We start from the raw sequence: 115,343 nt of genomic DNA on the forward strand, positions 1-115,343 counted from the left end.
CAATTATGATTAACATTACAGATTCGACTAGAGAAAGCCCTCGAGCGGGATTTCTAAACGGTTTGTCGATCTGTGTATAAACTAAAAGAATTCTTAATGACAGAGCCCAATTCTCTTCACCAAATCAACAAGCGAAGAACCTTTGCTATCATCTCTCACCCGGATGCGGGTAAAACCACCATTACTGAAAAGGTGTTGTTATTCGGCAACGCGATTCAGAAAGCCGGTACCGTAAAAGGCCGAGGCAATGCTACGCATGCTAAGTCGGACTGGATGGAGATGGAAAAAGAACGGGGGATCTCGGTGACTACCTCGGTGATGCAATTTCCCTTTAACCATTGCATCGTCAATTTATTAGACACTCCTGGCCACGAAGATTTCTCGGAAGATACTTACCGAACTCTCACCGCGGTTGATTCGTGCTTGATGGTAATTGATGCCGCCAAGGGTGTGGAAGACCGTACCCGTAAGTTGATGGAAGTGACCCGCCTGCGGGATACACCAATTGTGACTTTCATGAACAAATTGGATCGAGATATTCGTGATCCTATGGAAGTGATGGATGAGGTTGAAAACGAACTTAACATTATGTGTGCGCCAATTACTTGGCCAATCGGTTGCGGCAAGTTGTTTAAGGGGGTGTACCACATCCCTAGAGATGAAGTGATTTTGTATCAAACAGGTAAAGGTCACACCATTCAAGATGAGCAAATCATTAAGGGTCTTGATAACCCTGAAGTTGAGGCGGCAATCGGAGACGAATTGGCGGAGCAAATGCGTGAAGAGCTCGAGTTGGTTTTAGGTGCTTCCAACGAATTTGATCACGAGTTATTTTTACAAGGCGAGCTTACCCCCGTTTACTTTGGTACCGCCTTAGGTAATTTTGGCGTGGATCATATGTTAGAAGGCTTAACAGAATGGGCGCCTTCACCCAAGCCTCGAGCAACCGATGTGGGTGAAGTGAAGGCCAGCGACGCTAACTTTTCTGGTTTTGTATTTAAAATTCAAGCCAACATGGATCCGAAGCACCGTGATCGGATTGCCTTTATGCGGATTGTTTCCGGTGAATATAATAAAGGCATGAAGATGCGTCACGTACGTTTAGGGAAAGATGTCAGCATTTCGGATGCGGTTACCTTCATGGCTGGCGACCGTAGTGCTGCAGAAAATGCAATTGCTGGTGACATTATTGGCTTGCATAACCATGGCACCATTCAAATTGGCGATACTTTTACTCAAGGTGAGATGATTAAGTTCACCGGTATTCCCAATTTCGCTCCGGAGTTATTCCGTCGAATTCGATTGAAAGATCCCTTGAAGCAAAAACAGTTGTTAAAAGGCCTGATTCAGTTATCTGAAGAAGGTGCAGTGCAATTGTTTAGACCTTTACGTAACAACGATTTAATCGTGGGTGCCGTTGGGGTATTGCAGTTTGATGTGGTGGTTCACCGGCTTCGTACCGAGTATAAGGTGGAAGCGGTCTACGAAGGGATCAGCGTCGCGACTGCGCGTTGGTGTGACTGCGATGATAGTAAGAAGTTTGAAGAGTTTAAGAAGAAAGCGCATGATAACCTTGCTTTAGATGGCGGGGATAACCTGACTTACCTCGCGCCAACCATGGTGAATTTAAACTTAGCCATTGAACGTTATCCTGCGGTGCAGTTCTTCCAGACTCGGGAACACTAAGCAATTTTGGATAAATAAAAAGGTCGCATTAAGCGACCTTTTTTTATGGGGGAAGTTATGTTTTATTCGCGTTCTTTGGTGTAAGGCACGCCAATCGCTTTGGGGGCCACAGCTTTACCAATAAAGCCAGCCAATAAGAAAACGGTGAGCACATACGGAATGGCTTCGATGGCTTGTACTGGAATCGCGAAGTTACCAATCGATACCCCTTGCAGACGAATAGCCAAGGCATCCAAAAATCCAAACAACAAACAGGCGCTGAGCGCAGTAAACGGACGCCATTTCCCAAAAATTAATGCGGCTAGGGCCATATAACCCTTACCCGCACTCATGTTGGGAATAAACTGAGCCGTTTGTGCCACCGATAAATATACGCCACCAATGCCAACCAGCAGACCACAAATGAGTACTGCGCTATAGCGCATTTTTACCACCGAGATCCCTGCGGTATCTACCGCTGCGGGCGATTCACCGACAGCTCGAAGACGTAAGCCAAATCGGGTTTTAAACATCACATACCAAGCTAATGGTACGGTGATAATCAGTAAGTAGACTAAGGCAGAGTGGCCACTGATCAGTTCTGAATAAAGTAAGCCGATCACCGGAGTATCGGCGAGAGCATCTGCGCCGGGTAGGTGGATTGGCGCAAAACGTGCGGCACCACTTAAAGCTGGCGTTTGCCCGCCTTGATGGAACCAATGTCGGCCTAAGGTAATTGTTAATCCGGCGGCTAAAATGTTAATCGCCATACCACTGACAACATGGTCTCCGCGGTGAGTAATGGTTGCAAAACCATGGAGTAGTGCGAGTAGCATCGAAATAGCTACCCCAGCCAGTAGCCCTAGCCAAGCAGACCCTGTCACATGGGCGGTGGCAGCACCAGTAAAGGCCGCGGCTAGTAATTTTCCTTCTAAGCCAATGTTCACGATCCCTGAACGTTCACAGAACATGCCCGCAAGCGATGCAAAAATTAGCGGTGTGGCAACCCGAATCGTTGCATCTAGCATTAAGATAATGGTTTCAAACATCTTAAGCAGCTCCTTCTGAATGGTTTGGTTTTTTGCCAAATAGCTTAAGATAGCCGCGCTCCAGCGAGGGCTTAAACATGTGCTCTAAGGCTCCAGAGAAAAGGATCACCAGCCCTTGCAGTACCACCACAATATTACGGTCTACCCCATATTCAAAGCTGAGTTCAGCACCGCCTTGATAAAGAAAACCAAATAGTAAGCTGGCGAGTAGCACTCCGAGTGGGTGGTTTCGTCCCATCAGGGCCACCGCAATTCCGGTAAAACCAAAACCTTCTACAAAGTTAAGCTTGATTTGGTGCAGTTCTCCTTGCAGAACATTCAGACCGAAGAAGCCCGATAACATACCGGAAATTAACATGGTTAAAACTACGATTTTTAGATAGTTGATACCAGCATATCCAGCGGCGTTGGGATTCGCGCCCACCGATCTGATCTCATAGCCCCAGCGAGTGTTCCAAATAAATAGCCAAACAAATACACAGCAGGCTAACGCAAATACGAAGCTTAAATTGAGTGGACTCGGTGCTAGTTGAATACCAAACCAAGCCAGCATTTCGTGCACTTTCGGTAGCCAAGATGAGACTGCAAAAACGCGACTTTCGGTGGCCATGGTACTGTCTGGTTTTAAAACGTCGACCAGTAAGTAGGCCATTAGGGAAGCGGCGATAAAATTGAACATGATGGTGGTAATTACGATGTGTGACCCGCGTTTCGCCTGTAAATACGCAGGAATAAAGGCCCACGCCGCACCGAATAAACCGCCAACTATAATGGCAAGGGGAAAGACTAGATACCAAGGTAAATACTCACCGACGGTTAGGCAGACTAAACCGACGCCAAGACCACCGATGTAGGCTTGACCTTCGCCACCAATATTAAATAGTCCAGCGTGGAAGGCCACCGCTACGGCTAAACCCGTGAAGATAAAACCAGTCGTGTAGTATAAGGTATAACCAAAACCTTCGGCATAACCAAAGGCGCCAGTCCACATGACTTTGATGGCATCTACCGGTGATATATCGATGTACATAAACAACAGGGCAGACACGAGAAACGCGGCAAAAACGTTGATCGCAGGCAGTAAGGCTACACTAACCCAAGCCGGTACCGGTGATTGACTCATTGTGCGCCTCCTTGTGCTGAGTTTTTAATATGTTCAGGCACAATGTTGGCCATCATTAATCCTAAAGTTTTTTCATCGGCCTGTTCAGCACTGACTTCGCCAACGATGGCGCCGTCGAAGACCACTAATATACGGTCTGCCAAATTCATGATTTCGTCGAGTTCCACCGAGACCAATAGTACCGCCTTACCGGCATCGCGGGAGTGGATAATCTGTTGATGAATGTACTCAATGGCACCAATATCGACGCCACGGGTTGGTTGCCCTACCAAGAGAATATCTGGATTTTGTTCCATTTCGCGGGCAATCACTAATTTTTGCTGATTGCCCCCAGAAAAGTTAGCGGTTTTTAAATTGCTATCATCGGGTCGAACATCCCATTTCTGCATGCTGTCCAGACAAGCCTTATCAATAGCGGCTTTATCTTGTAACAGCCCTTTGTTGTATTCTGCTAAATGATGGTAGCCGAGAATATAAGCTTCCTTCGCTGAAAACTTATTGATTAAGCCCTGTTTATGGCGGTCTTCTGGAATGTGACCAACGCCCATGGCTCTCACTTCTCGTGGGTCTTTGGATTGTTCGGCGCTCAATTGGTGTTGATTAAGGCGAACGCTACCGCTACTCGGTTTTAAGATCCCGCTAAGCAAGCCGAGGATCTCTGACTGACCGTTGCCTGATACACCCGCGATCCCCACAATTTCTCCTGCGCGCACTTGGAAAGAGACTTCTTTCACTCGTTTTACGCCTGCAGGATCAACATAACTGAGTTGATTCACTTCGATTAAGGCTGCTTCCGGTTTTGCTTCGCCGCGCTCTACTTGTAATAACACTTTTCTGCCAACCATTAGTTCAGCGAGATTCTCTTGGTCGGTTTCGGCAGTCACCACATGTGCAACCATTGCACCTTGTCGCATCACCGAAACGTTATCGGTAATGGCTAATACTTCACGCAGCTTGTGGGTGATAATCATCACCGTGGTGCCCTGTTCGCGTAGTTTCGCTAAGATATCAAACAGGTGGTTTGCTTCTTGAGGGGTTAATACACCAGTAGGCTCATCTAAGATTAAGATTTTTGCCCCACGGTAAAGTGCTTTAAGAATTTCAACCCGCTGTTGTAGTCCAACCGCTAGATCTCCCACGAGGGCATCTAAAGGGACATCTAGGCCATAATCAGTCGCAAGTTGTTGCAATTTTTTACGGGCTTTACTAAGGCTTGTTTCTAAATTCCAGCCGCTTTCGGCACCTAATACAATATTCTCTAAGACGGTAAAGGTGTCGACCAACATAAAATGTTGATGAACCATACCAATGCCGGCTTGAATGGCTTCTTGAGAATTATGCGGCTCGTAGGGACGACCGTTGACTCGCATTGAGCCTGAGTCGGCATGATAGAAGCCGTAAATGATACTCATCAGAGTGGATTTACCGGCACCATTTTCACCAATAATGCCGTGAATAGTGCCTTTAGGGACTGCTAAATCGATGTTTCGATTCGCGTGAACGCTACCAAAACGCTTGTCGATTTGTTCCAGTTCAATGGCAAAATCAGCTGCTTGTGTCACTTTAGATTTCCAATATCTAGCGAATAAAAATACGCCAACCCCGTGGGTTGGCGTATTTTATCGACGTTTAGAAGTTACAGGTATTATCAGACATGTAGTCATGAACGCTGATCTTACCAGCGATAATGTCAGCTTTAAGACCATCTACGTATGCTTTCATTTCATCGCTAATTAAGGCTGCATTGTTTTCATCTAGCGCCCAATCGATAGAATTTTCTTTTAAACCTAAGGCTTTAATCCCTGGTTTCCAAGAATTGTTGATGCCGTCTTCCCAAGTTCCGTAGGCTGCGACACCGACTTTCTTAACCATAGAAGTCAGCATAGTACCCGGTTGAAGGTGGTTTTGGTTTGAATCAACACCAATCGCAAATTTACCAGCGTCTTTTGCTGCTTGGTAAACCCCTAAACCAGTACCGCCTGCGGCAGCGTAGATTACATCAGCTCCTTTAGAGAACTGAGATTTAGCCAGTTCTGAGCCCTTTGCAGGATCGGCAAAGGCTGCAGGTGTTGAGCCTGTCATATTTTCTAATACTTTAATATCAGGATTGGCGTAAAGCGCGCCTTGTTTATAACCACAGGCGAATTTACGGATTAATGGGATGTCCATTCCACCAATAAAACCAACGGTGTTGGTTTTTGAGGCTTTTGCCGCAAGCGCTCCGACTAAGAATGACCCTTCCTGTTCTTTAAATACGATAGATTGCACATTCGGTTTATCAACGACCATATCGATAATGGTAAATTGCGTATCTGGAAACTCAGAGGCGACTTTTTCGACTGAAGATGCAAAGTTAAATCCGACAGCGACAATCGGTCCAAAACCGCGACTGGCTAAGCGACGTAAACCCTGTTCACGTTGTGCTTCGTTTTGCGGTTCAAATTCGCGAACATCTACGCCTTTGTCTTTTTTAAATACTTCGACACCGTTGCGATATACGGCTTCGTTGAACGACTTATCAAATTTACCTGCGGTATCGTAAACTACTGCTGGTTTAGCGGCTAAAGCGCTAAAAGATGCTACAGCGAAAGCGGCAGCTGTAAGCTTGGTTGCGAATTTTTTCACGGTTAACTCCCTGTTTTTTTAGAAGTGTTTGTATTATTTACAGCAATCTGACTAGCCTAGCTTGACCTGTTATATTTTCTGAGCTGCAATTGTGACTAAGCGCATAGCCTGCCTTACATTTCCTTGGTTAGCTACGGACTATCGTTTAGGCCGAAACATAACCAGTATCATCTGTAAGTATCAACGGACTTGCGCTGCGTTACAGTTGTCCGATGAATAACTATCATTGCATCATGAAATTATCTTATGTTAGGCCTTTCTACCACTGATAAATATGCAGTGATCGAACTATAGAGTAGGGCGAAGGATAAATGAATTCAATATTGCTGCTTCAGTATTTCACTAGATCATTGGGTTGATTAAGAGATATTACCTAGTTATGTGGGTAATATGCAGATAAAATCCAGTTTACAGCTAAAATGAGGAAGGATATTTTGAACCAGATCGTCAGATTTTTTCGAAAGTGCTTAGTGCGTTATGATCGTTGGTTAGCTGAAACTGGTTTAGATAAGCCTTGCCGAAGCTGTATTCCACGGGAACATCTCAAGTCAGAGGACGATTAACTATGGCTTGGTTTGATACGCACTGTCATCTTGACTTTCCTCCCTTTGATGCGGATCTTGCCAGTCACTTAATGAAGTTTAAGCAGCAGAATATTGCTCAGTGTCTGGTGCCAGCTGTGGGGCCGGATAATTGGCTACGGGTGTTACATCTATCTTCCCATCCAATGTTGCATGTTGCGCTGGGCTATCATCCCTGCTTTTTCGATCCACAAGCTTTACAAGGTCAGCCTGAATTACTCTTAGCCGATTTATTACAGCTTGAACAGTTCGTCGAAACTCATCGTCAGCAAATCATTGCTTGGGGCGAATGTGGCTTAGATGGTCGCTTCCCAGAAACTCTTGCTCACCAAGAGTTTGCTTTGGTGCGGCAAATTGCCGCTGCACAACATCAGCAATTGCCGTTACTCATTCATTCGGTACGTTTACATGATCGGGTTGCGCAATTATTGAAGCTGGAACAGTTTAATCAAGGTGGGATTATTCATGGCTTTAGTGGTAGCTATACTCAAGCCAGTCGTTTTGTTGATTTAGGTTTTAAGCTCGGTATTGGCGGAGGAATTACTTGGCCTCGCTCTGAAAAAACGCGCAAGGCACTGCGACGCCTACCATTACAGGCTTTGGTATTGGAAACCGACGCGCCAGATATGCCTTTGTACCAGATGCAGGAGGCGTATAATAGTCCACTCAATTTACCAACGATTTTTAACTGTTTGTTAGAGTTACGCAATGAGTCTGCGGAACAGCTTCAACAGGCCTTATGGGAAAATAGCCATCAGGTCCTAAATTTGTCGATATAAGCGGTCTTGACTACCGCCATTGTGCTGTTGCAATTTGTAGGAACGGCGTCACTTCCATAGACCTTGGTTTCGAGTTTATCGCCATCAGCGCTTAAATTTGTCGATATGTTCAGAGTTTACCGCCGCCACTGCGGCGCTGACGAGTTCACTTGCAGTCATTTGTTGCTCGCAACAGCCCAAACGCATCGCGGGGGTAAGACCCTCTTTATCTGGGAGTAGATAGTTAAATAAAGCTCGGTTTATTTCAAATAAGGCATCAACGGAACTAAAACTTTTCAGTTGTTTAGGCATATTTAACTGCAGGTGTTGGAAAAAGTTTTGGCAAGCTAAGGGTTGGGCTAAGGCGACCTTTGTCGGATTTTGTTGAGCACTGGTGATTGAGCAAAAAGCTCCGAAATCGGCGGGATACCAGCGATCGTTCCACCAACCAACCTTGTTACCCGCCGATCCCATATCAGTTTCACTGCGGGGGTGGCGATAGACGTAATAAATATCGGCTCGTTGCTGTTTTATCTCTTCAACACACGACATAAGGGCTGCGCCACGGATACTACTTTCGTGCTCGATGTAGTGATGGAAATTTTGGTTTTGGCTGGTAAAGGCGCTTAGTAATTGAAAGTGAGCGTAAGCCGTAAGTGCTGGCTGCAATAGCTGGCTGCCACGCAAGGCAGCGGTGCTACCGTAATGTAGATCTTCAAAGTGATAGCGATTCAGGGTGAGTTGGTAACGTCGTTTTAGCGCCTCAACGATCGGGCTATCCGATAATGGGGGTAACAGAGTAGAGGTTTTTTGTTGATAGTGAGCGCTATCGTTTAACTGCAGTTGGCTTTGGTTATGGGTGTGCAGTAATACATAACCGGAAGTGACTTCGGTTGAGCATAGTGTCCAGATACGTTTCTGTTCAGAAAACTCATGGATCTGGCTTTCGGTATGTAGTGCGCAGAAGCTTCTATGCAGCACCCTTTGCTCCTGTTGCCGACTATAAAAGCGTAAACATTGATATAGGCGTTGCAATAGCTGGTAATAGATCTTCGGAGCAATCTCTAGCTGTTGCATTATTTGTTGTGGGTTGTGGCCTCGATTTAACAGGCTGAATAACCTTGATAAAGGCTCAAGCCCCTTGATGTTCACTTGGGTAAACACGTTTTGGCACTTGCGGCATTGATAACGCTGGCTATTGGCTCCCGTCTTACCGTAGCGTTTCACCCCAACAGTCGTACCGAGGAAAAAACCGGGTTCGCAGTGGCTGCAGCCACAGGGGGATTTCGTTAGCTGCTGTTTGGCTTTTTCCTCAACAATTAAATTGACACTGTGGCTGTCGACCAATGGCGGATAACTGCCACAGGCTTTGCAGTGCAAGGCTGGATAACCCAAATGTTGACTTTCAGCTAGATAGTCAGAACTTTCGGTCAGGCCAAAATTTGGGCAGCGGCAGTTTTTGCAGCAGTTAAACTGGTGTCTAAAACTATGTGCGGAGGCATTTTGCAGCTTTGCTGCCGCCTGAGCCTCATTCACAATACACTCTCATTATCAACATATTCAGTTACAACTCTCACATTTTGTTCTCATTGACCACAATAGCGTGACTTGAGTCACGAATTGCCGTTGGTTTAGGTCCTACACTCATCAGCCTGTAGTCGCTAGTCATTTAATCGTCGAATTTCGACTCTGCTTAGTGAATCACTAAGGCTTCTTTAAATAGAACGTCTCTAGCTCGCTTGAGTGGTTTGCGAGCAAGAATGATTGCCATTGGCAGAATTCAGCAGGCGATTTGCTGGTGCGCGTTTATTTACTTATTAAAAATTTAATCTCAGTTATATTTTGTTGGATTTTTAATCTGATTGTCATGGTTATGCCATCTTAGGCAAGTCAGGTTTTATTATCAACACATTTGGTTATTTAATCGGCTGTTAGGCCGTATATGTCTATAGGGTTTGATCTGTCCCTCATTTAAGGCCTAGGGCCACGGTATCATTGCCGCCGTTATTATATCGGCTCGCAAACGGCCTTGCTGGGGACTCGATGTAACTGCAAACGTTATGATGCTTCGTTGATATTTGTTTCGCTTGAGAAAAATGAAACGGTGCTGATTGTATTAAAAGACAACTTAATCGAGAGACACGAATGAATAGTACGGTAATGAGCTTGGTTGGCGTATTCGCGCTACTAGGAATAGCATTGTTGCTTTCCGATAATAGATCTCGAATTAATAAACGCACGGTATTCGGCGCGTTTGTGATTCAAGCTGGATTTGGCGCTTTTGTGCTTTATCTTCCCTTTGGGCAGGAGGTTCTTGCCACTGTCTCTAACGGCGTTCAATCGGTGATTAATAGTGCCCAGGCGGGAATTGATTTCCTATTCGGTGGTTTAGCCACTGACGCCATGTTTGCCAATGGTGTCGGTTTTGTATTTGCTTTTCGGGTACTGCCAATCATCGTATTTTTCTCGTCTTTAATCGCAGTTTTATACCATCTCGGTATTATGCAAAAAGTGATTTTTTTGATTGGTGGCGGCTTGCAAAAAATACTTGGAACGAGCCGGCCGGAGTCGATGTCGGCTACCGCGAATATTTTTGTGGGTCAAACCGAAGCGCCGATTGTAGTGAAGCCCTTCATTCCCAAAATGAGTGAATCGGAGTTATTTGCCATCATGGTGGGTGGGCTTGCTTCGGTCGCAGGTTCTGTTTTAGCGGGTTATGCTGGACTCGGTGTCGAGCTTAAATATTTGATAGCGGCATCATTTATGGCGGCTCCCGGCGGCTTGTTGATGGCGAAGATGATCAAGCCAGAAACCAAGCCATCAGAGCAAGATATGGATGCCGCTCTTAATGAAGTTGAGCGCCCGGCAAATGTAATTGATGCGGCCGCCGTTGGTGCTTCAAATGGTATGCAACTCGCATTAAATGTGGGGGCGATGTTGTTGGCCTTTATTGGTTTAATTGCTTTAATGAATCATATGGTTGGTGGGGTCGGAGCCTGGTTTGGCTTAGAGCATTTAACGGTTCAATTAATTCTCGGTTACATTTTTGCGCCACTTGCTTGGATTATAGGGGTGCCTTGGGCTGAAGCAGTTCAAGCGGGTAGTTTTATTGGTCAGAAAGTTATTGTGAATGAATTTGTCGCTTACGTCGATTTTGTGAATGTTCGAGCTACGTTATCGGAACACACTCAAATCGTGGTGACTTTTGCTTTGTGTGGGTTTGCCAACCTGTCTTCTATCGCAATTTTACTCGGTGGTTTGGGGAGTATGGCTCCGACGCGTCGCAGTGACATTGCGCGTTTGGGACTTAAAGCCGTTGCTGCTGCGTCACTAGCTAATTTGATGAGTGCGGCACTGGCAGGATTTTTTACCAGTTTGTTATAGCGACTGTCGTTTTTTGGCCTTGCGCCGAGAAGCTAAGCTATATCGCTGGTCTACTTTTTATTAACTTTGAGGAATAGTTATGTCTCAGTCTCTCACCGTGGTGGCGCAGCAAGCGCTATCTTTGATGGATCTTACGACGCTAAATGATGATGACACTCGTGCGAGTGTCGCAGCTTTGTGTGCTCAAGCCAGTTCAGCTCAAGGGCAAGTTGCTGCGGTATGTATTTACCCTCGATTTATTCCTTTTGCTCGTCGCATATTAGCGGAACAAGGTGCCAGCGAAGTAAAAATTGCGACGGTGACTAACTTCCCTCTGGGGGAAGATGATGTCGCTTTAGCGGTCGCTGAAACTAAGGCCGCAGTTGCTTACGGTGCCGATGAGGTGGATGTGGTCTTTCCATGGCGAGCTTTAATGGCGGGGAACCAACAGGTGGGAACAGACTTAGTTGCTCAATGTAAGGCAGCCTGTGGCAGCGCGGTGAAACTGAAAGTGATTATCGAAAGTGGAGAACTTAAGTCAGCTGATTTGATTGCCAAAGCCAGTGAGCTGGCGATAAAAGCTGGGGCCGATTTTATCAAAACCTCAACTGGCAAGGTAGCAGTGAACGCCACTCCAGAAGCTGCGAAAGTGATGCTGAATGCCATCGCTAAATTTAATCCTAACTGTGGTTTTAAAGCGGCTGGTGGGGTGAAAAGTGCTGAACAAGCCAAGATTTATCTTGACCTTGCTCGTCAGATCTTAGGGGATGAGTGGTTGAGTCAAGCGCATTTTCGGTTTGGCGCGTCTAGTTTATTAGCTGCTTTACAAGCCACGATTTTAGGTGACTCAAAGGCTGAAGCTGGCGCTGGTTATTAAGCCCTAAGATGGTTAAGGAAAGCTAATGTTGCTACCTCAAGAAATTATTCGACGTAAACGAGATGGAAAAACGCTCTCGTTGGCAGAAATCCAATTTATGGTGAATGGGCTCAGTCGTGGTCAACTCAGCGATAGCCAAGTTGGGGCTTTTGCGATGGCGGTGTATTTTCAGGGGATGAAACCTGAAGAAGCCACTGCATTAACCTGCGCAATGCGTGACTCTGGTCAAGTACTCAGTTGGCAGCATCTCGACTTGCCTGGGCCTGTGGTCGATAAACATTCAACGGGTGGGGTTGGCGATTTAACTTCCTTGATTTTAGGACCAATGGTTGCAGCTTGTGGGGGTCATGTACCGATGATCTCAGGCCGCGGTTTAGGTCATACCGGCGGTACTCTGGATAAACTTGAAGCTATCCCCGGTTACTCCATTAGCCCGACGACTCAGCAGTTTGAACAGATCGTCAAACAGGTTGGGGTTGCGATTATTGGTCAAACCGGAGAATTAGCTCCTGCCGATAAACGTTTGTATGCGATCCGCGATGTGACTGCCACCGTTGAATCTATTCCGTTGATTACTGCATCTATTCTTAGTAAAAAGTTGGCCTCTGGTCTCGATGCTTTGGTCATGGATGTGAAGGTGGGGAGTGGCGCATTCATGCCTGATTACGCCCAATCTCAGTGTTTAGCCGAAAGTATTGTACAGGTTGCCAATGCCGCTGAGGTGAAATGCTGCGCCTTGCTGACGGATATGAACCAGCCTTTAGCGCCCAGTGCCGGTAATGCGCTAGAGGTGGCCGAAGCCTTACGCTACCTGAAAGGCGACCGCTCGGCACAGCGTCTACATCAAGTGACGACGGCTTTAGCCGTAGAGATGTTGTTAGCGAGTGGCTTAGCCAGTAGCCAGCAACAAGCGGAACAAAAACTTGCGGTAAGTCTCTCGTCGGGAGCTGCCTTAGAACGTTTCTCGATGATGGTGGCAGCGCTTGGTGGGCCGCATGATTTTGTGCAACGTAGTGAGCAATATTTACCGAAGGCTAAGCTTATCAAACCACTTGTTGCTGAACGCGATGGTATTGTGACACAAATCGATTGCCGCGCATTAGGCATGGTTGTTGTTAGTTTAGGTGGCGGTAGAACGGTCGCTGGTGCAGCCATCGATCATAGTGTTGGGATTAGTGATTTAGTCGAGTTAGGTGCTCAGATCATTCAAGGGCAAAGCTTACTCTACTTGCATGCGCAAGACGAGTCCTCTTGGGAAGCAGCAGCGAGGCTGTTACAGCAAGCTATCACGATAGAGTCGTCCGTGACTGTATCGACAACGGTTGTCGCGGAACATCCGGTTTATCAACGTATTGGTCCGCAATAAGGAGATCTTATGAAACGTGCAATTATCTTAATGTTGGACTCATTTGGCATTGGTGCCAGTGCAGATGCTGACAAATTTGGAGATCAAGGCGCCAATACCATGCTACATATTGCCGAGCAATGTGCCGCAGGCAAGGCTGATATTGGCCGCAGTGGGCCGTTAACATTGCCTAATTTGAATCGGCTTGGTTTGGGCCAGGCTTGTGCCGACAGCGGCGGTGTTTACCCACCAGGTTTAGATCCTAAGGTTAATTTTGAGGCTTGTTATGGTTATGCCGCAGAGATGTCTAGCGGCAAAGATACCCCGAGTGGGCACTGGGAAATCGCTGGGGTACCGGTACTATTTGACTGGGGCTATTTTAGCGAGACAGAGAATAGTTTTCCGCAAAGTTTGCTGGATGAGTTAGTTGAACGGGCTGAACTGCCAGGTTATTTAGGGAATTGCCATGCTTCTGGTACTGAGGTCCTCACGCGCTTAGGGGAAGAGCACATGGCAAGCGGTAAGCCGATTTTTTATACTTCGGCGGATAGCGTGTTTCAAATAGCGGCGCATGAAGAAACCTTTGGTTTAGAGCGTCTATTAAAGTTATGCGAGTTGGCTCGAGAGCTGGTGGACCCTTATAACATTGGTCGAGTCATCGCTCGTCCTTTTATTGGGGCTAATGCGGCTGAGTTTGCTCGTACTGGTAATCGCCGTGATTTATCAGTCTTACCACCGGCCCCTACCTTATTAGATAAGATGGCTGAAGCGGGTGGCGAAGTGGTTAGTATTGGGAAAATTGCCGATATTTATGCTCAGCAGGGGATTACCCGTAAGGTGAAGGCGACAGGGCTTGAAGCGCTATTCGACTTAACTTTGAGCGAGATGGCTCGGCAAGTGGATCACAGCATAATTTTTACCAATTTTGTTGATTTTGATTCTTCTTATGGACATCGTCGTGATGTGGCAGGTTATGCCGCAGCCTTAGAATATTTTGATCAGCGTTTACCTGAACTGCTGGCACAGCTTGGTGATGAAGACATCGTGGTACTTACCGCAGACCATGGTTGTGATCCAACATGGCCAGGTACCGATCATACGCGTGAACACATTCCGGTTATTTTCTTTGGGAATAATTTGACCGCTAAGAATGTCGGGAAGCGTGATAGCTTTGCTGATATAGGCCAAACCATCGCCGACTATATGGGTTTACCAGCCTTACAATATGGACGTAGTTTTTTACAAGAATAAGTATTTTTAGCAGCTAATACGGCTTTATCTTGCTGCTGTCGACATAACTTTTATTAGGAGAATATATGGCAACCCCTCATATCAATGCTAAGCCTGGTGATTTTGCTGAAACGGTACTGATGCCCGGCGATCCATTGCGTGCGAAATATATTGCGGAAACTTATCTACAAGATGTTGTTGAAGTGACAGGTGTGCGTAACATGCTCGGATTTACTGGGACTTACAAGGGCAAACGAGTCTCTGTCATGGGCTCGGGCATGGGGATCCCCAGTTGTTCTATTTATGCCCATGAACTGTATACCCAATATGGTGTAGAAAACATTATTCGTGTGGGAAGTGCTGGCGCGGTTAGCGAGCAAATTAAATTGCGTGATGTGGTGATTGCCATGGGCGCGTGTACTGACTCCAAGGTTAACCGAAGCCGTTTTAAAGGACATGACTTTGCGGCAATCGCTAATTATGACTTACTACGCGCAGCGGTGGATAGTGCAAAGACTCATGGCATTGATGCGAAAGTGGGTAATATTTTCTCTGCCGACCTATTCTACAGCCCAGAGCCTGATATGTTTGATGTTTTAGAAAAACACAATGTTTATGCGGTGGAAATGGAAGCGGCCGGTTTATACGGTGTTGCTGCAGAATGTGGTAAGGCGGCGTTATGTGTGGTGACCATTTCTGATCATATTCGTACCGGCGAGCAAACCACAGCCGAAGAGCGCCAAACAACCTTCAATGAGATGATTATTCTTACCTTAGAATCGTTACTTTAAGTTGGTTTTGAGAGAGGCTTTGGCGGTGATATAACGGTGGAAAATCAACTTCCATCGAACGTCCTCAAAGCACTCTCAATTTATTCTCAATCGATGATGATTGAAGGACAGGAACACCGCCTTAATGACGGCTTTTGGACAGCGACTTTATCGGGAGCACAAAGCTCGCCGAGCCGCTTCAAAGCACTCTCCATTGATATATGATTAGCCTAAGTTTTACTTGTTGCTGCTTCTGGCGGCGATGCTTGCCAATAGTTGCTTCGCTTGTTTACTGTTTTTGCGTTGTGCTCGGTTATTAATCCGTAGCAACATCGCGAAACGACGTTTTCTTGAGAGTACTCGAGTAAGAAAAAAACCGATGGATATCGACATTAAAAACATTAGCATCATTCGTGCTTGACCATCACTCACATAAGTATTGGCTTCGGCTAATAGAGTTGTGTGCTCTAGCGTAATCCGTAAATAACCTAAAGTTTCTCCCTGCGGGCCTCTAATTTCAGCAATGTAGGGGCGTCTGCCGAGGCCCTCTAAGGGTGTATGGCTACTTCCGGCTAAGGGGAGAAGCTTGCTTAAAGGCAGTGCTTGCTGTGATTGGGCTAAGCGGAGCCCTTGATGGTCATAAATGGTAGCGTCTTTAACAAAATGTTCTTTGACTAAGGCATTCACCAAGTATGTGAGTTCGGCTTGATTATCTTCTCCGATAAAAGCCGCTGCGTTCAAGGCTGCTAGCGAAGTGAGTGAGCGCGCTAGTTTTTCAGTTTGATTTTCAATTAATTGCTCACCGCTATGCTTTAAGTCTAAATAGCCGTAAAGAACCCAAATGCAGCACCCAATGGCAATAACAAATTGGAAAAATTGAATGAATCGATAGCGTTTTACTGCTGATTTGGCCACGCGAACCTCTTTTTTATCGTCAAAGCTATTGTAGGTGCTTGCCAAACTAAAAAGCAATACGCTATCTTGATGCGCCGCATTTGTAATTAACAAGGAATCAGTTTGCAATCACCTCATAGCCTAGACCGCTTACCGCAGTCCTTAACTCAGTGGTCTCTTTCTTTAAAACAGTTTCCCTACCAAGTTTGCCCCGAGTTGGGCCTGCAGGAAACTAACCAAGGTCTCACTGGTAGTTACATCTTGGCTTGGGCGAAAGAGTTACTGATTAGTGATTTTATTAGCTTAAGTCAAAGCTTCATGTCGCAGCAAGCATTGCAGCTCTGCGGAGTGATGCCTGCCGCAGGAAATATTTGTGTTTTGTTACGTAGCGATGCCGACGCGCAATGGTGTAGAACACAGCTAGAGGCACAAGACTTTGCTTTTGATGTGGTGGTCTTAAATCGTTTACCAGACTTAAGTGAACCCGGTTTAGTGTTGATGGATATGGATTCCACCACGATTCAAATCGAATGTATCGATGAGATTGCCGCCTTGGCTGGCGTAGGAGAGCAGGTGAGTGCAGTGACTGCAGCCGCGATGCGTGGTGAGTTAGATTTTGAGCAGAGTTTGCGTAGTCGAGTTGGCTTACTCAAAGATGCGCCGCAAAGCATTTTACAGCAGGTGGCTGACCAAATGCCCTTGATGCCGGGTCTAGAGTGCTTGATTAAAACGGTTCAGCAAGCGGGCTGGAAGGTAGCCATCGCCTCGGGAGGATTCACCTTCTTTGCTGAGCGGCTGCAACGTGACTTAGGTTTTGACTATGTGAAAGCCAACGTACTCGCGATAGAACAACAACGACTCACTGGTGAAGTGATTGGTGGAGTGGTTGATGCGCAGGTGAAAGCAGATGTATTAGCCCAGCTAAAACAGCAATATGGCGCTAAGCAAACCATGGCGATAGGCGATGGGGCGAATGATTTGAAAATGTTAGCAGTTGCCGATTTTGGGGTCGCGATTCATGCCAAGCCTTTGGTACAAGAGCAGGCGCAATTGTCGGTCAAACACAGCGATTTAGATGGGGTGGTATGTATCCTACAAGCCGCTAAAATGCTGATTGCTTAGACGATAACCTGTATATCTCTGCATCCTTGCGGCGAGATTGATGCCTGCCCGATAGAACTGAGTGCTATCGGGCCCATAACATCGATTTTTATCGTCGTTTTTTATATGAAGTATCGCGTCGATTACGCTCCGCTATAGGGGCGTGTTAATCGCGACTCAAGCGAAAGCGCTGCATTATTTCAGCACTGATATCTGTTAACTCAATCAGACCTGCAACACTCCATAACTCATCTTCTAATTGTTTGGCTCGATGGATGGCGTAATTGCTAATGTAGTCTAGTTCACGTTGTATATACTCGGTATCTGGGCGGCCCACACGTGATAACAATAAGGAGAAGGCATGGACCTGACCGCGGTCTAGACTCAGCTGAATAAATTCTCGTTGTTGTTGGCTTGACTTAAAGCCACTACTGAGTCGCTGGCTGAGTAGTTTTTTGCCATCTTTTGAGAGCACGACGATCAGCTCGAAGCGTTCGGGTGGATCACTCGGTCGATGGTCTTTTAAGCGTGAAGAAATAAGTGAGCCAAGGTTCTCATGGGCTAGAAATTGGCTTAAATCCGCAGTTTGCTTGTGTTTATCAATATTGAGTAGCAGATCGCTAGCCTGAGGGATCGTGCCATAGGCAACGCAGCCCACTTCCAGATTGCCAGGGATCTTATTAATGTATAAGGCTCGGCAAAAGAGCGGCGCACAAACAAGTTGTCGCAGCGCATCTGATAATCCCGAAATATTTCTTCCTTCTGGCACCAGTGGTAGTTTATCTAAGTTATGATCGATTAATTGTTTAAAGAAACCTCGACCTTGATGTACTTTCCCTTTTGTATCCACCGCTTTTAAGTTGTAGATGGTATGGCTGGTATTACAGTTAACCACCTGGTAGTTGAGCTGGGTTAAATTAAAACTTTTCACTAGTTTTTGAAATTGAGGGAGAGCCAAGTTCAAGTGATCGTCAGGATTGAAATCCAGAGGTGTTTCAACTTGGATTTTCATTCCGCCGAGCGAGAAATCGACCACCCATCCACTTTCTATAAGGCCTCGGTGTTCAACCTCGACCAGAGAGCGGTATTGGTAGCGATTTTCTTTACGCAGCTGCATATACTTGTAGCTAATTTGCTCAAAAGCGGTAATTGATTGTTTTGTTTGGTTGAATAAAGCCAGTTTATTGGGGTTATCGTTTAAGGGGTAGTTCTGCTGATAATCGCTGCCATTATCTGCCCCGGTGATATCACTTAATAAGCCGACCACACTCAAATTTTCAAGGGCATTGGCAACCCGCTCTTGTTCAATAGCAGAATCTTTTCTAGGCAAGGGAGTACTCACTTGCGCATCGCTCGCTTGGGCTTTTTGCCACTGAAATCTAAACACTTTCCAGCTTGGCTTACGGCAGCCAAAGGCGAAGTAGAGCGCGCGAATTTCCGGGTGTTCTGCGAGTTCTTCACTGCTGGCAGAATAAAAGAACAACTTGTTATTGGTGGTATGGGTAAAGCAATAAATCAGGCTTTCACCTTGATTTATTGCCTGATAACGCATCATTCGCGGATGATGAAATAGCTGGGATAAATGGCTGGTATTGGTTTCATCTCGCCAGTAAGACAACAGTTCTAAATTGTTCGGCGTGGCTAAAACATAAGTTAGTTGCGGTGGCGTTTGACCGGTAAAATATAGCGGGACACTGCTGAGTCGCGGCATCAAATATTGTTCGTAGCCTTTGGTGATGACCGCCGCGGTGATATTATCCACATCAACTCGGTAGCGCCCCCGGTATGAGCGCAAGAAAGTACTAAAAAAGTGGTTAAACTCTTCGCTGGGATCGATCACGGTCATTCGTAACCACTTTTTCTGATCCTTCTGGTCAATTCCTACGATTCGATATTCAGTTCCCGCGCTGAGAACCCGATTGGCAAACTCTTTTTCCAAACCGGTGAAGTAAACTAAATAGTGTTCGCCTAGAGTATAGGCTCGCTTAGGGTCAACCTGAACCCGTAAGCCCGAGACCGACATATTGGAGCTTCGAGCATCAAATTGTTCGCCGTTTAAGGTCGCCATTTTAATGGGAGCTGTGAGGTGCATTCGCTCTTCACTGCGGCCAATGTAGTGGCCTAAACGTATTGCTCTGGCCTCCACCATTTTAGGTTTACGAGCCGCTGCTTGCTGAGGGCTGATGTTTTTTTGCTGCATCACCTTAAAGTTATTTTCGGTGCTTTGCAGTTTTTCAAAAATACCTAAGGTGTATTGATTTTGATAAAGCTGGAGTTGTTGTTTAAATACTTTAATTGCGACTTCATCTAGGTAATGGGTTTTACCTTGGTAAGTAAATTCGCCGCATTCCCCGTCTACTTTATCTCGTAAATCGACCAATCGTTGGCAAGGAGCCGACAAGCGTTGCATTTCCATTTTTAGTAAGAAGCGTTCATTGTTTGACAGCTCCTGAGTCGCGCGATTAAACACTTGGTTAAAATCTTTGCTGCCCATGAGTGGTAATAAACGTTCGATTAATGCATAGCCCTTAGTATGTGGCATTGGTCTGGGTATTTTTCCTTACTGATTGGTTTTACTGTCAAATCTTTGGCTGAGTCTTTACACTTAGCAAAGATTGTGCCTTCAGATCGGATTAAGGCAAGGTTTTTTAATGATATTTTTGCACTGAGTTGTGGTTAGGGGGCGAAATGGCAAAAGTGAAAACGGCCTATGTATGTAACGACTGTGGTGCTGACTTCCCGCGCTGGCAAGGTCAATGCGGTGAATGTAAAGCCTGGAATACCATTAGTGAAGTCCGTTTAAGTGCTGCGCCTGCGCGTAATGACCGCTTTAGCGGATACGCAGGAGGGACCAGTGTCGGTAAGGTTCAAACCTTAGACAGTATTGATTTAGCTGAATTACCACGTTTTTCGACTGGATTTGTTGAGTTTGATAGGGTTCTTGGCGGTGGCGTTGTGCCGGGAAGTGCCACTTTGATTGGAGGCAGTCCAGGTGCCGGGAAGAGTACTTTGTTACTGCAGACCATGTGTGGCTTGGCTCAGCATATGACTACCTTGTATGTCACTGGTGAAGAGTCGCTTCAACAAATCGCTTTGCGAGCCCAACGTTTGGGCTTACCGAAAGACAAACTGCAATTGTTAGCCGAAACCAGTGTTGAGCAAATTGGTCAAATCGCCTTACAAGTTAAACCTAAAATGATGGTTATTGATTCGATCCAGGTGATGCATATGGCAGATATTCAGTCGGCTCCCGGAGGCGTTAGTCAAGTTCGAGAGAGTGCCGCTTGGTTGACTCGTTTTGCCAAACAACACCATATAGCGATGTTTATGGTAGGACACGTGACCAAAGATGGTTCTTTGGCAGGGCCTAAAGTGTTGGAGCACTGCATCGATTGCTCGATTATGTTAGAAGGTGATGCCGATGGGCGTTTTCGTACCTTGCGCGGCCACAAAAACCGTTTTGGAGCGATTAATGAGTTAGGGGTGTTTGCGATGACCGAGCAGGGGATGCGGGAAGTTTCCAACCCTTCGGCAATTTTTTTATCGCGAGGTCAAGAGCCCGCACCTGGCTCGGTGGTGATGGTGGTATGGGAGGGGACTCGTCCGCTGTTGGTGGAGATCCAAGCCTTGGTTGACTATAGCCAAATGGCTAATCCGCGACGGGTTGCAGTGGGTTTTGAGCAAAACCGTTTAGCGATGTTACTGGCCGTGATGCATCGCCATGCGGGGGTTCAGATGTCGGATCAGGATGTATTTACCAATATTGTTGGTGGCGTGAGAGTTGCCGAAACTGGTGCCGATTTAGCCCTGTTGGTGGCAATGGTCTCGAGTTTTCGTAATCAAATCTTGCCTCGTGATTTAGTGGTTTTTGGTGAGGTGGGCTTATCGGGTGAAATTCGACCGGTGAGCAATGGTCAAGAACGGCTAAATGAAGCGGCTAAGCATGGTTTTAAACGCGCTATAATCCCTTTGGCAAATCGACCCAAAGTAGCCATTAAGGGACTTGAGGTGATAGCGGTTGCTAAGCTGGTTGAAGCTTTAGAAGCGGTTTAATCCGCTTCTATCGGTTGTGCAACTAAGTGTTCTAACTCTCGGTGTAGCAGTTCATCATCACCTAAATTGAGTTCAATCAGGCGTTTAAGGTGACTGGCGCTTTCTAAGTCAAGATGAAGACAGCGTAAGCCTAGCTGTTTGTCTCGTAGATGTTTTACTTCTACATCCATGGTAATGGTCAGTTCTTCAACGGCCATGTCAGTTAAGTTAAAGCTAAGCGTGAGTTGACTTAATTGTTCATCCCAGTCTTGGGGGAGCGTAACCAGAGCTCCACGCAGAGATAAGTCTAATAGTTTACATGACCAAAATTGCTCTCCGTGGTTGAGAGAGGCTGGGCGGTCAAATAATACTCGCAAAAATTGGCGACGTTCATGCATAAAGCGCTTCCTAATATGGCCTTTAACTTGCCCCTAAGACTAGCTTAAATAAGTCTAATTTGCAGCAATCAAGATAAAAATCATCTGCTGCTGAAATGCGGTGAGTATTTGTTGATGTAGAGGATGTTGCTTTAGCCCGCTTCTAGACCAAAGTATTTGTCGCTGTTTTCTAGCTTGTGATTAGGGGGGCATTTTCATCATTGCATGTTAGCGTTTCTTCCTTCGTATAAAGAAGCGAGACATGGCGCTAAAATTATTCATCAATGCTCAACAAGCCTTAGGTTCATGATTTGGCCGCGTCGCTTAAATGAGGGGGAAGCACTATGATTAAATAGACGCCGTATGGGTTTGGGAAGACACAGTGATCCCTCATGTTCGTATAACTAGAGTGATAGATGAATCGATCAGCAGAGCAATTAACGATTTTGTTGATTCAAATTCGCGATGATTTGAATACACGTATCGAAGAACTCGCTAGTTTTAGCCATTTTTGTGGCGTACCAGCGGCGCAATTTCGCGTGCTGAATGTCTTTGAGCAAGCTCATTTTGACGAACGAGTATTACTTGATGTGGATGCGGTATTAGTGGGCGGCTCTAGTGAAGCCAGCGTGCTGCAACCGCAGCGTTATCCTTTTGTATCCGCCATTCAAGGTTTATTACTCGCCTGTATTGAGCGACAGCTTCCGACTTTTTGTTCTTGTTTTGGCTTTCAGTTATCGGTATTAGCTTTAGGAGGAGAAATTCATCACCAGTCGCAAGGTTTTGAAATGGGAACCTTGGCGCTTCATCTTCACCGAGCCGCAGCCAAAGACCCGCTGTTTAAAGAACTTCCAGATCCGTTTTTGGCGGTATCGGTCCATCGAGATAGTGCACTTTGTTTACCGGACTGTTGTCAAGTATTGGCTTATAGTGAACAATGTTTGCATGCCTTTAAGCACAAACTGGCGCCGTTTTGGGCAACTCAGTTTCATCCTGAAGTGAATCGCAGTATCTTGGTTGAGCGGTTAAGCCAATTTAAACATCAGTACACGCAGGGGGAGCAGCATTTGCAGCAAGTATTGAGCCGAGTTCAGGAAACGCCAGAGAGTAATGCGCTATTAGCCAGTTTTATTCAACGAGTCGTGCTCGCATGAAAATAGTCAAAATTCTAGTGCTCTGTATTTTCGGCTGGTTTTTCTTGGCTGCAAAACCCAACTTAACCGGCTTTCGGCCAGAGCAAGTATGCCAAGCAGGCATCGCGAGCATGGCCTCGGTGGCTCCAAAACAAGTCAGTATTTATCGCAGTCAAGCTCCCTTATGGCAATTGCGACTAAGCAAACATGGCCAAACTCAAAGCTATTATTGCCAATTACAAGCCGATGAAATTTTGTGGCGACGTGCTGAAGATAGCCTGTGGCAGGACAGTCCGAAGCTGCGTTTTCAAACCAATTCGAGTTCTCGGCAATTGATTATCACTCACTACCTTGGGCAAGCACGCTTGGCTGAACATAATTTTCGTGGTGAAGATTTCCTCTAGTACGCATGATATCCCATCGATTAAGGCGCGCAGCTACCTCGATGGCTCAAGCTCGCCTTGTGTCGTTTTGGGGCTACAGTTTTGCAGCCTTATCTAAAACCACATCATTGATTTGTGTGCAGCATTGCTTGCGATGGCATTGGTTTGATATATAAGCCAAAAACCACTTTAGAGGAATTGGTTTTAGTAAGAGGTGTCTGGTTCAATATCTAGTTTATGATTTTGCTTTAAGTCAAAAAAGCAGCTTAAAAATCTTGAATGGCTAGTGTTTTGCAGGTATTCTCCCGCGAAAATATATATTCATCTCCTGTGAATATAACAACACATTTAGCTTAATAGAGTGATTTTATATGCGTGACGTGGAGGCGCTCAGCGTGCCTGATTCCGATCAAACCATCCCCTCAACTCAAATCCCAGCTTGGAAGTTTATCTTACCGTCTTTGCTGGGGATCTTTTTGTTCATGCTACCGCTGCCTTATAACGGTTCTTACACGATTCCGGTGGCTATCTTGGCAAAAAGCTTGGTAGCAGGCCTGGGCGATAGCGCCTTATGGCTGGTCGTGGGTTTTATTACGATTAGTGCCATCATGTCGACTTATACCTTGCTTACCAAGCCGCGTTGGTTGGGTAAAAATGCCTTATTAACGTCTCTGTTTAAGGTCTCAAAGGCTTGGTATGGGATCCGAATGCTGGGCTGGGTATTAGTATTGCTGTGTGCCTTCAAGATAGGCCCCGAGGCGATTTGGTCGGGTGATACTGGTGGACTCATTTTAGGAGACTTACTACCCACACTACTCAGTGTATTTATTTTCGCTGGCTTGTTATTACCACTCTTGTTGAATTTTGGCTTGCTAGAGTTTGTGGGCACTTTACTGAGCAAGGTGATGCGTCCGGTATTTGGGCTGCCGGGCCGCAGCGCCGTAGATTGTATGGCATCTTGGTTAGGTGATGGCAGTGTCGGGATCTTGTTGACCAACAAACAATATGAAGACAAACACTATACTCAGCGTGAAGGCGTCGTGATAGCGACAACCTTTTCGGCGGTGTCGATTACCTTTAGTTTGGTGGTATTAGCGCAGGTTAATTTGGAGCACATGTTTGCGCCCTTTTACTTAACCGTGTGTGTCGCTGGTGTTGCAGCTGCGGTCATTGTACCGCGCTTGCCACCCCTGTCGGGCTTTAGTGATAAGTTCATCGATGGCAGTCAGCGCCAGAAAAATAGTGAAGTGCTTCCCGAAGGCTATAGCAGCGTTGCTTGGGCATATAGCTTAGCGCGGCATCAAGCGGGCCGAGCCAGTCATCCAAAACAATTGCTTAAAGAAGGGCTGCACAACGTATTAGACATGGTTCTTGGGGTATTACCGGTAATTATGGCTGTGGGAACCGTCGCCTTAGTGATTGCAGATACCACCCCTATTTTTGCTTACTTAGGCAAGCCGTTTATTCCTTTATTAGAGTTGTTGCAATTGCCAGAAGCCGCACGGGCCTCAGAAACCTTGGTGGTAGGCTTTGCCGATATGTTTATTCCTTCGATTCTTGCCGCATCTATCGAAGCCGATATCACCCGTTTTGTGATTGCCGCAGTGTCGGTGACGCAGTTGATTTACTTATCGGAAGTGGGTGCCTTAATTATGGGGAGCCAGTTGCCGGTGAAATTGTGGCAGTTGTTTGCGATATTTTTAATTCGTACCCTAGTCACCTTGCCGTTGATTGCGTTGATGGCGCATCTATTCTTTTAGAACTGACATTTTGGCGATACTTAATACTGTAGATTGTTAAGTATCGCTGCTATGGTATTGCTCCAATCAATATTTACCCTCATCAATTAGCGAGTAATCAAAGTGGAAAAAACTATGGCTTATCGCGCCGCTGTATTTGATATGGATGGCTTATTACTCGACAGTGAGCGGGTGTCGTACGATACCTTCGCAGCTGCTTGCGCCGAGTTGAGTATCGAATTTAAAGAGTCCGTTTACTTACAAATTATTGGGACTAATGCACAACAGATTAAAAAAATCTTATGTGCAGGCTACGGCCAAGACCTCCCTTATGACCAGTTACGGGCTTGTTGGATAGCTAAGTATCATGCAATTGTGATGCATCAAGCAGTTCCTTTAAAAACTGGGGCGCTGGCTTTGTTGCAATGGTTTAAATCTGAATCGATTCCGGTAGCGCTGGCCACTTCATCGGCCCGAGATACGGCAGAAAAGAAATTGGAGCATGCGGGGATCCGTCAGTTTTTCGATCATATCTCAACCGGTTGTGAAGTCACGTATAGTAAACCTCATCCGGAGATTTTCCTTAAGGCAGCGCAGGGTTTGGCGGTAGATCCACAGCATTGTCTGGCCTTTGAAGACTCAGATAATGGCGTGCGTGCAGCGGTGGCTGCCGGGATGCAAGTGTATCAAGTTCCCGATCTGATCCCCCCTAGCGAGCAGCTTAAGCTATTGAATCATGAGATCCGCTTGTCCCTTAGCGAGGTCCTAGCCGAGCTGGCTTAATCGCCGTTAATTTTTTGACGCTAGCTGCTGGCACTGTTTTTGCTCAATCAAGATGATTAACATCAGGATTGAGCAAATTATGATAGAAATACAGATCAGTGAAAATGTGCAAGCCAGCTTACCACGGGCATTTCCTTCCTTAGAGCATGCTTTTTTCCGACATCGCTGGAGTGCTCATGCTTTTGCTGTTGGTGACCACGAGTGTTTGGCCGTGATTGAGCGAAATAGTGGCTACGTCATATTATTCTTTGATTTATGCCAAGCGGATTACCTGCATTTTTCTCGGGTTCTACAGCTGCGCTTATTAACAGAAGCGATCGCCGTGGCGGATCTGGAAGAAGATGAAGCCGCGTGTTTAAAACAGCGAATGCTGGCTGATTTTCAGAATATCATGGTCACCGAAGGGGTCAATCACCCGATCACCCCGCAACTTGATAAAGTGAAAGGTTTGGTATTGGCAATGGCTCAGCGCGAAGGCGGTGTGCCCAAGCAGCAAATGGAAGAGTTTCGTTGGGGAGTTATTTTAAATGACTTTGCACAGCGTCATTCTGGCTTAAGTCCTTATCAACAGATGCAGCAACAATGGCAAGAAATGGCGGTGAACGTACCTTTGAGTCGCGATCATGTTTCACAGGCGAAGCAACCCGTTCTTCACTAATGGCTAAGCTTTAAGTCACCACAGCTTGTGGAGTTCTAGGGCATTTATGGCTTCGGTCAATGCTGAACAAGCGATATCATATTTTGCCGTTGGTATCGCCGATAAGTGCAGCATTGAGCGACTAAAAAGCATTTGGTATTTTATTGATAAAACAGAACACCGCACCGCACCGAGTTTGTATTGAGTCGCGTATTAGAGAACTCGAGTTAGAATGAAGGAGTCACAAGCTCATTCGTTTTAAGCAACATTATTCAGTCGTCTCAACCTGGACATTGTGAATATCGATGAACGAAAAATATAGTCACTTACCTCATATCCGCTCTCATGACGAGTTGCCTCTATACGAACTTATTCCTAACGTTGTTTGGATATTTGATCTGGATAAGCACGGTTGGTGGTGGGGGAACTCGGCGGCGGTCCGTTTTTGGGGCCTGGAAAACCTTGGCCAACTGATTGCCAAAGATTTGTCGGGGGATACTCAAGGTGCCCGAGAACGTACTGCCCAAACTTTTGAATTAGCGGCAAAAAATGGCTTAACCGTTGATCCGTGGACAACTTATCCCAACGGTAAACCTAAAACCTTACATATGATGCATCGCGCGGTATTAGTCGGCCCGGACAAACATCGCGCCATTATTGCTTTTATTAACGAAGAGGTCGACCTGGGGGCTGAGCCAGAAAACTTACTACTGGTTGAAGCAATGCGTTATACCACGGTGCTGGTCACCAGTTTTACCCAGGCTGGTGAGGTGGTGATCGAAAATCCCGCGGCGACAGAAGCTTATAAACACCTCAATCATAGTGAAATCGTCAACGACGGGTCTACTTTCGCGGCGCGCTTTGCTGATCCCAAAGAAGGTGAACGTTGTCGTGAGCAGGCATTAAAAGAGCAAGGTGGGCGCTGGGAATATGTGATGAATACCAGCCAGGGAAAACGCACCCATACTTTAGATATACGCATCACTCGTCACCCGCTCAGTGGGGATTTTTTATTACTGGTCGTTGAATACGATATTACCGAGTTGCATCTGGCATTGACAGTTGCCGAAGAAGCACAGGAGCAGCTTCGACAAATGGCGCATTACGATGCGCTTACCGGGCTTTCGTCGTTACATCTAATGCAGGAAAATGTCGCGTTGTTGATCCATCAAGCGGCCCGAGTGAAGCAGCGTTTAACTTTAATGTTCATTGATCTGGATGATTTTAAAACCGTTAATGATACCTATGGTCATGATGCAGGTGATGAAGTGTTAAAAGCTGTGGCCGAGCGCTTGAAGTTGAGCTTGCGTAAATCAGATTTTATCGCTCGGCTAGGCGGTGATGAGTTCATTATTGTGCAAATGGATAGCCATACCGAACAACAAGCAGCCAAGGTGGCCAGTAAAATAATTGAAACACTTGCCAAGCCTTATGCCTTAAACAATGGTCAGGCGGAGATTGGCGCAAGCATTGGCATTGCTTTTTATCCTGAGCACGGCAACGACCTTGAGTGCTTAATTAAAGCGGCCGACGAATCGATGTATGTTGCGAAACGAAGGGGTAAAAATAGCTATTATTTTGCCTAATGTTTTATTTTGATACTTAGAATTGCTGTTTGATGATTGCTAGGGGGTAAATATAACGAAGGACCGTATGCAGACTTACCATTCTTATTCGAGAATTTCGCCTCGCGGCGAGGTTATTACGCTTTAACGGCCCAAGCTTAGCGAAGCCAAAACAAAGGTTGCCCTGCATTATCTTTATCCTTGCTGGCTCAGTGCCAAGCACCTGCGCAACTCGCTACGCTCAAACAGACTTCAACTTTGCTCCCTTGTTCATTTGCGCTACTCGGCGAAGATGATGGGATTTAAAAGCGTAATCTTGGCTATCGAGAGTATGAAAGGTTTTTGTTTTTAGAATGGGTGTCTACTTTATCGTTCGTTAAGCGGTGAACAGCGCTTCATACGACTTCACGTCGCACGCCCCGTTCTGTGTTAGCAACGGGGTAAAAGCTTTCGCCTACGGCGACGTCATTTTTCTTTGACGAGCAAAGAAAAACGAAGCAAAAAGAAAGCTCGCCCTGCATCTTCTTAAACCCTGCGTTGCTCATTCTCAAGGGCGTTGAAGTAACTCGCTACGCTCAAACAGACTTCAACTTTGCTCCCTTGTTCATTTGCGCTACTCGGCGAAGATGATGGGATTTAAAAGCGTAATCTTGGCTATCGAGAGTATGAAAGGTTTTTGTTTTTAGAATGGGTGTCTAGTTTATTTAATTGATTGATTCCGAGTAAAAAACTAAGGTAGACAATGGGTTAATATCAAATCATAAATTGATGAGCGAACGTGATGAAGATCATGTTTTTTGTGATAGGACGCGCGCTCATTGAATGGGATAGACCGCACGTGCGGCCTACTTAGCGTTAGGTGTACTCGATAATATGACAGAAGCTGATAGAGAAATTGTTCAAATTATGAAAGAGCTATTCCGTTCAAAAAAGAACGCGTTAGTTGATCCTGACGATCTTCTTAGAGATCAAATAGTGAAATCAACAATATATTTAGCTATTTTTTGTGTCATTGTATTAGTTCCTATAAAAGTATTTGGGAGTGTTGAAAGCTCTCATATCAATGGCTTTCTCTCAGGTGTAATTGGAGTGGCGTTTACACTTCTTTTTATACACCTCAATATAAAGTCGAAAAATCCGAGCTTTATAATGTACGGTTTAACTTGGTTATCACTAATGGTAAGTTTATGGCTTGCGGGCTGAACACCTACAAATAAGAATAGGTGTCGCGTAGCCGCCACCTTATTCGGGTGTTGAACAAGCCCGATGCTCCCTTCTATAGTAAATAACGGTATTGATGTTGGCGGGGCCAAGGCCTTGTTACTTTTCACAAGGCGAGTTTGGCTAAGGCTGGGTGAACGGCGTTACGCCTTAAAAGATAGCTAGACACCCATCGTAACTCTATGAATGAAAGGCTGCCCTAACTGAGCCAATGGCTCACTTTGCAACGCTGATTTGAATAAGAAAAATATTCCGTTGCGTGTGAATTTAAATAGAGACAGCAGATGACTAGATTGCTCTGCCAATTCACGACGGTGAGCTGTTCAGATACGGCTAATGGGAGAAATCCTTCCATTTTTAGTCTTGCCATCACTATAATAAATTCGTATATCCTAGGGTTTAACTACTTAACTAAACCTGTGAGAGCATCAATGACCATTTGATGATCCTCTTCTTCTGGGAGGCCAGAGACAGTTACGACACCAACCAAACCACAATCTTTTATCCTAAGTGGAAATGCTCCACCATGCGCGCAATATTCATATGCATTAATATGTGCCTGCTGTTCAAAGGCTCTATTTTTAGCTTGGTTGTATTGACCAACATAGTATGAGCTGTGACCAAATCGCAAAACAGTTTGTCGTTTTCGTTTTATCCAATGTTGATTATCCAGCTGGGTGCCATGCATCGCATAACTGAATAAATTCTGGTTAAAGGCATATACTTCAATGGCAATAAGAACATTTTTTGCTTCAGCGAGCTCTTTCAATTTGCAACCTAACTGCCATGCAGTTTGATTATTAAATCGTTCAAATTGCAGTTCGCTTTCCTGAAGTAATAAATCAGGCAATATATTATCGGTACTCATCATTCAACCTTCATTGTTTTACCTAAACGACTACTTTCCATTGCCAATTCAATCAGTCGAATATTCCACAATGCATCTTCTGCGGATACCGGAGGCGGCGTTCCATTACGAATCGCATCGGCCAGTTGCTGGTAAAAGTGTTGGTAATCGCCACACTCGGTTACCTCTGCTTGGGATGATGCTTCAAAGTATAAACGGCCGCATTGGTCTTGGTTTTCCTTACCCCAGTCCCTTGTATTAGGCAGTACACCTGCTTTTAATCTCTCTTCCTGTGGATCCAAACCTAATTTAATGTAATTCCCTCGATCCCCTTGAACATTGAAACGTAAGTTGGGACCTGCAGAAAATAATGAGGCGTTTAATCGCGCAAGTTTGTCTGGGTAATGCAGGGTTAAGTTAAAATAATCGATATTAGTCGAGCCTTCTCGCATTACTTTGCACTGCGCTGTTACTGCTTCTGGTAAGCCGAATAGTTGTAAAGTCTGATCAATTAAATGGGGGCCTAAATCGAATAATATGCCGCCGCCGTCTTGGCTTTGTTCTCGCCAGCGTTGGCGAACGTTTGGTCTAAAACGATCAAAGTGGGATTCAAAATGTTTGATATGACCCAGTTTGTTTTCTGCAATCAATTTTTTTATAGTTAGAAAATCACCATCCCAACGGCGATTGTGGTAAACACTTAATAGCAGATTTTTCTCTTCTGCTAAACGGATCAAAGTCTCACCATCCTCGATTTTAGTTACAAAGGGTTTTTCTAATAGAACATGTTTATTATTTTCCAATGCCAATTTAGCCAGTGAGAAATGCACATCATTCGGAGCTGTAATAATCACTAACTGGGCTTCACTATTTTGCAACATCTCTTCCGCGGTAAAATAATGCTCCGCATGCGGCCACTCCTGTTGAACTATATTGCGTTGACTGCTGCTAATTGCCGAGACTTCGAATTCGGGTCGAGTATCGATAAAAGGAAGATGGAAGGTTTTTGCCGAGAAGCCATAGCCAACGATCGCCGTTTTAATCACACGGGTATTTATTTTATTGTTCATTGTTATTCCCTTTGCTTGTCTGATTAACGACCAGAAGTTCTATTCCCTGTTTTTCAAAGGCGCTGAGTAAGTTTTGGCCGGGAGGCTGATCGGTGATGACCATATCGACTTTATCTAAACCACAAATATGGTGGAAATTCTGCTGTTCAAATTTTTTACTGTCGCAAACTAAGATCAACTGTTGTGCCTGCTGAATCATCGCTTTTTTGATATCTGCTTCATCTTCACTCGAGGTTGATAAGCCAGATTCAGACAGTGCGCATACCCCTAAAAATACCTTATTAACTTGATATTCTAATAGTTGCTTAACGGCCTTGGGTCCTAAAATTGCCCTGTGGTAGTGATTTAGTTTTCCACCTAATAGTTGAACATGAATACTTTCTTTATCCGCGAGTACCGCTAAACAATCGATAGAATTGGTGACCACCGTTGCTGGGTTGGTTAAATATGTCGCCATCGCCGTTAAACTTGTTCCACTATCGACAATAATAAAATCATTTTCATTCACTAAATGTGCGGCGGCTTCGCCAATTGCCAGTTTACGGTCGCTCAATTGTTCACGTTGCAGGTAAGGTAATGTGCTTTCTTGCACAGGAACTAATATTGCTCCTCCTCGAATACGTTGCACATCTGCCAACTCACCAAGTTTGATTAAATCGCGTCTAGCGGAGTCTCGAGATATGTTGAAGTGCAGACAGATCTGTTCTGTCGTTAGTTTTTTAGCCTTTAACAGTAATGCATGTTGTGCGAGTAGGCGTTCGTCTTGAGTCATTACATTCTCTTTATATGCCTTATAATTACGTACGGTAACAAATTTTCACACTAAATTGTAAGTAAATTTAAGCTTTTAATTCAGTTTTACTTAGTATTGCTTATTTGTTATGGTGAATTAATTTCTAAGGAGGTGTTATGTTTACTTCAACGATGCCAAAAGTTGGTTTAGGACTATGGAAAATTGCCATCAAGGATTGTGCCCAAACGGTCTATGACGCGATCGCTGCCGGTTACCGACATTTAGATAGCGCTTGTGATTACGGTAATGAAAAAGAGGTTGGGCAAGGTATAGCAATGGCTCTTAAAGATGGCTTATGCACGCGTGAAGAGCTATGGGTTACCTCTAAGCTATGGAATACCTACCATGCCCCGGAGCATGTAAAACCTGCATTAGAGAAATCGCTGGAAGATTTGGGTCTGGATTACCTTGATTTATATTTAATTCATTTCCCCATTGCACAAACTTTTATACCTTTTGCTGAACGATATCCACCAGGATGGTTATTTAACACCGATGATGAATCTCCAACGATGAGTCTTGCAGCTGTCTCGCTTCAGCAAACTTGGCAAGCAATGGAAAAACTTGTTGATGAGAAACGAGTCAAAGAGATTGGGGTTTGTAATTATAATTCGGCATTAATACATGACCTAATGAGCTATTCTCGGATTAAACCCTCGGTGTTGCAAATTGAATCGCATCCTTATAATACGCAGCAACGCTTAATTTCGATGTGTAAAAATTACAATATAGATGTGGTCGCTTTTTCCCCTTTAGGCGCTTTGTCATATTTAGAATTAGGTATGGCAGGTGAAAATGAAACGGTATTAGAACAACATGTGGTTCAAGCTGCTGCAAAACGTTTAAGAAAAACGCCTGCGCAAGTGGTATTGCGTTGGAACATTCAACGCGGATGTACAATTATTCCTAAAAGTAGCAAATTGGAACGACTTAAAGAAAACATTGCGCTATTTGATTTTGAATTATCAGAGCAAGAAATGGCGGCTATATCAGCCCTTAATCAGAATCGACGTTTCAACGATCCGGGGGAGTTTTGTCTTTCGGCATTTAATACGTTACACCCAATATATGATTAGTTGCTGTTCAATTTGAATCACAAATAAAGGAAAAGTAAATTAAAACAAATGGACATCCATCCTAGTTCTTATTTATTAATGGCTTGAGCTGTCACTCGAATATAAATAAATGAGTGCTTTAGATGGTTGTCCTATTTTCGATTTTCTGTTCGATTCAATAAGCTGTGGCCTAAGAGAAAAGAGTGTTCATCTGTCGTCAGCTTTTCGTTTTGAATGGGGGAGGGGGGTCTCTGGGTTGAGTTTTAATTCCATTGGTACAAAACGTATACCATTACGACTTTGCTCTGTGGAGAGAGGCTTAAATCCTAATTTTTCATAGAAACCCAAAGCGTTCACCGAGGCTTTGAGTTGAATTGACTCGGCTGAACAGCGCGCTAACATGCCCTCCACTAGGCGTCTGCCAATTCCATAACCTTGGTATTCTGATCTCACATAGAGCTGAGCAATGTAATTGCCATGTCGCCATGCAATATAGCCAACTAAGCGCTGGTCCACTAAGGCCTTGAGGCTGCAATAAATCTTGGGATCGCTTGCTTGAGTGATATCCTTGACGCGTGCAATACGCATTTCTTGCTGCCCTTGTGGATTTAAGTAGGGCACAACATTTGCCTCGTTTACCGATTCACCTAGTTGTAAAATGGCGGCCTGATCTTCAGGTCTAACTTCGGCAAGTACAATCTTCATCATCGTTCCGATTCAGTATCGATAGTCTATTGATGATTAAATGCTAAACCGTCATTGAAGACAATCAAAAGCACATAAAAATACAGATATCAGCGCCTTAGCGCTGATTCGAATTTGCCGAGAACTTGTACCGGTTTAACGGGCGATTTGGCTGGCGACGTTTTCAAGGCATTTGCGAGCCGATGAGCTAACAGCCGACAGTTGAAAGAAACCGTGAATGACCCCTAAATAGCGTTCGCAGTAGGCTTCGACGCCATTGGCGACAAGTTTTTTATAGAGCTGCTCCCCTTCATCTCTTAGGGGATCGAATTCTGCCGTCACAATAGACGTTGGCGGCAAACCTGAGAGATCTTCGCGTAGCAAAGGCGATATTTCAGGGTGATTTTTTGTGACCCCAGAATTGCCCAAATAAAGTTCAAATCCAGACAACAACATGGCTGCTGTAATCACAAAGTCTGTTCCATATTGTTGGTAGCTTGCTGATTGCCCATAAGCATCAAGCATGGGGTATAGAAGAATTTGCTGAGTTGGCAACCAATCGGCCTGCGTTTTTAGTCTTAAGCTGGTCACTAAAACCAAGTGAGCGCCAGCACTATCGCCAACAAAGACGATCCGCTTTGGATCTCCGCCGTATTTTTGAGCGTGCAGACGAATGAGTTGTGCAGCCTGATAGGCGTCATCATGAGCTGCCGGATAACAATGTTCGGGAGCTAGTCGATACTGGACACACACTACAATACTGTTAGAGAGCTGAGCTAATTGCCGGAGTTGTTGCTGGTGAGTATTAAAACCACCACTGATGAAGCACCCCCCGTGAAAGTAAAGTGTAATGGGGAGCGAGGCCTCATTGGAGGGTTTAAATACCTTAAGGGTTATTTGGTCAAGCTGGTCAACAAACTCCTGATACATTTCTGGACCATCGCCAGCTAATACCGTGCTTTCGATATATCCTTGTCGTCTCTGGCTAATCGGCAGAGTTGACGGATTTGGCTTGTCTGATTGGATGAACGCTTCGACTAACGCTCTGATCCCTGGTTCAATTTGATTTAACACCGTAACCTCCCATGAAGCGACTATTTAAGAGGGCCAATTATAGCGCCTATCAATAAGGCTGTATATATATACAGTCTCAAGGCGTTTAACTTAAGCGATACTTTACCAAGGCAGCGATAGTTTGATGTTGACTAAAATGCTTGCGGTAGGCCGATATTTACTGCTTAATCGGTGTCCATGTTTGATTATTGAGCTGTAATTCTGGTGAATGGACGCCCCTCTTCGCAACTATATCTTGGCTTGGCCTGCTCTGCATTGGCATCCTGTCTGTTTGCTTTTTTGCCTTGGTATATTCATTTTTTTCCACTTGAAGCTCATAGTGGAAATTGGTTAGCTGCGCAACGAATTCTATGGAGTAGTGGTCTTATGCTGCTGTTGCTCAGCTTTACGGGTCAGCTGCCAAGCTTAGTGAGGCTGCTCCTCGATTGGCGAACATGGCCTCGTTTGTGGGCATCTGCATTGCTTGTTGGCATGCAGTTCTGGGTGTTTATTTGGGCTCCGGCTAACGGTCAAACCTTGGCTGTTGCGCTCGGCTATTTTTCGTTACCTATAATTTTGGTATTGGTCGGGCGTTTTGTTTATCAGGAAAACTTAAACTCAATGCAGTGGGCTGCGGTGAGTCTGGCTGGCGGCGGGGTTGCTTATGCTTACCTGCTCGCGGAAGGCTTGTCTTGGGTGATGTTGTTGGTGGCGTTTGGTTATCCGCTATATTTTATGTTACGTCGTAAATATGCGTTGCCGGGTCATATTGCCTTCTCTATTGATAACTTATTGTTGTTGCCTCTGGCCATTGCTTATTTGTGTTTTAATCTGCCCCCGGTTTGGTCTGCGGAAACCAGCTTAACGCTATTTGTCGATTACCCTTGGATTTATTATTTGGGTTTGGGGATCGCGGGTACAATTCCAATGCTGCTATTTTTAGCGGCTTCTAACCGTTTGCCGCTAAGCTTGTTTGGTTTAATGGGGTATTTAGAGCCGCTATTGGTATTTGCTGTTGGTTGGCTATTGGGAGAGCGGCTGTCGCCGGAGCAATGGCCAACCTATATTTTGATCGTTTTGGCCTTGCTGTTGTTAGCCTTCGATGGGGGGAAGCGTAGTTTGCAAGGTCGTATATCGATTAAGGCCTATAAGTAAAACTAGCTAATATTGGATGATGATCCCCGCCAACGGCAGCCAGTGCTTTGGCGGATTGAATAGAAAATTCATCCGAGGCTAAAATGTGGTCGATCCGGGTTCCATGCCAAGTGGTATATTTGCTGTAATTAATGCCACTACCAGCGGTGTCGATTGCGTTCTGATAAGTCGATAAATATTTTTGATAAAGTTTTTCTTGAACCGTCATATTAAAATCACCAGCGATAATGAAATCGCGATGTTGCTTGGCCCATGATCCCACTAGTGAAGTCTCCATGTTGCGGGCGAAGTGTAAATCAGCAAAAGCGTTCTTATCCACGTTGCGATGCAGCAAGCTAGTGATCGTTGAACGTGGTGTTTCTAAATGAATGTTCGCGAGGTGGACGACTTGGTCATTTATCGTAGTTTGGTAAAATACCGCAAAGTTTCCCCAGCCGCCAAAGGTGCTGCGCGATATGCTGCCCTGATGCTCAAGGGGGGTTCGGCTTGCCGTACACAAGCTATCACAGTGTCGATACCAACGCGCATCAAATACTTTTTCGAGCAGGGCCAAATTTGATTCTTGCATAAACACAACGTCGGGTTGATATTGTTCGACTAAATTTTGGATCTCTGCGGCATTGGCCCCGCCGCCGCTGTTTAATGTGAGGATACTCATCTCACCGCGTCGCTCGGATGGCCAATGCAGCTGAATATCTTGAAATTGAAAGAATATCACTGCGCAGAGTGCCCAGCTCAAATATTGCCATTTGGATAACTGTTTTAGCACGAATAGTGGTAATAAACTGAGGATGAGCAGCCACCACCGTGGTGAAAATAATAATAAATAACTAAGAGAGATACTAAAGGTCGTCTCTGGCCAATAGCCGAGTGTCATGATGAGTGTGGCGAGTAGTAAACTGAATAACGACAGGGTGATTGAGAAATACTTCAGTAATAAGCTCATTGTTAGCGGTTCATCCTTAAACAAACAAAAGGTGCCATCGTGATCATGCGGAGTTTGGCTTTGATTTAATGGCGTTGATGAAATTTTAATTTAATCAACTTTAACTAAGCTACAGCCTACACTCTAATATGTAAATAAGTTGTAAATTGGTTTGCTCCATATATTGCTTTTAGTCTGATGATTTTTACGAATCAAGTTGATTTCGAGGGTTAACTAAGTGAATATCTTTCAACTTACTTGCTAATTATGTGTTCCGGTGATGAAACGCTCTATGTTTAAGAGCCACGACTGATAAGGCTAGATCAATATGGTGTTCGAGCTGCTGCTGATTTTTCTTGGAGCTTTGGCTTTATTTCTATTCCGTCGAAGTTCCAGTGAGCGAGAATGGATGGATTTACCTTCGTATGATGAGTATCTGTCAAGTCATCCAGAGACAGCTTTAGCGACTGGTGCTCAGTGTTTCCATTGTCATAGTGAGCAAATTTGGGAGTATGGCGTGGATAGCCTCATGGATTATCGGCGTGAAAATGTCTGTTTAGCTTGCGGAACTCGCTTATGGCGGAGCGAGCAAGAAAGCCTTACGAAATAAGCCAGTGACTGCTCGACCATCTTCTTCAAACTTTTCTTCACTTTAGCCCTATTGGTCATTGTTTGTGATGACCAGTCAACTCGCTTAGGCCATCTTTCTATATATCAGCCATCCTAAAATACTTGGTATTGCTTGGTGATGATCTTCACTCTAGCCTTGATGCCTGATTGGGCTGGCAAGCCTTCCATTCGAAGTGGAACCTAATCTTGCGGCCAGATAAACAGATAACTAGATAAGCAGATAACTAGACAGCCACCGTAACTAGCGATTGTCCTTCGACAGCTATATCGTTTTAATGGTCGAGCATTCGGTGAATGGCTTGGTTTCGTTAGGTGTCTTTATATGCCTCGGCCAGGTGTGCTTGCGTCCGGCTTGTTTTGCTAAATACATCGCTTGGTCGGCGCGTTCTAACCAGTCGTCAATGCTTTCGCTGGCTATTACGCTGGCTACGCCAGCACTAAAACTAATGGTTTGTTGATTCGGTGGAGCAGAGGGCTGGGCGAGTTGTTGTAGCAGCTGTTCACTGACGTGGTAGGCTTGGCTAAAATCTGTGTTTGGCAAAAGAATTAGAAATTCTTCTCCGCCAAAGCGAAATACTTGATCGCTGACTCGTACATTGTTTTGTAAATAAGTGGCAAACCAAACCAAAACTTTATCCCCAACATTATGGCCATGTTGATCATTCACTTGTTTAAAGAAATCGATATCTAACATGATGATACTACTGACAACATTGTTATGTTTGTAGTGTTGTTTTGCGACTAGTAGTTCCTCGTATAGGGCGCGGCGGTTATAGCAGCGAGTCAGGGTATCCTTAAAGGCGAGTTCTTTTAATTCGGTGTTTTGTTTCATTAGTAACCGAGCTAAACCCCAAGCAAAAAAATGTGACACGATTACGCTAAGGCTAAAGCGCTGGGCGATATGGCTGCCCAAGTGCTGAAAGCTTAATCCAATAGCTGCGAGACTGAGCGCCATAACGAGACGCTCGGCCAGTTTTAAGGGCAGGCGAACAAAGCAAGCTAGAATTAATGGCGGAACAAAAAACTCACCATGCATTTCGGGAAGAATTAAGGCCAGCAGTACTGGTGGAATCGCTAATAATAGAAACCAGAAATCGGCGACTTTATAATCTTGAGAGTTGGGCCGAGTGAGCATTAAGTAAACCGATGCCAGCAGAGTAGACATGCAAGGGAGAATGATGATCCCAAACAAAAAGTTATTATAGAAAATATGATGGACAGAAAAATACACGCAGGGAAACAGCCCTGCCACGTGCATCATTAGACTTATTTTCTTTTCTGGAAAATTCGCGGGAGCCCATTGAGATAACATCAGGTTAACGGTCCCTTCTTGGTTGTTGGTTAATCCTTACTGAATAACCATACTACCTTCTAACTGTAAACTTAACTTGTCACTTTAGTCAAATTATTGATTATATTTTTTTGACATTACCCTCACCGTTCTGATACTCGGTAATAATTTGCAGGTTTGCTGTTGTAATAATTGTAAAAATGCTTGTAAGGCTGGGGCGTTTCTCAGGCTTAATGGGTAAGCTGCGTACATTGGTCGCCATAAGGCTTGCTGCAATGGCAGGGCACATATTAACCGTTGTTTTACATAGTGATCAACGGCCCAATAAGGCATCGCGGCAATGCCCATGTCAGCGGCTACCATTTGCACTAACATCGCTGGATTATCGGCGTGTTTACGGTGTTTCATCTGAAGATTCTCGGGCGTTAAAACGAAGTTGTATATGTCTAAACGTTGCGGATTTACTGGGTAACTGATTAGTGTATGTGGACAGAGATCAGCGGCGCTAAGCTCAGTTTTACTGCTGAGTGGATGAGTTAATGGGCAAATGATGACCATTTCATATTCGAATAGAGGTTGGTAGTGGATGTCCTCCTGCGGTGAAACTTGAGAGGTCAGCAATAAATCAGTTTCGCCTTGCTGTAATAGCGGCAACCCATCGTAGTTTAGGTCTTGGCAAAGGTTACTTACAACCTCTGGCCAAGCTTGTTTAAATTGTTGCAGGCTTGGTAATAACCATTGGAAACAAGCATGGCAATCAACGCTGATGTTGAGCCTGCTTGAATGCTGGTTGCCGCTAATTAATGTTTGTTCTAGCTGGCCTATAAGGGGCAAAACCTGTTCGGCGAGCGCCAGCACTTGCTTGCCGGGTTCGGTTAATTGTATCGCTTGTCTTTTCCTAAGTAGTAAGTGGACGCCAAGCTTTTGTTCCAAACCCTTGAGTTGATGAGAGAGAGCCGATTCACTAACAAATAGTTTGGCTGCGGCGCTTTTCATCGAAGGGCTGCTGGCAAGGGCTTGTAGGCTACGTAAGTGTTTAATTTCTAACATAAGTTCAACAGAGTACCAGTGCTATTAGCGATTAAGTCGCAAGCTTAGGAGCTTGGACTTTGCTTGTATAGTTAGCGGCGATTTTAGTTTCCTTAAATTGAATTAAATTCATTTTAAATGCTCTTGATGTTAAATCATGGCTGTATACGTAGTCCTAACTTCCATTTTATGCTTTCTAAATTGAATTTAATTCATTTTTGTTTGAATACTTTGCAATTGTAATTGGCGGCTTCGCTTGCCAGTATGGAGCTGTATACATCTAGACGGCTAAAAGGATTGGTTTATGACTATCACACATATTTTGGGTTACCCCCGTATTGGTAAACAGCGTCAGTTGAAGTTTGCCTTAGAGGCATATTGGCGGGGGGAATCTTCGCAACAGCAGTTACTGGAAGTGGGGCGGCAGATCCGCCAACAAAATTGGCAAGCTCAGCGAGACAGTGGTCAAGCTTGGGTGACCGTTGGTGATTTTGCTTGGTATGACCAAGTGTTGAATACTTCCTTATTATTAGGGAATCTACCACAGCGCCATCGCTCTGCTGAACTAAATTTAGACACGATGTTTGCTATTGCCCGTGGTCAACAAGGTTGCGGGTGCAACCATGCAGCATCGGACATGAGTAAGTGGTTTAATACCAATTATCACTATATTGTGCCGGAGTTTTCTGCCAATAGTGAGTTTAGTTTGCAATGGTCACAATTATTTGACGAAATTAAAGAAGCCTTGGCTTTAGGTCATAAAGTGAAACCTGTGTTACTAGGGCCGGTGTCCTATCTATATTTGGGGCGCAATGATGTAGCCTGCAGTGAGCCATTCGAGCGGGTCACTTTGCTACCGAAATTAATCCAGGTCTATCAGCAGATCTTGCAAGGTATCGCCGCGCTGGGGGTTGAATGGGTGCAGCTAGACGAGCCTATCTTAGGTTTAGAATTAGAAGCGCAGTGGCAAGATGCTTTATTGCAGGCCTACAACAGCCGTTTAAGTCCCTGTAACTTATTATTAACTAGTTATTTTGACGATATCTTAAGTAATACAGGGCTGATTAAGCAGCTGGCGGTAGATGGTTTACATCTCGACTTAAGTGCTAGCGCTGAACAGCTTGAACCAATATTGAGTGATTTTCCCGAGAACTGGGTATTGTCGGCTGGCGTGATCAATGGTCGTAATGTATGGCGAGCCAACTTACCCGTCTTAGCTGAGCGCTTGGCAGCGGCCAAGCAACAATTGGGGGAGCGTTTATGGTTGGCCAGCTCCTGTTCGCTGTTGCATAGTCCGATTGATTTGAATGCTGAAACCGAGTTAGCCGAAGCAAAGCCTCGCTTGGCCTTTGCCGAGCAAAAGTTAGAGGAATTGCAATGCTTGGCTGCCGTGATTGATGGGGATGCAGCGGCTCAGCTTAAAGCTCAGCAATATAGCGCTGCGGTGCAGGCGCAAAGCCTTGCAACTGAGGGAGAACTACAACAGCAAATTCAGCAATTCTCCTTGTTACAGCGAGAGCGTGGGCAAAGCTTTGCCCAGCGCCAAGTTATTCAGCAGCAAAGTTTAGCCTTACCTGCGCTGCCCACGACTACTATCGGCTCATTCCCTCAGACCACCGAAATTCGTCGCCAGCGGCGTGAGTTTAAGGCTGGTTTGCTAAGTCCAACAGACTATCAGGCGGCCATCGCCGAGCACATCCGGGAGGCGATCAAGCGTCAAGAGAGGCTTGGTTTAGATGTATTGGTACATGGCGAAGCTGAACGCAACGATATGGTGGAATACTTTGCCGAGTTACTCGATGGCTTCTTGGTGAGTCGTTTTGCTTGGGTGCAAAGTTATGGTTCTCGTTGTGTGAAGCCGGCGATTATTGTTGACGATATTAAGCGCAGTAAACCCCTAACCGTTGCGTGGGCAAGCTATGCACAATCGCTGACGCAAAAACCGGTAAAAGGCATGTTAACGGGTCCAGTAACCATGCTGACCTGGAGCTTTGCGCGTGAAGATCTGAGCAGAGCGCAAATCGCAGAACAGATTGCTGTTGCTTTAAATGAAGAAGTGGCCGACCTACAACAAGCGGGGATCCAGATCATTCAAATTGATGAGCCTGCGATCCGTGAAGGTATGCCTTTAAAACGCAGTCAATGGTCTGCTTATTTAGATTGGGCGGTGGCCGCTTTTAAACTATCGGCGGCCAGTGCCAAGCCGGAGACGCAAATTCATACCCATATGTGTTACAGCGAGTTCAACGATATTATGCAGGCGGTTGCTGCCTTAGACGCAGATGTGCTTACTATCGAAACCTCACGCTCGGCAATGAGTTTATTACAGGCCTTCGAGCACTTTGCCTATCCAAATGAGATCGGCCCCGGGGTTTATGATATTCACTCACCCAACATTCCGAGTGTTGCAGACATGAAGGTATTGATTGATAAGGCGGCCAAATGGATCCCTTGGCAACGTTTATGGGTGAATCCCGATTGTGGTTTGAAAACCCGGAATTGGAAAGAAACTGAGTTAGCTTTGCAAAACATGGTGCAGGCGACGAAGGAGTTACGCGCCAGCTTAGTTTAAGCTTTGCTTAAAGCCATCGCTTAAAACCCTTGTTTATTCGGGGGTATTTGAGCAATGACTTCGGCTGGCTTTGCACCTACACTCAGGGTTTAAGATCCCTGTAGTGAGCATCTATGCCCAAGGCAAAATTTATTTCTGGTGATATTTTTCGGCACATTGTGTTGATGTCCTCCACTAATGCGATCGGTTTAACGGCCTTATTTTTGGTTGATTTAGCCGATCTGTTTTTTATTAGCTTGTTGGGGGAGGCCGAGCTTGCTGCCGCCGTGGGTTACGCTGGTACGATTGCTTTTTTTACCACCTCTTTTACGATTGGTTTGTCGATCGCTATGACCGCTCTGGTCTCTAAGGCGATTGGCCAACAGGATAAAAGCCGCGCTCGTCAGTTAGTGACCAATGTGCTGGCAACGGGTTTTTTGATCAGTAGCTTGGTGGCTGGCTTAGCGTGGATCTTTACCCCCGAATTATTAACGCTAATTGGTGCGAAGTCGCGTACCCATGCCTTGGCGGTAGAATATTTACATATTTTATTACCTTCTTTGCCTATCTTAGGCATGGCGATGAGTGCGGGGGCAGCGTTGCGCTCGGTGGGGGATGCAAAACGGGCGATGTGGTCTACTCTCGCTGGCGGTGGGGTGAATGCCTTACTCGACCCCTTGTTCATTTTTGCTTTAGGCTTGGGCTTGCCGGGCGCGGCCATCGCTTCGGTTGTCGCACGCTTTGCGGTAGCTGGGGTGGCTCTGTCCGGTGTGATCAGTAAACATCAGCTAATCTCTGCTTTTCGTATTAGTGGCTTGATTGACGATTTACGCGGCATTTTAAAGGTTGCATTGCCTGCGATGATGACCAATGTTGCAACCCCAATGGGGAATGCTTATGTGACTGCCGCGATTGCTCACTTTGGTGATGCTTATGTGGCTGGATGGGCAGTGGTTGGGCGGATCATGCCAGTTGCCTTTGGCATGATTTTCTCTCTGTCGGGAGCGATTGGTCCAATTGTTGGGCAAAACTTTGGCGCGCATGCCTACCCTCGAGTGAAAGAGGCGCTCAGTAAAGCGCTGTGGTTTAACGTGGTTTATGTACTGGCCATCTCTTTGCTGCTGTATGGCTCGAAAGACTTGCTGATTGCGGCCTTTGGCGTGAGTGGTGATGCAGCCTCGGTGATTGATTTTTTCTGTACTTGGGTTTGTTTCAGCTTTGTGTTTAATGGGGCCATGTTTGTCGCCAACGCAGCGTTTAATAATCTTGGTTACCCAAGTACTTCAACCTTGCTCAATTTTGGTAAAGCGAGTCTTGGGACGATTCCTTTTGCTTATTTTGGTGGGCAGTGGTTTGGTGCTTTAGGTGTACTCGCGGGCCAAGCTGTGGGGAGTATTGTATTTGGTTTGCTTGGCTTGTGGATGGCTTATTACATCGTGACTCGGGTCACCAATAAACATCTTGCGAAGCAACAGCTCGAGGCGCAAAACCTAGAGCCGCGGGTACCCTTAACACCATTTTGTTCAAGTCGTGCTTATATGTGTGCCGAAGCAGAAGTCGATCAATTGAACGATCCTGCACCTACGCCTAAATAAATCGGCTGGTGAGGTGATCGTGATGATTGCTTGGCATTGCGAATTAGCAATAACCAGTTTCGGCTGGTTTTTTTGGTAAATGCGCTTCCGCCGGGAAGGATTTGAACTGCTGGATTGGATAAGCCAGTAGAGTTGACTTCTGTGGTGAATGCCAGTAAACATCCTTTAGCTCAGCCATTCATAAAAAATACTAATTTATCTGTTGATTGAAACGGATTGGCTTAGTTGGTTTTGCTAAGCGCTATATAAGGAAGATCTGTGGGGAGGGAAACAGTGGTGAATATGTTGTTATTTGATTTGGACGATACTTTAGTTGATGACGGTGTCGCTACCAGTTTGGCGGCCGAAGCTTTATTTCAACACTACTGGCCAGAGCAACAAGCTCAGGCGCTGCAGCATTGGCAACGGGCCTTAAAATTATATTATCCGGCGTTTTTACAAGGCCAGATGAGCGCTGCAGAAATGCGTCAAGCTCGTGCCCGGGAAGTGTTACAGCAGCCGCAGCTGAGCGCGGCGCAAGCGGAACAGGTTTTTGAGTATTTCATGCAGCAATATATCGCATCAACCCAGCTTTATCCCGATACTCTCGCCTGTCTAAAGGAGTTGCAGCAGCAAGGTTGGCGTTTAGCACTGATATCCAACGGCCCCGAAGAGATGCAGCAGCGAAAGGTAAAGGCTGCGGGTTTAGTGGATTTTTTTGAGTTTGTATTAACCGCCGAAGTGGCGGGGGCAGCCAAGCCTAAACTTGATATTTTTAAGCATGCTTTGCGCTTAGCAAATTTACCTGCGGCTCAATGCTGTTATATTGGGGATCATCTAGAGAAGGATGCTCAGGCCGCCTTTGCTGCAGGTTTGAGCAGCATTTGGTTGCAACGGACCGATAGCGCTGAAGTTGTTGCTTGGCCTTATCCGGATGTGAATTGGAAAATTGCTTGTCTGGCTCAGCTTAAACAGTGCATTTAGCGCTAAATAAAGGCACAGGCAAAGATGATGTTGTTAATTGTTCAGGGAGTTGTATGAGATTCGCCAGTTTGTGGGATTGGTTGGTTGATAGCTTAGCGTTTTATCGTCAGCATATTATTAGTTTTGCGGCAATGGTATTACCCTTCGCTATTCCATTTTCTGCGTTACAGAGTGGTTATGTGTATGACGTTTCACACCCTTCGGTATTGCAATATTGGATATTTATTTGCTTGGGTTTACTCTGCCAGCCAATCTATCAAGGTGCGAGTATCTTGTATATTCGAGCTCAGCTAAACCAGCAGCCTTGGAGTATTGCTCAATGCTTTCAAGCGTCGCTTAGTATCTGGCCAAGGCTATTTGTGGTGGTATCGATCAGCTTTAGTTTAGTGATGCTTGGTCTTAACTTTTTTGTTGTTCCCGGGCTTATCTTTGCGAGTCGTTTGTTATTTGCCGATTTGAATTGTGTTTTATATAAACGCTCTCCTTTGCAATCGCTTAATGATAGTTGGCGGCAAACGGATGTGATCAAATGGCCGCTGTTAGCTGGTGTGATTATTGTCTCTGGCATTAGCATATTACCAGTATGGGCAATTGATCACTGGTTAGTTGCGCAACATGCCAACAACTTTTGGTTTTTTGCCAATAAAGTGTTGGGGCAATTATTGGATGTATTTTTTCTAGTGTTTGCTTATCGTGCCTATTCTGGCATCAGTGATGTAACAGAGGAGCCTTAAGTGAGCCAGCTCGAACCATTAACATTACTCAACTATCCCAACCCGATGTTGTCTCAAGTTGCTGAACCATTGCATTTTCCGCTGAGTGCTGAGCAACTTCATTGGATAGAGCGTTTGCGTTTTACCATGATACAGGCCAACGGAGTAGGGATTGCCGCGCCGCAAGTCGGGCGCGCATGGCAGTTGATGATTGTGGCTAGTTCGCCAAATGCACGTTATCCAGATGCGCCGGAGCTAGCACCGTTTGTGTTGTGTAACCCTCAGATCAAGCAATATAGCGAACAACAACAGTGGGGTTGGGAAGGTTGTTTAAGTGTTGCTGGACAACGCGCAAAAATAGCCCGCTCGCAAGCCGTTTGGTTGGAATATCAGGATTTACAAGGCGAATGGCAACAGGCGCATTATCAGGGCTTTGTGGCACGTATTATTCAGCATGAATATGACCATCTGCAAGGTTTATGCATCGTTGATCGCGTTAGCGAAGATACTTTGCTGATCAGTGAGCAGCAGTATTTGCAAGACTTTAGCTAACGATAAATTGCTGCTGTTGAGCACGTAACTCATAACCCGCCTGTTGCAGTCGTTGGGTGAGTTTATCTTGGTCTAGTGCGTAAAACTGACACAATTCGCTGAAGCTGCCGAAGTCATTTCTAATTTGCATGTTCACGATACTCAGTAAAATGTGAACATCCATTGTTTCGATGCGTTGTTGGTCTAACATTATACTTTTCCTCTGATGGCTGAACCTATGCTTTAAATCGCGAGTTAAAGAGCAAGTGTCTCTGCCTCGACCCGTTTCAAATCAGCTTTTTATTGAAGAAATTAGCCACGCGATGGACACTGGGTTCAACAAGTGCGACGGCACCGTCGATCAGGATCTGGTCGCTTAATTAGCATTTGCTGATTAAATTGCACATCTAAATGATAATTATTATCATTTAGATGTGCAAGTGTTTTATCGATTTTTGTTGTGTTTGTGTCAGTTGGTGCTGCTTTATTTTTTGGATATGGAAGTTATAGAGTAAAATCATGTCACGATCACTGAACTTGATGGCGGGTCTTGAGTGCTTGGCAATGCTTTTTGCGGGTGCTTGTTGGTGATTGGTGTGCTGTTTCCTATGATTTAGCAAGATAGGCGGGAGTTTCTCTAGCTTGTCTTACTGATATGAACCACTAACGGTTTAAAATAATGAGGATGGGCAATCGCTACTTAACGCCATTGCCTCATTACAGGGATGAATTATGTTTCGACGTTTTACAGTATTAGGCCTTTTGCTGGTGGTAGTGGTTGGCTGTTCCAGCATTATCATTCAGCAGTTTGACCAGCGCTTTGGTCAAGCTACGGTGCAGACTCGGATTTATTCAGAAGATTACCCGCCTAGCGCAAACTTCCTAGAAGAAGTGAAACCGATCCTCGACCAACGCTGTGTGATGTGTCATGCCTGTTATGATGCGCCCTGTCAGCTCAAGTTAACTTCTGCTGCGGGCATCGACCGAGGCTTGACCACTGCACGGGTGTATAACTCCAGTCGTTTGATCGCCGACCCTACCAGTCGCTTATATACCGATGCGCGTTCTACTCAAGCTTGGCGTCAGAAAGGTTTTAACCCAGTGCTGAATGAGCGGATCCAAAGCGAACAGGCGAACCAGGAAGGTGGTCTGATGTATCAGGCGCTGAAGCAAAAGCGAGATTTTGTTGATAGTCAGCAAGATATTCTCGATCCCAATGCCTATGATTTTGCCTTAGATCGCGCTCAACAGTGTGTTGGTATCGAGGAATATGCCTCTAAGGTTCAGGCTTCTCATCCAGAGTGGGGCATGCCCTACGGTTTACCAGCACTCAGTGATGCCGAGTTTGATAGCCTCACTGCATGGCTTGTGAGCGGAGCGCCAATGGCTGACGATTTGCAGCATCACCAACAGTTTGCAGCGCAAGTTAAACGTTGGGAAGCATTGCTTAATGGTGATTCACTAAAAGAACAATTGATGAGTCGCTATCTGTATGAGCACTTGTTTATCACTCATCTTTATTTTGACGATTCACAAAGTAAACGTCCGGCTTTTTTTAAACTGGTTCGTTCGCGCACCGCACCCGGTTTTCCGGTCGATGAAATTGCAACCCGCCGACCTTATGACGACCCTGGGGTGGCGCGGGTTTATTACCGTTTAATGCCTGAGCGTGAGAGTATAGTGGTGAAGACCCACATTCCTTATCATCTTGATGAAGCGCGAGCAGAACGCTGGAAATCTTGGTTTTTGGCTGACAATATTAAAGTTGAACAATTACCGTCTTACCAGCCTGATGTGGCAGGAAATCCTTTTGTAGCCTTTCGAGATTTTCCGGTTAACTCGCGCTATCGCTTTATATTGGATGACGCGGAAACCTTCATTATGGGTTTCATGAAGGGGCCAGTCTGTCGAGGACAAGTGGCTTTGAATGTGATTCAAGATCATTTTTGGGTGTATTTTGTTACGCCTGCTCATCAGTATGAAAAACTACAGGCCGACTTTTTAGCGGCTCAAAGTGAGCACTTGCGGATGCCCTCGGTAGAGCAGAGTAACGTTTTGCCACTGAGTACTTGGATCTCGTATTCGAAACGGCACCGCCAATATATGGAAGCGCGGATCAAGAGCCAGCAAAACTGGTTGAAGGAAGATGCTGGCCGCATAGATTTAGATTTGATCTGGGATGGTGATGGTTATAACAGCAATGCTGCGCTGACGATTTTCCGTCATTTTGATAGTGCCAGTGTGGTACGAGGTTCGGTGGGTAAGCCACCTAAAACGGCTTGGATCCTCGATTATTCCCTGTTTGAACGGATCCATTATTTATTGGTGGCAGGCTACGATCCCTATGGTAACTTGGGGCATCAACTGGTAACACGTTTATATATGGATTTCTTACGTATGGAAGGTGAGTTTAACTTTGCTTCTTTGTTACCAGCGCAAGCGCGTTATGATGAGTTACGTCGTTGGTATGTTGATGCTGACAAAGAAATCATTAAGTTTGTTGAGTCGCGCCCGCAAGAAGCTTTCTTTAAAAGCTCGGTTCACTATAACCAAGATTTGCCCTATAAGCAGCAGTTATACAATAAGTTATCAACCAAGCTTGCTGCGGTACAGAGTTCGAAGTACCAAATTGATCCGATCCATTATTCGCGAGCGGTGAATGATTTTGCTTCCCAGCTGGCGGCCTGGAAGGGGGGAGCGGTCAAATGGTTACCGCAAGTGGTGTTTATTCAGGTGGATCAGCCAGAAAGTTCACAGAGCCAGTATTTTACGCTGCTCCGAAATAACGCCCATGCCAACATCTCTAGCTTGTTCTTGGAAGATAAATATCGTTTGCCAGATAATGATACGCTGACTTTGTTGCCTGGCCTTGTGGGGGCCTACCCCGCTGCTTTTTGGCAAGTACAAGAAAGCGAATTAAAGCAATTGCAACAGCAGCTGCTGCATGTGAATAACGAGTTGGCTTACCAGCAATTGATGAAGCGTTTTGGGGTTCGCCGAACTAGCTCAGAGTTTTGGCCCTATAGCGATAGATTGCATCAAGCCTATTTGCAGGCCGAGCCAATTAGTGGCGGGATCTTCGATTACAGCCGTTTAGAAAATCGTTAATGGGTGGCACCGGCGAGCCCTAAGTTAGGGCTCGCATTTGTTGAGTAATCTTCAGGCATGCCGGATCCACCGATGTGCAGAGCCATCCGGCCATTGCGTCGTTAAACCATTGTCGGTCTTTGTTTTGCCTGAGCACTTTTTTAGCATGCAGCCAAACAGCAGCCAAAGCCCTACCCTGGGGAAGGAGAGGGCAAACAAGGTTGTGGCAATGCTGATACTGTGGCTATAAAAATTAGCGTCGATGCTGGTAAAGGCGGTGATGGTTCCGGTGATAACATCCCGGTGGATCCAACCCCGATCCCACACAACAGCGATAGGCTCTTTTTGAACCCCAAATTCATACCAAGCTGATTCATGATATGAGCAAGTGCCGATAGCGAGGTATCAAGTGCAGTCACTCGTGGCTCTCATGACAAGATACATCACGCAGTTCGCGGTGATTTAGACGAGTAACAATCAACCGATAATGAGTTAGATTGGTATCAGTCCAAAACTCATTACCATTAGTTTATTTGGCGATGGCGCAACCGATGCTGATATGGCAAATCATGTCACTGCCTATCGATTATTCATGTTTTCGCTTATGCTCATCCCGAATCCCTAACGTTTGGGTTGTGATTGAAATTTCGAGGGCTGGGGTCGTTCGCTCGCTTCGAGAGCAAAGTCTCTCAATCACGCCATCGAGAGCAAAGGGCGCGGCACGGTGAGTGCCGCAGATCCCTTTCGGTCTTTTGCTCAAAGGGAGGGTTATTGGCGGAACGCTTCGGGTCGAGCATCATTGAGGCGGGGGGCTTAAGCCTTAATCTGCGGCTTGTAATATTTCTTTTAAGGCAAACATCCCATTTAATGCTGCTGGAAAGCCAGCATAAACCGACATTTGTAAGATCACCTCTTTAAGCTCTGCTTCGCTGCAACCGACATTGAGCGCCGCTTGTAAGTGTACCTTGAGCTGGGGTTGGCAGTTGCCCATGGCGGTGAGAGCCGCAACGGTGGCAATTTCTCGTGATTTCAAATCGAGCCCCGGTCGGCTGTAAATGTCGCCAAAGGGATACTCGATGGTATATCTGGCTAAATCGGGGCAGATGTCTTTCAGGCTTTCGATCACTTGATGGCCGGCTTCGCCATCAATTTTACTCAGTTGTTCCAGGCCGATTTGGTATCTGGTGTTGTCCATGGGCAAGCTCCGTTTCTGTATTGAGAAACCACACTGTACAACTTCGAGTTCACTCTAAGTCAAGCGCTACTTGGCGATGATACCAATTTATTTTTTGCTCCAATGCCGCGAGGTGTTGTTGTTGGGATTGAATATGCGTGCTCAGCTTGGCTTGATGTTGTTCGAGCAGGGCTTGGCGGTTGGCATGGGTGCTTGGGCCTTGTTCGCGTAGTCGGGCATATTGCAAAATGTCGCACAGTGGCATCGCGGTTTCTTTTAAACGAATGATGAAGTTAGCCCACTCCAAATCTTGCGAACGGTAGTTGCGATGGCCGCTGGCATTGCGCTGAATGCCCTTGAGTAAGCCTATCTTCTCGTAATAGCGCAGCGTATGCGCCGATAAACCACTGCGTTGAGAAAATTCTTTAATGTTCATCGATGGTTCCTTGAATTGGCGTTCTGTCCGTTGGTTATTTGCGTAGTTAGCTTTTGTGGGGGCTAAGTAACAGTGATAAACCAAAGCCGACAAATACCCCGCCAGTGATTCGATGAAATAGACGACTCACATTTTGTTTTCGTAAATAAGGGCTGAGCTGTTTGCTGGTGAGTGCATAGACCAACAGCGCGCTGAATGAGCATAGGGCAAAGGTGCCGCCAAGCAACAAAAATTGCTCTGGCATTGCTTGATCGTGGTGGATGAATTGCGGAAACAAGGCAGTATAAAATGCAATGGCTTTTGGATTACTCACGCCAACAATATAGGCTTCGCGAAATAGCTTTTTGCGACTGATTGTATCAAGTTGGGGGGGAGCATCGTTGCTTAAACTCAGGGTTCGGCTGGCAAGCCAAGACTTTAAGCCAAGATAAATAAGGTAGATCCCGCCGACGACTTTGATCGCCGTGAACATCACTGTGGATGCTAAGATAATTGCGCCGAGGCCCGCCGCCGATAAGCTGGCCAAGCAGAGCATCGCGGTGATATTGCCCAGGATCCCACTGAGGGAATAATTCACACCATAGTTGGCGGCGTTTTTTACCACCAACAATACTGCGGGACCGGGTGAAAAGGTAGCCGCCAAACAGAGTAATAAAAATAGCCAATAATCCATATTGTTTCTCCTATATTGTGCTCTTCGGTGGTGCTGAGTTGACAGCGCTGATTAAGCGCGCTGACTCAACAACATACCGCCGCCCATGGTGATCAGCAATCCGCCGGTTACTTTAGCCACCCGTCGCTCAAAGTTCTGGAAAGAAAAGCGCTTGCCTAAATAGCCGATGGCGTATGCGTAGCTCAGGTGAACACTGGTCACAATGCAACAAATGCTGATAAACATCAGATAAAACTGCCCTTCGGTGGCTTGTTCGGTATTCAGAAATTGTGGGAGGAAGGCCGATAGAAAAATTAAGGTTTTCGGGTTACTGGCGGACACGCTAAAGGCTTCGATAAACAAGGCCCAGAGAGAGCGTTGACTCTGCGGCTTGGGGCTTGGGCTGGTATGGCTTGAAACGTTAAGGGATCTGAGGCTTTTGATCCCGAGATATATTAAGTAAATACCGCCCAGCAGCTTCATGACCATAAACCAAAAAGGAAGGGCTTGGATCAGTTGTCCAATACCAATGGCAACTAAATAAACGATGATCGCTTGGCAGCTTAAATTCCCGAGAATGGTGATGAAGGCCGATTGCCACCCCCGTTGAATGCTGTTTTTTAGCACTAATAATACATTGGGTCCCGGCGACAGGGTGGTGATCAAATAGGCCAGACAGAACATCAGCCAGAGGTGTAGATCCATTCGATTATTCCTAAATAACAGGATGACTTTTAAGCATTGAACCACCCCCTTCGCTCAACTTGAGTGTTGCTGAGAAAATGTGCAAATTCACGAGGGTATGCTTGCATTAAATGCCAAGGCGAGAGTGATAGCAAGTGCTTATTTCGCTAAAATAATCAAAGAGTAAGCACTTGTTTACCAACAAAAGCGGAGCCTTTGGCGAGACTGACTATGATTGCTTGTTTTGGCAGTTTTTTATGTTTTAGCGGCAACTTTGTCAGCGCCAAAGCAGCGCAATCTCGTTTAAGACAAATTGCGCTTATCAGCTTTGGTAGAGTGACAGCTTGAGGACTCTCGCCTTTGATTCGCCGTAACAATGTTTTGTAGTAAGGCGACAGAGTCAGTTTAGCTTGCCAAAAACTCCAAGGCTGGCGAGGTTTTTGTTGGAATAAATTCAGTCACCTCATATTCAGCTAGTTGATGGATCTTGAAAGGGTCCTCGGCCAAGATCGCATCTAGGGCGGTGCGGCTATCGGCTTGCGCGAGGATCACTCCACCGGTGCGCGGTACTTTGCGACCAGACGCCAGAAATACTCCGGCGGCGTAGTGGCGATCTAAATATTGGATATGGGCATCTAAGTGTGTTTCTACGTCTGCTAAATCGCAGATGTAGTTCAGTGAAACAATAAACATCTTGCTCCTTTGCGGGTGCGGTTGGTGATGAGTAAGGACGCTTGAAATGTGCGTGATTTCATCTTCAATTTATTACTTTCAAGCCTAAGTTTCAAGCGCTTGCAGTGATATAGCTCCGCTCTGCTTTGACTCAGTTAAGTTTGATTTATTTGAACACTTGGCAGCGTATTTTCCTGATGCTTTTTCTGCTAGCTACTGTTTTGTGACTCGATTAAATTTATTTTAAGCAAATGAGGTGTCATGCAGTCGGCAATATTGCCGCTATTTACGGTTTTGGCGGACTTACAACAGTATTAATTTCACGACGGCTTGTTTATGCTAGAGCCATCTTATGTGACTGGTAGCTATCTATGTTTAAAAAATTCTCTGTTTATAGCGCAATTTGTTGTTTGTTTTGGGTGATACCCAGTTTGGCAGACCAGCTTCAGCCGGAAAAAGTCGCCACCCTTGTTCTCGAAAATGGCGCACGAGTGCAACTCAACGACGATTTCACTTGGGAGTATGTGTTTGTAAAGTCTGCTAATGAGGTGAGTGGCCAAGCGACAAAGAGTGCTGCTTTAGCGACTGTAGAAGCTGTCGAAAAGCCAGCCGCTGGGTCGGCTACGGAGCTTTCTGCTCCCTCGGTAAGTTTGAGTTCGGCGGCCATCGCTCAGGCCGATCTATTGAAGTCTACGGCTAAAAATGGGGTGAAGGTGAGTTTGCTGAGTAGCCAGTGGGATGCTCAGGATCGCCTGGGTTTAAACTTTGAATTGGTAAATACCGGCAGTAAAAATTATGTGCAGGTTGCACTAGCAGTGAGCCTATTTGCAGATTCGGGTGATTTGCTGAGTAAGCAAGAGCTAAAGGTTTGGCAAGCCATCTTTAGACTGCCCGAGAGTTATTTGCGTAAGGGACAAACTCGCAACAGTGACACCATCTGGTTGGACGGTGTTGATAAAGCGCAGTGGCAAAAACAATTGCTGACGCTGAAAATAACCGAGATGGACTCTCGCTAACTTGATGATTTACAACTCATGCTATGAGATTTACTTGTTACTGGCCTAGCAGGTCATATCAATCCTTTATCGTGAATTACTTGCGCTGATGCTTTTGAAAACTCTAGAGATTGTTACTTTTTTGAGTTCAGCCTATGTCCATGTCGACTCCTGATCGGCGAGCCTCGCCTGAATAAACAAGCTGTGCGAGGCTTCACTTGTGCTAAATCATCTGCTGATGGGCTGTGATGAGCTTCAGTATTTCGGTTTGCCTTTAGCGTCCCAATAAACTTCATGTTTCGGTCATATAACTGACACTTTTCCAGCCTAGTCTTGAATTCGAAATTGCACGCGAGTGCAAAACATCGATCACTAGAATTAATCAAGACAAGGAGAATCCAATGTTCCAACGGACACTAATGGCCAGCACCCTGATGCTCGCTTCGCTGGCTGTAAATGCTGATGAGCTGGTGATTGCAGCTCGTGATAGTAGTTATGGAGACGCCATGCAGTATGTGGTGGACCAGTATGAGAAAGCCCACCCAGACACCAACATTACTCTGGTCAAGCGTCCCAGTAAGGGCTTGTACGAAAGTGTGGTGCTGTCGATGCGTGAAAAAACCGGTCACTATGATGTGATTCTAATGGATGACACCTGGGCGCCGGAGTTTTTTGCAAACCAGTGGCTAAGTCCGCTATCCGATGCCGTCGCCGATCCGGATTTTGTTCAGGCACCGTTCAATATTGGCCGTTATCCAGATGCCAAGGGCTCGGTCTATGCCTTACCCATGGTGGGGAATGTTGCCATGTTTGCCTGGAACCGTGCGTTGTTTGAGAAAAATCATTTGAGTCAGCCTCAATCTTGGTCAGAGGTATTGGCGGCGGCGAAGACGATTAGTCAAAGCGCAGACGTGAAAGGCTTGGTTTTCCGAGGTGTGAAAGGCAATCCGATTGTGACCGGTTTTTTACCGATCCTTTGGGGCTATGGTGCCAATGTGGTCGATTCATCAGGCAAGGCAAGCTTAGACTCGCCGCAAGCCAAACAGGCCTTAGAAACCTTCCTTGCCATGAAGCAATACGCGCCGCGTGGTGTTGAAGTGTATAACGCCGATGAAGTTCGTGATGCTTTACAAAAAGGCAGCGTCTCCATGGCTATTGAAGTGTGGCCTGCCTGGGTGCCAAATCTGGACAATGCAAGCGTGTCGAATGTGGTGGGCGAGATGGAAATTATGGCACCGCCTGCAGAGGTGGGTCAGCCTTCGCCGATGTTGGGGATTTGGCAATTGGCGATTCCTGCCGATGCCAAGCATAAGTCACAAGCCGAAGCCTTCCTGAGGTTTGCCACCAGCGCTGATATTCAGAAAGATTTGGCGCTTCACTACGGGATCCCGCCTACCCGCACCAGCGCATATTTCGATAAAGATGTGGTTGCTAAATATCGTTGGTACCCACAACAAGCCGCCGCGCTGAAAACCGGTAAAGCACGCCCACGCATTCAAAACTGGGCAGAAGTAGAGAGTGTACTCGGTGATTTCTTGCAAATGGCGATGATGGGGCAAATGTCGGCCGAACAAGCCTTAAAGCAGGCGCAACGTCGCATTGAGCGAATGATTAAAGGTTAATTTTGTTGGATACAGGCCTTGTAAGCTGTGCTGGCAAGGCCTTGTTGGATCGGGTGTATGTTATTTGAAAATCGTAAGCAATTAGCTCTGTTGCTATTGCCAGGCTGTATTATTTTGGGCTTGTTAACCATTTATCCGCTGGCTTCGGTGCTGCTGAACGCCTTTGGTCATGCCGATCCGCACAGCGGCAGCTTCCGCTTTGTGGGTTTGGCAAATTTTGCTGAATTATTTGACGACTTTTTCTTTATTGGGGCGATTAAAAATACCTTTGTTTTTACACTGGTGGCCTCGATTTCTCAGGTGCTATTAGGCTTGTTTTTAGCCTTATTATTTCATCGACAGTTTCCGGGCCGCCGCTTTGCTTTACCACTGATTATCTATCCGATGATGTTATCGACTTTAGTTTGCTCATCCATTTGGCGTTCTTGGTATCACTATGATTATGGTTTACTTAACCATTTGCTGGTGATGATTGGGCTTGCGCCTCAAGAGTGGTTGTTCAATCCGGATCTTGCCCTGTACTCAATTGCGCTGGTGGATACCTGGCAATGGACGCCGATGGCATTTTTGATCATTTTGGCGGGCCTACAGTCGATCCCCAAGGATATTGGTGAGGCTGCGCGGGTGGATGGCGCGAAAGGTTGGCGTTCGTTGTTTTACATTACCTTGCCGCTGATCCAAAAACAGCTGATGCTGGCATTTTTGCTGCGCTCCATCGATACCTTCAAATTGTTCGACAAAGTTTATGTGATGACTGGCGGCGGACCGGGCAATGCCACCGAAACCCTGTCGATGTTTGTTTATAAGTATGGTTTTCGTTTCTTTGATTTAGGGATGGCCAGTGCCTCGGCGCTGGTGATGTTGAGCATCTCCTTAGTGATGACTTTGCTTTATGCCCGAAAAGTCATGCAAGGAGGCAAGTGATGAATACAAAGTTTCATGGCGTGCTGGTTTGGTTCATCGTATTGCTGTTTATCATGCCGGTTTTGTGGATGTTTGGCACGGCGTTGAAGCCACCCGGTGAGATCCTGCGCGCCAGTGCCAGCATTTTGCCAAGGCAGCCGAGTTTTGCGGCCTTCGCGGCGCTTTGGCAGGGGGATTTACCGCGTTTGGTGGCCAATACTTTATTGATTTCGGTGTCGGCCACGGTGATATCGCTGGTGGTGGCTTTTGCGGCCGCATATGCACTGGTGCGTTATCGTTTTCCTGCCAGCTTGGATAAGTTGTTTTTGTTCGCGGTTTTGGTGATCAAGATGATGCCGCCGATTGTGGTGGCGATCCCGCTGTATTCTTTGATGAACCAGATAGGCCTGCTAAATAGCAAATTGGGGCTGGTATTGGCTTATCAGGTATATACCTTGCCATTTTGTATTTGGATGTTGCTTGGTTTTGTGCGCGATATTCCCATAGAAATTGAAGAGGCAGGCGCGATGGACGGTGCCCGTTTGCTCAAACGCCTTGCTTATATTGTGTTTCCGCTGTGTGCGCCGGGTCTGGTGGCAACCGCGATATTTGCCATGATTTTAGGTTGGAATGAATTCTTGTTTTCCTTGTTGTTCATTCATACCCCAGACAAGTTCACGCTCCCTTTGTTTATTGCCAATTTTATGACCGAGGACGGCACCGCATGGGGGCCGCTGATGGCTGTGGGAATTGTTTCTTCGTTACCGATGCTGGCCTTAGCCAGCTATATGCAGCGTTATTTATTGCGTGGCTTTTCAATGGGCTTGAAATAGGAGGCACAACATGAAAAAACTAGAGTTACATCAAGTGAATAAGGCCTATGGCGATAACACGGTGCTGCCCAATATCAATCTCACGGTTGATGAGGGCGAGTTTGTGGTATTTGTAGGACCTTCGGGTTGCGGTAAGTCGACTTTACTAAGGATGATCGCTGGTTTGGAGTCAATCACTGACGGGCAAATTAGCCTCAACGGACGAAGTCTGAATGGGGTGCATCCCGCCGATCGCAAAGTCGCCATGGTATTTCAGTCTTACGCTTTGTACCCGCACCTGTCGGTAGCAAAAAACATGGCTTTTCCGCTGAAAATGGCCGGAATGGATAAGGCCAGTATCGCCCTGCGGGTGAGTGACACCGCCGACAAATTGCAGCTGACGTCATTGCTCGATCGCTTACCGGGAGAACTCTCTGGTGGGCAGCGCCAGCGGGTCGCCATTGGCCGAGCCATCGTTCGCGATCCGCAGCTGTTTCTATTTGATGAACCGCTATCCAATTTAGATGCGAAATTGCGGAGTGAAATGCGGATCCATCTTAAACAGCTCCATCAAAGCTTACAGTCGACCATGATTTATGTCACTCATGATCAGGTGGAAGCGATGACGCTGGCGGATAAAATTGTGGTGCTTAATCAGGGGAGAATAGAGCAAGTCGGCTCGCCGGAGACTTTATATCATCAGCCCGCAAATAAGTTTGTTGCGACTTTTATTGGGTCGCCGATGATGAACTTTATCCAACGAGACGATTTTCAAAGGATTAGTCCTCACACCGCGCTGTCTGCTTCGGTGACAAGCTTGGGGCTCCGACCCAATCAGGTGTTGATAGACGCGCTTGCCCCAGACTGTGAAATGCAGATCGAGCTGATCGAGCCCCTAGGGCATTCACGCTTATACCATGGCCAATTGAACGGTCAGCCATTTTTGGTGGAAAGTGATTGTTATTATCGCTTAGCTGACTATTTACCACTTAACTTTGCGAATTCGGTGCTGCATTGCTTCGCGAGTGATGGGCAACGAATTGCAGGCTTGAATGACGCTCAAGCGGTTGGAGCCTTCGATGCCGCATAGTTTTCAATTGGAAGTCTTGGGTATCGGCAATGCCTACGACGGTGAGCGAACCAGTGCTAGCCTATTGCTTGAAGAAAATGATTTTCGACTGTTGCTTGACTGTGGGCCAACAGTACCGGCGGCGATTTTTCATCGAAACATGGATCCTGATGCCATTGATGCGATTTATATTACCCATACTCATCCGGATCACTGTTTAGGCTTGAGCTGCTTATTAAATTGGATGGATGCTAAAAAACGCAAGCGGCCATTGCTGTTGATTGCCCAAGCGGAACAATGGCCAGTGCTGGAGCCATTGTTGGCATTCTCCCATTGGCCAGAACCTTCGCTCGAATTTGTGATTGAACGGCAAAATAGCGAATCGCTGTTGGCGATTGGTCCATGGCAAATTGAAACGTCTGTGACCCGCCACGCGGTTGCCAACCTGAGCTTGCAGCTGCGAACTTCGTGGGGGCATCGTTTGTTTTATTCGGGCGATGGTAGCTTGTCTCACAAGGGGCAGCAGTTGGCTGCGCAGAGTGATTGGGTATTCCTTGAGTGCGAAACACTCAGTCCTCACCCCAGTCATGGGTGTTGGCTGGATATTCAAAAGCTTACTCATAAGCCGGGTAGCCAATGGCGTTTGTATCATATCGACCCCCAATATCGACCTCAGTTGTCGGCCTTGGTGCGTCATATTGCGCACCTAGACCTCGCCGAAGAGGGACAACAGTTGGTGAGCGAAAAATCTGGAGTTATAGATGTTGCCTGAACAATTCGACCATCAATTAAAGGTCGCTTTATCCATCGCCGAACAGGCGGGAGCGATTGCGCTGCAATGGTTTGCCCAACGTGATGCACTAATTATTAGCAGTAAGGGACATCATGATTGGGTTTCACAAGCCGACCAATTGGTGGAACAGCATATTCGAGAAGCCTTGCAGACTGCCTTTCCCGAGCAGCATATACTCGGTGAAGAGAGTGGTGGCGAGTTTTGCTTGCCTTGCTGGGTGGTCGATCCGATTGATGGCACCACTAATTTTTTATATGGTCAGGCTGATTTTGTGGTGAGTATTGCCTTGGTTGATCAGCAAGGGCCGGTGCTTGGGATTATTTATGCGCCGGTGCATCAGCGGATGTTTTATGCTGTGCGAGGGCAGGGGGCTTTTGAGCGTAAAGCGAGCCAGCTGCTGCCTTTGCAGAGTCGGGCGGTAGCTCAGCAGCAGTTGGTGATTGGTTTAAATCTTAATTACCAGGCAGGGATCCCGGAGCGTTATCTGCGGCATAGCCAACAAGTGATCGCGCAGGGGCATCAGGTGCGAGTCAGCGGCTCAGCAGCGTGGACGCTCACTCAAGTCGCTTGTGGTGAGTTAGATGCTTGTTATATGGGACAGGTGAACATTTGGGATGTGATGGCAGCTCAGTTTATTTGTGAGTTAGCAGGGCTTGAAATCGCGCCCTATTTAAGCAAGCAGATGACTGGCCCTGTGTGGGCTTGGCCCAAAGGCTCACCCCTCGCGACTTGGCTAAACCATGAAGACATCATTCATCCAGACCGAGAGCGGCCTGAATATGAATAAAAAAGTAACCGCTGCGGATGTTGCAGCACATGTTGGCGTATCTCGCTCCGCTGTTTCTCGTGCCTTCACGGCGGGGGCCAGTGTTCATCCGAAAAAGCGGGCGAAGATTTTAGCAGCCGCTAAAGAACTTAGTTATCAGCCTAATTTTTTTGCGCGCACCCTCAGTACCCCTGTATCGCGTCAGCGCTCGAACTTGGTGGCGATCCTGATTAGTGATTTTTCGAACCCTTATCAGTCGTATTTGTTTGAACAACTATCAACCGCATTACAGCAAAGTGGTAAGCAACCGATGTTGTTAAATGTGAAGCAGGCTGAAGATATGGATGCGGCGATTCTTCGCCTATCGGGTTATCAGGTTGATGGTGTGATCGCGGTGATGGGCTCGTTACCTGCGACTAGTTTTAACCAGTGTCTTAAGCTGTCACTGCCCTTGGTGACTTTAGGTCGTGCTGACGAGCGGGGCTTGATCCCTTCGGTTCAGACCGACAATTTAACCGCGGGTCGCTTAGCGGCCCAGCATTTTGTGTCGCAGGGTTTAACCGAGCTTGGTTTTGTCGCGGGGCGTGCCGATGGGCAAGCATCGCTCGAGCGTTATCAAGGTTTTAAAGAAGCCTTAACGGAACATGGCATCACAGCACCGTTATTGCTCGAAGCTGGACGTTATGCTTATGCCGCCGGTTATGCCTTAGCGGCGCGCGAGCTTACATCGTTACGGCAATTAGCGGGCGTTTTTTGTGCCTCAGATGCTTTAGCGATGGGTTTAATGGATTGTTGTCGAGAGCATGCTGACTTGGCCATACCTAAACAACTTAAAGTGATCGGCTGTGATGATGTTCCGCAAGCCGCATGGCAAGGGTATCAATTGAGTACGGTTGCTCAGCCAGTGGAGCAAATGGTGGCGCAAGTGTTACTGCTATTGCAACGAATGTGGGATGGTGATCAGAGGATTTGCAGTATGAATCGATTGGCGCCGAGTTTAATCATCCGCCAAACTTAAGTTTTATCGCGTTGAGCAAGCACCTACGATGGCTTAAATCTGATAGGCAGAATCAAGGTTGATATCAAGCATGAAGCTATCAGGCTCTCGATTTTTCCTGATAACTTCATGGCTTAGTGCGTTGATGAATTGCGTTTATGCGCTGGGAGGCGTGTAGCCTTCGATATCTACTTCGCCATCTTCAAAGAGGTATTTCACCATTTCTGCTTGTAATAACTCACGATCATCCAGATTCATTAAATTTAACTTTTTCTCGTTGATCAGCATGGTTTGCTTTTTCTGCCACTGGGTCCAGGCTTCTTTGCTGATGTTGTCGAAGACTCGTTTGCCAACTTCACCGGGGATCAATTGAAAATCTAAACCTTCGGCTTGTTTTTTTAAACGTTGGCAAAATACAGTTCTGGCCATAATTATCCCTTATTGTTTGCTACATGGCGGCTTAAGCGGCCCTGAGGCGTTTTTGTGATCGCGTTTGCGCCAAGCTTTGGTGCTTGCTGCATGTTATACCAAAGTTGCCGTCTGGCTGCCATGACTAGTGTGCAGGTGCTGGCGCAAAACCGCTATTGATGATTGAACGATAGTGGCATTTACTTTGAGTCGCTTGCATAGTTTTGACACAAATGACTCAGCTTTAGAAAAACCTATACTTTTTAGGGGGGAGTCTCATAATGGCTTTATGATTGAAACGCGGAGATATTTCATCTAGATGGCGATTAAAACGGGCAGCTTAGGTCAGGCTTTGAGCCATAAATCGACCAGCCTGAGTAATGAAATCCTTGCCGCTATTCTTAATAGTGCCGAAGATTTAATTACCGGGCAAGGTTGGCTCGATAAGGTCAATGTTCTCTTGGAAGAGTTGGGAAAGGTGACTTCTGTGAGTCGGGTATGGATATTTCAAACGCTTGACTTACAAGATGATTACATTCTGCAAGATTATGTTTTTGAATGGGCTGCTGCCGAAAAGTATGTGCAAATTAAGCAGTCTCGGTTTAATTATTTTAAATCGATGTTAAAAGAGCCGGAGTATTCAGAGCTAGTTGAAAGCCGCAAACGGGGTGAGTATCAACAGGTGCTTCCTAAATTACTGCCTGAGTCTTGGTTGAAAAGTCACCTCGAAAGTCAGCAAGTCTTATCGATGTTAACCATTCCGATCATTGTTGAAAATCGCTGGTGGGGAACCTTGGGTTTAGATGATTGTGAGCGCGAATATGACTGGTCTCTTAACGAAATCACCTTGCTTAAAACCGCCAGTTATTTTATCTCTAGTGCGGTGGTTCGGGATAATTTTAGAGCCAAGAAACATCAGCTGGATATCTTAAAACAGAATATGGCTTGTAGTAGCTGGGAGTTTGATCGTCGGCGTGGCTATTTATGGTGTAGCTCTGAGGTCTTAAGTAGCAGCTCCGAGGTTGTGCGTAATCAACATTTTACCCCGCGGGAATGGATGAAGCGGATCCACCCCGCTTACCGTAAGCAGTTTCTGAAAGATGCACGCGAGTATTTTAGATCACAAGGGCGTACCTTACGTTGTGATCTAAAGATTATGAAGAATGATGGCAGCTACTGTTGGATAGACATCTCCGCCAATTTATCGACCGATAGCACGCTACATGATAGTTCTATCGCTGGTATTTGTTGGGATATTTCCGAGCGAAAACAGCAAGAACAACAATTACTTTTACAAGCGACGACCGATCCGCTCACCGGGCTGATGAATCGTCGTAAAATGGAGTCGCAGTTGCAGATCTTGATGTACGATAATGCGCAGCGGCAACAAAATTTTTCCTTGGCGGTACTCGACATCGACCACTTTAAGCAAGTGAATGACCGCCATGGGCACAGCGTTGGTGATCAGGTCTTACAACACTTTGCGAAAGTCTGTCATCAATCGCTGCGTAAGCAAGATTATTTTGCGCGGGTCGGTGGAGAAGAGTTTGTCGTGTTACTTCCCAATACTGGTCAGGATGATGCCGATTCTATCTGTCAGCGGATCTGTGAAACGATTCGCAGCACGCCCTTTGCAAACGAGCAGGGAGCGATTCAATACTCGGTGTCTATTGGCTTCACCACCCTCAGCGATGCCAGCCTAAACGCTCAGCAGATGATTGATGCGGCAGATCGCGCGCTTTATCAGGCGAAACAAACCGGACGAGCAAAAGTGGTGAGCAGTCAAGCACTAGAGCTTTAAACGGCTAGACTTGCTTTGGGTGCTCCGTCGATGGAATAGCATCTCAGCGCTGCAGCGAATGGATTGACGGTGCTTGGGCCATCTTAGGTTGAGAGCCAAACTAATCCAGCATAGGGTTTTGATTTGATGGCTTCAAGACGACTGGATAAATTGCCCACATGAATTTCTAATTTGTGCCCATCAGGGTCAAGGATGTAGCGTGATTGGCCTTCACTCTTGTTTACTTTCCATTGTGTTACCGCATGGCATGCTAAGCGTTTACAAAAAGGCTCAAAGTCTGATGAAGATATATCAAAGGCAAGATGTGTGTAATCATCTTTCGGGCATGGCTTATCCGATGAAAGACAAAACCATAGATCTCCAAGGGAAAGGTAAGCGCCATCATTCCATTTTACATGTCCTTTGAAGCCGAGCACTTCAATATAGAACTTTAGTGATTGTTCTAAATCGCTCACCGCGAGCGTGATATGGTTCAGGCCTAAAAGCATCTGTTACTCCTACAAAATAAGCGTCTTCAGTTCGCGCAAGGTATCGCATAGCATCATTGCGTTCAAGGCTGGCGATTAGTCGCTCACATCGACGCGAGTTTTCTTGCACTGCTGCTCTGGTGCTTGAAGCATTGAGCAATCATGTGGCTAAGCTTTGTGACTCCCCCTCGCCAAGCTTTTTGTCGAGCAGTTCATATCTTGCCCTCTCGGTATATCCATGGCGATGATAGAGTTTGCGTGCCGTGCCATTGTCGCGCGACAGCTGAAGTGAAGCATTGGTGCAGCCAGCCTGTAAAAATTCAGATTCGGCAGTTTTAAGCAATTTTGCTGCAAGCCCTTTACCTCGCTGCGATGGCAATATAAAAAGTTCATCAATTTCTGCTGTGATGCCAAGGTGCTCAAGGCTGAAAATGTAAACGGCAAGCAGATAAGCTACCGCTACGCCATCCTCCATCGCAACCCAGCCCCCGCCAAGCCTTGGCTCTGACAGTAAACGCTGTAGCTGTACAGCAACAGCCGAGGCTTCAAAATTGTCAATCTTCTCAAAGTTCCAATAATCCTTCACTAAGGGAAGTAGTGCGGGTATATCGCTCTCGCTTGCCCGTTGTATTTCTATCATGTCAGCTCCAGAGGGTTAAGGCTAAGCTTCTTAGCCAAATACGGCTGTGAATTTTGGCTTCCAACATTGGTAACGATATGCTGGCAATGGTGGTGTTTTAGTAAGCTTGTAGATTGGTCTCTTTTGAGAAGACTTGCTCAGGAACCTGTTTGACCAGTGCTTGGCCTGCTATCGGCGTTTTACCATTAAAGGTGAGGGTTGGGCCGCCATGCAATTCCCACCCCTTGTTCAAGGATTCAGTAATACGCATACAAAAATTAACATCATCGGGGCCAGTAATAAAACGGTAAAGCTTCATTTAATTTCCTTCTCTCATGTTTGATTCATTGGATCTGTTGGGTGACTTATTATGCCATATTCGGGTCGGCAAAATGTAGCTGAAATAGGTAGTCATCGTTCATTAAGTTTGTGGCTATCGCCCTTGTAAAAATCCGACGCTTTATCAAACAATATTGAATGACAATTGTGACCAGTATCGTCGCCATGATGCATGATTGTAATAGCCCTCATTCCCGTCTCTTTTGTGATTTTCTTATCGGTTTACATTTACGATGAGACTTGAATCGCCCCCGATTTGGGGAACACTTAGTACATAATAAAATCTCTTTGTGAGACAGAAGATTCGGCATTTGTAGTTAGGCAAAGCATAGGCATGATAAATGCCCGTATGGAGGCTGGTAATGCATCAATTGGTCTTCTAAGACCGAGAGCTTGCGAAGTTCGAGATACAGAATGCTTGAAGTTAAAGCTTTGGCAAACATCCCTTCCAGAAGAGGAGTCTATTTCTACCCACAAATTAAACTTATGTAAGCGGAGAAGAGCCGAAAAACGAATCAATTTTGGCGTTGCCGATGAACCTACTGGCAACACCAAATCTAAGCTCAGCGGTTTGCTTTAATTTGCCGCTTCTATGGTGCCTTTGAAGGTGGTGTTTAAGAAGTCCTTTATCTCTTGAGAGTGATAAATCGAGATAATCTTTTGAAATACTTCCTTGTTTTTGTCTTCATCTCGCGCGGCCACAACCATCACGGCTAAAGGCGCGTCTTTTGGCTCCAAGTAAATACCTTGTTTCTTAGGATCTAGTCCTGCAGACATCACGTAGTTCATGGTAATTACCGCAGCATCTACATCGTCAAGTGTGCGTGGCAGTTGAGCGGCATCGACTTCGACAAATCGAATACTCTTTGGATTGCTGATAATATCTTGCAACGAAGCACTGAAGCCAAGGTTTTCTTTTAGCGAAATCAAGCCTGCATCTTCGAGTAGTAATAGCCCACGGCCGCCATTGGTTGGATCGTTTGGAATCGCAATTCGAGCATGCTCTGGGATTGCGTCAAGCGTTGTGTACTTGTTAGAGTAAACGCCCATACGCATCAAAATGGAACGACCAATAGAGACTAAGTGACTATTGTGACTGTCGTTAAAGTTATCGAGAAACGGCTGATGTTGATAACTATTAAGGTCGATGCTGCCATCGCTTAGCGCGGCGTTAGGGGTGATATAGTCTGAGAACTCAACTACTTGAATGTTAATCCCTTGTTTTGCTGCTTGTTTGGCGACCGCTTCTACAACTTGTGCATGTGGGCCAACTGTTGCGCCAATTTTGATAAGCGATTCGTCTTTTTGCCCACATCCTGTTACGCCGAATACGAGTGTTAATGCCAACAGCGATGTTGTGATTTTTTTGTAGCTTTTCATGATAATCCCATTTAAATAACAAAAGACATTCAGATGTCTAGACGCCCATAATATCGATTAACGTGATTTGGTCAATAGCTTTTTAAAAGTGAAGTCAAATTGAGCTTATTACGATGTAAAATGCGTTTGTTTGCTAAGGGTTTACGCGACAAAAAGAGAGCTACTGATATAACTAGAAGAGCTAAACGAGCTTAGCTTGAAGGCTAAGAGTAAAGCTCCTTATGTAACAATCTTAATCATATTGATGCTCCTAAACTTATCCATAAGATAAGGTCTTCTTGCAAACTATGGAGCAAAAACGTGTTTCGCTATAACACGCTTCTGGACAAAAGCTTGCTAGAGCATTCACTTATTCAATTGGTAAGGCCTGAACCTGAAAATCAATCAGCAGCCGTCATTGGAATGCAAAGGCGCTAATCGGCCGTTGTATTTTAAACATTTTCAGGAAGCGCCCTGTGCGAAGCCGCATGCAGGGTGTTGTGGGAGGGAGCCTAGATACCTCCGGCTACCCGATTAACTGGCTAAACTTCAAACGTGAGAAAGTGCATAAGTAAATCAATATCAACTTGCTCAGACAGTGTGTAATTTCCCCCAACTAAACCAAAAATTGCAGACTGCCAAAACTTTAGAGCGGCTTCATTGCCAATTAGCACTCGGATTTGCCATTGACCTGAAAACTGCGCTGTCACCAATTTCAGAGCTTGTTTTCCGACACCTTTTCCCTTGAACTTTCGTAGTACAAAGAACTGCTCAACATCGTAAAATTGCCTGTTAGTTGGGTACTTTCGAACCAGAACAAAACCAGCTAACTCAGTATCAGCGTAAATAAAGTATGGAACATGATCTTCCTGCTTCCAATATACATCCAAGCTGCTTTTATTAAACGTAAAGTGACCATTCTCATTCGGAGACCAGCCCATATGCTCAGACATATCATAAATATAATATGGGAACAGACTCTCAAGAATATGACGAGATTTTGCTCCAATTTTTACTAGAGAAACTTCCATTTTAGTCCTTGCCAGTTAACGCTTTGCTCACCGACACAAAAACGAAGCGTAGCAGTATGTGTCCGAGTGCAGTAACTTTTTATGCCTTGCTTACACCAAACCACGATTTGAGCTTTAAGCTCCATTTTTTTTCGTAGAATGGCTTAGTTTGATTTATAAAGTATTGGCTAAGACCAGAATCATTTTCATTGACTCTGTAGAGATCAACAGGCTCGCCTTTGGGCGCGGTATCGCCAGCTACGTTGCCAGCTTCTCTCATAACCTTTTCAATATCACCATCTGCCTCTATACCAACTATTAGATGTGGTTTCTCGTCAATAGACTTGTCATGCATGAGTGCTAGATAAGCTTTTCTAACATTGCTATGTTTTGCCAATAGCTGGGTAAGTGAGTCAACCATTTTTGACGGGTAATTAGAAGGCTGCCCCAGCAGAACCTTAGTTTCTTTCTCTACCATTCTCTGAGAAGGAGCCTGACTTATGCCTATAGATAACAAGTGTGCAACTTCTTCAGGAACAAACTCTTTTCCGTAATCTGATTTGGGGTTAAGAAATAGCGTAGCTCCTTGAGTCATTTCAAACAAAGAGCGTACTGGTAGGGCCAAATATGATTCTTCGCTATTGATTGATTTTTGCAACACTTCTAGCGAGGAAAAGAACGGAATTACAGGTGAGCCATCTGCCTTTTCCCAATGCTGTATTTGAATTTTATCAACCGCTTCGGGATTCACTTCTCCGTCCGAGCCCGACATTCCAGTTGTACCAAGCACAAATATCTGTGAGCTTAGTAGTACTTCACAGAATTGTGGCCGATGGGCTGGCTCGTCAGCAGCTAACCTTAAAATCTCTTCTAGTTTATTTTCTTCGGTTATTTCCACGATTCTTCCTTTAGGCATCAACGCCCGATTAAGGTGTGAAGCACGCTGCCGCAGAACTCAATTTGACTAACGTAAACACTGAATTCAACCCAAACCAAAAATGCCAAGCGTGCTGAATCACTCTTAAATTGCTTGTGTACGCCCAGCATGGGCATGAACTAATGAGGTGAAAGTCCTCTGTAGGAAGGTCACCGTTTAATAATATTTTGATTATTAAACGCTAACTACTAGCGAATGGCAAGGGCATTGCCGCGAGGGAATGTCTGAAGGAAGCCGGACGCCTTTTTATCTAAAGAGAGGGCGAGCTGATGAACAAGAACATCATATGAGGCGTAGGCTGGAGGCGAGTTGGCACAAGACAACGAAGCCATGTGATCTAACAGCCACCGTAAATGATGCAGCAGCGCAGAAAAAAGAGAAAGTGCATGTTCTACTTCTTATAAACAAAGAGTGGGAGATCTGCTTAGCAAGCGATCGTTTAACTCACTCCATGGCGATATCAGCAGACGGCGTTTTTTTAGATAAAAAGTCCCAATGCCGTTCTATTGTGTAATGGTTGGGACATGGTGAAGGCTTGAACCTGAAAATCAATGAGGAGCCTGTGCAGCTCATTGTCTCCGTATCCGACCGGACTTAGGAACGGTGGCGCAAAAAAACAGAAGCCATCATTGGAATGCAAAGGAGCTAATCGGCCGTTGTATTTTAACCGTTTTCAGGAAACGCCCTGTGCGGCGCCGCATGCAGGGTGTTGTGGGGGCTGGAGGTTAGATACCTCCGGCTACCCGATTATGGTGCATAGCCTAGTGGCACCGAAAATAATAATGTTAGAAAACCAACAATGTAGATGGCAAAGAAAACCAACATAAATTTGCCCAACGTTGCCAGCCCTGAGTCATTTAGCTCTCGCCACTCTCTTTTAAAGATAAACTTCATGAACGTAATATTGCTAGAAAGTGAATTATTCATGATGAGGCTTGGTTTACCCATAGATTCATATTTTTCGGGATGCCTAGTTTCTAATATTTTGAATAGTCGGTAGCAAAGGAAAAACCAGACAAATACCGAGCAAAATAAGACTCCGAACATCATTGGGAACACTTCTTTCACTTCATACTCCTTGAACCATAACGCCTCACTAAGAGGCAAAAAATAGTTGGTTAAAATAAGCGACGCAGGAGCAAAAACCAACTGTTTTTTTGTCCTTTTGAGTGACTTGTGTACGCCCAGCATGGGCATGAACTAATGAGGTGAAAGTCCTCTGTAGGAAGGTCACCGTTTAATAACACTTTGATTATTAAACGCTAACTACTAGCGAATGGCAAGGGCATTGCCGCGAGGGAATGTCTGAAGGAAGCCGGACGCAAATCTGCGAGCTGATGAACAAGAACATCATATGAGGCGTAGGCTGGAGGCGAGTTGGCACAAGACAACGAAGCCATGTGATCTAACGGCCACCGTAAATGATGCAGCAGTGCAGAGACAGTACATGTTCTACTTCTTATAAACAAAGAGTGGGAGATCTGCTTAGCAAGCGATCGTTTAACTCACTCCATGGCGATATCAGCAGACGGCGTTTTTTTAGATAAAAAGTCCCAATGCCGTTCTATTGTGTAATGGTTGGGACATGGTGAAGGCCTGAACCTGAAAATCAATGAGGAGCCTGTGCAGCTCATTGTCTCCGTATCCGACCGGACTGAGGAGTCATGGCGCAAAAAACAGAAGCCATCATTGGAATGCAAAGGAGCTAATCGGCCGTTGTATTTTAACCGTTTTCAGGAAACGCCCTGTGCGGAGCCGCATGCAGGGTGTTGTGGGGGCTGGAGGTTAGACACCTCCGGCTACCCGATGTACGCTCAGCATGGGCATGAACTAATGAGGTGAAAGTCCTCTGTAGGAAGGTCACCGTTTAATAATATTTTGATTATTAAACGCTAACTACTAGCGAATGGCAAGGGCATTACCGCGAGGGAATGTCTGAAGGAAGCCGGACGCCTTTTTATCTAAAGAGAGGGCGAGCTGATGAACAAGAACATCATATGAGGCGTAGGCTGGAGGCGAGTTGGCACAAGACAACGAAGCCATGTGATCTAACGGCCACCGTAAATGATGCAGCAGTGCAGAGAAAAGAGAAAGTGCATGTTCTACTTCTTATAAACAAAGAGTGGGGAGATCTGCTTAACAAGCGATCGTTTAACTCACTCCATGGCGATATCAGCAGACGGCGTTTTTAGATAAAGAGCCCAATGCCGCTTTATTGTGTAATGGTTGGGACACGGTGAAGGCCTGAACACTTAGAATAAAGGAGGAGCCTTGTTAAACTTGAACACCCATTCGCCGTCCGGCGTAGATGCGATTCAGCGTATTAACCCGCAGCCAGCCTTTAGCCAACATCTATTTGAACACATGCTACAACGTGAAAATATTCTGCGTGCGTGGCAGTGTGTTCGAGCCAATAAAGGGGCGGCTGGCGTAGATAACATGTCCATTGACGCCTTCCCTGCTTGGGCAAAAGCACACTGGAAACAGGTGGCGGCGGAACTGCGCTGCGGCCAGTATCAACCTAAACCGGTACGCCGTGTGGAGATAGATAAACCCGATGGCGGGAAGCGCCTACTGGGGATCCCAACCGTGCTAGACCGTGTCATCCAGCAAGCCATTGCCCAAGTGCTAACGCCTATCTTTGACCCTAGCTTCTCAGCGAACAGCTTTGGATTTAGACCAAACAAGAATGGGCAACAAGCGGTGAAACAAGTGCAAAGCATCATCAAGCAAGGCCGACGTTTTGCGGTAGATGTGGATTTATCTAAATTCTTTGACCGAGTTAATCATGACTTATTGATGAGTAAACTGGGTCACCGAATGCAAGATAAGCGCTTACTTAAGCTGATTGGACACTACTTAAGAGCGGGTTTTATCCATAACCAGTGCTATCAGCAAACTCGAGAAGGTGTACCACAAGGCGGACCATTATCCCCCTTGCTGGCCAACATCATGCTCGACCCATTAGATAAAGAACTGGAGAAACGGAGCCATAAATTCGCCCGCTATGCTGACGATTTCACCATCTTGGTGAAAAGTCGGCGTGCAGGAGAACGGGTGCTAGCGAGCATTAGTCACTTCTTGCAACGCCGCTTAAAGTTAATCGTTAACACCACCAAAAGCCAGGTGGTTAAAACAGCGAAGAGTCAGTTCTTAGGGTTTACTTTCAAAGCGGGACGGCTGCAAATCCATGCCAAAACGCTACACCGGTTTAAACAACAGCTAAAGCGCCTCACCAACCGAAACTGGGGCGTGGCGATGGGTTATCAGCTATTTAAAGTAAGCCAATACTTGCGAGGATGGATAAACTACTTTGGGATCGCGAATTGCTATCAACTGTGCGTCGATCTAGATCACTGGATAAGGCGCAGAGTGCGAATGGCCTACTGGCGACAGTGGCGAAAACCGAGAACCAAAGTAAGAAATCTGATGCGTAGAGGGGTACATGTTCAAGCCGCGGTAGCCTGTGGCATAACCAGTAAAGGCCCATGGAGGAGCTCGAAAACACCGGGGATCCAACAAGCATTATCGAATGCTTACTTGAAATCCCAAGGTCTATTTGCGCTACGAGATGGATGGATAAAGCTTCACTATTCTAAGTGAAACGCCCTGTGCGGAGCCGCATGCAGGGTGTTGTGGGGGCTGGAGGCTAGATACCTCCGGCTACCCGATTAGATTCGTGAAATATTGATGGCGCACTGGCTAAAGCATGCAAAGCTAATTTCTCAATATCTCTAGCTGGCTCCTCAGAAAAGTGACGGTAATACCTCATGTACTTTGGCCATTCCTCAATGTACCTGCTGCCACCATGAACTAGTTCATTCCTGAGATCGAAAAGCCAGGATATTTTCTCATTCCAGTGACTACTTTCAGGTAAATAGCTTACACCTTGCTCAATTGACTTTGATACAGATCCAACTTTTCCATAGAGTGCATCTAGAGCAACAAAATAGTGGATGTAGCTTTCAATGTCAGAACTATTCATCCCCTTATTGATGAAGTGAGCACATTTTTCTATTCTATTTCTTTGCTCATCTGCCAATTCTTGCTCTTCTCTATACCATTGTTTTATTTTTGAAATATGTTCATTTTTTATTTCAAGGTCACTGTCATAGTATGGATACAACTCACCTATTTCGTTTTGAGTAAAAGGTTTACCTTGGCTTTTGGCATGAGGTATTTGCATGCACATTGAATAAGGTCTTGCCATAACCTTAAACCTATATTTGTACTCAATGAGTGCCGAAATAACTGAAAATAGCTTTCTGAATTTTAGTGAAGCTGAAAACTTATTTCCTTGATCTGTTCCTTCAGTCTCAGTTGCAAATACATAATCATAATCTTTCCCTGAAAAGGCAGATTTATGACCATCTATAAAATTTCCTGTAACCGGGTCCCATTCACGAAAATAATAACCAAGTTCGATAAGTTCGTTCCATTTGTCACTGTCATTTTTATGAATTACATGAATTTTTTCAGAGTCTATTGTAAATGACTGACCTGTAATTCTGGGGGCTGAGTATATTACGCAACCTAAGGAGATGGATTTTCTAATATTTCCTAAAATCGCATCTAATATATAAGCTCCATATTTGTTTACGTCAGTCTCAGTTCTACACTCAAAAAGTGTGTCCTTATCGCCGAAACAAACTAGATCTCCATTGAATATATTTCTATCTACACAAATCTCATGGAGTGTATCTCTAACAACACTTTGTATAGTTTTATGGTCGCAACCAGAAAATTCTTTCAGGTCGCCATTTATAAGAAATGACAAGTTTTCAACTGTCTTGTATGTAAACAGTGTATACCACCAAGATATTCCAACCCCACCAGAAAACTGGAAAGGATCACGTTTACCAACAAAGAACTGTTCCATTCCATTCTGTGTGCCATCTGGACTATTCAAAAATATATTTTTTGTTAAGGCGATTATCTGTCCAATTATTTTTTTCATTAACTCTATACTGATGGTTGCGGAAGAATCTAACGCCGCCTTAAGCGGTGAGTAATAGTTGGCTAAACTATGTAGTGTAGCTAAGCGGAGCCGAGCCAACTATTACGAATCCGACTTTAAGGCCTTGTGTACGCCCAGCATGGGCATGAACTAATGAGGTGAAAGTCCTCTGTAGGAAGGTCACCGTTTAATAACACTTTGATTATTAAACGCTAACTACTAGCGAATGGCAAGGGCATTGCCGCGAGGGAATGTCTGAAGGAAGCCGGACGCCTTTTTATCTAAAGAGAGGGCGAGCTGATGAACAAGAACATCATATGAGGCGTAGGCTGGAGGCGAGTTGGCACAAGACAACGAAGCCATGTGATCTAACGGCCACCGTAAATGATGCAGCAGTGCAGAGAAAAGAGAAAGTGCATGTTCTACTTCTTATAAACAAAGAGTGGGGAGATCTGCTTAACAAGCGATCGTTTAACTCACTCCATGGCGATATCAGCAGACGGCGTTTTTAGATAAAGAGCCCAATGCCGCTTTATTGTGTAATGGTTGGGACACGGTGAAGGCCTGAACACTTAGAATAAAGGAGGAGCCTTGTTAAACTTGAACACCCATTCGCCGTCCGGCGTAGATGCGATTCAGCGTAATAACTCGCAGCCAACCTTTAGCCAACATCTATTCGAACATATGCTAACGCGGCAGAATATTCAGCTCGCGTGGCAAGGTGTTCGAGCCAATAAAGGGGCTGCTGGAGTGGATAACATGTCCATTGATGCATTTCCTTCTTGGGCAAAACTACACTGGAAGCAGGTTGCTGCTGCGCTGCGTAATGGCCAGTATCAGCCTAAACCGGTTCGCCGTGTGGAGATTGACAAACCCGATGGCGGTAAACGCCAACTGGGGATCCCAACGGTGCTAGACCGTGTTATTCAACAGGCCATAGCTCAAGTGCTTACGCCCATTTTTGACCCTAGTTTCTCAGCGAACAGCTTTGGATTTAGGCCAAACAAGAATGGGCAGCAAGCGGTGAAGCAAGTTCAAGGCATCATCAAGCAAGGCCGACGTTTTGCGGTTGATGTGGACTTATCTAAATTCTTTGACCGAGTTAACCATGATCTGCTCATGAGTCAGCTGGGAAATCGAGTTCAAGATAAACGGCTACTTACACTGATTGGAAAATACCTGAGAGCGGGTTTTATCCATAACCAGTGCTATCAGGAAAGTCGAGAAGGTGTACCGCAAGGGGGACCATTATCGCCCTTGCTGGCCAATATCATGCTCGATCCATTGGACAAAGAGCTGGAAAAGCGAGGGCACAAGTTTGCTCGTTACGCCGATGATTTTACCATTTTGCTGAGAAGTCAGCGTGCGGGTGAACGAGTGCTTACGAGCATTAGTAGCTTCTTGCAACGGCGCTTAAAACTTGTGGTTAATACAGCCAAAAGTCAGGTGGTTAAAACGGCGAAGAGTAAGTTCTTAGGGTTTACCTTTAAAGCGGGACGGCTGCAAATTCACGCCAAAACGTTACACCGTTTTAAACAACAAATTAGGCGTCTAACAAACCGTAACTGGGGCGTGTCGATGGGCTATCAGCTATTTAAAGTAAGCCAATACTTGCGAGGATGGATAAACTACTTTGGGATCGCGAATTGCTATCAACTGTGCGTAGATCTAGATCACTGGATAAGGCGCAGAGTGCGAATGGCCTACTGGCGACAGTGGCGAAAACCGAGAACCAAAGTAAGAAATCTGATGCGTAGAGGAGTACATGTTCAAGCCGCGGTAGCCTGTGGCATAACCAGTAAAGGCCCATGGAGAAGCTCGAAAACACCGGGGATCCAACAAGCATTATCGAATGCTTATTTAGCATCCCAAGGTCTATTTGCGCTTCGAGATGGATGGATTAAGCTTCACCATTCTAAGTGAAACGCCCTGTGCGGAGCCGCATGCAGGGTGTTGTGGGGGCTGGAGGCTAGATACCTTCGGCTACCCGATTATATTCAGTACCCAAAGGCCGGATTTTTAACAAACAACTGTCTAGAACGTGCTTTTTTGACCACTGGTGATTGGTTCAAAAAATCATAATCAGTAACAATCGACTCTGCGTCATCTAAAAAGCCTAGGAAGTACAATGATGCTACTATATTTTCCAATGCATTAGTTTTACTAACCAAATCATGGAAGTTGATTTTAATTTTCCGAACGTTTAAAAAGTATGCCTCAGAAAGTTTTAACTCATTATAATATCTTTCGACATATAACTCAGAAAACTCCAAATCATATGAGAAATAGAATAAAGATACTAAGCCAGCCATAATCTCAGGCGTGACAAATTCTTTTGCACTAGACCATGATTCGTGGCTAGCGTTAATACTATGAGAGACCTCTTCCATAAGATCATTAGCAGGTTTTTTGCCCTGCATTTTACTGATAGACCTCTCGTGACGATCAAACCATATTTTGATAAACGTTTTTATATCATTGACACTTACCCCTAGTAAATCAATGGAAATGTTTATCATTGGAGACATTTCATAGTTATGAGATATTATGTTGGCAGCTTTCTCGAAGTCCTTACCTGAAAGAGAGTAGTCTTTCTTAATATTATCTCTAATATCTTTAAAATCATCGTTTTTCCATAAATCTCTGTTAGGTAATTTTTTTGAAATATCAAAAAGTTCTGCGCGTGATAGTTTCTTTGTAAAAGAACCTAAGGAATACTCCCTTATAAGAAACTCATTCATTTCAACTAGTAAATCCAAATCTTTCTCCAATGTAGTGAAAGAAGACCTGAGGGTAAAAAAGTTGATCAATTGAGTGTTAGTTAAATGTTTAATGTTATTGTTATCTTTCGGATATCTAAAAGTCTGCCCCGTAGGGTCAATATCAGCGATATCCATAATTACTGGCTCAATTCGATTATTGATTTCAGAATATCGGATATCAAAAATTTCAGATTTTCTTTTGAAATAGCACCATATATTTTTAATATCATGCGAACCGGAGAAATTAAACTGAGATGTCTGCCCTTTATATGGTGCTAAGCTTTCAAGCATTTGAATAGCATGTTTTAGCCTTAACTCCACTGAGTGTCGCATATTAAAGCAAATAGGATAGATAAAGTCGTCTATGTGATATTCTATGCTATCTTCTTCAAGCACCTTATCTATAAGTACTCTTGCTGCTCGTGAAAAACCTTTAGAATATTCTTTGTAACCGGGATTACCGTTGGTACCAACGCAAGCGTTAGCCCATGACGGATCTGAACCACAGAATGTCTTATTTACTCTTACCACTAACTCATCCTATCGATTACTGAATATAACGCCGCGTTAAGTGGTGAGCAACGCAGACCACTGCACTTAAAGTATTGTGCCGTAGACACTTAAGCTGAAGCAAACCAAAAATGCCGAGCGTTGGGAATCCGTCTTAAACGCTTTGTGTACGCCCAGCATGGGCATGAACTTATGAGGTGAAAGTCCTCTGTAGGAAGGTCACCGTTTAATAATACTTTGGTTATTAAACGCTAACTACTAGCGAATGGCAAGGGCATTGCCGTGAGGGAATGTCTGAAGGAAGCCGGACGTCTTTTTATCTAAAGAGAGGGCGAGTTGATGAACAAGAACATCATATGAGGCGTAGGCTGGAGGCGAGTTGGCACAAGACAACGAAGCCATGTGATCTAACGGCCACCGTAAATGATGCAGCAGTGCAGAGAAAAGAGAAAGTGCATGTTCTACTTCTTATAAACAAAGAGTGGGGAGATCTGCTTAACAGGCGATCGTTAAACTCACTCCATGGCGGTTATCAGCAGACGGCGTTTTTAGATAAAGAGCCCAATGCCGCTTTATTGTGTAATGGTTGGGACATGGTGAAGGCCTGAACCTGAAAATCAATGAGGAGCCTGTGCAGCTCATTGTCTCCGTATCCGACCGGACTGAGGAGTCATGGCGCAAAAAACAGAAGCCATCATTGGAATGCAAAGGAGCTAATCGGCCGTTGTATTTTAACCGTTTTCAGGAAACGCCCTGTGCGGAGCCGCATGCAGGGTGTTGTGGGGGCTGGAGGTTAGATACCTCCGGCTACCCGATTAAGTGTCTTTTTGAGGGTGGATTGTGTTAGCTAAGTACCCCATTAAGTCTTTAATTATATAGATCATTTTATCAGCGTACTCTTCTGTAATTTCAACTTTTCTTCCATGAACTATAGAATCTCTACAATCTAATACAATATCAATAAAAGATTGATAATGTTTATTGCTTTTAAAGACTTTATTGCCAGTAACAAGAGCAATTGCTTTTTCCCTACTAATATTTTTCTTCTTACCTTTAATTTCTTCGTAAAATTGATCATCTATCTGCTGTTCAGTAAAGCCATTATTTAATAATGCTCGCCTCACTTCTCTAAAAACCCAGTGTTCAAAAGAAATAACAGCAAAAACACAAAAAGTATTGAAATCTTGTTGTTTCCTGTATTTATTGGCGAGTTGTCTATATTTTGTAGCCGGATCTTCTAAATAACCTAGAGTTAGAGCATTTTGTAATGAAAGTATTTTCTCTTGAGACATGTCACAACCAAGCATAACTCCTGTTCCACGCTTATCATAAACACCCATTCCCCATACACTTTCTCCTTTAATATTTTTACCAAGCATTTTGTGCCATGGACTTAGTCTTGATACATTAACTTCAGGAATCCAATCTTTTGTTGAATCATTCATAACCTTGTAAATATAGATAAATTTTTCAATAAACTTTGTCGCAAAATTAACGACTTGTATATGGTTGATAGTTCCTTCATCGTCTTCTATTTGGGAGTTAACAGGGAATTTTACAGGGTCTGTAGACATTATTTTCAACATGAATACAGAGTAGGAATATTCTCCGTAAATATCTTCCATGCCAAGAGTCATTCCCCAACGTTCCTGATCATTACTTACAACTTTATGAAGCCTTAATTCAGCGCCAAAGTTACCAAGTACAATTGAAAGTGGTGGGGTATTATTGGGGTTACTTTGGTCATCAATAGAATCAGGAATTAAAATTACGGCAGGTAAACGACCACCAACATATAACTCAGTTATAGTCTCATCAGGTATTTGAGATTCTTCAAATTCAATTGCACTTCCTTTTGCACCCGAAAATCCATTTAAAACCGTTCTCAAAACATACTCCTAGACACTTAACAGTATATTAATATGCAAATTCCCATCTTTCACGCATGCGAAGTTACCACCTATCACGCAGCACAGAAATTCACACAGCCTTTAATATTCAACTTTATCAACAGCATATCAGTGAATCACCATTTTGACCATGCGTGAAAGATGGTCATGTATAAAGATGGGAACCCACTTAACTGTGTATAATTGCAGTGAAAAGATCGACATATGAGCCCAGCATATCTCGCGTTTATCGAGGTAAAAATGCGCAAAAACGCTTTAGAGAAACAACAATTCGAAGGGATTTAGCATGGATATAGCGCTTTATTTTATTCAACAAGAAACTAGACACTAATTTAAAAAAAACCTTTCACACTCTCGATAACCAAGATTACGCTTTTAAATCCCATCATCTTCGCCGAGTAGCGCAAATGAACAAGGGGCCAAAGTTGAAGTCTGTTTGAGCGTAGCGAGTTACTTCAACGCCCTTGAGAATGAGCAACGCAGGGTTTAAGAAGATGCAGGGCGAGCTTTCTTTTTGCTTAGCTAAGCTTTGCTCGTCAAAGAAAAATGACGTCGCCGTAGGCGAAAGCTTTTACCCCGTTGCTAACGCAGAACGGGGCTGCTATGAGATAGCTCATTATAAGAAAAGCGATGTCTTGACAATCTGGTGAATTGAGCTAACTCACTTTGAAGTAAAAACCTTTTACACTCTCGATAGCCAAGATTACGCTTTAAATCCCATCATCTTCGCCGAGTAGCGCAAATGAACAAGGGGCCAAAGTTGAAGTCTGTTTGAGCGTAGCGAGTTACTTCAACGCCCTTGAGAATGAGCAACGCAAGGTTTAAGAAGATGCAGGGCGAGCTTTCTTTTTGCTTCGTTTTTCTTTGCTCGTCAAAGAAAAATGACGTCGCCGTAGGCGAAAGCTTTTACCCCGTTGCTAACGCAGAACGGGGCTGCTATGAGATAGCTCATTATAAGAAAAGCGATGTCTTGACAATCTGGTGAATTGAGCTAACTCACTTTGGGGCAAAAACGATTTAGCACAAAAAAGGTCGGTTAATCGCTGCTGCTTCTCATTCTTCCTGCTGATTGCTGACTCAGCCATAAGTTTCATGAATCGTTATCACCTTGGGTGAAAGCGGTGAAGAATCAAGCAAAAGCCCCATCATCAACGAGTGCTTAAGGGCTACAAGCATTCACGCAGATTTTCTCTTAAGCTGGGTTGCTGTTATTGCGACTGACTCAATAGGCGTGACTGAATCAATGCATTGCTCAGAGCAATTAGAGGGCGGTTTTTTCCTGTCTATTTTTATGCGGTTTAGGGGATTTGAATTTCGCTTCAGCGTTTAAGTATTGTTTGAGCTAAAAGCGCTTGCCGATGCTTAGGCGTAATAAATCGGCGTCGTCTTGGTGGCCTTGATAATCCATCACCCGGCTAAGGCTGAGACCAAAGTAGCCCGAATGAAAAAAATGCCAAGTAGGGAAGTAGTTCACGCCAAAGCTAATTATGCCTTTCAAGTCGTAAGCGCTGTGGTGTTCTATTTTGTCTTGCGCGAGGTAGCCGCCCGCTCCAATTCGCCCTTCGAAATGACTCCCTAGCGGGACTATTTTCCAAAGCTGGCTGGTAAAGCCGCGTCGACTGCTGGCCCCGTTGTTACCGCCTTCATTGATATAAGCCAAGGATAAGGCAAGATGATGATTAAAGTGTTTTGCCATATCGATACTGTAACCAATGGTGGTGGTTGGTCCGCCATGGTTAATTTTGGTGTTAACCAGAGATATCGACAAATCGTTGAGCCACGCGGAAGAGGCTGGTCTGCTTTGGTGATTTGCGTTATCTATATCAAAGCCCAAACCAATCAGCAAGGAATTGCTATGCGGGCGATTTGGCACCAAGTAACTATTAAGTTGCAAACGAAGTTGGGCGCTTTGGCTTAAATAGGAAAGTGGATAGATAACGCTAAGAGTGCTCATTGCACCGAGTCGTTTTTCGTTTAGTTCAAGGCCTGAGTGATCAACGGTGGTATTAAAGGACATGTAAGGGCCTGCTCCGATCTCGAAGCGGAAGCTATCTGTTGGAACGTAGATGTAGCTGACATGAGTTGAAAAACCATCTCGGTGGTGATTATAGGCGTGGCCTTCGTTGGCATGAACGAAATCGACTCGCCAACTTTGAGCAAAGTGCTGGGCGAAGCGAATATCAAAGGAACGGAAGTGCTGTTTTTTTTGCTCGTCGGTCACGTCATCCTCTAGGTAGGTGATACCACTGCCACCTGCCATTGAAAAGTAGCTCTCTGCGCTGTGGGCGCTTCGTGTTTTTGCGGTGAGGGGCAATGAGCACAGCATGAGCCACAGGCTTATCATGAGTGGCTTGCTGGTTAACAGTTGAACAATGGCGTGGCTAGATAAAATCATGGATCATTTTTGTTAGTGTTTTAATTTAATTAAAACAGCCGCTTGGCTACTATTAGACTGAAATTCAGCTTAGCTTTAATTTGATGCTTTTGTCACTGAAGAAATTAAAGATGAGTTACTTTTCACTGTGCTCGGCCGATGTTGGTCGTGACGGTTTGGTGCATCATTAGCGGTGATGTTGTGTCGTGCGGTTTTAGTTCTAGAGGGTCAGTTTACGAATGGCGCAGACTGACCTACTTTATGCATCTAAGGTTTACTGGGGCTCATTTAGCGCTGATTTCACCACGACTCTTATCGTTCCTCTTCCCGCAGCGTGAGCACCTCATAGCCTACAGGGGTGACTAAGATGGTGTGTTCCGATTGTGCAGAAAGTTTTTTGTCACGGGTGACGACGGTCCAGCCATCTTTTTTGGTTTTAACTTTTGCGGTACCTTGATTGACCATCGGTTCGATGGTGAAAATCATGCCCTCTTTTAGCTCAAGGCCTCGGTTTGGCGTACCGTAATGCAGCACTTGTGGTGCTTCGTGCATTGCTTGCCCTATCCCGTGGCCACAGTATTCTTTCACGATACTATAGCCACGGCGTTCCGCATATTGTTGAATCGCATGGCCAATATCGCCAAGTTTAGCGCCTGGCTTCACTTGTTTAATTCCAGCCCACATTGCCTCATAGGTGGCTTGGGCCAGCTTTTTAGCTGCCGGTGACGCTTCTGGCATGAGATACATCTTGCTTGAGTCTGCAATAAAACCATTTTTCTCTAAGGTAATATCTAAGTTAATGATGTCGGTCCTTTTTAATCGCTGACTAGGCGTTGGAACCCCATGACATACCACTTCATTGATTGAAGAGTTTAAAACATATTGATAACCATATTGGCCTTTGCTCGCTGGCCGAGCATTGAGATCATTGACAATAAAATGTTCTACTTTGTCATTTATTTCTAGGGTAGAGAGGCCGGGTTTAAGGTAGCGGTCTAACATCTGAAAGACCTGTGTCAGTAGGTGCCCGGCATGGCGCATTAATTCAATTTCACTTGCCGATTTAATCTTTACGCCATTATTCATCGGTATGCGCTTCTTGTATGGCGACTTTGGCGACAGAGACCTCTGCTGATTTGAGTAGTTCTGAGACGATTTGATTGAATGAGCGTTGCGGATGAAGCTCGGCTAGCATCCCAATGCGGATCCAGAATTCAGCTTGTGAATTGATCGAGCGTGACATGACAGAACTGGCTTTTCGGATTTCTTGATGGAGTTCTTCGGAAATTTTAACAATACCCATTTTATATGATTCGCCTGTGAAACGTATACGAATCATATATCGATTTCGTCATGAGTCAAGATAATTGGGCGGAGCCATTGGTGGCGGCTTGCTAAATATTGTTCTCTATTAAAGGGTAAGCCACTGAATCACAGGCCGACCACTAAGCATTGAAGTTAGCTTGAATGAAGCGCCCAAAATACCAGCACTTAGTGAAATGTACTGGCATTTTGAGGCTTGATGCTTTGACTCTATTTACATATTTTTTAAGATGAATTTTTTGATTGGGGTGGGTAAGCCGCGCGCTTCGAGTTCACTTAATGAGACCCAATGTTGTTCCAGATGTGGTTCATTTATTTGATCAACGGACCAAACCTGCGCCTCTAATTTATAGTGGGTAAAGGTGTGTTTAAAGTTTCCTTTTAATTCAGCGCCGATCAACACTGGGTCGAGATGGACCTGCGGTAGGCACCACAGCGCCCCCCAAATCCCCCCTTCACCGCGCCGCTCTAGCAAAATCTTTCCCTGCTCTTCTACCCATAAAAAATGACCGGGTTTGGTGGGGATCACCTTTTTCGGTTTTGCGGTGGGTAGCTGTTCGACTCGTTGGCTTAGAAATGCTGCGCAGCAATCGATAAAGGCACAGTCTTCACAAAGTGGTTTTTTGGGTTTACAGCGGGTTGCCCCCATGTCCAGCAGGCCTTGAGCAAAGGCGCGATTGTGTTGTTGAGGGGTGTAAGTTTCGGCAAGCTGCCACAGTTGCCGGTCAACTTTGCTGGTGCCGGGGACGCCCTCTATTCCAAATAGGCGGCAGAATAGGCGTTTTACGTTGCCATCGACAATTGGACCGTAACGATTATAAGCAAAGGAAGCAATGGCTCCAGCGGTGTAACGACCCACACCGGGGATCTGTTGCAAGGTGTTCACATCTTCTGGGAATTTCCCCTGGCATTCGCTTTGAATATAAATGGCGGCTTTGCGCAGGTTACGAGCGCGAGAATAGTAGCCCAATCCTTGCCAATGGCTCATTACTTGATCTTCAGTGGCTGCGGCTAAGGTCTGCACATTGGGGAAACTTTGCATCCAGCGCTCAAAATAAGGGATCACCGTTTTCACCTGGGTTTGCTGCAGCATAATTTCCGAGACCAGCACCCGATAGGGGCTTGGATCTTGCTGCCAAGGTAAATCATGACGGCCGTGCTGCTTTTGCCAAGCGATTAATCGTTGTTGAAAGTCATCTGAATTCAGCGGGGGATTATTCATTGCCATTGTTTCTCAGTCGCTAGCTTGGAGTCTGAAGGATTAAGGAGCAAAGTGCCTCGGGCTTGATTGAAGCCCCAAGTTTTATGTTCGCGAAAACCTGTTAGCTCATATAGTGGGTCGGTAGAGCGGTGGTACTTTTCATCACTTCCATGGAAAAAGCCGAACTGACGTCGGTAAAAGCCAGCCGCTCGATGAGCTTTTTATACACTTGATCGTAATCATCGATGCTGGGTACCACCACTTGCAGTAAATAATCGACGCTGCCACTCATTCGATGGGCCTCGATAATCTCTGGAATATCCTCGATGGCCTGTTTAAAGAGTGCCAGCCATTGAGGGTCGTGTTGGGCGGTGCGAACACTGACAAACACCGTGACCCCAAGGTTTAATTTTTGGCGGTCGAGCAGTGCCACCTTATGGCGAATAAAACCGGCATTTTCCAATTTTTGTACCCGTCGCCAGCAAGGCGTTGCGGATAAACCGACCCGTTCGGCGATCTCATTTAAGGGAATGCTCACATCCCGTTGCAATAGATTGAGGATTAACTTGTCTTTACTATCTAGTTTCATTTTTCGTTTATGGATGCAAATTGGAAATGAAATACTATTTTCTCCCGCTTTTATCGAACAAACAACCCTTTTATTTATAAGGCTACTGCTCGAAGATTTTAAAAATACTCGCTGGGGCAGAGCAGAATCGATGACCTTGAAAGCGGTGACATACTCTCGGCTCATTGCACTCGTTTAAACTTTCTAACGCCAGATCTCTCCAAGTGTTTCTGAGGTTCCGCTCTCTCACATATGCTGAGTGATGCTTTGTCGACTAAAGGTATTAGAGCGATGCTATGGGCTCTTAGGTTTGTAGCTTTTAAGTTGCTCTGTAACAGCCGAACTTAGGATTTTTGTTTGGTGAAATGAATTAGATCAAATAACATCGGTTCATAAGTACGAGGCATGATAGGCGATTAACGGGGAAACTGCATATTGGAAATTAAAATTGCTAAAAAAGAAAATGCTGAACTGATACTTCATTTTATAAAGGCCTTGGCTATCGCCGAAGGGTTTCCCTTCGAAGTCACGGTGACTCAAGAGGACCTGGAAAATAATCTATTGAGTTCAACGTCTAATGCTGAGGCCATTATTTTTTATGTTAACAATAAACCCTGTGGATTTGCAGTGTATTACTATACATTCTCGACAACGACAGGACAGCGCGGTTTACATTTGGATGATTTATATATTGAACCCGCTTATCAAGGTCAAGGATTTGGCAAACAGGTTCTGGTTTACTTGTCACATTTAGCCATCGAGAATCAGTGTGCTCGTTTCGAATGGTGGGCCTTAAAAACAAATGATGCCGCGATAAAGTTTTATAAAAATATAGGTGCCCACAAACTTGAAGAAATCAGCGTTTTTCGCTTAGATCTTCAGGGGATTTTGAGTTTGTCTGATGGTGAGCCAATCAGCAATCAATGAGTGACAAGTCACCGTTCATCGATGGGGCACGTTAAAGCGAGGCATCTCAGAAATGTGCGTTTACGACATTCCCCCCTCACCGAGCGTCTAGGAAGTTTAAAATGAAACCCTTATTTCAAGTAGCTAAAAACAAGGATTTTGCCGAGCGTTTGACTCGTCAAAATATGCAAGCTTATTACCAGCAACTTGGGATCCTCTGGGATCAGGCAGCCTTCGATATAAATTGGCATGAGTTTGAAAATTATGAGATTGCTGTAAATCGATGTCCTGTAGGTATGCTTCGTATCAGCCACGATGAGCTTGCTTATTATATTCGAGATCTTCAAATTGAGCCGACTTGGCAGGGGCAAGGTTTGGGCTCTCAAGCGCTCAGTTATGCAATTGAGCTTGCTAGAAAAGCTGATGTCCGATTGCTGAGGTTGTGTGTGTTTGAGACGAATCCGGCGCTTGCTTTATACCAGCGTAAAGGATTTCGGATCTGCAAAACAGAGAGGTATATCCACTATATGGCACGCGAGCTTAACTAAGCCAAAATAATCCCACCGCTCCAGTGACTTGTTTGCTTATTCACAGGCGATACGGTTGGCTTGGCTCTCTTGGCTGAGCATGATCACTTCCCCATTCAGACTAAGGGCCATTATTTAGTGCCACCCGCCTAAAGTTCGCTAATGGAGAATGTGGCTGTCTTTGCTATCTATTGCTGGTCATTCTTTTTTGTTCGCTGATGCGTTCTTGAAGGCGGGGCTTGTTTATTAATATTCATACTCATCAAAGCGATAATCAATACAAATTCAATCTTTATTTATATTAATGGTTTTGGTTTTTATTTAGGGTTGATTTAAATTCTAGTTTAAAATGTTTTGGTTTAAGAGTAATAGCTTAAAGCGCAAGTTTTGAATTCATCTCAACTATTTATCTATATTTAACATGTTTTTATCTTAATGTGTCTCTTTACTTGATAATGAAATAATGTTCTTTTTTGTATTCTTGAATATAGGTATTATTTATTAAATTCATGGTCACAAAAATTATAATTAATATCTTTTTTATCTTGTTTCATATTCAGTGAAATAATATCGTGGCCTGGTTCGGGCAAGTTTTTCTTCGGGTCTTAAACCCTTTGTTTTACGGTGGGTAATTAAAATAAACGTATTGAGGTTCTATGCTGAAAACAATCTATTTCCTTTGTTTTATCTCTCTGGCGAGCTTTGCAAAACCACTGAGAATTCCCGATACATCAGCGGGCAATATCTTTCCTGCGGTATTGGCTCAAGAAATCGTCAAGCGGAGTGAGCTTTACGACAGCGTTGCCTACCCTTACGGGGCTGTCGGCGATGTCGTCATTACCAAGGCAGTGGCCGATCTGAATGATGGGGGATTAGATTTAATATGGACGGCCACCTCTGCTGAGCGAGAGCAGGAATTAACTGCGATTTATTTCCCTATTTTCCGCGGCATCATCGGGATGCGCCTAGGGATTATTAAACAGCAAAATCGCCAGCGCTTTAGTCAGGTTAACAGTTGGGATGAGATGCGGGAGTATATTCCGTGCCAGGGTAAGCTATGGGCCGACACCGCCATTTTGGAAGCAAATGGGGTGAAGGTGGCCAAAAGTTTGGGTTATCCGAATATCTTTGCGATGGTCGAAGCGGAACGCTGTGATTATTTTCCTCGGGGAATTTTTGAACCTTGGGGAGAGCTGCAACGGGAAGCTCAGTATAATTTAACTGTCGATCCCTATGTGATGCTGCGTTATAAAATGCCACTGTTGTTCTTTGTAAAAAAAGACAATCAGCATTTAGCGGAGCACTTATACGGCATTTTACAGCAGATGTTTGAAGACGGCAGCTATCAGGCCTTATTTCTCAATCACCCAGACGTGAAAAATGCTTTGCAGCAAGGTCAGTTGGCGCAACGCCGTATCTTTGATTTAGACAACCCTTACTTAACTGAAAAAGTGCGAGCCATCCCCCAAGAGTTTTGGTTTGACCCCGTTGTTGGAAATTAATTTATGAAAACTATTACCGCTAAACTCTCTAGTTTACTTGTTGCGACTATCCTGATTGTGGGCCTGCTGGTTGTGGGCGTGTTGTACTGGAATAGCAATGCCAGCCTGACTCAGCAATACGAGCATCAAAAACAAGCCCTAAGCAAACAAATGAGTATTATTCTAAATGAACCGATATTTGTTTATGACTTGGATGTCATTCAAGCGATTATTAATTCTTTCAGTGATGATTCAATGATTGTCGGCATTAAAGTCAGCGATCAACGTGGTAAGTTGATGGCGAAAAGTGTGACTCGTCAAGCCAGTGTTGATGATAATTTAATCATACCGATGGCGTGGGACGGCAAAGCCACCGGTCAAATTGAAGTTGCAGTGACGCGTCAAGTCATGGACTCCGCCTTAATCCAGAAATTACATCAAGAGATTCTCACCATCGTTGTCATGGCGGCTCTAATTCTAATATTAATGATCGTATCGCTGCGTCAGTTAGTGATCCGTCCCTTAGCGGATGTAAATATCATGCTGGCCGGAATTGCCGAAGGTGATGGCGATTTAACCGCCCGGATCCCACTCCAGAGTGATGATGAAATTGGCCAGCTAAGTCGCAGTTTTAATAGTTTTATTCAAACCGTGCAACACATTGTGCAGGATATGGCGGATGCAGCCAGTCACTTAGAGCTGGTATCCGAAAATGTGCGGATGATTAATGATAAAAGCACCGCCAATACCATCGAGCAGACTGAGCTCACCAGCACCTCTTTGGGCAATCTTCAGCAACTGGGAATTGCCACCAAAGACATTGCCGGGAATGCCGCAAATACTGCCAGTAAAACGCAGCAGGCGTATCAACTTTCCATCGAAGGACATCGGGCCATTGATGATAATATTGCTCAGGTAACAGCGCTGGTTGATAACTTAGATAAGACTGCTGAAGATGTAAGTAACCTGAAACAAGTGAGTGATAATATTGGCAGTGTATTAGATGTGATTAAAGGCATTGCCGAACAAACCAACCTCTTGGCCTTGAATGCGGCCATTGAGGCCGCACGGGCAGGGGAGTTGGGACGTGGTTTTGCCGTGGTGGCCGATGAAGTAAGGGCGCTTGCCAGAAAAACCCACCAATCAACCACTGAAATTGAACAAATTATCGGTAATCTGCAAACTCAGGCCGAAACTTCTTATCAAGCCACGCGAGCGGGTAAGGTGATGGTGAGTGAAACCATCAAGTCGGCGCAGGGCACGGGTGAGTCTTTGGTTCAGATTAAGCAAGAAATGAGTTCGGTGAATGACATGGTGAACATGATAGCCAGCGCCAGTGAGGAGCAAGCCAATGTGACCAATGCGGTCACCAAGGATGTGGAATCGTTGAGCCAAGGTACGGCGTCGTTGAGTCAGGACAGTAAGCAGTTACAACAAGCCACTGAAGACTTGCTTGAGGTGAGCGTTCAAATGGTACAACAGGTGAATCGTTTTAAATATAAGTAAGCTGCGTTGAGCGAAGCATTGTGCTGTTTATGCGGATATCGCGCTGAAAGGGGGCATCGATAGGCCCCCTTTTATATGTCTATGAGCTGTTAATCGAACTCGCGGTATGTTTGGCCATATTTATGCGTCACCAACTTTGCAGCATTGCTGCTCAGCCATTTGAGGCGCAATGGTGATCTTACTGTTCGTTGCCTGAGGGATTACCGATGAACGCCAAGACCTTGCTTGAACGTTTTTTAATCATTGAAGACCTTCGCCAAGATTGAAAAACTAAGCCAAAATAGTCGCGCCGCTCCAGCTTGTTTGCTTATTCACAGGCGCTACGGTTGGCTTGGCTCTATCGGCAGAGCATGATCACTTCCCCATTCAGACCAAGAGCCATCATAAAGTGCCACCTGCGTGTAGTTCGCTAATAAGGCTGCAACTAAGCCAATACAAGCGGTAATGCCGGAGCCACAAGAGAACACCAGTGGCTTGGAAGTATCTTGTATTACTGCAGAGAACAAGGCTTGTAGCTCGCTTGAACTTTTGTACTTATGCTCATCAAGGGTTTGCTCGAAAGGCAGATTGAGCGACTTGGGAATATGTCCGCTTCGAACGCCTGGTCTTGGTTCTTGCGCTGCGCCAGTAAATCGCCCAGAAGCGCGAACATCAATCACACTAAAGTCTTGGCGAGTAAGATTAGCAAGGACTTGTTGCTTGAAAACCAGAGCATCAGTCGAAAAACTTAATGGGGGATAGCTTCCTGAGTGAGCCTTCGTGCGGTATTCCGTGGCGCTTGGGTAGTTTTGTTTCAGCCATTCAGGGAGACCACCGTCTAGTATATAGACCTTCGCGAGGCCAAAAGACTTGAGGATCCACCATGCCCTTGGCGACGAGTAGATCCCTTGGTTATCATATACTACGATGGTGGTGTTGGCGGTGATCCCAAGACTCTCCATCAGCTTCGATACTTGCGTGGATGATGGAAATGCGTGGAGCTGCGGACTCGAATGGTCGACTAGCTCGTTAGACAAATCCACATAGTAACTGTTGGGAATGACTGATAATGTCTCATAAACGATAGCTTCTTTCCCAACCACGGATTTCATGCTGACATCGATAATCCTCAGATCATCATCAGCGAGTCGTTGGTATAAACTGGCTGCCGAAATTAATAGACGGTCCATCCTTCCTCCAAAAAAGTTAACGCCACAAGTCTGGTTGTTTCATATCGCTGGCAACAAAGCCCATCAAGCGCCACTCAGGATGGGATATGCGAACGACAAATCTTACAACACCAGCCTGCATAAATGCACAAAAATACTTTAACTCTCTTATGCTTGAAACCAAAAAATAATGTGCTGGTCCAGTCTTGCGGATGCTTGAATGGCGGTCGATAGTAAGCGCTTAGGCTATTCGTGACTGATGTTTAGCAGGATTGATTGTTGGCTTGAGAAAATGAGCCTTCAATCCCGGCTTTGTTCAACGGGGGCATTTGCTGGTCGAGGAGCAATTAATATAAAACGGGGCTGAGGGTTCTTGAGCGATCGCTTTCAGAGCAGGGCCAATGTCGCCTCGCTTCAATTGGCGGGCGTGCTGGAACAAGTGCTTGCTTGAGCGTATGGTTATTGTTTATCAAGTTATTAGCGAATAAAAGGAAGTCAGCTGATGCCGCAGATCCAATCCATCGGGGTGATCCATTCTCCCTACCAGTGTTTAGAAGATATGCCGATCCAACCCAAGGGGGCGAGTGAGGTTAAAGGTGAGATCGTGTTAGACCCGCAATATGCCGAGGGGCTGGCCGATCTGGAAGGATTCTCGCATATTTACCTGATTTATCACTTTCACAAAGCCATTCGCACCGAGTTGCGGGTGACGCCTTTCATGGATACTCAGCCCCGCGGGGTGTTTTCTACTCGCTCACCGCTACGACCTAATCACATTGGTATGTCGGTGCTTGAGGTGAGTCAGGTGGTGGGCAATCGGATCTATGTACAGGGCATCGATATCCTCGATGGCACGCCCTTATTGGATATTAAACCCTATATTGCCAAGTTTGATGCGGTAGCACAGAGCCGCTCGGGTTGGCTGCAAGCTAGCGAGCAAGAGATTGTTAATAAGCGTTCCGACCAGCGCTTTGTTTAATTAAGAGCGCGTGTTCGAAAATGAAAGAAGTGGATATCTTAGAATTCAGACCTCGCTGCGAGCATTGTCTTGTTCGTCTATGCTCGTCAGCGGAAGGTTTGTCCAAATTGTGGAAGTGCTTGCGCCTGGACAGCTCCGACTCTCGCGGGATGAGATTAGAGTTATGATGTGCTTGATGCTCCGATGAGTCTTAGGTTTGTGTTTAAGCCAGTCGGGCCGCATCTTCAGCAACAGTTGTTTGTGTTGCTCTGAGGAAGGCCGTTAATGGGGCTCTAGGGTGAGGTCGTGCTCAAGCGCACACTTAATCGGCTAAAAAAAATCTAAACGTTTGGCGATTTCCTGCCAGCGTTTGATCCGCTGTTCACTATTGGGGGAGCGCTTAGCAACAGCATCTACCAGCATATTGGTGGTGAGCACTAATCCCCAAGTGGATTCTAAAAATAACCCAGATTTAGATTTTGAATAAATAATATGGGCTCCATATTCAACTGCCCAATGGCAAAACTCATCAGTGATGATGACAATTTGGATCCCTTCTCTTTGAGCTTCTTCACAGAGTTTGCGACTTTCTGCTGCGTAAGGCACCACATCTAAAATCACTAAAGCATGGTAGCCTTGTTGGGAGTGCGGCACCTCTGCAAGCCATTCTGCCAGCATACTATCGTGAGGTGAAAGGTATTGCACCGAGTCGCGAGCCAAAGATAAGCGACGACTAAAGTCTTCCGCTGCGCCGCGTATAGATTGAAACCCGGAAACATAAACTTTGCTGGCTGCACTCACGCAAGCAACTAGGCTTTGCCAATGTTCGGTTTCAAATTGCTCATATAAACGCATCATTGCTTGCAGCTCATGTTTGAAATTTTCTCGGTAAAAAGAGTCAACGGGTAGGCGTTGGTTGTCACTTTCTTGTATCGGGATCACTTCTTTTTGCAAGGCTTCCTTGAGGGAGGCGATCCCTTGATAGCCAGCCCGCTTTAGAAAACGACTCACGGTAATTTGGCTCACGGCTGCTTTCTCGGCGATGGAAGCCCCAGTCTCGTAACTGATTCGGTCTAGGTTTAATAGAATGAATTGTGCGACTCTCGCTTCTGACTTGGTGGCTTTAGGGATTAAAGCTTGTATTTTTTGAGCGGTGTTGTTGGCGATAAACTCGGGTTTTGAAGAAAAAGTATTTTTCAAAATATTGTCTCCTGTGTCATTAACAATTTATTGCATCATCTCTGTGCGAAACCAAGGCCGATATATCCAAGTTAGTGCATAAATATACAGTTGAACAGTGCTTGCTAGAGAGTTGTTTTTATAACCTATTGATTTTTAAATTAAAATAATATGTTACGAATCTAACATATATTGATATTGAAATAATCATGCCTAACCATAGAATGAAGGGGTGGTGTTTTTATAAACAAATTAACTGTTTTTCAATCAACAAAGGTGAGCTCATGAACTGTTCAATTTCTAGAAAAAGAGGTCATATGCTGAAAACGGCTTTGCTTGCGACAAGTCTCGCATGCTCTGCTTTTAGCTATTCCCAAGTTGCGTCGGCAGAAGAGACCTTAAACCTTTACAACTGGGGAGAATATATCAACCCAGAGGTGCTCAGCCGCTTTACTGAATCGACTGGAATTAAAGTGAAGTTAGACACTTATTCTTCTAATGAAGAGTTGCTCGCTAAATTACAGGCCGGTGCGACGGGCTACGATATTGTGTTTCCTTCGGTACACATGCAAGACATTATGGCGCAGCTTCATTTACTTGAAAAAACTCATATTAATCAGTACTCGGGTTTTAAGCATATCGATAGCGCTTTTCTTACCGCAGAATCTGACCCCAAAGGAGAATACTGCTTGCCTTACGCTTGGGGTACCGTGGGGATCCTCTATAACAAGGAGTTGGTTCCAGAGCTGAATTCTTGGGATGATTTCTTCGCGTTACCCAAGCAAGGTAAAAATATCGCCATGTTGGATGAGATGCGCGAAGTTATTAGTGTAGGTTTGATCACTCATGGTAAAAGTGTCAACAGTACTGACCGAGATGATTTAAAAGTAGCGCAAGACTATATCATTCAACAAAAAGGTAATATTTCAGCCTTTACTTATGACAGCATTCCGATGGTGCAATCCGGTGATATTGCTGCTGCTCAATGGTATGTCGGAGCAATGTTATATGTATTTGAGAATCCTGATGAGCTGGCGTATGTGATCCCCGAGGAAGGTGCGACCAAATACCAAGAGAATATGTGTGTGCTTAAAAGTGCTCCGAATAAAGCGAACGCCCAAAAATTCTTAGAATTTTTTACCCAGCCTGAAATTGCCGCCTTAAATGCCAAGCAGCAAACCAACGGCACGATGAACAAAGATGCGATTGAATTGTTGCCTGACTATTTACGTAATAATCCGAGTATTAACCCACCGGCTTCGGTGAGAGCCAAACTACAAATGTTTAAGGAATTAGGTAAAGGCATTAAGTTGTATGACAGAGCTTGGACCAAAATCCGTACTTCTTCTTAATCGTTTGCAGCATGCGGGCTTGCCCGCTTTTCTTATTTTTTGAGGTTGTTTATGTCTACTGCGGTACCAGTCCCTGAATATGTCCGAATTCGTCGCGCTCATCGTCAGTTCATTACGCCCGAAGGGGGAGTGATACATGCTTTGGATTCAGTGGATTTGTCTATTGCCCAGAGTGAATTTATCACCTTGCTTGGTCCTTCTGGGTGTGGGAAAACGACCTTATTGAAAATAGTGGCTGGTTTCGAAGAGATCGACAGTGGCGATATTCTGCTGGATGGTCAATCGATTATTGGCAAGCCTGCGCACAAGCGGCCGGTGAATACCGTGTTTCAGTCCTATGCTTTATTTCCTCATCTGTCGGTGGGAGACAATGTGGGTTATGGTCTGGATGTCGCAAAGGTGGCAAAAACCGAGCGAAACCGACGTGTGGCAGAGGCCTTGGAGATGGTGGGTTTAGCTGGGATCGAAAAACGTAATCCAGCACAACTGTCAGGTGGCCAGCAGCAGCGAGTCGCCTTAGCTCGAGCCATCATTAACCGTCCTAAGTTACTGTTGTTAGATGAACCCTTGTCAGCCTTAGATAAAAACTTGCGTTTAAAAATGCAAATTGAATTAAAAAATCTACAAACAGAATTAGGGATCTGCTTTATTTTTGTCACCCATGACCAAGAAGAGGCCTTGACCATGTCTGACCGTATTGTGGTGTTGAACGGTGGCAAGGTTCAGCAGGTTGGTACGCCAGATGAGATATACCATCGCCCGAAAAATAATTTTGTGGCGACCTTCATTGGTGAAAGTAATATCTTTACCGGAAAAGTCGTCGAGCAAGACCAGCAGGGCATTCAAATTGATTGTGGTGGCTTGCGAATACACAGTACAGACGGTGAGGCATCGTTAGGCCAAACGATGACCTTATTGCTTCGTCCCGAGCAAATGTCGCTAACGCCCCCCCTTGATTCGCAACAGCTTGCGAGCTTAAGTATGACCCTTGATCAAGTGGTATTTATTGGCAGCGATTATCAATTGCATGGGCACTTGTCGAATGGCTTTCAGTTATCGGCCTTAGTGCGCCAACATGCCACTCCTTTGGCACAAGGTGATCAAGTTGTGCTTTATTATCAGCCCAAGGCAGTGCATACCATTCCTGAATCAGCCGTTGGGAGTAAGCCATGAGTGTGTTTATTCGAGCACGCCAGCGGCTGATGTTAGCTGGTTTGCTGGCTCCAACGACTTTGTTTCTTGGGATATTTTTTCTGATCCCACTCGGTATTATGTTGCTCTATAGCTTCTTGGAACCGGGCCTGTATGGGGGCGTGGAGTGGAATTTTTATCATTGGAATTACGGTCGGGTTTTTGGCTGGGCCGATGGTGTTTATGAAGAGTTTGATTCGGTTTACCTTGAGATCTTATTACGTTCGATTGGGCTCGCGAGTGCAACGGTAATTTGCACCCTGGTGATTTGTTATCCCGTTGCTTTTTGGGTCGCTACTTTAACGGCAAAGCAGAAGTCGTTCTTTATCTTCCTTATTACTTTGCCATTTTTTGCAAGTATGGTGGTTAGGTTATATGCCTGGGTACTGATTTTGCGTAATTCCGGTTTTGCCAATCAGTTCTTACAGGCGGCGGGTATTATTACTGAGCCCTTAAATCTGATGTTTTCAGGCACAGCGGTCATCATTGGCATGGTGTATATCTTTATTCCATTTATGTTTTTACCGATTTATTCCAGTGTTGAAAAACTAGACATGAGCTTGTTGCAAGCATCCCAAGATTTAGGCGCGACCCCATTTACCACCTTTAGACGAGTGGTCCTTCCGATGACCATTCCCGGGATTGTCGCAGGTTCTATCTTGGTCTTTATTCCTAGTCTCGGTAATTTTGTGGTGCCTGACTTATTGGGCGGCGCCAAGGTGATGATGATTGGCAACATGGTGGAGCAACAGTTTTTATATGCTCGCAATTGGCCCTTTGGCGCGACCTTGTCGATGGTGATTATCTTCTTGATGCTGGCCATTCTGTCGTTTTATTTGTTTGTCTCCGCCAAAAAAGTACAGCAACCTTAGGAACTGATGATGAAGAAGCAAACTGCATTAGGCCGTTTATTATCTGTATATAGTACGTTCTTCTTTGTATTTTTGTATGCCCCCGTGCTGCTTATTGTGATTTATTCATTTAACTCAAATCCGATTAATATCATGATTTGGGACGGCTTTACCTTTGATTGGTATCGCAGTATTTTTGGCGCGCAGACCCACTTAGCGGATTCAAATAGCTATGTGAATTCAACCGCACAATTATTGAATGCCCTGAAAAATAGTTTACAAGTGGCTTGTAGCGCCACATTGATCGCGACCCTATTGGGGACTAGCGCAGCCATCGCCATTTCACGTTTTCGTTTTAAATTACAAGGCTTTTACCGATTACTGTTATTTGTTCCGATGGTGATGCCTGACATTGTATTAGGCATTGCGTTGCTGATTTTCTTCGTTGGTGCCGGTTTCACGCTGGGTAATACGACGATTATTATTGGCCATTGCACCTTCTTGAGCAGCTATGTGTTTGTGGTCGTAAGCGCTCGCTTAGCTGGCATGGATCCGAAGATAGAGTCGGCCTCTGCCGATCTGGGGGCAAATGAATGGCAAACTTTTCGCCGTATCACCTTACCTCTCATCTTACCGGGTGTTATTGGTGGTGCCATGCTTAGTTTCATTATTTCGATGGACGATTTGGTGATTACTTATTTTATTAGTGGGGTGGACTCCACGACTTTACCGGTATTTATCTTAGGTATGATCCGTCGCGGAATTAAACCCGAAATTAACGCCATTGCTACTTTGATGCTGTTGTTTTCTGTTGCCATCGCCTCGATCGGTATTTATTTCAAATCTAAGAACTCAAGTGATTAAGGAGAGTATGGGCAATATGATGTCTAAACGACGAGCAAGAGAGTTAGGTCTTCCCTTTCCTGGACGTACTGGCCCCAACAATGCGATTACCGATGTTGCAGGCGTTTTAGTTGGTTATCAAACCATCAGAAACGAACAGCCCCTCTCTCCGGCATGCACCGGGGTTACGGCTATCTTGCCACATGGGCGAAGTCATACTCCAAGGCCTGTATGGGCAGGCATGTATGCCTTAAACGGGAATGGTGAAATGACCGGGACTCACTGGATCCAAGATGGAGGTTACTTCACGGGTCCGATTATGATTACCAATTCGCATGGTGTGGGGATGACTCACCATGCGGCGGTGAAGTGGATGATTCAGCAGTATCAAGCGGTGTGGCAGGGGCATCACCTATGGGCAATGCCGGTTGTCGCCGAAACCTTTGATGGTATTTTGAATGATATTAATGCGCTGCATATTACCGAACAGGATGCGCTGGCTGCTTTGAATAATGCCGCGGCTGGAAAAATTGCCGAAGGAAATGTTGGTGGGGGAACCGGAATGATTGCCTATGATTTCAAAGGCGGCACCGGAACATCGTCGCGTTTGGTCGAAGTGGATGGGCAGACTTACACGGTAGCCGCTTTAGTGCAGGCAAATCATGGCATTCGTCCTTGGTTTAATGTACTCGGTGCGCCATTAGGTAAAGTGATGACCGAAGATCGGATCCATAGCAACCATGAGCAGGGCTCAATTATCGTGATTTTGGCAACCGATGCACCGATGTTACCGCATCAGCTGAAGCGGATGGCGAAGCGGGCGGCGATTGGCATTGGTCGCAATGGTTCTCCGGGAGGAAACAATTCGGGGGATATTTTTCTTGCCTTTAGCACCGCAAATCAACAAGAAATGCCGCAATTATCCGGGCCCATGCGCACCATGCATTGTTTAAACGATGAGGTTTTTGATGATTTTTATCTGGCCAGTGTCGAAGCAATCGAAGAGTCGGTGATTAATGCGATGGTTGCTGCTGAAGACGTACCAACCTTTAAACAACCCGCGGGGCAAATTTGCAAGGCGATTGATCCCCAGCGTTTGACACAGTTAGTTAGAAATTTTCACGCCACTGGTATAAATCTGAGCTGAGTATACTTTTATCTTCCTTAGATAAATGCCACTGGGTGCCTTGATTTAGCCTTTTCAAAATTCAGTCGACTTGAGTTTTTCAATGGGCAAAGCTTGCACAAAGGCCAGAACTTTGGATAATGCCAGCCCTGTTCTACATTTAGAACGTCCCTGCAATTTCTTAGTCTGGAATTATCATGAGTGAGCAAGATCAAAACCCGGCTCCTGAGGCCCCTCAAGAGCAAGCCGAAGACAAACGACTTCGTAAAATTCGTAGCTTTGTAAAACGAGAAGGTCGTTTAACCAAGCGCCAGGAAAATGCGCTCACCGAGTTTTGGCCAACCTTGGGTCTGGATCATCAGGCCGCAAACTATTCGCTGGCGCAGGTATTTGGTCGCGATGCGAAAACTGTACTCGAAATTGGTTTTGGTATGGGCGCCTCTTTGGTAGAGATGGCGAAGCATGCGCCTGAGACTAATTTTATTGGCATTGAAGTGCATCGCCCTGGGGTGGGTGCTTGTTTGGCCGATGCAGTGGATGCGCAGATCGACAATCTGCGGGTCTTTGAACACGATGCAGTAGAAGTTTTAAACGATAGTATTCCAGACAACAGCCTCGATACGGTGCAACTGTTCTTTCCCGACCCTTGGCATAAATCACGTCATCACAAACGGCGCATTGTTCAGCCAGAATTTGTTGAATTGCTGCGTAATAAACTCAAAATTGGCGGTGTATTTCATATGGCGACCGACTGGCAGCATTACGCCGAGCATATGTTAGAAGTGATGCAGGCGGCGCCAGGCTATCGCAATACTTCTGAAACTAACGATTATGTACCGCGTCCGGATTGGCGTCCCTTAACCAAGTTTGAAAACCGCGGCCATCGTTTAGGCCACGGGGTGTGGGATTTGATCTTCGCTCGCGAAGCCTAAAGCCTAATTTAATCGGTAAAGCAATTCAGTAGGTCGTTTAGAAATAAACGGCCTTTTTTTGTGACCTGCCAGCTGGTGGCATTTTCTTCCAGCAAGGTTTGTTGCTTGGCACTGTCGAGTGCGTTTTCCAACGCGCTTAAACTTAAGCCTGTTAAGTTCACAAACTCGCTTTTCGGGATGGCTTCAAACAGGCGCAGCCGATTTAAGAAGTACTCAAAGGCTAAATCTTGGTTTGCCACTGGCCATTGTTTATAGAGAAATTCCCGCTGCGGATCTAAGTAGCCTTTCGGGTGTTTTAGCTTCTCGGTTCTGAATAAATGCTGAGTCTGCAAATCAGTGATTTTGCCGTGCGCTCCGCAACCAATACCTAAGTAATCGCCAAAGCGCCAGTAGTTGAGGTTGTGTTGTGAGCGATCTCCATCGCGGCAATAGGCCGACACTTCGTATTGTGCATAGCCAGCCTGAGCTAATTGCTGCTGTCCCTGCTCGAAAATATCCCACAACAGATCTTCGTTGGGTAAGGCGGGCGGTCGTGATGCAAAGGCGGTATTGGCTTCAATGGTGAGTTGATACCAGGACAGGTGGCTGGGGCCAAGCGCAAAGGCTTGCTGTAGATCTTGCATCGCTTGCTCAAGGCTTTGCTTAGGCAGGCCATGCATTAAATCGAGGTTGATCCGTTTAAAGCCAGCTTGCTGCGCATATTCGAAGGCCCGCAGCGCCTCTTCGCCGCTGTGGATCCGTCCCAGTTTGCTTAAATGGCTTTGTTGAAAGCTTTGTACGCCAATCGACAAACGATTCACGCCCGCTTGAAAGTAGCCTTTAAAGCGGTCTGCTTCGGCGGTGCCCGGGTTGGCCTCCATGGTGACTTCGGTGTCGGGCTCAAGCTGCAAATGTTGCTTGATTCCCTGCAGCAAGCGCGCAATCGCTTCGGCAGACAGCAGGCTTGGTGTGCCGCCACCAATAAAGATACTGTGTAAGGGGCGCCCTTGTAGTGTGGGGAAACGTGCTAAGTCTTGTTCAAGGTCAGCCAGAAGCGCACTGATGTATGCTGCTTCTGGTAAGTCTTGCTTTAAGCCATGGGAGTTGAAGTCACAATAGGGGCATTTTTGAACACACCAAGGGATGTGAACATACAGACTTAATGGCGGCGCAAGACTTAACATACGCAATGATTAAGCTGTGCTAATAATTCTCTAAGGGCTTGGCCTCGGTGACTTAAGGCGTTTTTCTCTGCCTTGCTGAGCTGGGCGGAGGTGGACTGGTGTTCGGCAACCCAAAATACCGGATCATAACCGAAGCCGCCTTCACCGTGGATCTGCTCGGTGATTTGGCCGCGCCATTTACCATGACAAATCAGCGGGGCTGGGTCATCGGCATGGCGTAAATACACCAATACGCAGTGAAACTCTGCACCGCGTTGCGACTCGGGCACGTCTTTTAGTGCTGCGAGTAATTTTAGTACGTTGTCGTGATCACTGGCGTTGCTGCCAGCATAACGTGAAGAATATAGTCCCGGCGCACCATTAAGATAATCCACTGCTAAACCAGAGTCATCGGCAATAGCGGGTAAACCGGTGATTTTTGCCGCATGGCGGGCTTTAATAATGGCATTTTCTACAAAGGTGGTGCCGGTTTCTTCGGCGTCCACAATGGCAAATTCACTTTGCGCCACAATTTGTTTTTGTAAGGGTTTGAGTAACTCGGAAAGTTCGGCAACTTTACCGGGGTTACCGGTGGCCAAGACAACTTTTTGCATGGGAAACCTTTGTCTGTGTCGATGTGAGCCTAAGTGTAATCGAAGGGCTTGCTTGCCAAAAGCCCTAATCGCCTGCTTGATCGATATTGGCTTATTCTACATAAAATTTATGATTGAATTTAAGCCGCTGCTGTTTAGGGCCTTCACCAATCAAGATCTCAAAGCGAAAGGTTTCCTCGTTGCTAAAACGCAGTTGCGCAAGGTAGTAGATTGAATCGCCTTCACGAACTTCTTGGAATTCTAATTGATTTTGATTGCCAATTAAGTTTTGCGCGGTTCCCGATATTTTGACCGCTAGAGCTGGCTTCCCTTTTGCTTTTGCATCTAACACTGTGATGTTAATTAAGCCTTTGTAGCGACTACGTTCCAGTTGGTACACCTTGGCGACTTCGGCGGGAATAAAAGTGGAGTTTAGGGCCATATAGTGGACTTCATAGTCACCTAACAAGACTTTTTGTTCAGCCTGGCTGGGAAAGGCAAACAGTAGCAGGCTACTGACAAAGCTAAACAATAGATACTTACGCATGATGCTAACCTTTTAAAAAACTTTGGTTTTAGTATAGAAATAAAATGTGGGTCATTGCTTACATTAAGTTGGCAATTATTTCAGGAATAATTTGTGGCGATGTTACTTCAATGGTTTTGTGTCGGCCCAAATCACCGCGAATAATGCTTACTTGCGACTTCGCCACCTTGCATTGCTTGGCAATAAATTTACTCAGGTGCTGGTTGGCTTTACCATCGATAGGGGGGGCCGTAATGGCGATTTTTAGTTCTTCGCCATGTAGACCGACGATGGCATCGCGACTCGCTTTGGGTTGCACGTAAACCTGCAAACGCAGGTTTACGCCTTCCATCGACACTGCTGGCATTTACAGCAGGCTCCAAAGCGGGATCCAACCACTAATCAATAAGTTTAAAAAGTTCAAGGCAACAAACAAGACTAAGACCGAGAGATCGAGTCCGCCGATTGCTGGAATAATCCGGCGAATGGGCGAGAGCATCGGTTCTGTGAGTTGCCCTAGTACATATTCTACCGGGCTACGACCTTGGCTTACCCAACTTAAAATCGCGCGGAGTAGCAGCACCCAAAAGATCATATAGCCGGCTTCTTTCAGAGTATTGAGTAGCGCAATTAGTGGCAGTTGCGGCCAGCTAATCCCGCCAGACATTTGCATTAAAAGAGCCCATTTCACTGCGGCAACAAATACTGCCAATAATACTGCTGCCCAATCAACACCAGCAAATCCGGGAATAATTCGACGGATGGGGACCACGATAGGGTTGGTGGCTTTAACAATAAACTGACTCAATGGGTTATAAAAATCAGCACGAGCCATTTGTAGCCAAACTCGCAGCAATACCACCATCAGGTAGAGGTTGAATACAACTTCAATTAAATAACTAAACGCTTGCATAAGATCCTCTGATTAATTAAAACAAACTTTCCATTTCACGCCCACGCGCAATGGCGGCGTCCATGGCTTGACCGACGATACGCGGTAATTGCTGTTCTTCAAACACGCGAATGGCTTCGGCAGTCGTGCCTCCCTTAGATGTAACATTGGCCCGAAGGGTCGTTAAATCAAGGTCTGGATTAGCCGCGACCAGTTCAGCGCTACCTAAAGCCGATTGTTGCACCAATTGGCGCGCCTGCTCAGGACTAAAACCTAAGTGTTCGGCATGTTGTTGCATGGCTTCCATGAACAAGAAAAAATAAGCCGGTGCACTACCAGCTGCGGCAATAATGTGGTTAATTTGATCTTCTTGTTGTACCCAGCAAGTCTCACCAACCGCTTGCATCAGTTGCTCTGCTGCTGCGCTTTGTTGGGCGCTTACATCGCTAGGAGCATACAGTCCAGTCATGCCTCGGCCCACTAAGGCTGGTGTATTCGGCATGGTTCTTACAATGGCGGTTTTTTCACCGAGTAGGTTTTTTAAACGTGCGATACTGATACCCGCCGCGATGGAGATAAATAGTTTGTTGGATAAATCGCCGCTTTGTTTGGCCAGATCTTCACAAACGACGGCCATGAGCTGTGGTTTTACCGCTAAAACAATTACATCACTTTGGGCGGTGGCTTGTGCATTATTGTCGGTCACTGGTATCGCAAACTCTTGTTGCAGCTTCTGCTGTTGTTCAAGGTTTGGGTCACTGGCGGTGATATTACTTGCGTCGGTGCCATTAGCGATCAGGCCGCCAATTAAACTACTGGCCATGTTGCCGCCACCGATAAACGCAATTCGAACTGTCATGTTGTTGTTCCTTGTTGTTTAGCCACGCTGGCCAAATATAGCACTGCCTATACGTACCATGGTACTGCCATGGTTAATCGCATCTTGCATGTCGCCACTCATGCCCATGGAAAGGGTATCGACACTAGCATATTGCTGCTGTAGTTGAGAAAACTTTTCAGCCATTGCTTTAAATTGTTGGTCTAGTCGCTGATCATTATCGAGTTTCTGCGGAATGGCCATTAAGCCTCGTAAAGTCAAATTGGGTAAGCTGGCAACATAAGCTGCCAACTCATCCACTTGCGTCAGGCTTAGTCCCGATTTTGCCGATTCTTGACTAATATTAACTTGTAAGCACACTTGAAGCGGTGCCATTTTGTTGGGACGTTGTGCATTCAGGCGCTCGGCTATTTTGTCCCGCGCTAGGGTTTGCATCCAGTCGAAGTGTTCTGCAACCAAGCGAGTCTTATTTGATTGTAAGGGGCCAATAAAGTGCCACTCTATCGGATCTTTTAGCCAAGTTTGTTGTCGACTTTGAACGATTTTATCGACGCCTTCTTGGACATAGTTTTCACCAAATAAGCGTTGTCCAGCTTGGTAGGCTGCAGCAATGTCGCTCAGCGGTTTGGTTTTACTGACCGCCAGCAAAGCTACACTATTTGGCGGGCGATGTGCTTGAGCTAACGCTTGCTGAATTTCTTGGTTAACAAATTGAAGTGCTTGGGTAATACTGCTCATAGTCTCAACATCGGGGAAATGAATAAATGGATGTTACTGAATTACTAGCCTTTAGTGTAAAACATAACGCGTCTGATCTACACCTATCTGCGGAATTACCACCAATGATTCGAGTGGATGGGGAAGTCAGAAAGATTAATTTGCCCGCCTTAGAGCATAAACAGGTACATAGTCTAATTTATGACATCATGAATGATAAGCAGCGTAAAGAATATGAGGAAAACTTGGAAATCGATTTTTCCTTTGAAGTTCCCGGTATTGCGCGCTTCAGGGTGAATGCATTTCAACAGAGTAGAGGCTCGGCGGCGGTATTTCGGACGATTCCCTCAGAGGTGCTGACTTTAGACCAGCTGGCTGCCCCCGCAATTTTTAGACAAATTTCTGAACACCCGCGTGGATTAGTGCTGGTGACTGGCCCCACTGGCTCAGGTAAATCAACCACCTTGGCGGCGATGATTGATTATATTAATGAGCAGCGTCATGAACACATTTTAACCATTGAAGACCCCATTGAATTTGTCCATAAAAATAAAAATTGTTTGATTAACCAACGTGAAGTACATCGAGATACCCATAGTTTCACTAATGCCTTACGTTCAGCCCTACGTGAAGATCCAGACATTATTTTAGTCGGTGAATTAAGGGATTTAGAAACCATTCGCTTAGCGCTGACTGCCGCTGAAACTGGGCATTTGGTGTTTGGTACGCTGCATACCACCTCGGCGGCGAAAACCATTGACCGGGTGATTGATGTCTTCCCTGCAGCAGAAAAAGACATGGTTCGCTCGATGTTATCAGAATCTTTAAGGGCGGTCATTGCGCAAACCCTACTGAAAAAACTTGGCGGTGGGCGAGTGGCTGCCCACGAGATTATGGTTGGTATTCCAGCGATTCGGAACTTGATCCGCGAAGACAAGGTGGCACAGATGTATTCGGTGATCCAAACTGGTATGGCCCATGGAATGCAAACTCTTGATCAAAATTTAAAAGAATTAGTCAATCAAGGTTTGGTGGCTTATAACGATGCGAAAGCGAAAGCGGCTGATCCCAATAACTTTTAGGAGCTTCGATGTTACTTGATCAATTATTGCGAGAGATGTCGGAGCGCAAGGCCTCCGATTTATATATATCGGTAGGCGTTCCTCCTAGCGCCAAGATTAGTGGGCGTTTACAGCCGCTCAGTGAACAACCAGTGAAGCCTGAACAGGTAATGGCAATGTTGTCCAGCATTCGGAGTGAGTCGCAGCTGCAGGCATTTCTGCAGGAGCTCGAAGCTAACTTTGCAATTGCTCGTCAAGGTTTGGGTCGTTATCGGGTGAGCGCATTTTTCCAGCGTGAACAGCCGAGCATGGTGATCCGCCGGATTGAAACTGAAATCCCCAGTTTCGAACAGCTACAATTGCCTCCAATTCTGAAGGAAGTTGGCTTGTCAAAACGAGGCTTAATCTTATTTGTAGGGGCAACTGGTGCGGGTAAGTCGACCACCCAAGCCAGTATGATTGATTACCGCAACCATCATTCAAGCGGACATATTTTAACCATTGAAGATCCGGTGGAATTTATGCACAAACACGCTGGCTGCATTGTTAATCAGCGTGAAGTGGGGATCGATACCCCTTCTTTTGAAGAGGCCTTGAAGAACTCTTTGCGTCAGGCGCCGGATGTTATTTTAATCGGTGAAATTCGAACCCGTGAAACCATGGAATTTGCGCTGCAATTCTCCGAAACCGGTCATCTGTGTATGGCGACCTTACATGCCAACAACGCCAACCAAGCTCTGGATAGAATCATGCATTTAGTACCAGAAGAGCGGCATCGGCAATTGTGTTTTGATCTTTCTTTTAACCTGCGAGCGATTGTCGCGCAGCAGCTGGTTCCGGTGAAAGACGGGAGTAGCCGCCGTGGCGTATTTGAAATCTTGTTAAATACGCCGCTAGCTGCCGACATTATTCGCAAGGGTGATATGCATAAACTGAAAGACCTCATGAATCGGTCGCGAGAGCAGGGCATGCTGACCTTCGATCAGAGCCTGTTTGATCTCTATGAAAGTGGCGTAATTGGTTACGCCGAAGCGATTGCGCATGCCGATTCGCCAAATGATTTAAGGTTGATGATTAAATTGCAAGGCAGTGATAAATCTAATAACTTAGACAGCGGAATGTTAGACGGTGTGACCGTCGATTATTAGGACAAAGGAGCATTATGTTAGCGGTTATTTCACCAGCTAAAACCTTAGATTTTAGTTCAGCAGTACCTTGCACTAAAGCCACCCGCCCAGCGATGTTAGCGCATAGCGCAAAGTTGATTGAGGTGGCTCGGCAATTGAGTCCTGCGGAGATTGCTAGTCTAATGAAAATTAGTGATAAGTTGGCGGGGTTAAATGCGGCACGCTTTGCCGAGTGGTCCGCTGATTTACCGGAAGACCTCGCTCGGCAGGCAATTTTTGCCTTTAAAGGTGATGTTTATACTGGTTTAGATGCTTATCGTTTAGATGCGTCGCAACTTGATCATGCGCAGCAGCATCTGCGGATCTTATCTGGCCTATATGGTTGCCTCCGCCCCCTCGATCTGATGATGGCCTACCGTTTGGAAATGGGGATTAAGTTGGCGAATGAGCGTGGTAGTAACTTATACCAGTTCTGGGGAGAGCTAATTACTGAACAGTTAAATTTAGCCTTGGAACAGCAAGCAGATAATGTTTTGCTAAACTTAGCCTCCAACGAGTATTTCAAAGCGGTAAAACTCAAATCACTGAATGCTCGAGTGGTGACCCCTGTATTTAAAGATCAGAAAAATGGTCAGTACAAGATCATTAGTTTTTATGCTAAAAAAGCGCGAGGTTTAATGGCCCGTTATCTGCTGGAACAAAAGCCTAATAATCTCGAGCAACTCTGTGCTTTTAATGCTGATGGTTACTATTTTGATGAAGCGAGTTCCGATGCTAACCATTTAACGTTCTTACGTGATCACGCTTAATTTGCTTTAAACTTAGGGCTTATGTATCGCGAGAGTTTCGGCGTTTTTATTGATTCACTTGTTATCTTGGAAAAGCCCTGCCAATATTGAATATAACTGCCATGAAGAGCAGTTTTTGGTAATAGCTAACTTATTTTTGCTCAAGGTTGTCGACAGAGAAGTCGAAAAAGTCCATATGGAGATAGTATGAAAAATAAGATTGTAGTGGTCATGGCATTGCTGGGTATTGCAACATTGTCAGGTTGTTCGAATGCACCTAAAGGAGATGCTGGGATTATTTGCCCGGCCATTGGTGGCGGTCTTGGTGCCTTGATTGGTGGTGGTGCTGGCGCTGTCGGTGGCGTTATTACTGGGGCGATGTTCTGCGCCAATCCAGATCAAGATGGTGATGGTGTCATTAATAGTCAAGATGAATGTCCAGATACCCCCGCCGGTACTGTGGTTGATGAACGCGGTTGTGCTGCGGTTGAAGAGGCCGTCGTTGAACAAGCAGTTGTAGAAGAAGCTGTGGTTGTAGAGCAAGTTGCGGTGGTCGCGGCTGCTGCAGTGTTGATCCCAGAAGGCTGTGAACAATATGTGATGGTTGATGGCGATAAAGTGATGGGCTTCAAACACGTTCTTTTTGGTTTCAATAAAGATAAGTATAGCCAAGCAGAGCAAGCTAAAGTGGATTGTATCGCCGATACAATTATGGCTAACGATCTGACGATTGATGCCGTGGGTTACACCGACAGTGTCGGTAATGCCGATTACAATATGGCTTTGAGTCAACGCCGAGCAAATAACGTTGCCGATGCATTGCGAGCCTCAGGGGTAAGCGCCAGTACGACTATCGAGAAAGGTAAAGGGGCTGCGGCACCAGTTGCCAGTAATGCAACTGAAGCTGGTCGCGCAGACAATCGCCGAGTTGAAGTTCGGGTTTATCACTAAGTAACAAGCAACGAAGAGACAATGAAAAGCCACGCATTGCGTGGCTTTTTTGTTGTCGTGGGTTACTTGGCTTTTTTGGCTAGTTTTTTTGCGCGCCCTTTAGCGCGTTTTTTCGCCAATTTTTTATCGACAACGGTTTTTGGTTTTTTCTTTTTCGCCGGGGCCACAGATATTTTATGAGTGGGGCGTAGACCTTCGATCACTCGACGCTTAATCGGCTCTTCGGTGTAGCGTTCGGCCTTGGCTAAGGCGCTCATGTCATGCGCCTCGACTAAGTTGATCGCTATCCCTTTGCGGCCTGCACGCGCTGTACGTCCTATTCGGTGCACATAAACATCTGGGGTGTGTGGCAAGTCGTAGTTAAATACATGACTAATTTCAGGGACATCAAGTCCGCGTGCTGCAACATCGGTGGCAATCAGGAATTTCACTTCGCCATCACGAAAGGCTTGCATTGCTTGATTACGTTTATCTTGTGCCATTTCACCACGTAAATAGGAAGCTTTAATATCATCACTTTGTAGGCGCTCGGCTAAGGCGTATAAACGTTCTCGGGTTTTTACAAATACCACGCTACGTTCGATGTCTTCATTTAATAGGTAGTGGCGCAATAGTTGGTATTTGTGTTCAGCATCATCACAAAAATGAACAATCTGTTGGATCTTGGCTCGTTCTCTGCGTGGTGGCTCAACTTCGATCTGCTGAGGATTGCTCATTACTTTTTCAGCAAAACGTAGCAGCCCGGCACCTTCTAAGGTGGCGGAAAATAAAGCGGTTTGGCTACGTTCACTGGTGGCGTCGCTGATGGTCTCCATGTCATTAATGAAACCCATGTCTAACATGCGATCAGCTTCATCGAGGATCAAGACTTCAATGGCTTGGCAATCAAATACTTTGTAGGTGATGTATTCCATTAAACGGCCAGGAGTCGCTATCACAATATCAATGTTGCCCTTGAGCTGTTCGGCGTGGACGTCATATTTGACCCCGCCGGTAATATCCATGATGCTTAGTCTGGTATGCGCGGTTGCTTGGCGAGCTTGCTCGGCCACCTGCATTGCGAGTTCTCGGGTCGGAGTTAAAATTAACACTCGACCGGGACCTGCTTTACGGCGCGGATAATCCAGCAGATGCTGAATTGCCGGCAGCAAAAATGCCAAGGTTTTTCCGGTGCCAGTGGGGGCACTGGCTAATACATCTCGACCGTCTAGCATCGCTGGGATGGTTTGTTGTTGGATTGTGGTGGCTTTAGTTAAGCCCATATCTTCAACCGCGTGTAAAATTTGTGGGTCGAGGTCGAGGTCTTCAAAGGTCATTGGAAAATCTACCAGTTTGTGAGGCGCCATCGACTTGAACCAAAAGCGCGGGTCATTTACATTCGCGGCATAGTATAGCGCCAAACTAAGGCAAGCAAGAAGTGATCAATCATAATCAATGTTCGGGTTTCACTTTTAAGCAGTTTCATGTGGCTCATGATCGCTGCGCGATGAAGGTGGGAACCGATGGGATTTTACTCGCGGCATGGCTAACTCTGCCAGCGGAGTGTCGACTGCTCGATGTAGGATGTGGCACTGGCTTAATCAGTTTGATGTTGGCGCAACGTATGCTGGGCAATGTTCAGATTGATGCTATCGACATTGACGCAGCTGCTTGCCAGCAGACTCGACAAAATGTTGCCCATAGTCCTTGGCCAGAAGCGATTCAAGTTTTTCATCAGAGTATGCAACAGTTTAGTTGTGCGCAGCCCTATTCGTTAATTGTATCGAACCCGCCTTATTTCCCCGCTGGACAGGTGTTTGAGCATAAACGTCAGCAAGCTCGGCATGATGGCGACTTGAGCGCAGAGCAGTTTTTTAGCGCGCTCCAGTCATTGTCTGATGTGCAAACTCGAGTTGGCTTAATTTTGCCTTGTACCGAGGCACCACGCTGGTTGACTTGTGCGGCAACCAAAGGCTGGTTGGTTGAGCGTAAGGCAATGGTTCGTTCATTGCCGCATAAGGCACCGATCCGAATGTTGTTATTATTGTCGAAACAGGCTCATATTCTGGCTCATAGTGAACAAATTCTTATCTATCAAGAAGATAAAAATTATAGTCCACAATATGTATCGCTTTGTAGAGATTTCTACCTAAACATGTAGAGTTTTTGGTTATTGCCAGAGATCAAAGTTCACTAATTCAGCTTGATTCACTGCTTTTATGTTTTATTTGCGTAATATATACTCCGCGGTTAATTGAGGATGCAGTGATTAACACGGGGGATACACATGTCCAAAGCACTTGGCTCATGGAACACGATGAGTTTAGGCTTAATGCTTTTTGCTTTCTTTTTAGGGGCCGGAAACTTAATTTTTCCGCCGATGGCCGGCATGTTAGCGGGAGATAATTTGCTGTTATCGATGTTGGGCTTCTTAGTGACAGCTGTAGGGCTTCCCTTGTTAGGTTTGTTAGCGATAGCCAAGGCAGGTGGTGGAATTGTGCAGTTGGGTCGCTACTTGCCAAGTCAAATTGCTAATTTAATCGCGCTCTCGATTTATTTAGTCTTGGTTCCCATGTTCGGGATCCCCCGTACCTGTTTGGTTGCCTATGAACTTGGTTTTGTCCCCCTGGTTGAAAATGCTAGCCAGCTAACGCTGATGGCTTATTCTTTGTTTTATTTTATTGCTGCATTATTTTTTATTTTGCGTCGTGGTGGGTTAATTGACTCGGTTGGTAAAGTGATTACTCCGCTGTTGGTTATTTGTATTGCAGTGATTGGCGTTACGCTATTTAGCCACCCTTTTGCCGAGATAGCGCCAGCCCAGCAGGGCTTTGCCGAAATGCCATTTGGTCAAGGTTTTATCGATGGTTATAACACCATGGATGCGCTTGCCGCTTTGATGTTTGGGGTATTGATGGTCGATGCATTAAATAACAAAGGTGTGACTGATCAACGTCAGCAATTTGGCTATTTGGTGAAAGCCAGCTTGATTGCTGCTTTAGGGCTCTCTCTGTTTTATGTGGTGTTGTTTTACTTAGGGGCTACCGCGACGGGAGTGGCGCCGGGTGCGAACAACGGCGGTGAAATTATTGTTGCCTACGTGAAAGTATTATTTGGTCCTCAAGGCCAATGGTTGTTGGCTGCCGTGGTGAGTCTTGCATGTTTTACTACGGCTATTGGTGGGGTGTCTTCTTTCGCGACTTACCTGAGTGATAATACCAAGATCTCTTATAAATATATTGCAATTATGAGTGTGGCTTGTTGTGCCTTGGTCGCTAATATTGGACTCAATCAGTTATTGCTGGTATCGATCCCCATCTTGATTGGGATCTATCCGGTGGCGGTTGCTTTAATTGCTTTCAACATGCTGGTGACTTGGTTTAAGCGTCCCAAAATGACGGCGAGATTGATGGTTGGGGTCGCGGCATTGTTTGGGCTTCTCGACGCCATTAAAGCGACAGGGGTGAATATGGACGCATTTAATATTCTACCTGGATTTAGCCAAGGATTTGCATGGCTACTGCCTACGCTCGCAGCAGTGATTGTGAGCCTGTTGGTCGGGCCTCAAAAGGAACGGCTTGCGGAAACGGCCTAATACAGCTGTTTGGTGTAACAGGCCACTATGATTGTGGCCGATACCCGAAGTTTGGTTGTAATTTCAAGCGTTCGTCATGCTTTGTGCTTGTGTGGCAACCATGCAAGCCGCTGCAATGCATGTTACTCAAACGATATTAAAATAGTTGCTTAGCGGTCTACCAAAGTACGGAGATAGTCTTGGAAATTGACTTTGCTTTGTCAGTATCTATAAGGTTTGGGTGAGTTTAGTCAGAAACATATCCTAAAATTCGAAGAACAATCATTTGCCCTATTTATTAGAGATAACTCGAGTGAAGTGATTGCTGGTTTAACGGGTGTTATTGTGTCACCTCCATTCAAATCAGGTTTCTTTAGTTGTCTGCTACTTTGAGAAATCACCGCATCGTTAGTCTGCTATTGGCTCAAGTTGAGAGCGAAGCTAAGCGCAGCGATATTCCAAATATTATCATCGATACTTATATATTCTAGGCACCACATTTTACGAGTCATTTGGGTTTGTAGACATAGGGCGCTATACCGATTATTTAGTGAAAGGTGTAGACAAAACTTTTACCAAAAGCGCTTAGAAAACAACTAACGAATCAGCCGATGTTCCTTTCTTTAGTCAATCTGTAATATGCTTTTTACGGACCAAAGCTTGCGACTGTTCTCAAGGTGAATCGCCCCGACAAATTCGCAGGCAGGTTTATTGAGTTATGCTGCCCGAGCATCGGGCAACTGTCGATAGTAGTTTTCTTCGTACTCTGCTGGCGGTATATCACCAATCGAACTCAGCAGCCGTCTGTTGTTGAACCCGTCAACCCAGTCCTGTGTAGCCAGTTCAACCTGCTCCAAAAAAGCCGGGTACTGGTTTATTGAACATAATGGGAAAATCGTAGGAGGAGCTTCACCGCTGCCTGCTGAACCAGATGTATGTGAATTGTAAAAACTGTATTTTTTAGCACCAATAGAGGACATGATTTCACTAAATGAAGGACGGTTCGCACAGCTCTTTAAACAAACCAAAGCGCTCGCTTATCCACCATTAATTTAATGGCTGGCCCTCAGTATATTGTTGATCGGGCCAAGTAAATCACAAGTGGCAGCAACAGCCTCATAAGTTTTGCTTAGCCCTACATGACGGTGCTCGATGTGAGTGCAGTAAGGCCTGGTTAAGCAATGCCTAATTGTTGCAGTTCTTGGCTTAATTGCTGGCACCAGCTGGCAATGCGCTGGTCGCTGAGATCATATTGATTTTCGTCATCTAAAGCTAAACCATAGAAAAACTCTCCATCTTCTGTGAGCGCTTTAGAGACCTCGAACTCATAGCCTTGGTTTGGCCAAAAGCCGATAAAGTTCGCGCCAGAAGGGGCGAGTTGTTCAAACAACATGCCCATGGCATCTAAAAACCATTCGCAGTAACCCACTTGATCACCTAAGCCAAACAGAGCGATGGTTTTATTTTTCAGGTCGAGTGTTTCAAGATTGTCCCAGACGGCTTCCCAATCTTCCTGTAATTCGCCATAATCCCAAGTAGAAATACCCAGAATAAGTACCGAATAATCGCTCATTTTCTGAATATCACAGTCTTTCACATTAAATAGATCCACTTGGTCTTCGCCAAATTCAGCTTGAATTTTTTCGGCGGCCATTTCGGTATAACAAGTAGATGAGCCATAAAAGAGGCCAATACGCATGGGTAAACGTCCTTTCGCGTTGGTTTGCAGCGCGGGCAGTGTAGCAAAAGCTTTCAGCAACACCAATATACTCATTTGCAGATTAGCAATCACAGTGAAGCAATATGCCAAGTAAAAATATTCCTGATAGTTCGACGGTTTATCTAGACCGATTTATTGAGCAGCTATGGTTTGAATATAATTTAGCTGATAATACGCTGCTTTCTTATCGTAACGACCTCCAGCAACTGGCGTTATTTTTGACCAAGCAAGGCCTGTTTCTAGAGCGAGCCTCGGCTTTAGATTTACAAGCATTTATTAGTGCACGGTATGAGCAAGGGCAAAAAGCTAGCTCTGCGGCTCGGCAATTGTCAACCTTGCGCCGTTTTTATCGTTTTTTGTTACAGCAGCAGCTACGCGAGGATGATCCCACCGCACTATTGGTACAGCCAAAGTTGGCTAAGCATCTGCCAGGAACACTCAGTGAGGCCGAGGTGGACCTTTTGTTGGCTCAGCCACAGCTTGATGATCCGATCCAGCATCGAGATTTAGCCATGCTGGAAGTGTTGTATGCCACCGGTTTACGAGTGACTGAATTGGTTGGTCTGCAAATGGAGCAAGTAAGCTTGCGCCAAGGTTTGGTGAGAGTCGTTGGCAAAGGCGGTAAGGAGCGTTTGGTTCCCTTAGGTGAGCAAGCGGTGGACTGTTTAGAAGGTTATTTACGTCAATCACGGCCCTTATTACTTAAAACTGAAAGTGATGTATTGTTCCCTAGTGCGCGAGGCTGTCAGATGACGCGGCAAACCTTTTGGCACCGGATTAAACGTTACGCAGGCTTAGCTGGCATATCCGAGGGTTTATCGCCACATACCCTGCGTCATGCCTTTGCCACTCACTTGCTGAACCATGGTGCAGACCTAAGGGTGGTTCAAATGTTGTTAGGGCACAGTGACCTATCCACCACGCAAATTTATACGCATGTGGCTAACGAGCGTTTACGTTCGGTCTATGATCAGCATCACCCGCGAGCGTGAGCAACAAGTTTGCATTTATTCAATAGAGACGGTAAGTTTTGCAGAGTTTACTCGGTCTGCTACTACAAGTTCTAATTCGGAGAAGATCTAATGAAGTTATCAAAGGCCCTGGTATTGTCGCTAAGCTTACTTGGTTTGAGTGTTAGTCAAGCTTGGAGCAATAGCAGTACTGAAATAAGTGGTGGCGAGCAAAGCAAAGCGCCTAGTCGTGTATCGGCTCAGTTAGATTTGACTAAAATCCAGCAACTGATCGCTGCTCGTCTTGGGGTTAATATTGACTCTATTGCCGAAACCCCCTTGGCGGGAATTTACGAAGTCGTCAGTAGTCAGGGGATTTTTTATGTGAGTCAAGATGGCAACTACTTGTTGCAAGGCAGCTTGTTTGATTTGGTGAATCGAGTCAATTTAACTGACCAAAGTATGTCTGCGGTACGACTTAAGCAGTTAGCCAATTTTGAAGATGATATGATCACCTTTAAGGCTAAAGATGAAAAATATGTGATTACCGTATTCACTGATACCAGCTGTGGTTATTGTCGTAAGTTGCATAGTGAGTTATACACTTATCAAGAGAAAAATCCCGATACCAATAAGATTGAGCAGTTACCGGGTTATACCGATTTAGGCATAACGGTACGTTACTTAGCCTTCCCGCGGGGTGGTTTACAGTCACCTGCTTACCATACTATGCAAAATGTATGGTGTGCCGATGACAAAGCTGCAGCCTTAAGCTCGGCTAAACAAGGGGGGGCGATTGCGCAGGTTTCCTGTAAGGAAGATGTGATTGAGCAATATCACTTAGGTGAGGCTTTTGGTGTTCGTGGGACACCAGCGATGGTATTGCAAGATGGCAGAATGCTACCTGGTTATCGTCCGCCAGCAGCCCTGCTGGAATTATTACAACGTAGCTAAGTATTGTAGGCTCCTTAGGAGCCTTTTTTATGAGTCCTATTTTGCCCCCTATGTAGAGTACAAAATTACGTGTTATTACGTCGTCGAGAGCAACTAGATAGCCAGGCTTTACCTGCCGAATGGCCTGAATTACTGAAGCAGATTTATTTACGTCGTGGGGTGCGCAGCGCCGCCGATGTGGAGCGCCGGGCTCAGGCCTTGTTGCCGTTTAAGGGCTTAAACGGCATGAATGAAGCGGTCAAGCTATTGATTGATCACTTAGCCAATGGCCGTAAAATTTTGGTGGTGGGTGATTTTGATGCCGATGGAGCCACTAGTACTGCCTTACTTATGGCTGGCTTACCGTTGTTTGGCTTTCAATCACTGGATTTCATTGTGCCTAATCGCTTTGAATATGGCTATGGTTTAAGCCCTGAAATCGTCGAGCTTGCGGCGGCTAAAGGTGCGCAGCTGATCATTACCGTAGACAACGGTATTTCAAGTATCGCGGGGGTGGATAAGGCGCAAGCTTTGGGGATCCCGGTCTTAATCACCGATCATCATCTACCCGGCGAACATTTGCCAAAGGCTGCGGCCATTGTGAATCCCAATTTGTCGGCGTGCGCCTTTCCCAGTAAGAACTTAGCGGGTGTTGGGGTGGCATTTTATTTGTTGATGGCTTTACGCAGTAAGATGCGTGAACTTGATTTATTTACTCAACAAGCGATCGCAGAACCTAATATTGCGAATTTACTCGACTTGGTTGCCTTGGGCACGGTGGCGGATGTGGTGCCGCTAGACAGCAATAATCGCATTTTGGTGCATCAAGGTTTACAGCGGATCCGTGCCGGAGTGTGTAGGCCAGGGATCCAAGCCTTAATTGAAGTCTCGGGGCGTAACAAGAGCAACATGGTGGCTAGCGATCTCGGTTTTGCGATTGGTCCGCGTTTAAATGCTGTGGGCCGCTTAGACGACATGAGTTTGGGTATTCATTGTTTGTTGAGTGATGATATTCACCATGCTCGGCAATTAGCGAGTGAAATGGATAGTCTTAATAGTGAGCGCAAAGACATTGAACAAAGTATGCAGCAAGAGGCACAAGTGATTGTTAATCAACTGTGTTTAGATAGTGAGAGCTTACCCAAGGCGCTGTGTTTATATCAGGCTGACTGGCATCAAGGAGTGGTTGGTTTAGTCGCATCACGAATTAAAGAGCAGTATTACCGTCCGGTATTTGCTTTTGCCGATGGTGACAAGGGCGAAGTAAAAGGCTCGGGGCGCTCAGTCGCAGGGGTTCATTTACGTGACTTATTGGAGCGAATTGACACTCAGAATCCGGGCTTGATTAGTAAATTTGGCGGCCATGCAATGGCGGCTGGTTTATCTTTACCTCAGACTCGCTTGGCCGAATTTAAAGCTTGCTTGGAGCAAACCTCTAGCGATTTTGTTGATGAGGATTGTTTAACCCATACTCTATGGAGTGATGGTGAATTGCCAGCTGAATATCAGGTATTGTCGTTTGCCGAGATGCTTCGCGAAGCTGGGCCTTGGGGACAAGGTTTCCCAGAACCGCTATTTGATGGCCATTTCGAACTATGCAGCCAGCGGGTTGTAGGGGAAAAGCACTTGAAGATGAGTGTGAAATTACCTGGAATGTCACAGGAAATTGATGCGATAGCTTTTAATGTGGATCGTAGTGTGTGGCCAAATGCTGCGTTGAAGCAGGTGCAATTAGTTTATAAACTGGATGTAAATGAATTTCGTGGGCGACGTAGTTTGCAGTTGCTGGTCGAGCATTTACAAGCGCTATAGGCTCTGTTTAGAAAGCCTTGAAATGAAAGAAAGAGGAAAACAATGAGTGCAGCGTTAATAGTTATTTGTCCCAGCTGTCAAGCGGGTAATCGTGTTCCTCAAGCACGTATGTCCGAGCAAGCGAAGTGTGGTAAATGTTCTCAGGACTTATTTGCGGGGAAAGCCATTGAGGTCGATGAAGCCGCTTTGGCTCGTCATTTAAAGGGAGACTTACCGGTGCTTGTCGACTTTTGGGCGCCTTGGTGTGGCCCATGTAAGAGTATGGCTCCGGCCTATCAGCAAGCGGCTCAGCAGTTTGCGCATCGAGCTCAGTTTTTGAAAGTGAACACTGAAATATTGCCAGTCTTGGCGCAGCGTTATCAGATCCGCTCTATCCCGACCTTAATTTGTTTTAAAG

General features: G+C 45.5%; 108 protein-coding genes and 1 pseudogene (1 of these 109 cut by a window edge). 59 read left to right on the forward strand and 50 right to left on the reverse strand.

Annotated features, from left to right (window positions below):
- Window positions 1–96: 96 nt before the first annotated feature.
- On the forward strand, window positions 97–1,686 hold the full coding sequence (gene prfC, locus ACRRSY_RS04010; protein ID WP_432464391.1) for a peptide chain release factor 3: 1,590 nt from the start codon (window positions 97–99) through the stop codon (window positions 1,684–1,686).
- A 62-nt stretch (window positions 1,687–1,748) separates the two neighbouring features.
- On the opposite strand, the gene ACRRSY_RS04015 is transcribed toward prfC, so the two are convergent.
- The 4 genes from ACRRSY_RS04015 to ACRRSY_RS04030 all read right to left on the reverse strand — a co-directional run bounded on the left by ACRRSY_RS04015 (window position 1,749) and on the right by ACRRSY_RS04030 (window position 6,462).
- Window positions 1,749–2,714: an ABC transporter permease gene (locus ACRRSY_RS04015; RefSeq protein ID WP_432454460.1), complete on the reverse strand. Its 966-nt coding sequence runs from the start codon at window positions 2,712–2,714 to the stop codon at window positions 1,749–1,751.
- 1 nt (window position 2,715) lies between these two features.
- Window positions 2,716–3,837, reverse strand: coding sequence for an ABC transporter permease (locus ACRRSY_RS04020; protein ID WP_432454459.1), 1,122 nt, complete (start codon window positions 3,835–3,837; stop codon window positions 2,716–2,718).
- Complete coding sequence (locus ACRRSY_RS04025) at window positions 3,834–5,399, reverse strand: ABC transporter ATP-binding protein (protein WP_432454458.1); 1,566 nt, start codon at window positions 5,397–5,399, stop codon at window positions 3,834–3,836. Before ACRRSY_RS04025 ends, ACRRSY_RS04020 begins: the two co-directional genes overlap by 4 nt.
- A gap of 67 nt (window positions 5,400–5,466) precedes the next feature.
- On the reverse strand, window positions 5,467–6,462 hold the full coding sequence (locus ACRRSY_RS04030; RefSeq protein ID WP_432454457.1) for a BMP family lipoprotein: 996 nt from the start codon (window positions 6,460–6,462) through the stop codon (window positions 5,467–5,469).
- 419 nt (window positions 6,463–6,881) lie between these two features.
- Between ACRRSY_RS04030 and ACRRSY_RS04035 the strand changes: the two genes are divergently transcribed.
- Window positions 6,882–7,025, forward strand: coding sequence for a DUF5363 family protein (locus tag ACRRSY_RS04035; RefSeq protein WP_432454456.1), 144 nt, complete (start codon window positions 6,882–6,884; stop codon window positions 7,023–7,025).
- Window positions 7,026–7,027: 2 nt separating this feature from the next.
- Entirely contained in the window at window positions 7,028–7,822 is a 795-nt protein-coding gene (locus ACRRSY_RS04040; RefSeq protein WP_432464392.1) for a TatD family hydrolase, read from the forward strand.
- A gap of 84 nt (window positions 7,823–7,906) precedes the next feature.
- Here ACRRSY_RS04040 and ACRRSY_RS04045 read toward each other — a convergent pair whose 3' ends face one another.
- Entirely contained in the window at window positions 7,907–9,337 is a 1,431-nt protein-coding gene (locus ACRRSY_RS04045) for a hypothetical protein (protein ID WP_432454454.1), read from the reverse strand.
- 609 nt (window positions 9,338–9,946) lie between these two features.
- Between ACRRSY_RS04045 and ACRRSY_RS04050 the strand changes: the two genes are divergently transcribed.
- The 5 genes from ACRRSY_RS04050 (at window position 9,947) to deoD (ending at window position 15,407) form a co-directional block, all read left to right on the forward strand.
- Window positions 9,947–11,185 carry a NupC/NupG family nucleoside CNT transporter gene (locus ACRRSY_RS04050; protein ID WP_432454453.1) on the forward strand — a complete coding sequence of 413 codons (1,239 nt, stop codon included), beginning with the start codon at window positions 9,947–9,949 and terminating at the stop codon, window positions 11,183–11,185.
- A 79-nt stretch (window positions 11,186–11,264) separates the two neighbouring features.
- Entirely contained in the window at window positions 11,265–12,041 is a 777-nt protein-coding gene (gene deoC, locus ACRRSY_RS04055; RefSeq protein ID WP_432454452.1) for a deoxyribose-phosphate aldolase, read from the forward strand.
- A 25-nt stretch (window positions 12,042–12,066) separates the two neighbouring features.
- Window positions 12,067–13,407, forward strand: coding sequence for a thymidine phosphorylase (deoA, locus tag ACRRSY_RS04060; RefSeq protein WP_432454451.1), 1,341 nt, complete (start codon window positions 12,067–12,069; stop codon window positions 13,405–13,407).
- Window positions 13,408–13,416: 9 nt separating this feature from the next.
- Window positions 13,417–14,637 carry a phosphopentomutase gene (locus tag ACRRSY_RS04065; RefSeq protein ID WP_432454450.1) on the forward strand — a complete coding sequence of 407 codons (1,221 nt, stop codon included), beginning with the start codon at window positions 13,417–13,419 and terminating at the stop codon, window positions 14,635–14,637.
- A gap of 65 nt (window positions 14,638–14,702) precedes the next feature.
- Window positions 14,703–15,407: a purine-nucleoside phosphorylase gene (gene deoD, locus ACRRSY_RS04070; RefSeq protein WP_432454449.1), complete on the forward strand. Its 705-nt coding sequence runs from the start codon at window positions 14,703–14,705 to the stop codon at window positions 15,405–15,407.
- Window positions 15,408–15,623: 216 nt separating this feature from the next.
- Here the strand turns inward: deoD and ACRRSY_RS04075 are convergent, their stop codons facing one another.
- Window positions 15,624–16,409 carry a YtjB family periplasmic protein gene (locus ACRRSY_RS04075; RefSeq protein WP_432454447.1) on the reverse strand — a complete coding sequence of 262 codons (786 nt, stop codon included), beginning with the start codon at window positions 16,407–16,409 and terminating at the stop codon, window positions 15,624–15,626.
- Here ACRRSY_RS04075 and serB point away from each other — a divergent pair.
- A complete protein-coding gene (gene serB / locus ACRRSY_RS04080) occupies window positions 16,404–17,402 on the forward strand; it encodes a phosphoserine phosphatase SerB (RefSeq protein WP_432454446.1) in 999 nt (332 codons plus the stop codon). The two genes, ACRRSY_RS04075 and serB, sit on opposite strands and share 6 nt — an antisense overlap.
- Window positions 17,403–17,547: 145 nt before the next feature.
- On the opposite strand, the gene ACRRSY_RS04085 is transcribed toward serB, so the two are convergent.
- Complete coding sequence (locus tag ACRRSY_RS04085) at window positions 17,548–19,923, reverse strand: PilZ domain-containing protein (protein ID WP_432454445.1); 2,376 nt, start codon at window positions 19,921–19,923, stop codon at window positions 17,548–17,550.
- A gap of 146 nt (window positions 19,924–20,069) precedes the next feature.
- On the opposite strand from ACRRSY_RS04085, the gene radA reads away from it, so the two are divergent.
- A complete protein-coding gene (gene radA, locus ACRRSY_RS04090; RefSeq protein ID WP_432454444.1) occupies window positions 20,070–21,434 on the forward strand; it encodes a DNA repair protein RadA in 1,365 nt (454 codons plus the stop codon).
- Here the strand turns inward: radA and ACRRSY_RS04095 are convergent.
- Window positions 21,431–21,811, reverse strand: coding sequence for a PilZ domain-containing protein (locus ACRRSY_RS04095; protein ID WP_432454443.1), 381 nt, complete (start codon window positions 21,809–21,811; stop codon window positions 21,431–21,433). The two genes, radA and ACRRSY_RS04095, sit on opposite strands and share 4 nt — an antisense overlap.
- A gap of 395 nt (window positions 21,812–22,206) precedes the next feature.
- Between ACRRSY_RS04095 and ACRRSY_RS04100 the strand changes: the two genes are divergently transcribed.
- From ACRRSY_RS04100 to ACRRSY_RS04135, 8 genes are all read left to right on the forward strand, one after another.
- Window positions 22,207–22,944, forward strand: a complete 738-nt coding sequence (locus tag ACRRSY_RS04100; protein ID WP_432454442.1) for a type 1 glutamine amidotransferase — start codon at window positions 22,207–22,209, stop codon at window positions 22,942–22,944.
- Window positions 22,941–23,327, forward strand: a complete 387-nt coding sequence (locus ACRRSY_RS04105; RefSeq protein ID WP_432464393.1) for a hypothetical protein — start codon at window positions 22,941–22,943, stop codon at window positions 23,325–23,327. Before ACRRSY_RS04100 ends, ACRRSY_RS04105 begins: the two co-directional genes overlap by 4 nt.
- Before the next feature lie 350 nt (window positions 23,328–23,677).
- The gene (locus tag ACRRSY_RS04110) at window positions 23,678–25,066 is read left to right on the forward strand and encodes a YjiH family protein (protein WP_432454440.1); all 1,389 of its coding nucleotides are present in this window, start codon (window positions 23,678–23,680) and stop codon (window positions 25,064–25,066) included.
- Between the two features lie 114 nt (window positions 25,067–25,180).
- Window positions 25,181–25,828, forward strand: coding sequence for an HAD family hydrolase (locus ACRRSY_RS04115; RefSeq protein ID WP_432454439.1), 648 nt, complete (start codon window positions 25,181–25,183; stop codon window positions 25,826–25,828).
- A gap of 79 nt (window positions 25,829–25,907) precedes the next feature.
- Window positions 25,908–26,486: a hypothetical protein gene (locus ACRRSY_RS04120; RefSeq protein WP_432454437.1), complete on the forward strand. Its 579-nt coding sequence runs from the start codon at window positions 25,908–25,910 to the stop codon at window positions 26,484–26,486.
- A 46-nt stretch (window positions 26,487–26,532) separates the two neighbouring features.
- A complete protein-coding gene (locus ACRRSY_RS04125; protein WP_432464394.1) occupies window positions 26,533–26,670 on the forward strand; it encodes a hypothetical protein in 138 nt (45 codons plus the stop codon).
- 100 nt (window positions 26,671–26,770) lie between these two features.
- Window positions 26,771–28,051, forward strand: coding sequence for a diguanylate cyclase domain-containing protein (locus tag ACRRSY_RS04130; RefSeq protein ID WP_432464395.1), 1,281 nt, complete (start codon window positions 26,771–26,773; stop codon window positions 28,049–28,051).
- An 852-nt stretch (window positions 28,052–28,903) separates the two neighbouring features.
- Entirely contained in the window at window positions 28,904–29,233 is a 330-nt protein-coding gene (locus ACRRSY_RS04135) for a hypothetical protein (RefSeq protein WP_432464396.1), read from the forward strand.
- A 421-nt stretch (window positions 29,234–29,654) separates the two neighbouring features.
- Here ACRRSY_RS04135 and ACRRSY_RS04140 read toward each other — a convergent pair whose 3' ends face one another.
- Genes ACRRSY_RS04140 through ACRRSY_RS04150 form a run of 3 tightly spaced genes read right to left on the reverse strand, consistent with a single transcriptional unit; the run spans window position 29,655 to window position 31,940 of the window.
- A complete protein-coding gene (locus ACRRSY_RS04140) occupies window positions 29,655–30,122 on the reverse strand; it encodes a heme-degrading domain-containing protein (RefSeq protein WP_432464397.1) in 468 nt (155 codons plus the stop codon).
- Window positions 30,119–31,168 (reverse strand): oxidoreductase, encoded by a 1,050-nt coding sequence (locus ACRRSY_RS04145; protein ID WP_432464398.1) that lies wholly within the window; start codon window positions 31,166–31,168, stop codon window positions 30,119–30,121. Before ACRRSY_RS04145 ends, ACRRSY_RS04140 begins: the two co-directional genes overlap by 4 nt.
- A complete protein-coding gene (locus ACRRSY_RS04150; RefSeq protein ID WP_432464399.1) occupies window positions 31,158–31,940 on the reverse strand; it encodes a DeoR/GlpR family DNA-binding transcription regulator in 783 nt (260 codons plus the stop codon). The genes ACRRSY_RS04145 and ACRRSY_RS04150 overlap by 11 nt, the downstream gene beginning before the upstream one ends.
- A 137-nt stretch (window positions 31,941–32,077) precedes the next feature.
- Between ACRRSY_RS04150 and ACRRSY_RS04155 the strand changes: the two genes are divergently transcribed.
- Complete coding sequence (locus tag ACRRSY_RS04155; RefSeq protein WP_432460991.1) at window positions 32,078–33,037, forward strand: aldo/keto reductase; 960 nt, start codon at window positions 32,078–32,080, stop codon at window positions 33,035–33,037.
- A 186-nt stretch (window positions 33,038–33,223) separates the two neighbouring features.
- Here ACRRSY_RS04155 and ACRRSY_RS04160 read toward each other — a convergent pair whose 3' ends face one another.
- Window positions 33,224–33,724 (reverse strand): GNAT family N-acetyltransferase, encoded by a 501-nt coding sequence (locus ACRRSY_RS04160; RefSeq protein WP_432464400.1) that lies wholly within the window; start codon window positions 33,722–33,724, stop codon window positions 33,224–33,226.
- A 132-nt stretch (window positions 33,725–33,856) separates the two neighbouring features.
- Window positions 33,857–34,774: an alpha/beta hydrolase gene (locus ACRRSY_RS04165; RefSeq protein WP_432464401.1), complete on the reverse strand. Its 918-nt coding sequence runs from the start codon at window positions 34,772–34,774 to the stop codon at window positions 33,857–33,859.
- Between the two features lie 204 nt (window positions 34,775–34,978).
- On the opposite strand from ACRRSY_RS04165, the gene rarD reads away from it, so the two are divergent.
- Entirely contained in the window at window positions 34,979–35,908 is a 930-nt protein-coding gene (gene rarD, locus ACRRSY_RS04170) for an EamA family transporter RarD (RefSeq protein ID WP_432460994.1), read from the forward strand.
- Here rarD and ACRRSY_RS04175 read toward each other — a convergent pair.
- On the reverse strand, window positions 35,892–36,854 hold the full coding sequence (locus tag ACRRSY_RS04175) for an endonuclease/exonuclease/phosphatase family protein (RefSeq protein ID WP_432464402.1): 963 nt from the start codon (window positions 36,852–36,854) through the stop codon (window positions 35,892–35,894). The two genes, rarD and ACRRSY_RS04175, sit on opposite strands and share 17 nt — an antisense overlap.
- Before the next feature lie 307 nt (window positions 36,855–37,161).
- Here ACRRSY_RS04175 and ACRRSY_RS04180 point away from each other — a divergent pair, with 307 nt between their 5' ends.
- Window positions 37,162–37,443 (forward strand): hypothetical protein, encoded by a 282-nt coding sequence (locus ACRRSY_RS04180; protein ID WP_432460996.1) that lies wholly within the window; start codon window positions 37,162–37,164, stop codon window positions 37,441–37,443.
- Between the two features lie 282 nt (window positions 37,444–37,725).
- Here ACRRSY_RS04180 and ACRRSY_RS04185 read toward each other — a convergent pair whose 3' ends face one another.
- Window positions 37,726–38,775: a GGDEF domain-containing protein gene (locus ACRRSY_RS04185; RefSeq protein ID WP_432454421.1), complete on the reverse strand. Its 1,050-nt coding sequence runs from the start codon at window positions 38,773–38,775 to the stop codon at window positions 37,726–37,728.
- A gap of 93 nt (window positions 38,776–38,868) precedes the next feature.
- Window positions 38,869–39,804: a LysR substrate-binding domain-containing protein gene (locus ACRRSY_RS04190; RefSeq protein WP_432464403.1), complete on the reverse strand. Its 936-nt coding sequence runs from the start codon at window positions 39,802–39,804 to the stop codon at window positions 38,869–38,871.
- Window positions 39,805–40,087: 283 nt separating this feature from the next.
- Here ACRRSY_RS04190 and metE point away from each other — a divergent pair, with 283 nt between their 5' ends.
- The 5 genes from metE (at window position 40,088) to def (ending at window position 46,157) form a co-directional block, all read left to right on the forward strand.
- Window positions 40,088–42,355 carry a 5-methyltetrahydropteroyltriglutamate--homocysteine S-methyltransferase gene (gene metE / locus ACRRSY_RS04195; protein WP_432464404.1) on the forward strand — a complete coding sequence of 756 codons (2,268 nt, stop codon included), beginning with the start codon at window positions 40,088–40,090 and terminating at the stop codon, window positions 42,353–42,355.
- A 113-nt stretch (window positions 42,356–42,468) separates the two neighbouring features.
- Entirely contained in the window at window positions 42,469–43,929 is a 1,461-nt protein-coding gene (locus ACRRSY_RS04200) for an MATE family efflux transporter (protein WP_432464405.1), read from the forward strand.
- 258 nt (window positions 43,930–44,187) lie between these two features.
- The gene (locus ACRRSY_RS04205; protein ID WP_432464406.1) at window positions 44,188–44,892 is read left to right on the forward strand and encodes an HAD family hydrolase; all 705 of its coding nucleotides are present in this window, start codon (window positions 44,188–44,190) and stop codon (window positions 44,890–44,892) included.
- 53 nt (window positions 44,893–44,945) lie between these two features.
- The gene (locus ACRRSY_RS04210; RefSeq protein ID WP_432461001.1) at window positions 44,946–45,626 is read left to right on the forward strand and encodes a hypothetical protein; all 681 of its coding nucleotides are present in this window, start codon (window positions 44,946–44,948) and stop codon (window positions 45,624–45,626) included.
- Window positions 45,627–46,157, forward strand: coding sequence for a peptide deformylase (def, locus tag ACRRSY_RS04215; RefSeq protein WP_432464407.1), 531 nt, complete (start codon window positions 45,627–45,629; stop codon window positions 46,155–46,157).
- Here the strand turns inward: def and ACRRSY_RS04220 are convergent.
- On the reverse strand, window positions 46,150–46,347 hold the full coding sequence (locus ACRRSY_RS04220; protein WP_432454413.1) for a DUF4250 domain-containing protein: 198 nt from the start codon (window positions 46,345–46,347) through the stop codon (window positions 46,150–46,152). The genes def and ACRRSY_RS04220 overlap by 8 nt on opposite strands.
- A 521-nt stretch (window positions 46,348–46,868) precedes the next feature.
- Between ACRRSY_RS04220 and ACRRSY_RS04225 the strand changes: the two genes are divergently transcribed.
- A complete protein-coding gene (locus ACRRSY_RS04225; RefSeq protein ID WP_432464408.1) occupies window positions 46,869–49,244 on the forward strand; it encodes a fatty acid cis/trans isomerase in 2,376 nt (791 codons plus the stop codon).
- A gap of 799 nt (window positions 49,245–50,043) precedes the next feature.
- On the opposite strand, the gene ACRRSY_RS04230 is transcribed toward ACRRSY_RS04225, so the two are convergent.
- From ACRRSY_RS04230 to ACRRSY_RS04250, 5 genes are all read right to left on the reverse strand, one after another.
- Window positions 50,044–50,418, reverse strand: a complete 375-nt coding sequence (locus ACRRSY_RS04230; protein ID WP_432454409.1) for a carboxymuconolactone decarboxylase family protein — start codon at window positions 50,416–50,418, stop codon at window positions 50,044–50,046.
- Window positions 50,419–50,467: 49 nt separating this feature from the next.
- Entirely contained in the window at window positions 50,468–50,833 is a 366-nt protein-coding gene (locus tag ACRRSY_RS04235) for a MerR family transcriptional regulator (protein ID WP_432461004.1), read from the reverse strand.
- 46 nt (window positions 50,834–50,879) lie between these two features.
- On the reverse strand, window positions 50,880–51,506 hold the full coding sequence (locus ACRRSY_RS04240; protein WP_432454406.1) for a LysE family translocator: 627 nt from the start codon (window positions 51,504–51,506) through the stop codon (window positions 50,880–50,882).
- Window positions 51,507–51,557: 51 nt separating this feature from the next.
- Window positions 51,558–52,190, reverse strand: a complete 633-nt coding sequence (locus tag ACRRSY_RS04245) for a LysE family translocator (RefSeq protein ID WP_432454405.1) — start codon at window positions 52,188–52,190, stop codon at window positions 51,558–51,560.
- Between the two features lie 384 nt (window positions 52,191–52,574).
- A complete protein-coding gene (locus tag ACRRSY_RS04250) occupies window positions 52,575–52,862 on the reverse strand; it encodes a YciI family protein (protein WP_432454403.1) in 288 nt (95 codons plus the stop codon).
- A gap of 350 nt (window positions 52,863–53,212) precedes the next feature.
- On the opposite strand from ACRRSY_RS04250, the gene ACRRSY_RS04255 reads away from it, so the two are divergent.
- The 8 genes from ACRRSY_RS04255 to ACRRSY_RS04290 all read left to right on the forward strand — a co-directional run bounded on the left by ACRRSY_RS04255 (window position 53,213) and on the right by ACRRSY_RS04290 (window position 60,819).
- Window positions 53,213–53,857, forward strand: coding sequence for a DUF3157 family protein (locus ACRRSY_RS04255; protein WP_432464409.1), 645 nt, complete (start codon window positions 53,213–53,215; stop codon window positions 53,855–53,857).
- Window positions 53,858–54,237: 380 nt separating this feature from the next.
- Window positions 54,238–55,458, forward strand: a complete 1,221-nt coding sequence (locus tag ACRRSY_RS04260) for an ABC transporter substrate-binding protein (RefSeq protein WP_432464410.1) — start codon at window positions 54,238–54,240, stop codon at window positions 55,456–55,458.
- A 57-nt stretch (window positions 55,459–55,515) separates the two neighbouring features.
- Window positions 55,516–56,382, forward strand: a complete 867-nt coding sequence (locus tag ACRRSY_RS04265) for a carbohydrate ABC transporter permease (protein WP_432461008.1) — start codon at window positions 55,516–55,518, stop codon at window positions 56,380–56,382.
- Window positions 56,382–57,194, forward strand: a complete 813-nt coding sequence (locus tag ACRRSY_RS04270) for a carbohydrate ABC transporter permease (protein WP_432461009.1) — start codon at window positions 56,382–56,384, stop codon at window positions 57,192–57,194. The genes ACRRSY_RS04265 and ACRRSY_RS04270 overlap by 1 nt, the downstream gene beginning before the upstream one ends.
- 10 nt (window positions 57,195–57,204) lie before the next feature.
- The gene (locus ACRRSY_RS04275; RefSeq protein ID WP_432461010.1) at window positions 57,205–58,263 is read left to right on the forward strand and encodes an ABC transporter ATP-binding protein; all 1,059 of its coding nucleotides are present in this window, start codon (window positions 57,205–57,207) and stop codon (window positions 58,261–58,263) included.
- A complete protein-coding gene (locus ACRRSY_RS04280; RefSeq protein ID WP_432461011.1) occupies window positions 58,253–59,014 on the forward strand; it encodes an MBL fold metallo-hydrolase in 762 nt (253 codons plus the stop codon). The genes ACRRSY_RS04275 and ACRRSY_RS04280 overlap by 11 nt, the downstream gene beginning before the upstream one ends.
- Window positions 59,004–59,822 carry an inositol monophosphatase family protein gene (locus tag ACRRSY_RS04285; RefSeq protein ID WP_432461012.1) on the forward strand — a complete coding sequence of 273 codons (819 nt, stop codon included), beginning with the start codon at window positions 59,004–59,006 and terminating at the stop codon, window positions 59,820–59,822. The genes ACRRSY_RS04280 and ACRRSY_RS04285 overlap by 11 nt, the downstream gene beginning before the upstream one ends.
- The gene (locus tag ACRRSY_RS04290; protein WP_432464411.1) at window positions 59,815–60,819 is read left to right on the forward strand and encodes a LacI family DNA-binding transcriptional regulator; all 1,005 of its coding nucleotides are present in this window, start codon (window positions 59,815–59,817) and stop codon (window positions 60,817–60,819) included. Before ACRRSY_RS04285 ends, ACRRSY_RS04290 begins: the two co-directional genes overlap by 8 nt.
- A gap of 135 nt (window positions 60,820–60,954) precedes the next feature.
- Here ACRRSY_RS04290 and ACRRSY_RS04295 read toward each other — a convergent pair whose 3' ends face one another.
- On the reverse strand, window positions 60,955–61,227 hold the full coding sequence (locus ACRRSY_RS04295) for an oxidative damage protection protein (protein ID WP_432454391.1): 273 nt from the start codon (window positions 61,225–61,227) through the stop codon (window positions 60,955–60,957).
- 298 nt (window positions 61,228–61,525) lie between these two features.
- Between ACRRSY_RS04295 and ACRRSY_RS04300 the strand changes: the two genes are divergently transcribed.
- Window positions 61,526–63,007 (forward strand): diguanylate cyclase, encoded by a 1,482-nt coding sequence (locus ACRRSY_RS04300; RefSeq protein WP_432461014.1) that lies wholly within the window; start codon window positions 61,526–61,528, stop codon window positions 63,005–63,007.
- 83 nt (window positions 63,008–63,090) lie between these two features.
- Here the strand turns inward: ACRRSY_RS04300 and fos are convergent, their stop codons facing one another.
- From fos to ACRRSY_RS04335, 7 genes are all read right to left on the reverse strand, one after another.
- A complete protein-coding gene (fos, locus tag ACRRSY_RS04305) occupies window positions 63,091–63,495 on the reverse strand; it encodes a fosfomycin resistance glutathione transferase (RefSeq protein WP_432454389.1) in 405 nt (134 codons plus the stop codon).
- A 139-nt stretch (window positions 63,496–63,634) separates the two neighbouring features.
- Window positions 63,635–64,114, reverse strand: coding sequence for a GNAT family N-acetyltransferase (locus ACRRSY_RS04310; RefSeq protein WP_432464412.1), 480 nt, complete (start codon window positions 64,112–64,114; stop codon window positions 63,635–63,637).
- Window positions 64,115–64,211: 97 nt separating this feature from the next.
- Entirely contained in the window at window positions 64,212–64,412 is a 201-nt protein-coding gene (locus ACRRSY_RS04315) for a DUF1737 domain-containing protein (RefSeq protein WP_432464413.1), read from the reverse strand.
- A gap of 596 nt (window positions 64,413–65,008) precedes the next feature.
- Window positions 65,009–65,812, reverse strand: a complete 804-nt coding sequence (locus ACRRSY_RS04320; RefSeq protein ID WP_432454388.1) for a MetQ/NlpA family ABC transporter substrate-binding protein — start codon at window positions 65,810–65,812, stop codon at window positions 65,009–65,011.
- Window positions 65,813–66,333: 521 nt separating this feature from the next.
- Window positions 66,334–66,822 carry a GNAT family N-acetyltransferase gene (locus ACRRSY_RS04325; RefSeq protein WP_432454691.1) on the reverse strand — a complete coding sequence of 163 codons (489 nt, stop codon included), beginning with the start codon at window positions 66,820–66,822 and terminating at the stop codon, window positions 66,334–66,336.
- 79 nt (window positions 66,823–66,901) lie between these two features.
- Window positions 66,902–67,699: an enhanced serine sensitivity protein SseB gene (gene sseB / locus ACRRSY_RS04330; RefSeq protein ID WP_432464414.1), complete on the reverse strand. Its 798-nt coding sequence runs from the start codon at window positions 67,697–67,699 to the stop codon at window positions 66,902–66,904.
- A 786-nt stretch (window positions 67,700–68,485) separates the two neighbouring features.
- Window positions 68,486–68,806 carry a hypothetical protein gene (locus ACRRSY_RS04335; RefSeq protein ID WP_432464415.1) on the reverse strand — a complete coding sequence of 107 codons (321 nt, stop codon included), beginning with the start codon at window positions 68,804–68,806 and terminating at the stop codon, window positions 68,486–68,488.
- A 1,203-nt stretch (window positions 68,807–70,009) separates the two neighbouring features.
- Here ACRRSY_RS04335 and ltrA (ACRRSY_RS04340) point away from each other — a divergent pair.
- Window positions 70,010–71,341 carry a group II intron reverse transcriptase/maturase gene (ltrA, locus tag ACRRSY_RS04340; RefSeq protein ID WP_432464416.1) on the forward strand — a complete coding sequence of 444 codons (1,332 nt, stop codon included), beginning with the start codon at window positions 70,010–70,012 and terminating at the stop codon, window positions 71,339–71,341.
- A gap of 46 nt (window positions 71,342–71,387) precedes the next feature.
- Here ltrA (ACRRSY_RS04340) and ACRRSY_RS04345 read toward each other — a convergent pair whose 3' ends face one another.
- A complete protein-coding gene (locus tag ACRRSY_RS04345) occupies window positions 71,388–72,695 on the reverse strand; it encodes a hypothetical protein (RefSeq protein ID WP_432464417.1) in 1,308 nt (435 codons plus the stop codon).
- A 591-nt stretch (window positions 72,696–73,286) separates the two neighbouring features.
- Here ACRRSY_RS04345 and ltrA (ACRRSY_RS04350) point away from each other — a divergent pair.
- A complete protein-coding gene (gene ltrA, locus ACRRSY_RS04350; RefSeq protein ID WP_432461015.1) occupies window positions 73,287–74,618 on the forward strand; it encodes a group II intron reverse transcriptase/maturase in 1,332 nt (443 codons plus the stop codon).
- Between the two features lie 74 nt (window positions 74,619–74,692).
- Here ltrA (ACRRSY_RS04350) and ACRRSY_RS04355 read toward each other — a convergent pair whose 3' ends face one another.
- From ACRRSY_RS04355 to ACRRSY_RS04385, 7 genes are all read right to left on the reverse strand, one after another.
- Window positions 74,693–75,988, reverse strand: a complete 1,296-nt coding sequence (locus ACRRSY_RS04355) for a hypothetical protein (RefSeq protein WP_432464418.1) — start codon at window positions 75,986–75,988, stop codon at window positions 74,693–74,695.
- Window positions 75,989–76,782: 794 nt separating this feature from the next.
- Window positions 76,783–77,856 (reverse strand): hypothetical protein, encoded by a 1,074-nt coding sequence (locus tag ACRRSY_RS04360; RefSeq protein WP_432464419.1) that lies wholly within the window; start codon window positions 77,854–77,856, stop codon window positions 76,783–76,785.
- Between the two features lie 1,363 nt (window positions 77,857–79,219).
- Window positions 79,220–80,137 carry a hypothetical protein gene (locus ACRRSY_RS04365; RefSeq protein WP_432464420.1) on the reverse strand — a complete coding sequence of 306 codons (918 nt, stop codon included), beginning with the start codon at window positions 80,135–80,137 and terminating at the stop codon, window positions 79,220–79,222.
- 426 nt (window positions 80,138–80,563) lie between these two features.
- The gene (gene map, locus ACRRSY_RS04370; RefSeq protein ID WP_432461019.1) at window positions 80,564–81,337 is read right to left on the reverse strand and encodes a type I methionyl aminopeptidase; all 774 of its coding nucleotides are present in this window, start codon (window positions 81,335–81,337) and stop codon (window positions 80,564–80,566) included.
- Window positions 81,330–81,554: a ParD-like family protein gene (locus tag ACRRSY_RS04375; protein WP_432454373.1), complete on the reverse strand. Its 225-nt coding sequence runs from the start codon at window positions 81,552–81,554 to the stop codon at window positions 81,330–81,332. Before ACRRSY_RS04375 ends, map begins: the two co-directional genes overlap by 8 nt.
- A gap of 234 nt (window positions 81,555–81,788) precedes the next feature.
- Window positions 81,789–82,796: an A/G-specific adenine glycosylase gene (gene mutY, locus ACRRSY_RS04380; RefSeq protein WP_432461020.1), complete on the reverse strand. Its 1,008-nt coding sequence runs from the start codon at window positions 82,794–82,796 to the stop codon at window positions 81,789–81,791.
- A gap of 100 nt (window positions 82,797–82,896) precedes the next feature.
- Window positions 82,897–83,529, reverse strand: a complete 633-nt coding sequence (locus ACRRSY_RS04385) for an Lrp/AsnC family transcriptional regulator (RefSeq protein ID WP_439022894.1) — start codon at window positions 83,527–83,529, stop codon at window positions 82,897–82,899.
- Window positions 83,530–83,778: 249 nt separating this feature from the next.
- On the opposite strand from ACRRSY_RS04385, the gene ACRRSY_RS04390 reads away from it, so the two are divergent.
- The 4 genes from ACRRSY_RS04390 to ACRRSY_RS04405 all read left to right on the forward strand — a co-directional run bounded on the left by ACRRSY_RS04390 (window position 83,779) and on the right by ACRRSY_RS04405 (window position 87,763).
- Entirely contained in the window at window positions 83,779–84,270 is a 492-nt protein-coding gene (locus ACRRSY_RS04390; protein ID WP_432461021.1) for a GNAT family N-acetyltransferase, read from the forward strand.
- 101 nt (window positions 84,271–84,371) lie between these two features.
- Entirely contained in the window at window positions 84,372–84,797 is a 426-nt protein-coding gene (locus ACRRSY_RS04395) for a GNAT family N-acetyltransferase (RefSeq protein WP_432454369.1), read from the forward strand.
- A gap of 635 nt (window positions 84,798–85,432) precedes the next feature.
- Window positions 85,433–86,278, forward strand: a complete 846-nt coding sequence (locus ACRRSY_RS04400; protein WP_432454368.1) for a hypothetical protein — start codon at window positions 85,433–85,435, stop codon at window positions 86,276–86,278.
- 3 nt (window positions 86,279–86,281) lie between these two features.
- Window positions 86,282–87,763, forward strand: a complete 1,482-nt coding sequence (locus ACRRSY_RS04405) for a methyl-accepting chemotaxis protein (protein WP_432454367.1) — start codon at window positions 86,282–86,284, stop codon at window positions 87,761–87,763.
- Between the two features lie 320 nt (window positions 87,764–88,083).
- On the opposite strand, the gene ACRRSY_RS04410 is transcribed toward ACRRSY_RS04405, so the two are convergent.
- Window positions 88,084–88,932, reverse strand: a complete 849-nt coding sequence (locus ACRRSY_RS04410; protein ID WP_432464421.1) for a sulfurtransferase — start codon at window positions 88,930–88,932, stop codon at window positions 88,084–88,086.
- A gap of 481 nt (window positions 88,933–89,413) precedes the next feature.
- Between ACRRSY_RS04410 and tsaA the strand changes: the two genes are divergently transcribed.
- Window positions 89,414–89,890, forward strand: coding sequence for a tRNA (N6-threonylcarbamoyladenosine(37)-N6)-methyltransferase TrmO (gene tsaA, locus ACRRSY_RS04415; protein WP_432454365.1), 477 nt, complete (start codon window positions 89,414–89,416; stop codon window positions 89,888–89,890).
- Between the two features lie 309 nt (window positions 89,891–90,199).
- Here tsaA and ACRRSY_RS04420 read toward each other — a convergent pair whose 3' ends face one another.
- Window positions 90,200–91,069 (reverse strand): MurR/RpiR family transcriptional regulator, encoded by an 870-nt coding sequence (locus ACRRSY_RS04420; protein ID WP_432464422.1) that lies wholly within the window; start codon window positions 91,067–91,069, stop codon window positions 90,200–90,202.
- Between the two features lie 296 nt (window positions 91,070–91,365).
- Between ACRRSY_RS04420 and ACRRSY_RS04425 the strand changes: the two genes are divergently transcribed.
- The 6 genes from ACRRSY_RS04425 (at window position 91,366) to trmB (ending at window position 97,343) form a co-directional block, all read left to right on the forward strand.
- Entirely contained in the window at window positions 91,366–92,400 is a 1,035-nt protein-coding gene (locus ACRRSY_RS04425) for a polyamine ABC transporter substrate-binding protein (RefSeq protein ID WP_432464423.1), read from the forward strand.
- Between the two features lie 51 nt (window positions 92,401–92,451).
- On the forward strand, window positions 92,452–93,573 hold the full coding sequence (locus tag ACRRSY_RS04430) for an ABC transporter ATP-binding protein (RefSeq protein WP_432464424.1): 1,122 nt from the start codon (window positions 92,452–92,454) through the stop codon (window positions 93,571–93,573).
- Window positions 93,570–94,463, forward strand: a complete 894-nt coding sequence (locus ACRRSY_RS04435; protein ID WP_432454361.1) for an ABC transporter permease — start codon at window positions 93,570–93,572, stop codon at window positions 94,461–94,463. The genes ACRRSY_RS04430 and ACRRSY_RS04435 overlap by 4 nt, the downstream gene beginning before the upstream one ends.
- A 6-nt stretch (window positions 94,464–94,469) precedes the next feature.
- Window positions 94,470–95,306: an ABC transporter permease gene (locus tag ACRRSY_RS04440; protein WP_432461025.1), complete on the forward strand. Its 837-nt coding sequence runs from the start codon at window positions 94,470–94,472 to the stop codon at window positions 95,304–95,306.
- Between the two features lie 16 nt (window positions 95,307–95,322).
- A complete protein-coding gene (locus ACRRSY_RS04445; protein ID WP_432461026.1) occupies window positions 95,323–96,432 on the forward strand; it encodes a P1 family peptidase in 1,110 nt (369 codons plus the stop codon).
- A 176-nt stretch (window positions 96,433–96,608) separates the two neighbouring features.
- On the forward strand, window positions 96,609–97,343 hold the full coding sequence (trmB, locus tag ACRRSY_RS04450; RefSeq protein ID WP_432454358.1) for a tRNA (guanosine(46)-N7)-methyltransferase TrmB: 735 nt from the start codon (window positions 96,609–96,611) through the stop codon (window positions 97,341–97,343).
- Window positions 97,344–97,351: 8 nt separating this feature from the next.
- Here trmB and hemW read toward each other — a convergent pair whose 3' ends face one another.
- The 7 genes from hemW to ACRRSY_RS04485 all read right to left on the reverse strand — a co-directional run bounded on the left by hemW (window position 97,352) and on the right by ACRRSY_RS04485 (window position 102,072).
- Window positions 97,352–98,506 carry a radical SAM family heme chaperone HemW gene (hemW, locus tag ACRRSY_RS04455; RefSeq protein ID WP_432461027.1) on the reverse strand — a complete coding sequence of 385 codons (1,155 nt, stop codon included), beginning with the start codon at window positions 98,504–98,506 and terminating at the stop codon, window positions 97,352–97,354.
- Complete coding sequence (gene rdgB / locus ACRRSY_RS04460; RefSeq protein ID WP_432454355.1) at window positions 98,500–99,099, reverse strand: RdgB/HAM1 family non-canonical purine NTP pyrophosphatase; 600 nt, start codon at window positions 99,097–99,099, stop codon at window positions 98,500–98,502. Before rdgB ends, hemW begins: the two co-directional genes overlap by 7 nt.
- A gap of 91 nt (window positions 99,100–99,190) precedes the next feature.
- On the reverse strand, window positions 99,191–99,625 hold the full coding sequence (locus ACRRSY_RS04465; RefSeq protein WP_432461028.1) for a DUF4426 domain-containing protein: 435 nt from the start codon (window positions 99,623–99,625) through the stop codon (window positions 99,191–99,193).
- A gap of 58 nt (window positions 99,626–99,683) precedes the next feature.
- Window positions 99,684–99,971 carry a DUF167 family protein YggU gene (yggU, locus tag ACRRSY_RS04470; protein WP_432454352.1) on the reverse strand — a complete coding sequence of 96 codons (288 nt, stop codon included), beginning with the start codon at window positions 99,969–99,971 and terminating at the stop codon, window positions 99,684–99,686.
- A complete protein-coding gene (locus ACRRSY_RS04475) occupies window positions 99,972–100,517 on the reverse strand; it encodes a YggT family protein (protein WP_432454351.1) in 546 nt (181 codons plus the stop codon).
- A gap of 16 nt (window positions 100,518–100,533) precedes the next feature.
- Window positions 100,534–101,355, reverse strand: a complete 822-nt coding sequence (gene proC, locus ACRRSY_RS04480; RefSeq protein WP_432461029.1) for a pyrroline-5-carboxylate reductase — start codon at window positions 101,353–101,355, stop codon at window positions 100,534–100,536.
- An 18-nt stretch (window positions 101,356–101,373) separates the two neighbouring features.
- Entirely contained in the window at window positions 101,374–102,072 is a 699-nt protein-coding gene (locus tag ACRRSY_RS04485; protein ID WP_432454348.1) for a YggS family pyridoxal phosphate-dependent enzyme, read from the reverse strand.
- A gap of 26 nt (window positions 102,073–102,098) precedes the next feature.
- Here ACRRSY_RS04485 and ACRRSY_RS04490 point away from each other — a divergent pair, with 26 nt between their 5' ends.
- The 4 genes from ACRRSY_RS04490 to ACRRSY_RS04505 all read left to right on the forward strand — a co-directional run bounded on the left by ACRRSY_RS04490 (window position 102,099) and on the right by ACRRSY_RS04505 (window position 105,978).
- Window positions 102,099–103,133, forward strand: a complete 1,035-nt coding sequence (locus ACRRSY_RS04490; protein WP_432454346.1) for a type IV pilus twitching motility protein PilT — start codon at window positions 102,099–102,101, stop codon at window positions 103,131–103,133.
- Window positions 103,134–103,141: 8 nt separating this feature from the next.
- Entirely contained in the window at window positions 103,142–104,260 is a 1,119-nt protein-coding gene (locus ACRRSY_RS04495; RefSeq protein ID WP_432454345.1) for a PilT/PilU family type 4a pilus ATPase, read from the forward strand.
- Window positions 104,261–104,274: 14 nt separating this feature from the next.
- Entirely contained in the window at window positions 104,275–105,048 is a 774-nt protein-coding gene (yaaA, locus tag ACRRSY_RS04500) for a peroxide stress protein YaaA (protein WP_432454344.1), read from the forward strand.
- A 186-nt stretch (window positions 105,049–105,234) separates the two neighbouring features.
- Complete coding sequence (locus ACRRSY_RS04505; RefSeq protein ID WP_432461031.1) at window positions 105,235–105,978, forward strand: OmpA family protein; 744 nt, start codon at window positions 105,235–105,237, stop codon at window positions 105,976–105,978.
- A 62-nt stretch (window positions 105,979–106,040) separates the two neighbouring features.
- Here the strand turns inward: ACRRSY_RS04505 and srmB are convergent, their stop codons facing one another.
- On the reverse strand, window positions 106,041–107,294 hold the full coding sequence (gene srmB, locus ACRRSY_RS04510) for an ATP-dependent RNA helicase SrmB (RefSeq protein WP_432464703.1): 1,254 nt from the start codon (window positions 107,292–107,294) through the stop codon (window positions 106,041–106,043).
- Window positions 107,295–107,395: 101 nt separating this feature from the next.
- On the opposite strand from srmB, the gene ACRRSY_RS04515 reads away from it, so the two are divergent.
- Both ACRRSY_RS04515 and brnQ read left to right on the forward strand, forming a co-directional pair.
- A complete protein-coding gene (locus tag ACRRSY_RS04515; protein ID WP_432461032.1) occupies window positions 107,396–108,118 on the forward strand; it encodes a tRNA1(Val) (adenine(37)-N6)-methyltransferase in 723 nt (240 codons plus the stop codon).
- 126 nt (window positions 108,119–108,244) lie between these two features.
- A complete protein-coding gene (brnQ, locus tag ACRRSY_RS04520) occupies window positions 108,245–109,552 on the forward strand; it encodes a branched-chain amino acid transport system II carrier protein (protein ID WP_432461033.1) in 1,308 nt (435 codons plus the stop codon).
- Window positions 109,553–110,247: 695 nt separating this feature from the next.
- On the opposite strand, the pseudogene ACRRSY_RS04525 reads toward brnQ, so the two are convergent.
- Window positions 110,248–110,385, reverse strand: a pseudogene (locus tag ACRRSY_RS04525) (IS3 family transposase); the annotation flags it as partial.
- A gap of 320 nt (window positions 110,386–110,705) precedes the next feature.
- Complete coding sequence (gene fldB / locus ACRRSY_RS04530; RefSeq protein ID WP_432456096.1) at window positions 110,706–111,230, reverse strand: flavodoxin FldB; 525 nt, start codon at window positions 111,228–111,230, stop codon at window positions 110,706–110,708.
- Window positions 111,231–111,334: 104 nt separating this feature from the next.
- Between fldB and xerD the strand changes: the two genes are divergently transcribed.
- The 4 genes from xerD to trxC all read left to right on the forward strand — a co-directional run.
- Window positions 111,335–112,243, forward strand: a complete 909-nt coding sequence (gene xerD, locus ACRRSY_RS04535) for a site-specific tyrosine recombinase XerD (RefSeq protein ID WP_432461034.1) — start codon at window positions 111,335–111,337, stop codon at window positions 112,241–112,243.
- Between the two features lie 90 nt (window positions 112,244–112,333).
- Window positions 112,334–113,155: a thioredoxin fold domain-containing protein gene (locus tag ACRRSY_RS04540; RefSeq protein ID WP_432454337.1), complete on the forward strand. Its 822-nt coding sequence runs from the start codon at window positions 112,334–112,336 to the stop codon at window positions 113,153–113,155.
- A 69-nt stretch (window positions 113,156–113,224) separates the two neighbouring features.
- Window positions 113,225–114,946 carry a single-stranded-DNA-specific exonuclease RecJ gene (recJ, locus tag ACRRSY_RS04545; RefSeq protein ID WP_432464425.1) on the forward strand — a complete coding sequence of 574 codons (1,722 nt, stop codon included), beginning with the start codon at window positions 113,225–113,227 and terminating at the stop codon, window positions 114,944–114,946.
- A 42-nt stretch (window positions 114,947–114,988) separates the two neighbouring features.
- On the forward strand, window positions 114,989–115,343 hold the 5' portion of the coding sequence (gene trxC, locus ACRRSY_RS04550; RefSeq protein WP_432454334.1) for a thioredoxin TrxC. 77 nt of this gene lie beyond the right edge of the window; only the first 355 of its 432 coding nucleotides appear in the window; its start codon is at window positions 114,989–114,991; its stop codon lies off the right edge, out of view.

The organism is Agarivorans sp. QJM3NY_33, from assembly GCF_050870865.2.
In the GTDB taxonomy this organism is placed as follows: Bacteria; Pseudomonadota; Gammaproteobacteria; order Enterobacterales; family Celerinatantimonadaceae; genus Agarivorans.

Excerpts from the sequence above, each read along its gene's own strand:
- prfC (WP_432464391.1), top strand. The coding sequence starts at position 97 with ATGACAGAGCCCAATTCTCTTCACCAAATCAACAAGCGAAGAACCTTT.
- ACRRSY_RS04015 (WP_432454460.1), bottom strand. The coding sequence starts at position 2,714 with ATGTTTGAAACCATTATCTTAATGCTAGATGCAACGATTCGGGTTGCC.
- ACRRSY_RS04020 (WP_432454459.1), bottom strand. The coding sequence starts at position 3,837 with ATGAGTCAATCACCGGTACCGGCTTGGGTTAGTGTAGCCTTACTGCCT.
- ACRRSY_RS04035 (WP_432454456.1), top strand. The coding sequence starts at position 6,882 with ATGAGGAAGGATATTTTGAACCAGATCGTCAGATTTTTTCGAAAGTGC.
- ACRRSY_RS04040 (WP_432464392.1), top strand. The coding sequence starts at position 7,028 with ATGGCTTGGTTTGATACGCACTGTCATCTTGACTTTCCTCCCTTTGAT.
- ACRRSY_RS04050 (WP_432454453.1), top strand. The coding sequence starts at position 9,947 with ATGAATAGTACGGTAATGAGCTTGGTTGGCGTATTCGCGCTACTAGGA.
- deoC (WP_432454452.1), top strand. The coding sequence starts at position 11,265 with ATGTCTCAGTCTCTCACCGTGGTGGCGCAGCAAGCGCTATCTTTGATG.
- deoA (WP_432454451.1), top strand. The coding sequence starts at position 12,067 with ATGTTGCTACCTCAAGAAATTATTCGACGTAAACGAGATGGAAAAACG.
- ACRRSY_RS04065 (WP_432454450.1), top strand. The coding sequence starts at position 13,417 with ATGAAACGTGCAATTATCTTAATGTTGGACTCATTTGGCATTGGTGCC.
- deoD (WP_432454449.1), top strand. The coding sequence starts at position 14,703 with ATGGCAACCCCTCATATCAATGCTAAGCCTGGTGATTTTGCTGAAACG.
- ACRRSY_RS04085 (WP_432454445.1), bottom strand. The coding sequence starts at position 19,923 with ATGCCACATACTAAGGGCTATGCATTAATCGAACGTTTATTACCACTC.
- radA (WP_432454444.1), top strand. The coding sequence starts at position 20,070 with ATGGCAAAAGTGAAAACGGCCTATGTATGTAACGACTGTGGTGCTGAC.
- ACRRSY_RS04095 (WP_432454443.1), bottom strand. The coding sequence starts at position 21,811 with ATGCATGAACGTCGCCAATTTTTGCGAGTATTATTTGACCGCCCAGCC.
- ACRRSY_RS04100 (WP_432454442.1), top strand. The coding sequence starts at position 22,207 with ATGAATCGATCAGCAGAGCAATTAACGATTTTGTTGATTCAAATTCGC.
- ACRRSY_RS04105 (WP_432464393.1), top strand. The coding sequence starts at position 22,941 with ATGAAAATAGTCAAAATTCTAGTGCTCTGTATTTTCGGCTGGTTTTTC.
- ACRRSY_RS04110 (WP_432454440.1), top strand. The coding sequence starts at position 23,678 with ATGCGTGACGTGGAGGCGCTCAGCGTGCCTGATTCCGATCAAACCATC.
- ACRRSY_RS04115 (WP_432454439.1), top strand. The coding sequence starts at position 25,181 with ATGGCTTATCGCGCCGCTGTATTTGATATGGATGGCTTATTACTCGAC.
- ACRRSY_RS04120 (WP_432454437.1), top strand. The coding sequence starts at position 25,908 with ATGATAGAAATACAGATCAGTGAAAATGTGCAAGCCAGCTTACCACGG.
- ACRRSY_RS04125 (WP_432464394.1), top strand. The coding sequence starts at position 26,533 with ATGGCTTCGGTCAATGCTGAACAAGCGATATCATATTTTGCCGTTGGT.
- ACRRSY_RS04130 (WP_432464395.1), top strand. The coding sequence starts at position 26,771 with ATGAACGAAAAATATAGTCACTTACCTCATATCCGCTCTCATGACGAG.
- ACRRSY_RS04135 (WP_432464396.1), top strand. The coding sequence starts at position 28,904 with ATGACAGAAGCTGATAGAGAAATTGTTCAAATTATGAAAGAGCTATTC.
- ACRRSY_RS04140 (WP_432464397.1), bottom strand. The coding sequence starts at position 30,122 with ATGATGAGTACCGATAATATATTGCCTGATTTATTACTTCAGGAAAGC.
- ACRRSY_RS04145 (WP_432464398.1), bottom strand. The coding sequence starts at position 31,168 with ATGAACAATAAAATAAATACCCGTGTGATTAAAACGGCGATCGTTGGC.
- ACRRSY_RS04150 (WP_432464399.1), bottom strand. The coding sequence starts at position 31,940 with ATGACTCAAGACGAACGCCTACTCGCACAACATGCATTACTGTTAAAG.
- ACRRSY_RS04155 (WP_432460991.1), top strand. The coding sequence starts at position 32,078 with ATGTTTACTTCAACGATGCCAAAAGTTGGTTTAGGACTATGGAAAATT.
- ACRRSY_RS04160 (WP_432464400.1), bottom strand. The coding sequence starts at position 33,724 with ATGATGAAGATTGTACTTGCCGAAGTTAGACCTGAAGATCAGGCCGCC.
- ACRRSY_RS04175 (WP_432464402.1), bottom strand. The coding sequence starts at position 36,854 with ATGAGCTTATTACTGAAGTATTTCTCAATCACCCTGTCGTTATTCAGT.
- ACRRSY_RS04180 (WP_432460996.1), top strand. The coding sequence starts at position 37,162 with ATGGTGTTCGAGCTGCTGCTGATTTTTCTTGGAGCTTTGGCTTTATTT.
- ACRRSY_RS04185 (WP_432454421.1), bottom strand. The coding sequence starts at position 38,775 with ATGTTATCTCAATGGGCTCCCGCGAATTTTCCAGAAAAGAAAATAAGT.
- ACRRSY_RS04190 (WP_432464403.1), bottom strand. The coding sequence starts at position 39,804 with ATGTTAGAAATTAAACACTTACGTAGCCTACAAGCCCTTGCCAGCAGC.
- metE (WP_432464404.1), top strand. The coding sequence starts at position 40,088 with ATGACTATCACACATATTTTGGGTTACCCCCGTATTGGTAAACAGCGT.
- ACRRSY_RS04200 (WP_432464405.1), top strand. The coding sequence starts at position 42,469 with ATGCCCAAGGCAAAATTTATTTCTGGTGATATTTTTCGGCACATTGTG.
- ACRRSY_RS04210 (WP_432461001.1), top strand. The coding sequence starts at position 44,946 with ATGAGATTCGCCAGTTTGTGGGATTGGTTGGTTGATAGCTTAGCGTTT.
- ACRRSY_RS04220 (WP_432454413.1), bottom strand. The coding sequence starts at position 46,347 with ATGTTAGACCAACAACGCATCGAAACAATGGATGTTCACATTTTACTG.
- ACRRSY_RS04225 (WP_432464408.1), top strand. The coding sequence starts at position 46,869 with ATGTTTCGACGTTTTACAGTATTAGGCCTTTTGCTGGTGGTAGTGGTT.
- ACRRSY_RS04230 (WP_432454409.1), bottom strand. The coding sequence starts at position 50,418 with ATGGACAACACCAGATACCAAATCGGCCTGGAACAACTGAGTAAAATT.
- ACRRSY_RS04235 (WP_432461004.1), bottom strand. The coding sequence starts at position 50,833 with ATGAACATTAAAGAATTTTCTCAACGCAGTGGTTTATCGGCGCATACG.
- ACRRSY_RS04240 (WP_432454406.1), bottom strand. The coding sequence starts at position 51,506 with ATGGATTATTGGCTATTTTTATTACTCTGTTTGGCGGCTACCTTTTCA.
- ACRRSY_RS04245 (WP_432454405.1), bottom strand. The coding sequence starts at position 52,190 with ATGGATCTACACCTCTGGCTGATGTTCTGTCTGGCCTATTTGATCACC.
- ACRRSY_RS04250 (WP_432454403.1), bottom strand. The coding sequence starts at position 52,862 with ATGTTTATTGTTTCACTGAACTACATCTGCGATTTAGCAGACGTAGAA.
- ACRRSY_RS04255 (WP_432464409.1), top strand. The coding sequence starts at position 53,213 with ATGTTTAAAAAATTCTCTGTTTATAGCGCAATTTGTTGTTTGTTTTGG.
- ACRRSY_RS04260 (WP_432464410.1), top strand. The coding sequence starts at position 54,238 with ATGTTCCAACGGACACTAATGGCCAGCACCCTGATGCTCGCTTCGCTG.
- ACRRSY_RS04265 (WP_432461008.1), top strand. The coding sequence starts at position 55,516 with ATGTTATTTGAAAATCGTAAGCAATTAGCTCTGTTGCTATTGCCAGGC.
- ACRRSY_RS04270 (WP_432461009.1), top strand. The coding sequence starts at position 56,382 with ATGAATACAAAGTTTCATGGCGTGCTGGTTTGGTTCATCGTATTGCTG.
- ACRRSY_RS04275 (WP_432461010.1), top strand. The coding sequence starts at position 57,205 with ATGAAAAAACTAGAGTTACATCAAGTGAATAAGGCCTATGGCGATAAC.
- ACRRSY_RS04280 (WP_432461011.1), top strand. The coding sequence starts at position 58,253 with ATGCCGCATAGTTTTCAATTGGAAGTCTTGGGTATCGGCAATGCCTAC.
- ACRRSY_RS04285 (WP_432461012.1), top strand. The coding sequence starts at position 59,004 with ATGTTGCCTGAACAATTCGACCATCAATTAAAGGTCGCTTTATCCATC.
- ACRRSY_RS04290 (WP_432464411.1), top strand. The coding sequence starts at position 59,815 with ATGAATAAAAAAGTAACCGCTGCGGATGTTGCAGCACATGTTGGCGTA.
- ACRRSY_RS04295 (WP_432454391.1), bottom strand. The coding sequence starts at position 61,227 with ATGGCCAGAACTGTATTTTGCCAACGTTTAAAAAAACAAGCCGAAGGT.
- ACRRSY_RS04300 (WP_432461014.1), top strand. The coding sequence starts at position 61,526 with ATGGCGATTAAAACGGGCAGCTTAGGTCAGGCTTTGAGCCATAAATCG.
- fos (WP_432454389.1), bottom strand. The coding sequence starts at position 63,495 with ATGCTTTTAGGCCTGAACCATATCACGCTCGCGGTGAGCGATTTAGAA.
- ACRRSY_RS04310 (WP_432464412.1), bottom strand. The coding sequence starts at position 64,114 with ATGATAGAAATACAACGGGCAAGCGAGAGCGATATACCCGCACTACTT.
- ACRRSY_RS04315 (WP_432464413.1), bottom strand. The coding sequence starts at position 64,412 with ATGAAGCTTTACCGTTTTATTACTGGCCCCGATGATGTTAATTTTTGT.
- ACRRSY_RS04320 (WP_432454388.1), bottom strand. The coding sequence starts at position 65,812 with ATGAAAAGCTACAAAAAAATCACAACATCGCTGTTGGCATTAACACTC.
- ACRRSY_RS04325 (WP_432454691.1), bottom strand. The coding sequence starts at position 66,822 with ATGGAAGTTTCTCTAGTAAAAATTGGAGCAAAATCTCGTCATATTCTT.
- ACRRSY_RS04345 (WP_432464417.1), bottom strand. The coding sequence starts at position 72,695 with ATGAAAAAAATAATTGGACAGATAATCGCCTTAACAAAAAATATATTT.
- ACRRSY_RS04365 (WP_432464420.1), bottom strand. The coding sequence starts at position 80,137 with ATGGCAGGTGGCAGTGGTATCACCTACCTAGAGGATGACGTGACCGAC.
- map (WP_432461019.1), bottom strand. The coding sequence starts at position 81,337 with ATGAATAATGGCGTAAAGATTAAATCGGCAAGTGAAATTGAATTAATG.
- ACRRSY_RS04375 (WP_432454373.1), bottom strand. The coding sequence starts at position 81,554 with ATGGGTATTGTTAAAATTTCCGAAGAACTCCATCAAGAAATCCGAAAA.
- mutY (WP_432461020.1), bottom strand. The coding sequence starts at position 82,796 with ATGAATAATCCCCCGCTGAATTCAGATGACTTTCAACAACGATTAATC.
- ACRRSY_RS04385 (WP_439022894.1), bottom strand. The coding sequence starts at position 83,529 with ATGAGCCGAGAGTATGTCACCGCTTTCAAGGTCATCGATTCTGCTCTG.
- ACRRSY_RS04395 (WP_432454369.1), top strand. The coding sequence starts at position 84,372 with ATGAAACCCTTATTTCAAGTAGCTAAAAACAAGGATTTTGCCGAGCGT.
- ACRRSY_RS04400 (WP_432454368.1), top strand. The coding sequence starts at position 85,433 with ATGCTGAAAACAATCTATTTCCTTTGTTTTATCTCTCTGGCGAGCTTT.
- ACRRSY_RS04405 (WP_432454367.1), top strand. The coding sequence starts at position 86,282 with ATGAAAACTATTACCGCTAAACTCTCTAGTTTACTTGTTGCGACTATC.
- ACRRSY_RS04410 (WP_432464421.1), bottom strand. The coding sequence starts at position 88,932 with ATGGACCGTCTATTAATTTCGGCAGCCAGTTTATACCAACGACTCGCT.
- tsaA (WP_432454365.1), top strand. The coding sequence starts at position 89,414 with ATGCCGCAGATCCAATCCATCGGGGTGATCCATTCTCCCTACCAGTGT.
- ACRRSY_RS04425 (WP_432464423.1), top strand. The coding sequence starts at position 91,366 with ATGCTGAAAACGGCTTTGCTTGCGACAAGTCTCGCATGCTCTGCTTTT.
- ACRRSY_RS04430 (WP_432464424.1), top strand. The coding sequence starts at position 92,452 with ATGTCTACTGCGGTACCAGTCCCTGAATATGTCCGAATTCGTCGCGCT.
- ACRRSY_RS04435 (WP_432454361.1), top strand. The coding sequence starts at position 93,570 with ATGAGTGTGTTTATTCGAGCACGCCAGCGGCTGATGTTAGCTGGTTTG.
- ACRRSY_RS04440 (WP_432461025.1), top strand. The coding sequence starts at position 94,470 with ATGATGAAGAAGCAAACTGCATTAGGCCGTTTATTATCTGTATATAGT.
- ACRRSY_RS04445 (WP_432461026.1), top strand. The coding sequence starts at position 95,323 with ATGATGTCTAAACGACGAGCAAGAGAGTTAGGTCTTCCCTTTCCTGGA.
- trmB (WP_432454358.1), top strand. The coding sequence starts at position 96,609 with ATGAGTGAGCAAGATCAAAACCCGGCTCCTGAGGCCCCTCAAGAGCAA.
- hemW (WP_432461027.1), bottom strand. The coding sequence starts at position 98,506 with ATGTTAAGTCTTGCGCCGCCATTAAGTCTGTATGTTCACATCCCTTGG.
- rdgB (WP_432454355.1), bottom strand. The coding sequence starts at position 99,099 with ATGCAAAAAGTTGTCTTGGCCACCGGTAACCCCGGTAAAGTTGCCGAA.
- ACRRSY_RS04465 (WP_432461028.1), bottom strand. The coding sequence starts at position 99,625 with ATGCGTAAGTATCTATTGTTTAGCTTTGTCAGTAGCCTGCTACTGTTT.
- yggU (WP_432454352.1), bottom strand. The coding sequence starts at position 99,971 with ATGCCAGCAGTGTCGATGGAAGGCGTAAACCTGCGTTTGCAGGTTTAC.
- ACRRSY_RS04475 (WP_432454351.1), bottom strand. The coding sequence starts at position 100,517 with ATGCAAGCGTTTAGTTATTTAATTGAAGTTGTATTCAACCTCTACCTG.
- proC (WP_432461029.1), bottom strand. The coding sequence starts at position 101,355 with ATGACAGTTCGAATTGCGTTTATCGGTGGCGGCAACATGGCCAGTAGT.
- ACRRSY_RS04485 (WP_432454348.1), bottom strand. The coding sequence starts at position 102,072 with ATGAGCAGTATTACCCAAGCACTTCAATTTGTTAACCAAGAAATTCAG.
- ACRRSY_RS04490 (WP_432454346.1), top strand. The coding sequence starts at position 102,099 with ATGGATGTTACTGAATTACTAGCCTTTAGTGTAAAACATAACGCGTCT.
- ACRRSY_RS04495 (WP_432454345.1), top strand. The coding sequence starts at position 103,142 with ATGTTACTTGATCAATTATTGCGAGAGATGTCGGAGCGCAAGGCCTCC.
- yaaA (WP_432454344.1), top strand. The coding sequence starts at position 104,275 with ATGTTAGCGGTTATTTCACCAGCTAAAACCTTAGATTTTAGTTCAGCA.
- ACRRSY_RS04505 (WP_432461031.1), top strand. The coding sequence starts at position 105,235 with ATGAAAAATAAGATTGTAGTGGTCATGGCATTGCTGGGTATTGCAACA.
- srmB (WP_432464703.1), bottom strand. The coding sequence starts at position 107,294 with ATGACCTTTGAAGACCTCGACCTCGACCCACAAATTTTACACGCGGTT.
- brnQ (WP_432461033.1), top strand. The coding sequence starts at position 108,245 with ATGTCCAAAGCACTTGGCTCATGGAACACGATGAGTTTAGGCTTAATG.
- fldB (WP_432456096.1), bottom strand. The coding sequence starts at position 111,230 with ATGCGTATTGGCCTCTTTTATGGCTCATCTACTTGTTATACCGAAATG.
- xerD (WP_432461034.1), top strand. The coding sequence starts at position 111,335 with ATGCCAAGTAAAAATATTCCTGATAGTTCGACGGTTTATCTAGACCGA.
- ACRRSY_RS04540 (WP_432454337.1), top strand. The coding sequence starts at position 112,334 with ATGAAGTTATCAAAGGCCCTGGTATTGTCGCTAAGCTTACTTGGTTTG.